General features: G+C 41.0%; 87 protein-coding genes, 4 tRNA genes and 1 pseudogene. 43 read left to right on the top strand and 49 right to left on the bottom strand.

Annotated features, from left to right (window positions below; translation table 11 throughout):
* From N518_RS0105100 to prfA, 3 genes are all read right to left on the bottom strand, one after another.
* A partial coding sequence (locus N518_RS0105100; RefSeq protein WP_026444032.1) for a transposase-like zinc-binding domain-containing protein occupies nt 1-277 on the bottom strand: 277 nt, incomplete at its 3' end.
* A 324-nt stretch (nt 278-601) separates the two neighbouring features.
* Nucleotides 602-1,426: a peptide chain release factor N(5)-glutamine methyltransferase gene (gene prmC, locus N518_RS0105105; protein ID WP_005025484.1), complete on the bottom strand. Its 825-nt coding sequence runs from the start codon at nt 1,424-1,426 to the stop codon at nt 602-604.
* A complete protein-coding gene (prfA, locus tag N518_RS0105110) occupies nt 1,426-2,514 on the bottom strand; it encodes a peptide chain release factor 1 (RefSeq protein WP_005014798.1) in 1,089 nt (362 codons plus the stop codon). The genes prmC and prfA overlap by 1 nt, the downstream gene beginning before the upstream one ends.
* Nucleotides 2,515-2,878: 364 nt before the next feature.
* Here prfA and N518_RS0105115 point away from each other — a divergent pair, with 364 nt between their 5' ends.
* The 5 genes from N518_RS0105115 (at nt 2,879) to N518_RS0105140 (ending at nt 6,851) form a co-directional block, all read left to right on the top strand.
* Nucleotides 2,879-3,313 carry a glycine zipper domain-containing protein gene (locus N518_RS0105115; RefSeq protein ID WP_005025482.1) on the top strand — a complete coding sequence of 145 codons (435 nt, stop codon included), beginning with the start codon at nt 2,879-2,881 and terminating at the stop codon, nt 3,311-3,313.
* Nucleotides 3,314-3,499: 186 nt separating this feature from the next.
* The gene (locus N518_RS0105120; RefSeq protein ID WP_005025480.1) at nt 3,500-4,000 is read left to right on the top strand and encodes a glycine zipper domain-containing protein; all 501 of its coding nucleotides are present in this window, start codon (nt 3,500-3,502) and stop codon (nt 3,998-4,000) included.
* Nucleotides 4,001-4,133: 133 nt separating this feature from the next.
* Nucleotides 4,134-5,138: an LLM class flavin-dependent oxidoreductase gene (locus N518_RS0105125; protein ID WP_005025477.1), complete on the top strand. Its 1,005-nt coding sequence runs from the start codon at nt 4,134-4,136 to the stop codon at nt 5,136-5,138.
* A 333-nt stretch (nt 5,139-5,471) separates the two neighbouring features.
* Nucleotides 5,472-6,269, top strand: coding sequence for a hypothetical protein (locus N518_RS0105135; protein WP_005025472.1), 798 nt, complete (start codon nt 5,472-5,474; stop codon nt 6,267-6,269).
* A gap of 21 nt (nt 6,270-6,290) precedes the next feature.
* The gene (locus N518_RS0105140) at nt 6,291-6,851 is read left to right on the top strand and encodes a hypothetical protein (RefSeq protein ID WP_017401183.1); all 561 of its coding nucleotides are present in this window, start codon (nt 6,291-6,293) and stop codon (nt 6,849-6,851) included.
* A gap of 56 nt (nt 6,852-6,907) precedes the next feature.
* Here N518_RS0105140 and N518_RS0105145 read toward each other — a convergent pair whose 3' ends face one another.
* Both N518_RS0105145 and N518_RS0105150 read right to left on the bottom strand, forming a co-directional pair.
* Entirely contained in the window at nt 6,908-7,669 is a 762-nt protein-coding gene (locus N518_RS0105145; protein ID WP_017401182.1) for a hypothetical protein, read from the bottom strand.
* Between the two features lie 92 nt (nt 7,670-7,761).
* Complete coding sequence (locus N518_RS0105150) at nt 7,762-8,598, bottom strand: pyruvate, water dikinase regulatory protein (protein ID WP_005014809.1); 837 nt, start codon at nt 8,596-8,598, stop codon at nt 7,762-7,764.
* Between the two features lie 154 nt (nt 8,599-8,752).
* Here N518_RS0105150 and ppsA point away from each other — a divergent pair, with 154 nt between their 5' ends.
* Nucleotides 8,753-11,131 carry a phosphoenolpyruvate synthase gene (ppsA, locus tag N518_RS0105155; protein ID WP_005014811.1) on the top strand — a complete coding sequence of 793 codons (2,379 nt, stop codon included), beginning with the start codon at nt 8,753-8,755 and terminating at the stop codon, nt 11,129-11,131.
* Between the two features lie 216 nt (nt 11,132-11,347).
* Here ppsA and N518_RS0105160 read toward each other — a convergent pair whose 3' ends face one another.
* Nucleotides 11,348-11,605: a hypothetical protein gene (locus N518_RS0105160; protein WP_017401181.1), complete on the bottom strand. Its 258-nt coding sequence runs from the start codon at nt 11,603-11,605 to the stop codon at nt 11,348-11,350.
* 462 nt (nt 11,606-12,067) lie between these two features.
* On the opposite strand from N518_RS0105160, the gene N518_RS0105165 reads away from it, so the two are divergent.
* From N518_RS0105165 to alr, 12 genes are all read left to right on the top strand, one after another.
* A complete protein-coding gene (locus N518_RS0105165) occupies nt 12,068-12,556 on the top strand; it encodes a hypothetical protein (protein WP_005014815.1) in 489 nt (162 codons plus the stop codon).
* Nucleotides 12,557-13,186: 630 nt separating this feature from the next.
* Complete coding sequence (locus N518_RS0105170; protein ID WP_005014816.1) at nt 13,187-13,954, top strand: RDD family protein; 768 nt, start codon at nt 13,187-13,189, stop codon at nt 13,952-13,954.
* A gap of 292 nt (nt 13,955-14,246) precedes the next feature.
* The gene (gene cyoA, locus N518_RS0105175) at nt 14,247-15,314 is read left to right on the top strand and encodes a ubiquinol oxidase subunit II (protein WP_005025454.1); all 1,068 of its coding nucleotides are present in this window, start codon (nt 14,247-14,249) and stop codon (nt 15,312-15,314) included.
* Between the two features lie 3 nt (nt 15,315-15,317).
* Nucleotides 15,318-17,300 (top strand): cytochrome o ubiquinol oxidase subunit I, encoded by a 1,983-nt coding sequence (gene cyoB, locus N518_RS0105180; RefSeq protein ID WP_005014828.1) that lies wholly within the window; start codon nt 15,318-15,320, stop codon nt 17,298-17,300.
* A gap of 4 nt (nt 17,301-17,304) precedes the next feature.
* Nucleotides 17,305-17,925 carry a cytochrome o ubiquinol oxidase subunit III gene (cyoC, locus tag N518_RS0105185; RefSeq protein ID WP_005014829.1) on the top strand — a complete coding sequence of 207 codons (621 nt, stop codon included), beginning with the start codon at nt 17,305-17,307 and terminating at the stop codon, nt 17,923-17,925.
* Nucleotides 17,925-18,251, top strand: a complete 327-nt coding sequence (gene cyoD, locus N518_RS0105190; RefSeq protein WP_005014830.1) for a cytochrome o ubiquinol oxidase subunit IV — start codon at nt 17,925-17,927, stop codon at nt 18,249-18,251. Before cyoC ends, cyoD begins: the two co-directional genes overlap by 1 nt.
* 10 nt (nt 18,252-18,261) lie before the next feature.
* On the top strand, nt 18,262-19,140 hold the full coding sequence (gene cyoE, locus N518_RS0105195; RefSeq protein ID WP_005025450.1) for a heme o synthase: 879 nt from the start codon (nt 18,262-18,264) through the stop codon (nt 19,138-19,140).
* A 210-nt stretch (nt 19,141-19,350) separates the two neighbouring features.
* Nucleotides 19,351-19,737 (top strand): 30S ribosomal protein S6, encoded by a 387-nt coding sequence (gene rpsF / locus N518_RS0105200; protein WP_005014834.1) that lies wholly within the window; start codon nt 19,351-19,353, stop codon nt 19,735-19,737.
* An 11-nt stretch (nt 19,738-19,748) separates the two neighbouring features.
* On the top strand, nt 19,749-19,976 hold the full coding sequence (gene rpsR, locus N518_RS0105205) for a 30S ribosomal protein S18 (RefSeq protein ID WP_004928375.1): 228 nt from the start codon (nt 19,749-19,751) through the stop codon (nt 19,974-19,976).
* An 8-nt stretch (nt 19,977-19,984) separates the two neighbouring features.
* Nucleotides 19,985-20,431 (top strand): 50S ribosomal protein L9, encoded by a 447-nt coding sequence (rplI, locus tag N518_RS0105210; RefSeq protein ID WP_005014836.1) that lies wholly within the window; start codon nt 19,985-19,987, stop codon nt 20,429-20,431.
* A 190-nt stretch (nt 20,432-20,621) separates the two neighbouring features.
* Nucleotides 20,622-22,067 (top strand): replicative DNA helicase, encoded by a 1,446-nt coding sequence (dnaB, locus tag N518_RS0105215; protein WP_005014838.1) that lies wholly within the window; start codon nt 20,622-20,624, stop codon nt 22,065-22,067.
* Between the two features lie 678 nt (nt 22,068-22,745).
* Nucleotides 22,746-23,816 carry an alanine racemase gene (alr, locus tag N518_RS0105220; protein WP_026444033.1) on the top strand — a complete coding sequence of 357 codons (1,071 nt, stop codon included), beginning with the start codon at nt 22,746-22,748 and terminating at the stop codon, nt 23,814-23,816.
* Nucleotides 23,817-23,831: 15 nt separating this feature from the next.
* On the opposite strand, the gene N518_RS0105225 is transcribed toward alr, so the two are convergent.
* From N518_RS0105225 to N518_RS0105240, 4 genes are all read right to left on the bottom strand, one after another.
* Nucleotides 23,832-24,254, bottom strand: a complete 423-nt coding sequence (locus N518_RS0105225; RefSeq protein WP_005404197.1) for a BLUF domain-containing protein — start codon at nt 24,252-24,254, stop codon at nt 23,832-23,834.
* 54 nt (nt 24,255-24,308) lie between these two features.
* Nucleotides 24,309-25,043: a proteasome-type protease gene (locus N518_RS0105230; RefSeq protein WP_005014845.1), complete on the bottom strand. Its 735-nt coding sequence runs from the start codon at nt 25,041-25,043 to the stop codon at nt 24,309-24,311.
* 306 nt (nt 25,044-25,349) lie between these two features.
* Nucleotides 25,350-25,949 carry an alpha-E domain-containing protein gene (locus N518_RS0105235; RefSeq protein WP_005014846.1) on the bottom strand — a complete coding sequence of 200 codons (600 nt, stop codon included), beginning with the start codon at nt 25,947-25,949 and terminating at the stop codon, nt 25,350-25,352.
* A gap of 28 nt (nt 25,950-25,977) precedes the next feature.
* Nucleotides 25,978-27,564, bottom strand: coding sequence for a circularly permuted type 2 ATP-grasp protein (locus N518_RS0105240; protein ID WP_005014847.1), 1,587 nt, complete (start codon nt 27,562-27,564; stop codon nt 25,978-25,980).
* 250 nt (nt 27,565-27,814) lie between these two features.
* On the opposite strand from N518_RS0105240, the gene N518_RS17305 reads away from it, so the two are divergent.
* Nucleotides 27,815-28,813, top strand: coding sequence for a helix-turn-helix transcriptional regulator (locus N518_RS17305; protein ID WP_005014848.1), 999 nt, complete (start codon nt 27,815-27,817; stop codon nt 28,811-28,813).
* A gap of 379 nt (nt 28,814-29,192) precedes the next feature.
* Here the strand turns inward: N518_RS17305 and mnmG are convergent, their stop codons facing one another.
* Nucleotides 29,193-31,073, bottom strand: coding sequence for a tRNA uridine-5-carboxymethylaminomethyl(34) synthesis enzyme MnmG (mnmG, locus tag N518_RS0105250; RefSeq protein WP_026444034.1), 1,881 nt, complete (start codon nt 31,071-31,073; stop codon nt 29,193-29,195).
* A 252-nt stretch (nt 31,074-31,325) separates the two neighbouring features.
* On the opposite strand from mnmG, the gene N518_RS0105255 reads away from it, so the two are divergent.
* From N518_RS0105255 to N518_RS0105295, 9 genes are all read left to right on the top strand, one after another.
* Complete coding sequence (locus N518_RS0105255) at nt 31,326-31,673, top strand: hypothetical protein (protein ID WP_005014853.1); 348 nt, start codon at nt 31,326-31,328, stop codon at nt 31,671-31,673.
* A gap of 166 nt (nt 31,674-31,839) precedes the next feature.
* The gene (locus N518_RS0105260; protein WP_005405103.1) at nt 31,840-32,721 is read left to right on the top strand and encodes a bile acid:sodium symporter family protein; all 882 of its coding nucleotides are present in this window, start codon (nt 31,840-31,842) and stop codon (nt 32,719-32,721) included.
* 121 nt (nt 32,722-32,842) lie between these two features.
* Nucleotides 32,843-33,745, top strand: a complete 903-nt coding sequence (prmA, locus tag N518_RS0105265) for a 50S ribosomal protein L11 methyltransferase (RefSeq protein WP_005014855.1) — start codon at nt 32,843-32,845, stop codon at nt 33,743-33,745.
* Nucleotides 33,746-33,761: 16 nt separating this feature from the next.
* Nucleotides 33,762-34,631 carry a DUF3426 domain-containing protein gene (locus N518_RS0105270; protein ID WP_005014863.1) on the top strand — a complete coding sequence of 290 codons (870 nt, stop codon included), beginning with the start codon at nt 33,762-33,764 and terminating at the stop codon, nt 34,629-34,631.
* Nucleotides 34,632-34,991: 360 nt separating this feature from the next.
* A complete protein-coding gene (gene fis, locus N518_RS0105275; protein WP_005014868.1) occupies nt 34,992-35,261 on the top strand; it encodes a DNA-binding transcriptional regulator Fis in 270 nt (89 codons plus the stop codon).
* Nucleotides 35,262-35,330: 69 nt separating this feature from the next.
* Entirely contained in the window at nt 35,331-36,905 is a 1,575-nt protein-coding gene (gene purH / locus N518_RS0105280; RefSeq protein ID WP_005405101.1) for a bifunctional phosphoribosylaminoimidazolecarboxamide formyltransferase/IMP cyclohydrolase, read from the top strand.
* Nucleotides 36,906-37,050: 145 nt separating this feature from the next.
* A complete protein-coding gene (purD, locus tag N518_RS0105285) occupies nt 37,051-38,334 on the top strand; it encodes a phosphoribosylamine--glycine ligase (protein WP_005025432.1) in 1,284 nt (427 codons plus the stop codon).
* A 125-nt stretch (nt 38,335-38,459) separates the two neighbouring features.
* Nucleotides 38,460-39,191, top strand: a complete 732-nt coding sequence (gene gloB / locus N518_RS0105290) for a hydroxyacylglutathione hydrolase (RefSeq protein WP_026444035.1) — start codon at nt 38,460-38,462, stop codon at nt 39,189-39,191.
* Nucleotides 39,192-39,538: 347 nt separating this feature from the next.
* The gene (locus N518_RS0105295; protein ID WP_005014876.1) at nt 39,539-39,742 is read left to right on the top strand and encodes a hypothetical protein; all 204 of its coding nucleotides are present in this window, start codon (nt 39,539-39,541) and stop codon (nt 39,740-39,742) included.
* Between the two features lie 143 nt (nt 39,743-39,885).
* Here the strand turns inward: N518_RS0105295 and N518_RS0105300 are convergent.
* From N518_RS0105300 to N518_RS0105325, 6 genes are all read right to left on the bottom strand, one after another.
* Nucleotides 39,886-39,970, bottom strand: a tRNA-Leu gene (locus N518_RS0105300).
* A 15-nt stretch (nt 39,971-39,985) separates the two neighbouring features.
* A tRNA-Leu gene (locus N518_RS0105305) sits at nt 39,986-40,070 on the bottom strand.
* Between the two features lie 29 nt (nt 40,071-40,099).
* Nucleotides 40,100-40,173: transfer RNA gene (locus tag N518_RS0105310), tRNA-Trp, on the bottom strand.
* A 62-nt stretch (nt 40,174-40,235) separates the two neighbouring features.
* A tRNA-Leu gene (locus N518_RS0105315) sits at nt 40,236-40,320 on the bottom strand.
* Nucleotides 40,321-40,437: 117 nt separating this feature from the next.
* Nucleotides 40,438-41,232: a protein kinase domain-containing protein gene (locus N518_RS0105320; RefSeq protein ID WP_010700197.1), complete on the bottom strand. Its 795-nt coding sequence runs from the start codon at nt 41,230-41,232 to the stop codon at nt 40,438-40,440.
* Complete coding sequence (locus N518_RS0105325) at nt 41,225-42,733, bottom strand: DUF3336 domain-containing protein (RefSeq protein WP_005025427.1); 1,509 nt, start codon at nt 42,731-42,733, stop codon at nt 41,225-41,227. Before N518_RS0105325 ends, N518_RS0105320 begins: the two co-directional genes overlap by 8 nt.
* A gap of 173 nt (nt 42,734-42,906) precedes the next feature.
* Between N518_RS0105325 and N518_RS0105330 the strand changes: the two genes are divergently transcribed.
* The gene (locus tag N518_RS0105330; protein WP_005014884.1) at nt 42,907-43,779 is read left to right on the top strand and encodes an ATP-binding protein; all 873 of its coding nucleotides are present in this window, start codon (nt 42,907-42,909) and stop codon (nt 43,777-43,779) included.
* Between the two features lie 104 nt (nt 43,780-43,883).
* Here N518_RS0105330 and N518_RS0105335 read toward each other — a convergent pair whose 3' ends face one another.
* Both N518_RS0105335 and tsaD read right to left on the bottom strand, forming a co-directional pair.
* Nucleotides 43,884-44,705: an OXA-23 family carbapenem-hydrolyzing class D beta-lactamase OXA-816 gene (locus N518_RS0105335; RefSeq protein ID WP_026444036.1), complete on the bottom strand. Its 822-nt coding sequence runs from the start codon at nt 44,703-44,705 to the stop codon at nt 43,884-43,886.
* Nucleotides 44,706-44,768: 63 nt separating this feature from the next.
* Nucleotides 44,769-45,785 carry a tRNA (adenosine(37)-N6)-threonylcarbamoyltransferase complex transferase subunit TsaD gene (tsaD, locus tag N518_RS0105340; protein ID WP_026444037.1) on the bottom strand — a complete coding sequence of 339 codons (1,017 nt, stop codon included), beginning with the start codon at nt 45,783-45,785 and terminating at the stop codon, nt 44,769-44,771.
* 147 nt (nt 45,786-45,932) lie between these two features.
* On the opposite strand from tsaD, the gene rpsU reads away from it, so the two are divergent.
* On the top strand, nt 45,933-46,148 hold the full coding sequence (gene rpsU / locus N518_RS0105345) for a 30S ribosomal protein S21 (RefSeq protein ID WP_001136722.1): 216 nt from the start codon (nt 45,933-45,935) through the stop codon (nt 46,146-46,148).
* A gap of 34 nt (nt 46,149-46,182) precedes the next feature.
* Complete coding sequence (locus N518_RS0105350) at nt 46,183-46,629, top strand: GatB/YqeY domain-containing protein (RefSeq protein WP_026444038.1); 447 nt, start codon at nt 46,183-46,185, stop codon at nt 46,627-46,629.
* 18 nt (nt 46,630-46,647) lie between these two features.
* Here N518_RS0105350 and N518_RS0105355 read toward each other — a convergent pair whose 3' ends face one another.
* From N518_RS0105355 to N518_RS0105410, 12 genes are all read right to left on the bottom strand, one after another.
* Entirely contained in the window at nt 46,648-48,090 is a 1,443-nt protein-coding gene (locus tag N518_RS0105355; protein ID WP_026444039.1) for a M48 family metalloprotease, read from the bottom strand.
* 81 nt (nt 48,091-48,171) lie between these two features.
* On the bottom strand, nt 48,172-49,143 hold the full coding sequence (locus N518_RS0105360) for a 2-hydroxyacid dehydrogenase (RefSeq protein ID WP_005014893.1): 972 nt from the start codon (nt 49,141-49,143) through the stop codon (nt 48,172-48,174).
* Nucleotides 49,144-49,164: 21 nt separating this feature from the next.
* A complete protein-coding gene (locus N518_RS0105365) occupies nt 49,165-49,836 on the bottom strand; it encodes a hypothetical protein (protein WP_005014895.1) in 672 nt (223 codons plus the stop codon).
* Nucleotides 49,837-49,967: 131 nt separating this feature from the next.
* Entirely contained in the window at nt 49,968-51,857 is a 1,890-nt protein-coding gene (locus N518_RS0105370; protein WP_005014901.1) for a M48 family metalloprotease, read from the bottom strand.
* An 80-nt stretch (nt 51,858-51,937) separates the two neighbouring features.
* Nucleotides 51,938-53,476, bottom strand: coding sequence for an amidophosphoribosyltransferase (gene purF / locus N518_RS0105375; protein ID WP_005014903.1), 1,539 nt, complete (start codon nt 53,474-53,476; stop codon nt 51,938-51,940).
* Nucleotides 53,477-53,500: 24 nt separating this feature from the next.
* Nucleotides 53,501-54,088, bottom strand: coding sequence for a CvpA family protein (locus tag N518_RS0105380; RefSeq protein ID WP_005014905.1), 588 nt, complete (start codon nt 54,086-54,088; stop codon nt 53,501-53,503).
* Between the two features lie 3 nt (nt 54,089-54,091).
* Nucleotides 54,092-55,096 carry a quinone-dependent dihydroorotate dehydrogenase gene (locus N518_RS0105385; protein WP_010700201.1) on the bottom strand — a complete coding sequence of 335 codons (1,005 nt, stop codon included), beginning with the start codon at nt 55,094-55,096 and terminating at the stop codon, nt 54,092-54,094.
* 90 nt (nt 55,097-55,186) lie between these two features.
* Nucleotides 55,187-55,666, bottom strand: a complete 480-nt coding sequence (gene gspM / locus N518_RS0105390; RefSeq protein WP_005014909.1) for a type II secretion system protein GspM — start codon at nt 55,664-55,666, stop codon at nt 55,187-55,189.
* A complete protein-coding gene (gene gspL, locus N518_RS0105395) occupies nt 55,666-56,808 on the bottom strand; it encodes a type II secretion system protein GspL (protein WP_005014911.1) in 1,143 nt (380 codons plus the stop codon). The genes gspM and gspL overlap by 1 nt, the downstream gene beginning before the upstream one ends.
* A gap of 31 nt (nt 56,809-56,839) precedes the next feature.
* A complete protein-coding gene (locus N518_RS0105400; protein WP_005014914.1) occupies nt 56,840-57,295 on the bottom strand; it encodes a phosphoglycerate mutase family protein in 456 nt (151 codons plus the stop codon).
* Nucleotides 57,296-57,362: 67 nt separating this feature from the next.
* Entirely contained in the window at nt 57,363-58,436 is a 1,074-nt protein-coding gene (locus N518_RS0105405; protein ID WP_005014915.1) for an NAD(P)H-dependent glycerol-3-phosphate dehydrogenase, read from the bottom strand.
* Between the two features lie 38 nt (nt 58,437-58,474).
* Nucleotides 58,475-59,050, bottom strand: a complete 576-nt coding sequence (locus N518_RS0105410; protein WP_005014917.1) for a nitroreductase family protein — start codon at nt 59,048-59,050, stop codon at nt 58,475-58,477.
* A gap of 208 nt (nt 59,051-59,258) precedes the next feature.
* Here N518_RS0105410 and N518_RS0105415 point away from each other — a divergent pair, with 208 nt between their 5' ends.
* Nucleotides 59,259-59,642 carry a hypothetical protein gene (locus N518_RS0105415; protein ID WP_005014919.1) on the top strand — a complete coding sequence of 128 codons (384 nt, stop codon included), beginning with the start codon at nt 59,259-59,261 and terminating at the stop codon, nt 59,640-59,642.
* A 58-nt stretch (nt 59,643-59,700) separates the two neighbouring features.
* Here N518_RS0105415 and rhlB read toward each other — a convergent pair whose 3' ends face one another.
* Nucleotides 59,701-60,852 carry an ATP-dependent RNA helicase RhlB gene (gene rhlB, locus N518_RS0105420; RefSeq protein ID WP_005014921.1) on the bottom strand — a complete coding sequence of 384 codons (1,152 nt, stop codon included), beginning with the start codon at nt 60,850-60,852 and terminating at the stop codon, nt 59,701-59,703.
* A gap of 101 nt (nt 60,853-60,953) precedes the next feature.
* Entirely contained in the window at nt 60,954-61,166 is a 213-nt protein-coding gene (locus N518_RS0105425; protein WP_005014923.1) for a cold-shock protein, read from the bottom strand.
* A 387-nt stretch (nt 61,167-61,553) separates the two neighbouring features.
* Here N518_RS0105425 and N518_RS0105430 point away from each other — a divergent pair, with 387 nt between their 5' ends.
* The 5 genes and pseudogenes from N518_RS0105430 (at nt 61,554) to N518_RS0105450 (ending at nt 64,309) form a co-directional block, all read left to right on the top strand.
* A complete protein-coding gene (locus tag N518_RS0105430) occupies nt 61,554-61,793 on the top strand; it encodes a sulfurtransferase TusA family protein (protein WP_005014924.1) in 240 nt (79 codons plus the stop codon).
* A 134-nt stretch (nt 61,794-61,927) separates the two neighbouring features.
* Nucleotides 61,928-62,797, top strand: a complete 870-nt coding sequence (gene rpoH, locus N518_RS0105435) for an RNA polymerase sigma factor RpoH (protein ID WP_005014925.1) — start codon at nt 61,928-61,930, stop codon at nt 62,795-62,797.
* A gap of 133 nt (nt 62,798-62,930) precedes the next feature.
* Nucleotides 62,931-63,295 (top strand): annotated as a pseudogene (locus tag N518_RS16115) (DUF423 domain-containing protein).
* Nucleotides 63,296-63,311: 16 nt separating this feature from the next.
* On the top strand, nt 63,312-63,509 hold the full coding sequence (thiS, locus tag N518_RS0105445) for a sulfur carrier protein ThiS (RefSeq protein WP_005014927.1): 198 nt from the start codon (nt 63,312-63,314) through the stop codon (nt 63,507-63,509).
* Between the two features lie 14 nt (nt 63,510-63,523).
* Nucleotides 63,524-64,309: a thiazole synthase gene (locus N518_RS0105450; RefSeq protein WP_005025409.1), complete on the top strand. Its 786-nt coding sequence runs from the start codon at nt 63,524-63,526 to the stop codon at nt 64,307-64,309.
* A 48-nt stretch (nt 64,310-64,357) separates the two neighbouring features.
* Here the strand turns inward: N518_RS0105450 and N518_RS0105455 are convergent, their stop codons facing one another.
* Nucleotides 64,358-64,969, bottom strand: a complete 612-nt coding sequence (locus N518_RS0105455; protein WP_005014936.1) for a glutathione binding-like protein — start codon at nt 64,967-64,969, stop codon at nt 64,358-64,360.
* Nucleotides 64,970-65,231: 262 nt separating this feature from the next.
* Between N518_RS0105455 and trmB the strand changes: the two genes are divergently transcribed.
* Nucleotides 65,232-65,948, top strand: coding sequence for a tRNA (guanosine(46)-N7)-methyltransferase TrmB (gene trmB, locus N518_RS0105460; RefSeq protein WP_026444040.1), 717 nt, complete (start codon nt 65,232-65,234; stop codon nt 65,946-65,948).
* A 38-nt stretch (nt 65,949-65,986) separates the two neighbouring features.
* Here trmB and N518_RS0105465 read toward each other — a convergent pair whose 3' ends face one another.
* The 7 genes from N518_RS0105465 to N518_RS0105495 form a co-directional block, all read right to left on the bottom strand.
* Nucleotides 65,987-66,661, bottom strand: coding sequence for a class I SAM-dependent methyltransferase (locus tag N518_RS0105465; RefSeq protein WP_026444041.1), 675 nt, complete (start codon nt 66,659-66,661; stop codon nt 65,987-65,989).
* Between the two features lie 50 nt (nt 66,662-66,711).
* Nucleotides 66,712-67,494 (bottom strand): Rossmann-like and DUF2520 domain-containing protein, encoded by a 783-nt coding sequence (locus tag N518_RS0105470; RefSeq protein ID WP_026056687.1) that lies wholly within the window; start codon nt 67,492-67,494, stop codon nt 66,712-66,714.
* An 87-nt stretch (nt 67,495-67,581) separates the two neighbouring features.
* Entirely contained in the window at nt 67,582-68,604 is a 1,023-nt protein-coding gene (locus tag N518_RS0105475) for a lysozyme inhibitor LprI family protein (protein ID WP_026444042.1), read from the bottom strand.
* Nucleotides 68,605-68,897: 293 nt separating this feature from the next.
* Nucleotides 68,898-70,358 carry an OmpA family protein gene (locus tag N518_RS0105480; protein ID WP_034593673.1) on the bottom strand — a complete coding sequence of 487 codons (1,461 nt, stop codon included), beginning with the start codon at nt 70,356-70,358 and terminating at the stop codon, nt 68,898-68,900.
* A 202-nt stretch (nt 70,359-70,560) separates the two neighbouring features.
* Nucleotides 70,561-71,796, bottom strand: a complete 1,236-nt coding sequence (locus tag N518_RS0105485; protein ID WP_005025398.1) for a dihydroorotase — start codon at nt 71,794-71,796, stop codon at nt 70,561-70,563.
* Nucleotides 71,797-71,806: 10 nt separating this feature from the next.
* Nucleotides 71,807-72,823: an aspartate carbamoyltransferase catalytic subunit gene (locus N518_RS0105490; RefSeq protein ID WP_005014947.1), complete on the bottom strand. Its 1,017-nt coding sequence runs from the start codon at nt 72,821-72,823 to the stop codon at nt 71,807-71,809.
* 221 nt (nt 72,824-73,044) lie between these two features.
* Nucleotides 73,045-73,380, bottom strand: coding sequence for a hypothetical protein (locus N518_RS0105495; protein ID WP_005014948.1), 336 nt, complete (start codon nt 73,378-73,380; stop codon nt 73,045-73,047).
* 301 nt (nt 73,381-73,681) lie between these two features.
* Between N518_RS0105495 and rlmKL the strand changes: the two genes are divergently transcribed.
* Nucleotides 73,682-75,886 carry a bifunctional 23S rRNA (guanine(2069)-N(7))-methyltransferase RlmK/23S rRNA (guanine(2445)-N(2))-methyltransferase RlmL gene (gene rlmKL / locus N518_RS0105500; protein WP_005025394.1) on the top strand — a complete coding sequence of 735 codons (2,205 nt, stop codon included), beginning with the start codon at nt 73,682-73,684 and terminating at the stop codon, nt 75,884-75,886.
* A gap of 69 nt (nt 75,887-75,955) precedes the next feature.
* On the opposite strand, the gene clpB is transcribed toward rlmKL, so the two are convergent.
* A complete protein-coding gene (clpB, locus tag N518_RS0105505; RefSeq protein WP_005025391.1) occupies nt 75,956-78,535 on the bottom strand; it encodes an ATP-dependent chaperone ClpB in 2,580 nt (859 codons plus the stop codon).
* 237 nt (nt 78,536-78,772) lie between these two features.
* A complete protein-coding gene (locus tag N518_RS0105515; protein WP_026444044.1) occupies nt 78,773-79,195 on the bottom strand; it encodes an OsmC family protein in 423 nt (140 codons plus the stop codon).
* Between the two features lie 146 nt (nt 79,196-79,341).
* Between N518_RS0105515 and crp the strand changes: the two genes are divergently transcribed.
* Both crp and N518_RS0105525 read left to right on the top strand, forming a co-directional pair.
* Nucleotides 79,342-80,058, top strand: a complete 717-nt coding sequence (crp, locus tag N518_RS0105520; protein WP_005014956.1) for a cAMP-activated global transcriptional regulator CRP — start codon at nt 79,342-79,344, stop codon at nt 80,056-80,058.
* 240 nt (nt 80,059-80,298) lie between these two features.
* Complete coding sequence (locus N518_RS0105525) at nt 80,299-81,348, top strand: NADP(H)-dependent aldo-keto reductase (protein ID WP_026444045.1); 1,050 nt, start codon at nt 80,299-80,301, stop codon at nt 81,346-81,348.
* A 52-nt stretch (nt 81,349-81,400) separates the two neighbouring features.
* On the opposite strand, the gene N518_RS0105530 is transcribed toward N518_RS0105525, so the two are convergent.
* From N518_RS0105530 to N518_RS0105555, 6 genes are all read right to left on the bottom strand, one after another.
* The gene (locus N518_RS0105530) at nt 81,401-82,180 is read right to left on the bottom strand and encodes a M48 family metallopeptidase (RefSeq protein WP_005014959.1); all 780 of its coding nucleotides are present in this window, start codon (nt 82,178-82,180) and stop codon (nt 81,401-81,403) included.
* 317 nt (nt 82,181-82,497) lie between these two features.
* Nucleotides 82,498-82,806: a phosphoethanolamine transferase domain-containing protein gene (locus N518_RS0105535; RefSeq protein ID WP_005014961.1), complete on the bottom strand. Its 309-nt coding sequence runs from the start codon at nt 82,804-82,806 to the stop codon at nt 82,498-82,500.
* Between the two features lie 144 nt (nt 82,807-82,950).
* On the bottom strand, nt 82,951-84,270 hold the full coding sequence (locus N518_RS0105540; RefSeq protein WP_005025384.1) for an adenylosuccinate synthase: 1,320 nt from the start codon (nt 84,268-84,270) through the stop codon (nt 82,951-82,953).
* Between the two features lie 70 nt (nt 84,271-84,340).
* Entirely contained in the window at nt 84,341-85,507 is a 1,167-nt protein-coding gene (locus tag N518_RS0105545) for an ATP phosphoribosyltransferase regulatory subunit (RefSeq protein ID WP_005014965.1), read from the bottom strand.
* A 326-nt stretch (nt 85,508-85,833) separates the two neighbouring features.
* Nucleotides 85,834-86,154, bottom strand: coding sequence for a hypothetical protein (locus N518_RS0105550; RefSeq protein WP_017401276.1), 321 nt, complete (start codon nt 86,152-86,154; stop codon nt 85,834-85,836).
* A gap of 81 nt (nt 86,155-86,235) precedes the next feature.
* On the bottom strand, nt 86,236-87,258 hold the full coding sequence (locus N518_RS0105555; protein ID WP_005405494.1) for a type I glyceraldehyde-3-phosphate dehydrogenase: 1,023 nt from the start codon (nt 87,256-87,258) through the stop codon (nt 86,236-86,238).
* Nucleotides 87,259-87,512: 254 nt separating this feature from the next.
* Between N518_RS0105555 and alaS the strand changes: the two genes are divergently transcribed.
* Nucleotides 87,513-90,206: an alanine--tRNA ligase gene (gene alaS / locus N518_RS0105560; RefSeq protein ID WP_171057118.1), complete on the top strand. Its 2,694-nt coding sequence runs from the start codon at nt 87,513-87,515 to the stop codon at nt 90,204-90,206.
* A gap of 65 nt (nt 90,207-90,271) precedes the next feature.
* Complete coding sequence (locus tag N518_RS0105565; RefSeq protein WP_005014971.1) at nt 90,272-91,552, top strand: aspartate kinase; 1,281 nt, start codon at nt 90,272-90,274, stop codon at nt 91,550-91,552.
* Nucleotides 91,553-91,717: the final 165 nt, after the last annotated feature.

Consider the following 91,717-nt stretch of genomic DNA (forward strand, 5'->3'; position numbering starts at 1 on the left):
GTTGATATTTTGATTGGCTAAGTGTCCGTAGAACTTTACCGATACTTACTCTTTCAATTTCTGCTATATCCCTGACACCACTGCCTCGCACCATGAGGTGTAATATTTTGGTTTTGATACCTGAGTGACAGCCTTGATAACTGAGAGCATGATCACCAATAAATTGACGTCTGCATATTTTACATTGGTAATTTTGCTTACCATCTACTTTTGTGCCATTTTTCTTTATACTGTCACTTAGGCAGGCTGGACACTTGATTTCTAGAGTTATTCGCATTTCTCTATTTTATCAAAATCCAACCTGCTTTTTTTCAGCATACTTTTTGAAACACCACCAATTATATAAATCTCTTTTAGTTTCTGTCATCTACTTAAAACAGCTTTAAATAGTTAAAATAGAATGGCAATACTTTTTATCGGCTGAGAGATGGCGTTAAATATTGTTTCCCGCTACTGTAATTTTCGTAATTATCCTGCTCAGGATACCGGAAAAACAACAGGCCACTTGATGAAATTTATAGAAAGCTAAGGCTTAGGTTAGCAAAATTATGACCAGTAAATAAAAGGCTCCTAATGAAGCCCCGATATAAATAAGTTTCGATCAGATTAGCTGACCCAATGTAACTCGATCATTGCCACTATAGTCTTTTACAGTACGAACCGACTCAAACCCTTTATTCTCAAAGAAAGAGCGTACGGCTTTTGCTTGTTCATACCCATGCTCCAGTACAATCCAGCCTTCTGGTCTTAACCAGCTTTTACCCTGCTCAATAATCGTCTCCAAATCAGCCAGACCTTGCTTAAGCGCAACGAGAGCCCGTACCGGCTCTGTGGCCAGATCTTTCATATGCCGATCTTCTGCATCGATATAGGGTGGGTTGGATACGATTAAATCAAATATAGGCTCAGGTAACTGGTTCAATGCTGCAAACCAGGCTCCACAAGCAAACTCTACCTGCTGTAAACCATGTTTGTCTGCATTTTCACGGGCAACTGTAAGGGTGGGCATATAAACATCAGTAGCCAGAACCGACCAGTGAGGTTTTTCTGAGGCTAGCGCCAGAGCGATGGCACCTGTACCTGTGCCTAAATCCACCATCTTGGTTTCTTCAGGCAAGTCCAGCGTCAAAACAGTTTCGACCAGTACTTCAGTATCTGGCCGTGGTACCAGTGTATCTCGGGTCACTTTCAGATCAAGTGTCCAGAATGGCTGTGAACCAAGAATATATGCGAGAGGTTCGCCGGCTTCCAGTCGAGCCAATGCAGCCAGATAAGCATGCTGCTGCTCGGCCGTCAGCTCTTTATCCTGACGGAACCTGAACTCAAACATTTTTATATTTAGAATATGTTCAAGTAGCCAGATATTTTCCTGACGTTCATAGCTGTCTGGTATGCCCCGAATTGTCAAGGCCTCACTAAGTTTCATTAGCCGCCATTTTCCTGTGCCAGCATTGCCAGCTGATCAGCCTGATATTCACGATGCAAGCTATCTAAAAGCTCATTTAGATCACCTTCCATAATGGCATCTAGCTTATACAATGTGAGATTAATACGATGATCAGTCATCCGTCCCTGCGGATAGTTATAGGTACGAATACGTTCAGAGCGGTCGCCCGAACCCACCAGATCACGGCGCATTTCAGAAGTGGCAGATTCTTGTGCAGCACGTTTAGCATTCTCTAAACGTGAAACCAGAAGTGACATCGCTTTGGCTTTATTCTTGTGCTGCGAACGCTCTTCCTGACATTCAACTACTGTGCCGGTAGGAATATGGGTAATACGTACAGCTGAGTCCGTTTTATTAATGTGCTGACCGCCGGCACCTGATGCACGATAAGTATCAATACGTAAATCAGCCGGATTGATGTCTACTGTGGTATCCACATCTACTTCAGGAAGTATCGCTACAGTACATGCTGAAGTGTGTACCCGCCCCTGGGATTCTGTGGCTGGTACACGCTGTACTCGATGTGCACCGCTTTCAAATTTCATGCGGCCATAAACACCATCACCATCGACACGACAGATTATTTCTTTATAACCGCCATGTTCGCCTTCATTCTCAGAGAGAATTTCGAGCCGCCATCCACATGATTCCGCATATTTACTATACATACGGAACAGATCACCAGAGAAAATTGCCGCCTCATCACCGCCTGTTCCAGCACGAATTTCCAGATATGCGGCATTGGCATCATTTGGGTCTTTTGGAATCATCAGAATATTAAGCTGACTTTCAAGTGACTCTATCAGGGCCCGGTTCTCTCTAATTTCTTCCTGAGCCATTTCTTTAAAGTCAGGGTCAGAAAGCATGGCTTCAGCTGTTTCAATATCTGCTTCAGCTTGACGATATTTGGCCCAAACTTCGGTAATTTCAGTTAGATCACTATGTTCCCGGGACAGCTTGCGAAAGCGTTTATTATCAGAAATAACTTCAGCATCTGCCAGCAGTGCGGTCAGCTCTTCATAACGGTCAGATAACTGATCAAGGCGTAAACGTAGCGATTCTTTCATCTTTTAATATGTCTCAAGTCAAACAGCATTCGACTGTTAAAAGCGATCAAACAGTCTGCCATATCAGAAAATTGCGCATAGTGTACCGATTCTGACTTTTAAAAGACATCATTATTGGCAGGTAACACTTTGCCTCTATAAATTTTTTAGAGATATGGAGGCTAATCTTCAGAATTCATCCATATTTGCTTTAAAAATCTAGTTATTTGCCGTGATTTTAGACGTTTTTAATAGAAAGCATACAAAGCTGAAACCAAACACTATAAATACAGAGACAGCTCTCCATATTTAGTACGAATCGTTTTGTTACATTTCTCACAACGAAAGCATAAGCCTCAAAAGTTCTGAGCACATGGAGAACAAAATGAAATTAAATACAGTTTTATTAAGTGCAGCCTTAGCAACTACATCAATGATGACTGTAAATGCATATGCAGACAACACCACTCGTGTTGCAGCAGCAAGTGCGCTCGGAAGTGTAGCAGGCACAGCATTAGGTAGAAATATGGGTGGTAACACTGGTGCAATGATTGGTTCGGCACTAGGTGGTGCAGGTGGTGCAGCTGTAGCGAGTAATAAACGTAACCGTACTGAATCTGCGATTGGTGGTGGTGTAGGTGGTGTAGGTGGTTATGCCCTGGGTAAACAGATGGGTGGTTCAACTGGTGGCCTGATCGGTTCCGCACTGGGAGCAGCCGGAGGCGCAGCTTTAGGCAATAAAATCGCTAAAGATAAAGACGATGACCGCCGTTATTATAACTCTCGTCAATGGAATAAAAAATACCGTCGTCACCGTTAATAATAGCAGTCAAGATTCAAGCACCTTCGGGTGCTTTTTTAATGCATAAGACGGGTATGCACAATTACGGATAAATTAAGGATAAGCAAAATACAATTTCATAACGTTATCTTCATGCTGAGTCAGGTTTGCACTATTAATTTTGATCTATAGAAATCAGATTCAGATATATTTACAGGTGTACTCATGAACTATAAAATTCTAATGATCGCTGTTGTAGCAACCTCAGCCATGGGTATGACAGCAGGTAATGCAGGTAATGCAACCAATACTGCAATTACATCCGCTTTAGGCGGTGTAGTAGGTGCCGCAATTGGGCAGCACATGGGTGGACAAACAGGAGCAATGATTGGCTCAGCTGTAGGTGGCGGTGCAGGTGCTGCGGTTTCCAGCAATAAGCGCGACCGTAATGGCGCAATTATTGGAGGTGCCCTAGGTGCCGGAGCAGGTTATAGCGTTGGGAAGAATATGGGCGGTACAAATGGTGGTTATATTGGTGCGGCGCTAGGTTCTGCCGGCGGCTCAGTATTAGGCCAGCGTGTAAGTGAAGACCGTCGTTATGATGACCGGGATGAGCGTCGTTATAGCTCAAATCGTTATCGTTACAATGATTACCGCTACAACAACAACCGCTATACTGATAATGGCCGCCATTTAGGTCATTATAAAAATGGTAAACGTTATTAATTAATTTCCCAGTTATCTCTTTAAGCATCTTCGGATGCTTTTTTTATTTTTGTATTTATATCGTTTTTTATCGATATACAAAACCTGTTTAAAGTCGTATGCTTTTCAGTAATTGTCTTAATCTGGAATCATAATGCCTAATCTTGCCAACACTCGATTTTCTATTCTGGAATTGGTTCCTGTCCGTGATGACAAGACCGTTCGCTTCTCCCTCGAACATTCTCTTGAATTAGCCCAACATGCTGAAAAGCTAGGCTATGAGCGTTTATGGTTGGCTGAACATCATAATATGGACGGGATTGCCAGTTCGGCAACTGCTGTTCTGCTCGGATATCTCTTGGCCAATACAGAGCATTTACGCGTCGGTTCAGGTGGAATTATGTTGCCTAACCATGCACCACTGGTCGTTGCTGAACAGTTTGGTACTCTAGCGACCTTATATCCGGATCGGGTTGAATTGGGTCTGGGCCGTGCTCCAGGCACAGATCAGGTAACTATGCGTGCTCTACGTCGTGGTCGGCAGGAAACTGAAGACCAGTTTCCACAGGATGTACAGGAAATCCTGCACTACTTTAAAGAACCTCAACCCGGACAAAGAATTGTAGCAACACCAGGACAGGGAACGCATGTACCTGTGTGGCTATTAGGTTCTAGCCTGTTCAGTGCACAGCTGGCAGCAAGGCTCGGGCTCCCCTACTCTTTTGCTTCTCATTTTGCACCGCGTATGCTTGGTCAGGCCATTCAGCTTTATAGAGAAAATTTTGAACCCTCCGAGTATCTTGAAAAACCTTATGTTTCTATGGGCGTACCGGTCGTCGTTGCACCTACAGATGAAGAAGCAAACTATCTGGCTACCAGTGCCTATCAGCGTGTTCTAGGGCTTATTCGTGGTCAGAGCCTAAAACTTAAACCACCTGTAGAAAGTATGGATGGCTTGTGGACACCAGCTGAACAGCTCTCTGTACGTAACTTTTATGCAATGGGCCAGATTGGCTCCCCTGCTACTGTTAAAGCCGGCTTAGAACAGTTGCTGCATGATTATGAAGTTGATGAGTTTATTTTTACCTGTGATATTTATGACACTCAAAAACGACTTGAAACGTTTAGCTTACTGATGGATCTTAAGCATTCTGCCTAATGAGATTCTATTTAAAGATAAGGCTTGTCCTAAAATGACAAGCCTTTCTTTTATTATCAATAATTTAGCTAAAAAATTATTCAACAATCAATACTTTACTTCATTGACTTTTTTGTCCATCAAGTTTAAGCATTTCTGCCTATTCTTTTAGTGCTACAGCTTCCTACACTATTAAAAAATAGAAAATACAGGAAGACAGCTATGGCAACTATCGATCTGGAAAAAATGCTGCAAAAGGTCAAAAGTACTCAGTGGTGTTTATCCGATATTGACTGGAATGCGCCAGGTCGGGAAAAAATTACCGCAGAATAATGGCCAAAACTAAAAGACTTTATGGCTGATCTGATGTGGATCGAACATGTGGGTGCACGGGCATTTTCAGCCATGTCAAAAAAAGCACCTAATGCAACCCTACGCGAAATGTATGCCATTTTCCATGCTGAAGAACAACGCCATGCGAATGCAGAAATGGCACTGATGAAACGCTGGGGAATGCTTGAGAGCGATATCCCCAAACCCAACAAGAATTTGCGCCTGATTATTGAATGGCTCGATACCTATGCCGATGATATGCCCTTTTATATTCTTGGTGCAGTTATCCCAATGCTTGAAGTCGCTCTGGATGGTGCATTGTGTAAATTTTTACTTGATACGGTAGATGACCCGGTCTGTCATCAGGCATTTGAGCTGATCAATGCGGATGAAGCACGGCATCTAGGTGTAGGTTTCAGTGTCATGGAGCAGCAGGGAATGCATAAAAATCTGATTCAGCTAGGCCAGATGGCAGCTCGCATTGTTGATCCGCGTTTAGTACTGGGTATTTTAGCCTACTTACCCCTGATCAATAAAATGCGCGACAATATTGTTAAACTGGGCTTACCTGAAGATAACCTGTATCAAGCAATGAATAAATTCACTCGAATCGGCGGACGTACACAACAAGGACGACGTAATCCATGGTTCCAAATTATTAACTGGCATGCTAAAAATGTCATTAACCGAGACAGGAAATTTTTTCATATTCCCGTTGATGCAATGGTGAGTATGACTGACAAGCTTCCAGAAAAGGCTTTACCTCGGATTCCTTCTTGGATATATGAATTAACTTCAGAATCAAAAGCTGCATCCTAACAATAAAAATTGAGGCATAAAATGAATACTAAATCCAAAGACCCGCATAAACCGGTTATTTTTCAGAATATTGCCCGGGACTTTGAGAGTTTCCGTGGCCAGCTTATTTCATCAGAGCATATTGACCAGTATGATTTAAGCGATTTGAAAGTTGCAATTATTGGTGCCGATCAGGCTACTGTTAGCAAGCTGGAAAATACCTGTCAAAAAGCACAGTTTGTTAAAGTTTTCCAGATTACTCCCCATTTTATCTTGCCTAAGACCCAGAGTCATATTCACAAACTGATTTCTCATCCGTTAATTATCAAAAATCGCCGCTTATTTAATAATCGCATTAAAAGTCTGCTGGCTATCCGCCATCTTGAGGCCCAAGTTAAAGAAACGTGGTTAAGACGCCAATTGACACCAAATACAGGTGCAGAAAATAAAAAGTTTTTTAAATCGGATAATTACTACATAGCCCTGCAACGCGATAACTGTAAACTGATCACCTGGCCTGTGGTCAGAATTAATGCCGATTCCATACAGAGTATGGAAGGTGTCGAACATCTAATAGACGTAATTATTAGCACTTATGTTTAAAATCAAAATAAATAAAAAAGAGGCAATCAAAGCCTCTTTTTTTACCCAAAAGATTTTTACTGCACTGTACCCTGATAATGGTAAGCCGTTGCAGCCTTAACATAGCGCAAATATTGTGAAGTCAATTTCCCGGATGCCTGAATGACACGGATATCAATATACTTCAGGTCTTTTGATACCCGAATAAATTGCTGCGGTAGCTGTTGGTAATCTTCAAATGCTGGCTGATTTTCAGGGAAATTCGCACGATCATATTCGACGGTAATTTCACTTAACTTTTTAGTTTTTGTCTCGAAGATCTGTACAGGGCGAAGTTTTTGCCGAGAAAGTTGCAACGCCTGAATACTATAAGCACCTTCACGACTGCTTCCAATGACGATATCATGCACTAAATAGACAGTCATATTTTTAAAGTTTGTTTGATAGACATTCTGAACCAGGCTGGCAGTTGGTACTTGCTGGGTCATAATACGCTTTCCTGAATTGATCTGTACCCAAGTCTCAAATTCACGCATGGTGCCACCCGATGAAATATCAAAACTATAAAATTTTAATTTTTTGTCAGGACTATAATTAATAGACAATTTACCTGCATCAACCAGCTGTTTAAACGAATAATTAAAGCTTGCAAGATTGCTGAGCAACTGTTTCTGTATAGCTTCGGCTATTTGCTGATTATACTGATCTGCATCTATACGGCTATTTATCTCAGTTTGCTGATACTGCTTGAGCAATCCACTTTCAAATTGACTCAGAGTTTGTGCGTAACTTGAAAAAGAAAGGCTCAGTAAACTTGCGAGTAAAATTTTCTTTAACATTGCTGCTCACTTTAATGATTTACATTTTAACAAGCTAAAAGTCTTTATACAAAATAGCAGTATGAGTTCTGTCATACTGCTGTGTAACACATTTATCCAATACGGCGTTTAAGTCCAGTCATCTGTAAAATACGGGTAGAAATTTCTTCAATCGACATTTCTGAGACATTCAGGTATTTAATTCCTTCAGAAATATAAATTCCCTCTACCGCACGTAATTCCATCTGGCACTGGCTAAAACTTGCATAGCGGCTATTAGCCTTACGTTCAGTACGAATGGCAACTAGCCGCTCTGCATCAATCATCAATCCAAATAATTTATGCTTATGTGCTTTAAGTACTGCTGGTAAGCGGTTATCGTCCAGATCTTCTTCAGTCAATGGATAGTTTGCTACCCTGATACCAAACTGGAGCGACAGGTAAATTGAAGTAGGTGTTTTCCCTGAACGGGAAACTCCAATTAAAATAAGATCAGCTTTATCATAATGACGGGTACGTGCTCCATCATCATTATCTAAGGCAAAATGTACTGCATCAATACGCGCTTTATAAGATTCAGAATCTGTTACAGCGTGCGTTTGCCCGACCAAAGTCGTTGGAGGTGTGCCAAGTACATCGGAAAGCTTACTGATAAGGCCCTCAAATACGTCCAGATTTACTGCATTAGCCGTATTAATAATATCACGTACGTTAGGGTCAACTAGCGTATCAAATACCAAAGGCTGCTCGCCTTCCCGATCTGCACGGGTATTAATTTCTTCGACGACTTTAGTTGCAGCTTCTTCAGTAGTGATATAAGGGATAATGTGTATATCAAAATCAACATGCGGAAACTGGGCTAATAAGGAGTGACCTAAGGTTTCAGCGGTGATCGCAGTGCCATCAGAAATAAAAAACACACTCCGCTTAATTTGTTTACCTTCTGTCATTAAAATTCTCCTCAAACATTTGTCTTAGTACTATATAATCTTTATAGTAAACCGATCTTACATGACTGTCGCTTAGTAAAATCAAAAACCTAAGCGCTTTAAGATAATTTCATGCCAAGATAGTGATTAATACAGCAAAAGTGGAGTAACAACTTTGGAAGCGCGCGTAATCGGTCTGGAAAAACTAGGGAAACACGACGTTGAACTCGTGGGTGGGAAAAACTCATCTTTGGGTGAAATGATCAGCCATTTATCCAATGCTGGTGTATCGGTACCTGGTGGTTTTGCTACAACTGCTGCTGCCTATCGTGAATTTCTCGAACAGAGCGGCCTGAACGCCAAGATTCAAGCTGAACTTGCTCAATTAAATGTTGATGATGTTAATGCGCTGGCCGAAACCGGAGCTAAAATTCGTCAATGGATTGTTGACACTCCACTTACTGCAGAATTAGAAAAAGAAGTTCGTGAAGCTTTTGCAGCTCTCTCAAACGGCAACCCTGATATCGCGGTTGCCGTTCGTTCTTCTGCGACTGCCGAAGATTTACCAGATGCATCATTTGCAGGCCAGCAGGAAACCTTCCTGAATATTCGTGGTATTGACAATGTGCTGATTGCTATCAAGGAAGTTTTTGCTTCTCTCTTTAATGATCGCGCCATTGCTTATCGTGTGCACCAAGGTTTTGAACACAGCTTAGTTGCGCTCTCTGCTGGTATTCAACGTATGGTTCGCTCAGAGACAGGTGCTGCAGGTGTAATGTTTACACTTGATACCGAATCTGGTTTCCGTGATGTTGTATTTATCACTGCTTCTTATGGATTAGGCGAAATGGTTGTTCAGGGTGCAGTAAACCCTGATGAATTTTATCTGTCTAAACCTTTATTAACAGGCGGCAAGCATGCGGTCTTACGTCGCAACCTTGGCTCCAAGCACCAGAAAATGATTTATGGTGATGAAGGTTCTGCCGGTAACTCAGTAGTTGTGGTCGATGTTGAAAAACAGGAACGCCAGCAGTTTGCACTGAATGATCATGAATTACATGAACTGGCTAAACAGGCCCTTATCATTGAAGAGCATTATGGCTCACCAATGGATATTGAATGGGCAAAAGATGGCGATGATGGCCAGCTTTATATTGTTCAGGCACGTCCTGAAACCGTGAAAAGCCGTCAAGATGTGGGCACAATGGAACGTTATCTGCTAAAACAGCGTGGTAGCGTGATCTGTGAAGGCCGCTCTATTGGCCAGCGTATCGGTTCAGGTAAAGTTCGTATTGTAACTTCCATAAAAGAAATGGACAAAGTACAAGAAGGCGATGTTCTGGTATCAGATATGACCGATCCTGACTGGGAACCAGTCATGAAACGTGCTGCTGCCATTATTACCAACCGTGGTGGGCGTACCTGCCACGCAGCAATTATTGCACGTGAACTTGGTGTTCCTGCCATTGTAGGTTGCGGTAATGCGACTGAAGTACTGGCAGATGGTCAGGAAGTTACCGTCTCATGTGCTGAAGGTGATACTGGCTTCATCTATGAAGGTGCGCTCGACTTTGAAGTCCAGCGTAACTCAATCGAATCTATGCCGAAGCTTCCATTCAAGATTATGATGAATGTGGGTAACCCAGACCGTGCCTTTGATTTTGCACAAATGCCAAATGAAGGAATTGGTCTTGCTCGCCTAGAGTTTATCATTAACCGCATGATTGGTGTGCACCCTAAAGCCCTGCTTAATATCGACAGCCTGCCACGTGAAACCCGTGCAGCAGTTATGGCACGTACAGCAGGCTATTCTTCTCCAGTTGAATTCTATATAGAGAAACTGGTCGAAGGAATTGCAACACTTGCAGCTGCATTTGCAGACAAGCCTGTTATTGTCCGTATGTCCGACTTCAAGTCAAATGAATATGCCAACCTGATTGGTGGCAAATTATATGAACCGGAAGAAGAAAACCCGATGCTGGGCTTCCGTGGTGCAAGCCGCTATGTTTCTGACAACTTCCGTGACTGTTTTGAGCTGGAATGCCGTGCACTTAAGAAAGCACGTGATGAAATGGGTCTGACTAACATCCAGATCATGATTCCATTTGTACGCACTGTTACTGAAGCAAAACGTGTTATTGAACTACTAGCTCAGAATGGACTTAAACGTGGTGAGAATGGCCTTAAAGTAATCATGATGTGTGAATTACCAACCAATGCACTTTTGGCTGAGCAGTTCCTTGAACATTTTGATGGCTTCTCTATCGGTTCTAATGATTTAACACAGCTTACTCTTGGTCTGGACCGTGACTCTGGTATTGTTTCCCACCTGTTTGATGAACGTGACCCAGCAGTTAAAGCCCTATTGTCTATGGCTATTCATGCTTGTCGTAAAGCAGGCAAATATGTAGGGATTTGTGGACAGGGCCCTTCCGACCATCCAGATCTGGCGAAATGGTTAATGGAACAGGGTATCGAGTCGGTTTCACTTAATCCGGACTCTGTTTTGGATACCTGGTTCTTCCTTGCTGAAGAAAAAATTAAACAGTCTTAAATATATGTAATAAAAAAGGCCCAACAGGGCCTTTTTTATTACAATTAGCACCAGTTTAAGCAGTCTTATTAAAAGTAAATAAATAATTTAGATAGGTAGAAATTGGTTACTTTCACTGGACGCAACTTTATAGGGACAGACAATCAAACTGTGATGATATTTTAAAATTACTTTAATGAAAGTTATGAATTTCTATGGTTATTTATAATTTTTAATCTAATAGCTTAACGTCACAAGAAGCCCGATGATGATGAAAAAAGCCCAGATTAAAATGATCATTTTCTTTTGGAACTTTACTACTTCATTCTCTTCAGCTTTAAGTTCGTCCTCGAATTTTTTAGATTTTTCATACAGTTCATTGAGCGAAAAACTTTCTTGGCTACCCGGCAGGATGTGCAAATTAGTCTTAGTTACGCCCTTATAAGACTCTGTCAGGTAAAGGCTTAGTGGCTGTTCTGTATGAATTCTTTCCATAATTTTCACTATATTAAAAGTTTAGATCAAATAAAAATGACTACTTAATCATGTTCTTTCTTTAAAAATTAAAATTTAAACCCACTCATTCAACTTTCAAAAAAAATACCCATACATTGAGTATGGGCAATAAACTTAAAAGTTCTTTAACTGTGACGAAGTTTACATTTACACCTCTAAAACAACAAGTAATTTATATAACAACTTATCACAAAAGCTCACATTTTAACCAAAAATTTTATTTATATCCGGAAAATAGTCATTCTTACAAAATTCAATAGGATACTAGAAAGTTAATTTTCAATCTAATTTACATCAAGATTTCTAGTTTGGCTTCTTCCCTTTAAAAATAGAAAACTTTGATTAACTGTAATGTAATAATATTTCAAAATATTACATTCGTGTTATTTATAAGATAATTGTGTTATTTATACTGCCGTCTTAAGTTATCTTATGTTCTAAATGCTTTACGATTATTCTCTTTCTGATACGTCTTATTTACATTCTACGCCTCAGCCACAGGTTATTGTAGAGTCTTCTACTCCCCACTCAGGTCCATTCGGTGGTGTCCGAGGTATGGTTTCAGATTATTTTGACCTTAATACTTTCACCAATAAATTAAAGAGTATTACTCGTCAATCCAGTACCAGTAAATGCGCTAAAAGTATTCGAGTTGCATTGCAATCTGCTGGTGCCAAAATACAGTCTCATCCTGTTGCAGCTTCAGACTGGGGAAATACTTTGCTTTCTCTGGGTTATCGTGAAATTAAACCCTCTTTTGACCATCCTAAAGAAGGCGATATTTATATAATTCATCGTACCCAGAAACATCAATATGGTCATATAGCTGGCTATAGCGGTAACAGTTGGGTTTCTGACTTTAAACAAAAAAGTTATGATGTCTATAAAGATAAAAATGTCAGCTATTCCTATTTCAGACTAGCAAACTAAGCTGCCTAATTAATAACAACTAAATTAAATCGGGATTATTAAGTAATTATAATCCCTGTTTATTTTGCAATTAGACTTTTTGGCTTCTAAGCTGCCGTTGGTGTCCAAATCCGGAAATTAAAATATCTTTATCGTTTACTGCCAGAAACACTGGCCTGCCTTGTTATAGATTCTATTCTGTTTAACTTATCCATTTGATAAAATATGACTTTTTAAAATATTTTGTATAAGCTCCAAGATGTTTAGCTGCACTTATATAAAATACTAATATATTCTTAAAACTCATTATTCCTGATCCATCAGGCTTAATTTTTTTAGTTATAATCCGTTTTGCCTCACTCTACTTTAAGCTGCTTTCGCTTAGTCAAATTTAAGCTTTCAGCTATCTCATATTTAAGATTTCCAAGTTCCTCCAATGTGGTTTAATATAAAAAGATTACAGCTACTTCACTTTTAAAATCTGCGTATTCCCCTGTTTACAGACAAATTTGACTAGTTATTTAGAGCAATATGTTATAAAGCAGATGAATTAAAGATATTTAATGATGTCTTTAAATATATGCAGAAAAGTTTGAGTGTATATTTTTCTTTTTTGTTTCATTTATTTCAGGTATTCGAGATTCAAAATTTATGCAGATTTATTTGGCTAGAAATAATCAACAGGCAGGCCCGTATACTCTAGAACAAGTCAATCAGATGCTTGCCAGTCAGCAGGTTTTGTTGACTGACTTAGCTTGGCATGAAGGTATGACCGAATGGAAAGCATTAGGTGAACTTACACAGGGAAAACTGAGTTATGAGCCGGCAGGCTACCAGTCTTCTTCAGCCCAGCCTGTATTTAATAATCCTGTGATCCAGAAAACTCATGTACAAAATAAACCTAAGGTCGCAGAGCAGCAGGCTTCAATCGGCTCAAGAATACTGGCAAAAGTAATTGATCTCATGTTGTGGCTACCTATAGCAGCCCTACCTTCTTTTTTCCTTACCCCTACCCAGATGACTGAGCTCACACGCATTCAGGCACAAATGCAGTCTGCAGATAGCACAACGAAGGCTATAGACCTTCAAAACCAGTTTCTTGCACTTATTCCAGCTGAAGCATGGCAGGCAATGCTGGTGTATATGCTTATTATGCTTGTGATCCAGGCTGTGTTACTCGCCCGGACAGGCCAAAGTATTGGTAAAAAGTTGGCTAATATCCAGATTGTAGACGCTAACACTTCTGGTAAAGTAAATTTAACCCGTGTTTTTTTATTGAGAAGTGTCCTGGTAATCTTGCTTACACTGACAGTAGTGCCCTTTATTGCAATTATTGATGCTTTATTTGCTTTAGGACAAAAAAGACAAACCTTACATGATATGATCGCCAAAACCAAGGTTATTAAACGTACTAAGTAGTCATTCACAGGGGTAAATGGATTTACCCTTTTAATTTTTCACCACTTTGAAAATATTGATTTTTTAATACGAAAAAACCAATCCCGACCAAAAAAATCAGTTTTCTTTACAGTAATTTAAAGCCACTTTATGTGTAGCTTAGTTTGTTGATATAAGGCATAATGCCCTACAACGTAGCGGTGCCCGGTAAAAAATGATTTCTTCAATCCAGAAGCTGTTGTTTAACTGATGCGGCACTTTAATCGCTATCCCATATTTATTTAGTAATGGGACTCTTCACCGAGGTTGTAAAATGAGACAAACAATTTTAGCTGTATTGTCTTTATCAACGCTTGCCGTACTCCTAACCGGGTGTGGTGGTGATCTAGTACTTCTAAACTCTAAAGGTCCAGTTGCTGCAGGTCAAAGTAACCTGATGATGACAGCAATCTATCTGATGTTGCTTGTGGTGATTCCATCAATCATCATGGCTTTATGGTTTGGTTGGAAATATCACGCGTCAAATAAAGATGCAGACTATAAACCTACATGGGCGCACTCTACTACGATTGAAGTTGTAGTTTGGGGTATCCCTGTTATTATTATTGGTATTCTAGCTTGGTTGACTTGGGTGGGTTCACACAAGTATGACCCATACCGTCCTATAGAATCTGAGCAAGCGCCATTGAACGTGCAAGTGATTGCAGAACAGTTCAAATGGGTGTTCATTTATCCAGAGCAGAATATTGCAACAGTAAATGAATTACGCTTTCCAGTAGATACACCAGTAAGCTTCCGCCTGACGTCTAACTTTACAATGAACTCATTCTTCATTCCGCAGTTAGCAGGTCAGATCTATGCAATGGCGGGAATGCAGACTCATCTGAATGTATTAGCTGAAGAAACTGGTGTATACCGCGGTTTCTCTGCCAACTACTCAGGTTACGGTTTCTCGCAAATGCGTTTCTTGGCATACAGTGTCACTCGACCAGAGTTTGATCAGTGGGTTGCTGCGGTTAAAGCAGGTAATGGTACTTCTGTAAATCCAGAAGCAATTCAAAAAGGTATTCTAGACCAAGCTGAATTTGCAACCTTACGTGATGGTAATCGGGCAAAACATCAAATTGAATCGATTGTTGCACGTGCTGTAACTCCAGAAGAGAAAGCGGAAGCGGCAAAACTTGAAGCTGAGGGTACTTACCCGACTAAGCCACATCCTGTGACTTACTATTCTTCAGTTGAGCCTAAATTGTTCGAATCAGTGATTAACAAATACATGAGCAACTACCACGGTGCAGACCACTCAGCGCAAGCGGGTGCCGAGCATACTGGTGCATCTCATGCAAATGTTGAACATGCGACTGCTTCTGTAGAGGAATAAGACATGTTTGGTAAGCTTGGTTTTGATGCAATTCCGCACGATCCAATCGTGTTGGTTACAGTTGCATTGATGGTACTAGGTGGTCTGGCGCTTGTCGTAGGACTAACCTATTTCAAAAAATGGGGCTACCTGTGGAACGAATGGTTCACATCAGTAGACCATAAAAAAATTGGTATCATGTATATCATCGTGTCTGTTGTCATGCTGCTGCGTGGCTTTGCCGATGCGATCATGATGCGTCTTCAGCAGTTCCTTGCTAGAGGTGGTGGTGAAGGTTATTTGCATCCGGAGCACTACGACCAGATTTTCACCGCGCATGGCGTGATCATGATCTTCTTCGTAGCGATGGGTCTAGTTGTAGGCTTGATGAATATCTCCGTACCTCTACAAATTGGTGCACGAGACGTTGCTTTCCCACTGCTTAACTCTTTAAGCTTCTGGCTCTTCGCGGGCGCAGCTGGCTTGATGATGGCTTCGCTGGCAATTGGTGAATTCGCCGCTACAGGCTGGATGGCTTATCCTCCGCTGTCAGGTATCGAATACTCGCCTGGCGTAGGTGTAGATTACTATATCTGGGCACTCCAGATTTCTGGTTTAGGTACGCTTCTTACTGGTGTTAACTTCTTTGTTACTATTATTAAGATGCGTGCACCTGGCATGAAACTGATGGATATGCCGATCTTTACCTGGACTGCACTATGTACTTCTGTACTGATTATTGCTGCTTTCCCTGTACTGACTGCAACCATTGCAATGCTGTCTCTGGACCGTTACTTCGGTTTCCATTTCTTCACTAATGACATGGGTGGTAGCCCAATGTTATATGTGAACCTGATCTGGACTTGGGGTCACCCAGAAGTATACATCTTGGTACTGCCAGCATTTGGTATTTACTCGGAAGTTGTTGCAACATTCTGCCGCAAAGCACTATTCGGCTATAAATCGATGGTGTATGCAACTGTAGCAATTACCGTACTGTCTTTTGTTGTATGGGTTCACCACTTCTTTACCATGGGTGCAGGTGCCAACGTTAACGCGTTCTTCGGTATCATGACCATGATTATTGCGATCCCGACTGGTGTGAAAATCTTCTCTTGGTTGTTCACCATGTACAAGGGCCGCATTACCTATACAACGCCAATGCTATGGACTCTAGGCTTCCTGGTTACCTTTGGTATTGGTGGTATGACAGGTGTACTGATGGCGGTTCCACCAGCAGACTTCTTGGTTCACAACTCACTATTCCTGATTGCTCACTTCCATAACGTAATTATTGGTGGTGTTGTATTTGCAATGTTCGCAGGTATCATTTATTACTGGCCAAAAATGTTTGGCTGGAAACTTAATGAAACTTGGGGTAAAGCTGCATTCTGGTTCTGGTTCTTTGGTTTCTACTTTGCATTCATGCCACTTTATATCCTAGGTTTCATGGGTATGACTCGTCGTCTGAACACATATGACAATCCAGACTGGGATCCGTATGTAACTATTGCAATGTTCGGTGCTGTCATGATTGCTATCGGTATCGCTTGCTTCCTGATGCAAATTATCGTTGGTTTCTTACAGCGTAATGACAATCTGGACCTGACTGGCGACCCTTGGGATGCCCGCACACTTGAATGGTCTACATCTTCTCCTGCCCCATTTTATAACTTTGCTCACCTGCCAGAAGGTAACGGTATTGACCGTTTCTGGACAGACAAAGAGAATGGTGTGGCATATGCTCGTCCAACGAGTTATGAAGATGTCCATATGCCAACTAACCGTGCTGCCGGCTTTGTAATTGCAATGTTTATTACAGTTATGGGCTTTGCATTGATCTGGCATATCTGGTGGTTAGTATTCATTACCTTCGCTGCTGCTATTATTAGCTTCATCGTGAGTTCATTTACTAAGAAAGTGGACTACTATGTACCTGCAGCTGAAGTTAAGCGTATCGAAGATGAACGTTATGCTTTACTTGAAAAACACTTGAAGAAGGACTAAGGATATGGCTGAAGTACTTCATCACGACAACCATGGACATGATGAACATCATCATCACGATGATACTGATATCACTGTCTTTGGTTTCTGGACCTACTTGATGAGTGACTTGATTTTATTCGGTACACTCTTCATCGCGTTCGCTGTATTAAGCAGTCATGTTCCACCGGGTACTCCAAGTGCAGGAGATCTGTTTGGCGATTCTCTTGGTTTTGTTTTAACTGAAACCTTCGCCCTTCTGATCTCTTCAGTAACCTTTGGTTTTGCTGTACTTGCTTCATACAAGAAAAATGTGGGTCAGGTTATTGCCTGGCTTGCAGTTACATGGCTTTTTGGTGCGTCGTTCATCGGTATGGAACTATATGAATTCAATCATCTAGTTCATGAAGGTTACGGCCCAACCACCAGTGCTTTCCTTTCCTCGTTCTTTACGCTGGTCGGTACGCACGGTATCCACGTAACTTCAGGTCTGGTATGGATGATCATTTTGATGATTCAAATCAAGAAAAATGGTTTGACTCTTCCAAATATGCGTCGTCTGGCTTGCCTAAGCTTGTTCTGGCACTTCCTTGACATCGTTTGGATCTGTGTATTCAGCGTAGTTTACTTAATGGGAGTTCTCTAATGAGTCACGATCATAACTCTGCTGGTGCAGCGCACGGTAATTTCAAGCAATACACGATCGGCTTTATCCTATCCGTAATTCTGACCATCATCCCATTCGGGATGGTGATGAGTGGTGGATTTGAACGTGGCTTACTGGTTACTGTAATTGCCATTACTGCTGCTGCACAGGTGCTTGTTCAGCTGGTATTCTTCTTACATATGAATGCCTCTTCAGAACAGCGCTGGAACGTAATTGCTTTTATCTATACTGTCTTATGTATTGCAATTTTACTTGTAGGCTCGGTATGGATTATGAATTACCTTCACTTCAACATGATGATCTAAACTGGTCGTCATGCTGAAAAAGTATCTATTCCTGACCAAACCAGGAATTCTCTTCGGTAATTTCATTACCACCTTGGGCGGCTTTTTATTAGCCGCCCAAGGCTCTGTAGATTTCCTTTTGCTTTTTTTAACCCTTATCGGTACAACGCTTGTTGTTGCCTCAGGTTGTGTCGTCAATAATATCATTGACCAAGACATCGACCAGAAAATGCAACGCACTCAAAATCGTGCTCTTGTAAAAAAAACTGTTTCTGTACCTGTTGCCATGTTATATGCACTGGTTTTGGGAGTAATCGGTTTTAGCATACTATGGTTTTGGGTGAACACTTATGCCTTTGCATTTGCTGTGGTTGGTTTCGTGGTGTATGTAGGCTTCTATAGTCTCTGGACCAAACGTACCAGTATCCATCAGACACTAATTGGCAGTATTTCTGGAGCAAGTCCTCCGGTGATTGGTTATACAGCAGTAACCAATGAATTTGACTTGGCCGCCTTACTCATCTTCGCAGGTTATGCATTCTGGCAAATGCCTCATTCCTGGGGAATTGCAATCTACCGTTTTGATGATTATAAAAATGCAGGTATTCCTATTTTACCTGTAGCACGTTCTATTCTACGCACCAAGATTGAATCCCTGATTTATATCGTCCTATTCAGTATTGCCATGAATGCCCTATTCATCTATGGCTATACCAACTGGCTGTATTTGGTTATCTTAAACCTTCTGTGCATTTACTGGTTTTACATTGGTCTGATTGGCCTGAAGGCTGAAAATGACCAGCTCTGGGCAAAGCGTTTCTTCTTATTTTCAGTTACTCTGATTACGATTGTCAGCCTGAGCTTCAGTTTTACTTCAGTGTCCTCTGCTCCTCATTTCCCTATCTTTTAGTCAATACAGAGTGGTTGTCTGTAAGCCACTCTCGTAGATGATATGTACTTGGTTTCCCACTTTCTGGCGCTATTCTTGAAAAGCATTTGTCTTTGGTTTGGTTTTTCCCTATAATTGCCGCTTCGCAATTTATGCGGCTCGACTAGAAATCGAGACTCCTTGCTTCTGATACCATAATTCAGGGGCTGTTTAAACCGTAAGGAGCTGACAATGCGTCACTACGAAATCGTACTTCTGGTACACCCAGACCAAAGCGATCAAGTTGTGGGTATGGTAGAACGTTACCTGACTCACATCAAAGAAGCTGATGGTCAAATTCACCGTTTAGAAGATTGGGGCCGCCGCCAACTGGCTTACCCGATTAACAAGATTCACAAAGCGCACTACATTTTAATGAATGTTGAATGTGGTCAAACGACTCTTGATGAATTAGAAGAATTATTCCGTTATAACGACGCAATTATTCGTAATGTTATCATCCGTCGTGAAAACGCAATCACTGAAGAGTCTTTATTGGCTAAAAGTGCTGAAGAAAAACGTGCGCGTAAAGCTCAACGTGAAGAAGCACAACACAATCAAGATTCTGTTGAAGCTTAAGGAGAACATCAATGGCACGTTTTTACCGTCGTCGCAAGTTCTGCCGCTTTACAGCTGAGAACGTTGCGTACATCGACTACAAAGATATCGATACTTTAAAACAGTACATCACTGAAAACGGCAAGATTGTTCCTAGCCGTATCACTGGTACTAAGGCTCGTTATCAACGTCAATTAGCGCTTGCTATTAAACAAGCTCGTTATTTGGCTTTGATCCCTTACACTGACAACCATAAGTGAGGTGATCTGTGGACGTTATCTTATTACAACGCATTAAAAACCTAGGTAAGCTAGGCGATAAAGTTTCTGTAAAAGCAGGTTATGGCCGTAACTTTCTTATCCCTCAGGGTAAAGCTGTTGCTGCAACTGAAGCTAACACTTCTGCTTTTGAAGCTCGTCGTGCTGAACTTGAGAAACAAGAAGCTGATATTTTAGCTGCTGCTCAAGCACGCGCTGACCAACTGAATGAAGTTAATATTGTAATTACTGCGAAAGCTGGTGATGAAGGTAAACTGTTCGGTTCTATTGGTACTCGTGATATCGCTGATGCACTGACTAATGCTGGTCTTGAAGTTGACCGTGCTGAAGTTCGCCTTCCAAACGGCGCACTTCGCAACACTGGTGAATTCAACATCGCTATTCAGTTGCACCATGACGTAACTGCTGAAGTTCTGGTTACTATCGTATCCGAGTAATTCTCTGCAGTAAAAAGAGCATGCTTTGGCATGCTTTTTTTATTCTTAAATTTTTTATTGATTCTACAGTTTTATTTTTTTAATTGAATTTTCGATTTGAGCGTTTTTTTCTGCTGTTTTGCATTAAGATAAGTAACCTGAATTGAAAGTCATCTCTTCATTTTTTGTTTTATAAAAATCAGGACTTTATATGTCACAGGCAAGTGCCAAGGCCATCCTTAATCCCACACTACTGGAAAATAAAGCCACTGAAACAGCTCAGCTTAAAGAATTTCGTACGCCTCCGCATAATTTAGCGATTGAACAGGCTGTACTTGCGGCGCTGATGACTGTTGCTGAATCTTTTGAACAGGTTGGTGATGTTTTAAAAGAAAATGATTTTTATGCTACTCGCCATAAATATATTTTTAGGGCTATTGAAAAGCTTGCTCAGGAAAATTCGCCTTATGATGCAGTACTGGTCAATGACTGGCTGCTAAAACAAAATCTGATTGATGCTGTAGGCGGTGAAGAGTATTTAATGCAATTAATGGCAGATTCGCCATCTAGTTTTTATAACCTAGAAACTTACGCTGCTAAAATCAAAGAATTTGCGACTCTACGCAACATGATTAAAATCAGCACTGAAATTCTGCAAAATGCCTATGACACTAAAGGTCGCAGTGTCAGTGAGATTCTGGATCTAGCAGAAACCAATATATTTTCTATTGCCGAGCAGCATAACAACAATAAAAAAGACTCTGGACCTAAGTCGATTAGTACGGTTACGGCTGAAGTAATTACCAAGCTTGATGAACTTTCTAAACTTGAAGGAAGCCTGACAGGTTTATCTACCGGGTTCATTGAGCTTGATAATAAGACTTACGGCATGCAGTCTGGTGATCTGATTATTGTTGCAGCTCGTCCTTCAATGGGTAAAACTACTTTTGCCATGAATCTGGTCGAAAGTGTCCTATTTAACTGTAATTTGCCTGCACTGGTTTTTTCTATGGAAATGCCCGCAGACTCAATTGCTATGCGTCTGATTTCATCATACGGCAAGGTGCATCAGGGTCATTTACGTTCGGGTAAGCTCGATGGGGATGAATGGTCTAAAGTCACCGGTACTATTTTACAGTTACAAGAAAAGCATTTGTATATAGATGACTCCTCTGCCCTGCCTCCAACGGAATTACGGGCACGAGCACGCCGAATAGCTAAACAGCATGGTGGTAAACTTGGCTGTATCATGGTCGATTATTTACAACTGATGAAAGTTCCAGGCATGGGAGATAACCGTGTCGGCGAGATTTCCGAAATTTCGCGAAGCTTAAAAGCTTTAGCTAAAGAGATGCAGTGCCCGGTTATTGCCCTGTCACAGCTTAACCGTTCTTTGGAAAACAGACCTAATAAACGTCCGGTAATGTCAGACTTACGCGAATCCGGTGCAATTGAACAAGATGCCGATTTGATTATGTTTATTTATCGCGATGAAGTATATAACAAAGAATCTAAAGAAGCGGGCACGGCTGAAATTATTATTGGAAAGCAACGTAACGGTCCAATTGGCAGTGTACGTCTAGCTTTTGAAGGCCAATATACCCGTTTTAGTAATCTTTCTCCTGAATATTATAATCAGTTTGATGATGAGGAATAGATACTTAAAAATCCTTAATTTCTGTATAAGTTAAGGATTCAGCTTCACTTATTATGCTAAACCCTAGCCCTAGTGCAGCTTTCAATTTTTGTGCAATTTTAATGAGTTTAGGCATTTTCTGTTTGATAAACCTATTTAATTCTTCTTATAAATTCACAACCTACTCAAATATTTGCTGAGCTTATTATAATTAACTGCAAAATTTTTTAGACGCTGCTCTATGGGCTACTATTTACTTATACTCACCTTTTCTGACTTAAAATCTTTATCAGGCTTACCACAATCAGCTTGTACTTTAACTCAGCATTTAATCATTTCCCCTACTGTGCACATAATAGATTAACCTGTTATTTTATAAAATAAATCCATACTCACTATAAACTAATATCTTTATTACACATTATATTATGACTATAAGCTGATGTGAGTAGATTTTTACCCAAGTAATCTCTTAATATTATGTAAATTAGCACTAAATAAGTAACACTTCTGTGATTAGCCTTTAATAAATTAATTAGTATTTATGTCTATTTTTAAATGATAGGAATACAATAATAACCAATATGATCAGCTATTGATTATCTTTAAACAGATGTCTTTAAGTATATCTATTCAACTCACTAATACAGCACTCACTGTATTAGCTCAGCATTTGTAATCCCTCAAGGAGTAACCAGGGTGCGTCAAGCAACAGTTTATATTGACAGTCAGGCTCTGCAATATAATTTAAACCGTGTTAAACAACTTGCCCCAACTGCTAAAATCGTTAGTATGGTTAAAGCCAATGCTTACGGACATGGAATCAAAGACTGTCTTGCAGCCTTAAGTTCAACGGATAACTTTGGTGTTGCCTGTCTAGAAGAGGCGCTGGAAATACGTGAATTAGGTTATCAGCAACCGATTACCTTAATTGAAGGGATATTTTCTGAAGAGGAAATGGATAGCGTTATTCAGTACGGTCTTGAATGCGTTATACATCAATCAGCACAACTAGATTGGTTAAAAGCCCGTAAAGAAGAGTATATTACAAAAAATCTGAAAGTCTGGGTAAAACTGAATAGTGGTATGAACCGCTTAGGTTTTAAAGTTCCTGAGATTATCGAGATTATTAACTCCTTAAAGGCTGAAGGCTTTAGCTGTGTGCTAGCCATGCATTTTGCAAATGCTGATGCTGATCATCCCCTGAATGAACAACAAAAAACTCAATTCTTGCAAGTTAAAGAGGCTTGTGATCCTGTACTTGCCTCCTGTTGTAATTCTGCTGCAATTTTTAAGTGGCCAGAGCTAAATTTTGATTATGTTCGTCCTGGTATTATGCTTTATGGGGCTTCACCTTTTGCTGATAAGTCTGCTTATGAGCTTGACTTGAAGCCGGTGATGACATTTGATGCAGCAATCATTGCATTAAATCAGATCCAGACAGGTGAAGCGGTAGGTTATGGCTCTACTTTTGTGGCCTCTCAAGATATGCAAATTGCTATCGTATCTATTGGTTATGGTGACGGTTATCCACGTGCTTTTATAAAACCAAATTATGTCATGATTAACAATAAGCCAGCGCCAGTCATCGGAAGAGTTTCTATGGACATGATTGCGGTGGATGTAAGCGGTTTGACTGTGACTTTAGGCACACAGGTAGAGCTCTGGGGCAAACAGCGTCTGGTCGATGAAGTAGCCGAAGCTAATGGGACTATTGGCTATGAACTGCTTTGCCGGCTAAGTAACAGACCAAAGCGCATACTTAAGTAAACTAAAAACCCAAGCTCAGGCTTGGGTTTCTTGTCTTGCTTTAGTCAATATATGCAGAAAATCATTTAAATTCTGCTGGTTAAGTTTAGTCGGACTAAAATGTAAATGGCCGAGTTTTTGAAAAAACTCGCTTACTTCACTATTACGACGTACAAATTTCATTGCCCATCCATCAAAATTCTGCTCGCTGATTGGATGTACACCAAACTCTATAATTTCCTGATGGCGCTGATCTTCTTTAATTCTTTCAAACAGATCAAGCACCTGCTCACGCTCGCCTTCCAAGCACTGGAAAAAGTACTGATCTGCATAGAAAAGCACACCGTTAATACTATTAAGAGCATTAAATGATTGGGCTTCTGAAAGAATTTCTCTTAAATCCATAAGTAAATAATCAGAAGGCGAAGTGGTCTTGCTGGCATAACATAACTGTATCACTTTGTAGTCTTTATATTTATGAATTGAAATATATTATGCCACTATTTTTAAATTTTATAACCAGTAGTCATCTGTCGGTTTAGGTAAGTTTTGTAAACCTCGGCGTAAAGCATCTGACCATTGCTTGCTGATATGTTCGAAATACGGATCTTCACTATAAATACGTTTACCTAATGGTATATGTAAGCTGTCTTTACGGTAAACGAGTGAGTCTAGTGGCATTCCCACAGAGACATTTGAACGTAAGGTAGAATCAAAAGAAATCAGACTGCAACGAAATGCTTCATCCAGCGGCATATCATAAGATAATGCGCGGTCCAGAATTGGTTTACCATATTTACTTTCCCCTATCTGAAAGTAAGGAGTATCGCTTGTAGCGCAAATGAAATTTCCCTGAGGATAAATATGGTAAAGCTGCATTGCCGAACCTTTAATCTGTCCACCGACCAGTAGATTACAATAGTAGTTGCTCTCTTCATCAGGGTCAGTAGTCACATCTGCAATTACCCGTTTTAAGGTGTGTCCTATTAGCTCTGCCACTTCGAACATAGTATTGACACTATAAAGATGGGGTTTCTGGTCCAGAGCCAGATGATTTTTTAAGTGACCAATCACTGCTTGAGTAGTAGCCAGATTTCCAGAAGTCTGTATCACAATGAAACGTTCACCTTCTACACCGAAGCTGAATAATTTTTTGAATACAGAAATATGATCTACTCCTGCATTGGTTCGCGTGTCACTTATAAACACCAGCCCATCTTTTAATCGAAGTCCACAACAATAGGTCATTTCAAAAAATCCTTTCTGCTTTCAACATGAAATAGCTGATTATGAAAACAATGATTTGATCGTTATCCATTACAGTTAAGCTGATATATTTTTGCCTGTATCATTTAATACACGACACCTTTACTGTATAAAAGCTTCTTCCAAAACGATAGCATTTATTGATTAAAAAAACCTATTGTCATGTATAGCTCTCTATTTGAATTGTATAGTGAAACATTCAATACATTAAATAAAGTAACCAAATCGGACATTCTTATTTTTTTCAGATAGATTTTCTCAGACTAATTAATTGACCTCTTTAATTTATTAACTCAATTCAAACATATATTGCAATTGGTCATTGAATGCATAAAAAGCAATCAGTGTCGGATGTTCTTTTAATTCTTGCCAAGCCAGCTCTACCGCTTCCCAGCCCAAACTATGTAGCATCATTACGATGGTATCAAGATCATTAAGAGTACCTTGAATACTCTGCTTGAAACGCAGTTGTGTATCAAGGATTTCAATTTTTTGTCCTAACATAAAGAATAGGAATACATCCTGTTCTTCAGATTCAAAAATTTCGGTACAGTCTGTCACAACATCACATAAATAACTGGCATTTGAACTTGCCTGACGAATCAGCTGATTTAATTCAGCATATGCCTTGGCACTCAACAAGCCTCTTAATTCCTGAATATTATCTTTAGCAGTTTTAAATTGCTGGCTAAATGAATAGGGTTGTTCAGGGTCAAAAACCAATTCATTAAGTGAACAAGCATCATAGGCAGGTAAACAAAAAGCATGAGCAAACTCAACGGCTTCTTGATCATTTTTAAATGGTACACGACCACATAGATATTGAGTTCGTGCCAGATAGCGACCTAACCAGTAAATATTATAAGCATTCGAACTTAACAGTATCATTTAACTTTTCCTCTATCGATTCGATTGTTCAGGAGTGCAATGTGTCTACCACCCAAGTATCTTTAATACCTCCACCCTGTGAGGAATTTACTACTAAAGACCCTTTTTGCATTGCTACTCGAGTTAGCCCACCCGGTACAATTTCAGTACGTTGCGGTGAACTAAGAATAAATGGCCGAAGATCAATATGACGTTCCGCAAGCCCTTCTTCCACCAAGGTTGGTGAAACAGAAAGATCTAAAGTAGGCTGGGCAATATATAAATGAGGCTGTATACGGACTTTCTCTCGAAACTCCCTAAGTTCCTTGGCTGAAGCTTGGGGACCTATCAGCATTCCATACCCGCCTGAACCTTGAGCTTCCTTAATAACCAGTTTTGACATATTATCCATGACATATTCAAAATCCTGTAAATAACGGCACTGATAGGTAGGCACATTATTTAATATAGCTTTTTCACCCAAATAGTATTCAATCATTTGAGTAACGTATGGGTAGACAGATTTATCATCTGCTACTCCTGTACCTGGAGCATTAGCCAGTACAACGTTTTGGCTTAAATATGCAGACATCAGGCCCGGCACCCCCAAAGCGCTGTCAGGACGGAACGTCGTCGGATCCAGAAAGGCATCATCAAGCCGCCGGTAGATCACATCAATTCTCTTACGACCCCGAATAGTTTTCATATAGACTTTATTATTTTCAACATATAGATCCCTGTTTGTAACCAGCGGTACACCCATCTCTCGCGCCAGAAATGCATGTTCATAGTAGGCGCTATTGAAACGGCCAGGTGTCATAATCACAATTTGCGGATTATCTACATCAGCGCTTTCTTCTAAAATGCTTTTAAGTAAAAGTGGATAGTGACTGATCTCATAAAGCTGTTTACTGCGACATAGATCAGGCATCAGTTTTTTACTGATTTTTCGGCTTTCCAGCATATAGGATACGCCCGAAGGTGTACGCAGATTATCTTCAAGCACAAAAAAGCTTCCACTGCTATCACGTACGATATCAATACCGCTGACCTGCGAATAGACTTGGCCTTTTAAGGAGCAGTTCATCATCTGTGGTAAGAAAGCTTCATGCTGCAAGATCTGCTCTGCAGGTATCAAACCCTCTTTTAAAATATGCTGATGATGGTAAATATCATCTAAGAATAAATTAAGAGCCTTTGCACGCTGTACACAGCCTTGAGCAATCTTATCCCATTGCTGTCTGGCAATAACACGAGGAATCAAATCAAAAGGAATTGTCCGTTCTGTCCCTTCTGCATCTCCATAAACGGTAAAGGTAATTCCCTCGTAGAGAAAATATTCTTTTGCCTGTTGTTGTAGACTTAGAAGTTCAGGCAGACTGCGCATGCATAACCATTCTTCAATTTTTTTAGATGCTTCACCGCTAATATTTTGGTCATCCAGCATTTCATTAAAAAATTTTGATTTGAGCTGGTCAAATAAATAAGCTGTTGGAGGCATGTTATGACTACATTGTTGTTTGAATTTGTCTTCGCTATTAGCTACTACAATCTTTTTATTTTTATTAAAATGTTCGATACATGTGTCGTTATAACTTTCGATCATTAAACTCGTTTCACATTCATCTTTTAACATTGGATGATCCCTTTAAGTTATATCTTTTACTTTTAGCAAATTGGATGCCAGTTTTTGTCATCTTGGAGCTTATTTATTGCTGAAACCTTGTTATTTCTCAATGATATTAATGCAGCAACTTGTTTCGAGATATGTGTACGTATTTTTTCTGTTAAGCTATTGCTAATACTTGCAACTTTTTTTATTGTGATATTGCCAAGTATTCTTTAATTCTTTTAACTCATTCAACTTTTCCAGCTTTATAGTGATTATGACCTCACAAGAAAAAGAAACCTCTAATAGTCTGTATCGTCAGTGGCAAATCCTTTCCCGCCTGTCTACGGGCAAATGGATGGGCACGCGAGAACTTCAAGAGATTCTTGAGCGTGAAGGTATTGATATCAGCTTGAGAACGATCCAGCGGGACTTGAACCAGATTTCGCAACGCTTCCCGATTGAAAGTAATAAAACCGTGCCTCAGGGCTGGCGTTGGCGCTCAGATGCGCCTATTCAGAGCTTGCCGCATATGACCAGCTCTCAGGCTGTAACTTTTATGATGGTAGAAGAACACCTTAAACATCTGTTGCCACCCAGTTTAATTGAAGAAATGAACCCATGGTTTGATCTGGCCCGGCGCAGCCTTTCTACCCAAAACAATGTGCGGCAATGGATTAACCGGGTCCGGATTGTTCCTGCGACCCAGCCGCTTATTCCACCTGTAGTAGACCGGCAGGCACAACAGGCAATTTATGAAGGGTTATTGCAAGATAAACAGATAGAATGTGTTTATCGAGCACGTGGGCATCATTCGGAAGAAAAAACCTATATTTTAAATCCATTAGGGCTGGTACAAAAAGGTGCCATCATTTATCTGATCTGTACCCGTCATGATAAAAATGAAGTACAGACCTTTGCTCTTCATCGTTTTAAATCTGCCATAGTACTCAACTCAAGATCATTACATCCCGTAGATTTTGATATTGATGTCTATATCGAGTCAGGCGCTTTAGGCTTTCGTGTAGATTATAACAAGCCCACTGAAACAGTTGAGCTGAAACTGGTAATGTCAGAAAGTACCGCTCAAAGTTTTTACGAAAGTCAGCTCAGTAAAGATCAGACCATTAGTATACTTGAGGAGCATGTGGTTGAAATTAGTGCTCATGTGCCCTTTACATCACAATTGGTTTGGTGGTTAAGAAGTTTTGGTAAAAAGCTATTACGTATAGAACCTGCACAGGTCGCTGCTGCGGTGTATGAAACCGAAGAATAAAAAAAGAGAGCTATTTGTAGCTCTCTGAGACTTTTTATTATCATTTTAAATAACAGAAAAAATATTATTCTTTTAAACCAGATTAAGGCCAGTTTTACATACGCTATAGCCATATAAACTTGAAAACCCGTTTTTTATACTATCTAAATCAGCTATTAACATCGGCAAGCCAGCATGTCAGTATTAAAGCGTATACGGCGTATTGTCATAAAATAACTCTCCTCTATTTGGGTGTAAGAGTACTTTAACAATTCAATATAGGAACTGTGAAATAAATAGATTAGCTAAGTTTTCTAAATTTTTATCTTAATATTTATTTTGAAAATATTTACGGAAATACATATATAAAGAAGCCTGCATTAAGCAGGCTTTTTTTCAGTTAAGCTGTCTTTTTTATCTGGGCATTTTTACGGATCGTAATCATAATCAGTTGTACTGCTGCCGGTGTTACACCAGGAATACGGCTGGCTTGTGCCAAGGTTTCAGGCAATACAGTTTTTAATTTCTGGGTAATTTCACGCGAAAGACCAGACACTACATCATAATTAAAATCAGCCGGAATCCGGGTTTCTTCCAGACGTTTCATCTGTGCAACATCTTCATGCTGGCGATTGATATAGCCCGCGTATTTTACAGCAATCTCAATCTGATCACCCACCTGCTGAGTAACCTCAGAGTCTGTAAGTTCAGCAATTTGCTCAAAAGTTACATTCGGACGTTTTAACAGGTCAATTGCACTAGATTCCTTACTTAAATCCTGCCCTGTCATCTCAACGAATTTTTTACCCATCGGATTATTAGGCGCCGCCCACAAGTGCTGCAAACGGGACGTTTCACGCTCAACAGCTTCCATTTTTTCACAGTATGCCGCCCAACGCACGTCATCGACGAGACCCATTTCACGACCTACTGGGGTCAGACGCTGGTCAGCATTATCTTCACGCAACATCAGACGATATTCCGCCCGTGAGGTAAACATACGGTATGGCTCTTTAGTTCCTAAAGTAATGAGATCATCCACCAAGACTCCCATATACGCCTGATCACGTTTAGGCGTCCACTCTTCCTGCTCCCAGGCACGACGTGCAGCATTCAGACCTGCAAGCAAACCTTGTGCACCTGCTTCTTCATAGCCAGTCGTACCATTAATCTGTCCGGCAAAATACAGGTTACTAATAGCTTTGGTTTCTAAAGTAAATTTTAAGGCTTGCGGATTAAAATAATCATATTCAATGGCGTAGCCCGGACGCAGAATGTGGGCATTTTCCATACCGCGAATTGAACGGACCAGCTCAAATTGCACATCAAATGGTAAAGAGGTTGAAATTCCATTAGGATACAGCTCATGAGTATCCAAGCCCTCTGGCTCCAGAAACACCTGATGCGAATCTTTATCGGCAAAACGGTGTATCTTGTCTTCAATAGACGGACAATAACGCGGTCCTACCCCTTCAATCACACCAGTATACATTGGTGAACGGTCAAGTCCGCCACGAATGATCTCATGAGTCTTCTCGTTAGTATGGGTAATATAACAGTTTACCTGTTCAGGATGCATGGATGCATCACCCATGAAAGACATGGTTGGAGAAGGAAAATCACCCGGCTGTGGTGTCATGACAGAAAAATCAACCGAACGCGCATCAATACGTGGCGGTGTACCTGTTTTCAGACGACCTACTGGCAATTTTAATTCACGTAAACGATGTGCTAGAGAAATTGACGGTGGATCACCTGCCCGACCACCACTTGATTTTTCCAGACCAACATGAATGACACCACCCAAAAAAGTACCTGTTGTTAACACGACTGTCTTGGTATCAAAGCGGATACCCATTTGCGTTACGACACCTTTAACAGTATCGCCTTCTACAATCAGGTCCTCAGCAGCCTGTTGGAAGATATCCAGATTTGCCTGATTCTCCAGAACATTACGGATAGCTGCTTTATAAAGAATCCGGTCTGCCTGTGCACGGGTTGCTCGTACTGCAGCACCTTTACGCGAATTCAGAATACGGAACTGTATACCACCTTTATCTGCTGCCAGTGCCATTGCACCGCCCAAGGCATCAATTTCACGCACCAGATGTGACTTACCAATACCACCAATAGCCGGATTACAGCTCATTTGCCCCAAAGTCTCAATGTTATGAGTCAAGAGCAAGGTCTGTCGACCCATACGTGCAGCAGCGAGCGCCGCTTCCGTACCCGCGTGACCGCCACCGATAACAATGACATCGTATACTTTAGGATAATGCATAGTGGTAAATATAAGTCTAAAAAAGGGGACAGAATATTATAGCAGAAATTTTATTTTGACGTAGTGAGTAGAAGATTTTTCCTTAGTTCCTCTATTTTCATTCTACCTCGCTTATTTTTAAAAAATGTAATTAAGATTTGCATATTTACCTCAAAAGTACACAAGAATTTATGAAAACTTACCAGATCAAAATTGTTTTATTCTGATTATTTTTTATCCTTAAGTTTGATTATACTAAGAAGGAAACATGCCATGAAAACCAAAATATTGTTATCTAGTATCCTGTGCGGTTTATGTGTCAGCTCTTTTGCAAACGCAAATGATAAAGTTGACCGAGTCTATAATCCTCAAAAATATCAGCAAGTCTGTAAGGGCAAAAGCCAAGGCACTTGGGTAAGTTTTGCTTATCGTGGCATTATCTGGAATGGTACTTGTGAACCACGGTTCTTCCCTACAGGCAATCCTAGTTCCCTCATAGGTGACGAACCAGAACTTTATAATGCTTGTACAACTGCAAGTGGTACAGCTACAGCAACAATTAATGGTAAACAAATGAGTGGTAAATGTGCTTTAGGCTTTACTCCGCCACACCCACGTTAATTTGGTCTATAAATTCAGCCTTTAGCATATTAAATGTAAAGGCTGTTTCTAGTTAAACGGTCAAAAGCTTTTGCTCATTGACCGTTTTTCATTTGTATTTCTCGTAAACTTCGCTAAACTGAATAAAAATTAGATTTATAACATTAACAATAAAAAAGGAATAACAATGGATTCAGGATTGATTACCATATTTTTGCCTATTGCTCTGGCAATTATCATGGCCGGGCTTGGTCTCGAACTCACCCCTAAAGATTTTACCCGTATTAAAAAACACCCAAAAGCTGTAGTTTTAGCATTATTCTGTCAACTTTTTATTCTAGTAGGTATTGCATTTTTTATTTGCAAAATATTGGCATTATCGCCTGCATTAGCGGTAGGCTTGATGTTACTTGCGGCTTCCCCTGGCGGGCCAACAGCAAACTTGTTCAGCTACCTTTATAAGGGAGATATTGCCCTAAATATTACCTTGACTGCGATTAACTCAGTCGTTGCAGCGTTTAGCTTACCCTTTATTGTAAATCTGGCTATTCAGCATTTTATGACTGATGGCCAACAGGTGGGTTTACAGTTTTCCAAAGTGGCTCAAGTTTTTTTAATTATTATTGTTCCGGTCTGTTTAGGCATGTTATTGAGACATTTTTCTCCTCGCATTGCCGAGAAACTTAATCGTCCAGTACGTATATTTGCAGTTATATTTCTTGTTCTGATTATTATTGTGGCGGTGTTTAAAGAGCGTAATAACATTCTTGACTATCTCATGCAAATTGGTGCAGCAACTGCCCTGTTCTGTTTTGCAAGTCTGTTAATTGGTTATTTTATACCGCGCCTCTTTGGGATTAACAGTGCGCAAGCTCGAGCCTGTGCTTTTGAAATTGGCATTCATAACAGCACGCTTGCTATGACCATTGCCTTAACGATTATGTCAAGTACAACCATTGCCATGCCAGCAGTTGTTTATTCACTAATTATGTATATTTTTGCTGCGATCTTTGGCACCTTACTTAATCGTTATTCACCTCAACCTCAATTACAAGAGGAGTTAGCCTGATCAGGGCACTATACATCCCAGACGCAGCTCAGCTTTTTTAACTTTTACCAGAGTTTAACTAGGCTTTAGTCATGAATCGGCTACAATAGTCTTTTAATAAACATAGATTGGGTTATTTCTTGTGAAGTGGTTACAAATTCATATTACTGTTAATCAAGACCAGGTTGATTTGACTGAAACATTGCTGATGTCATTAGGGGCAGTCAGCGTGACCTTAGATGATGCAGAAAACCAAGACCTGCTTGAGCCGCTTCCAGGCGAAACCCCGCTATGGAATAAAGTTATTGTCACAGGTATCTATCAGGATGATGAAAATGATCCGATTGATACAGAAAAGCTTGAAGCCTTTATTCATGCCCAGTTACCTGAAGCATCTATTTGCAGTGAAGAGCTTGAAGACCAAGTCTGGGAACGCTCATGGATGGATTATTATGAGCCCATTCAGATTGGTGAAAAATTCTGGATCGTGCCTGAATGGTTAGAGCCGCCAGAAACCGGTGCAGTCAATATTAAGCTTGATCCAGGCTTGGCTTTTGGTACAGGGAATCATGCAAGTACTTTCTTGTGTCTGCAATGGCTCGGTAAGACAGATCTTAAAGATAAAGTTGTGATCGACTATGGCTGTGGCTCCGGAATTTTAGGTGTCGCTGCCTTACTGTTAGGGGCGAAACAGGTTTACGCTACTGATATTGATCCACAAGCTGTACTGGCTACCCAGCAGAATGCCGAGCTAAATGGCGTACTAGAACGATTATATGTGGGATTACCCGAGGAATTTAATACTGTTTTTAAAGGTCAGCAAGCCGATGTACTTGTTGCAAACATTCTTGCCGGTCCTCTTATGGCATTAGCTTCTGAGTTCTCAACATTGATCAAGTCCGAAGGTGAGTTTGCACTGGCAGGCGTGATTGAAGAACAGGTAAATGATGTATCTGGCGTTTATTCAGAATACTTCGATATTCTGGACGTAGAGAAACGTGAAGAAAACTGGTGCCGTATTTCAGGAAAACGTCAGCAGTACTAATAATAGAGAGCACTTAATGATGAGTGACAAACAGACCCGCTGCCCCAAGTGTACTACTATCTATAAGGTAACATTAACCCAGCTTACAATTGCTCAGGGTATGGTCTGTTGTCCTAAATGTTCTATCAATTTTAATGCGCTAACTCATCTGGTTCAGCCTGCTGTTTCCTCTGAAACACGGGGCTCTGCAATAAAGAAAAGTACTTTACCTACCCATATTGGAGAACGTAAAAAAATTGGTTCAGAGCCCAGTGCAAATATTCTTGATATTTTTGAACGCAAGATTGAGAACTCAAATATTGACCTGCTGACTTATCTGAACAATCTGAATTATTTTCATAATGAAAGCACGTTATCACTTCCAGCCCTGCATCTTTCAGGGGGCAATGCACTTAAAGAAGCTCCCCACCCTAGAAGTACAAGATTTTATTATCTGCTCTGGGGTAGTATCAATGTATTGTTGGCTATGGTGCTTATATTACAGGTACTCTGGTTTAACCCTAAAATAATCAATGATAGTCCCTTCTTTAACCTGTTATTTAAACAGGTGTGTACCGTACTGACTTGTGAAAAACTGGAAGATTATTATTCTCAGGTTAAAATTGATAAAGTTAAAGTTAATCGTGCCGGTAAAGGACAAACAGTTTTTTCTGGTGTAATAGTGAATGAATATGAAAATAGTCTTCAAATACCAAGTATCAAGCTTAGCCTTAATAAGCATAATGCAGAGATTCTTAATACAGTAATACTCCCTGAACAGTATCTCACGAATGATTTATATAAAGTTCGCCGTATACCAACGCATAGTCCATTTAAGTTCAAATTTACGGTTCCAGTGGACTGCAAAGACTTTGATGACTACCATTTAGAAATAATCCGTCCATAATTGTAAAAAAATTAAAAAAAATTGCAGTTAATTTGCTCACTTTTTCTTAGACAATGTTATCATACGCGCCACGAAAGCTTAGCCTTACATACTTCTCGCTTTTATCCACAACAAATACAGTTAAGCAATATGTGCTTTATATAAATTTAGCGCATGGAGCCGATTTTTTGTTTTGAAAAGTAACTGTAACAAAACTTCAACTATTGTTACGCTTATTTTTTGCTCAATTTTGAGAAGTTGTGGCAAGCTAGTTGTTTCCAGTTTTAGAGCTCCGTTTTTAGGATCTAAGACGGAGCTTCATTTTTCTAGACCATATTTATCGCTTTACCCAAGTGATATTTGATTTTCGGATTAACTCGCATGAATAGCAAATCTCCTATTTTTACTGCACAATCTGATGTTGCACTTCGCATCCATGTAGATCGCGCGGTTCGCCATTACTTTGCGTCTTTGCAAGGTGAGCAACCATCTCAGGTATATGACATGGTGCTGGCAGAAATGGAGAAACCTCTTTTATCTGTAGTTCTAGAATATACTCGCGGTAACCAGACACGGGCCGCCGAGATTCTTGGACTGAACCGTGGTACTTTACGTAAAAAGTTGAAAGCTCACGGTTTGATGAGTGAATAAATGATAAAATGCTCACGCTTCGTGGGCATTTTTTATGCCTATTTGTTTTAATCTGTAGACTTAAAAATCATGACTATTAAACGCGCTTTAATCTCTGTTTCTGATAAGACGGGCATCGTAGATTTTGCTCAAAACCTTGTTGCATTAGGAGTGGAGATCCTTTCAACTGGTGGTACTTACAAACTACTTAAAGACAATAATATTGCTGTGGTTGAAGTATCAGAGCATACCGGTTTTCCAGAAATGATGGATGGCCGTGTTAAAACCCTGCATCCAAAAATTCATGGGGGTATTCTTGCACGTCGTGGTCTAGACGAAGCTGTTATGCAAGAACACAATATTGCTCCGATTGATCTGGTCGTTGTTAACCTGTACCCATTTGCTGCTACTGTTGCAAAACCTGACTGTTCACTGGCAGATGCAATTGAGAACATCGACATCGGTGGCCCTACCATGGTTCGTGCTGCGGCAAAAAATCATGCCTCTGTAGGTATTGTAGTAAATGCTTCTGATTATGCAACTGTGATTGCTGAGCTTAAAGCTGAAGGGTCCCTATCTTATGCAACCCGTTTTGACCTGGCAGTGAAAGCATTTGAACATACTGCACAATACGACGGTATGATTGCATCTTACTTAGGCGCTCGTGTCGGTAAAGAAGAAGGCCAAGCAGATAAATTCCCACGTACGTTCAATACTCAGTTAAATAAAGCTCAAGATTTACGTTACGGTGAAAACCCGCATCAATCTGCTGCATTCTATATAGATCCAGCAGCAACCGAAGCTTCTGTTGCCACTGCAAAACAATTACAAGGTAAAGAATTATCTTATAATAATATTGCTGATACTGATGCAGCACTTGAATGTGTGAAATCATTTGCCAAACCTGCTTGCGTGATTGTAAAACACGCGAATCCATGTGGCGTTGCAGTTTCTCTAGACGGTATCAAAGCAGCGTATGACCTTGCATACGCAACGGATCCAGAATCTGCATTCGGTGGCATCATTGCATTCAACCGTCAATTAGACGTCGAAACTGCACAGGCGATTGTTGACCGTCAATTCGTTGAAGTGATCATTGCACCAAGTATTGCTGAAGGCGTGCTTGAAGTCACTGGTGCGAAGAAAAATGTACGTGTACTGGTTTGTGGCGAGCTTCCTGCGATTGATGAACGTGCTCCACAGCTTGACTATAAACGTGTAAATGGCGGTTTGCTGGTTCAAGATCAAGACTTGGGCATGATCACTAAAGATGATCTTAAAGTTGTGACGAAACGTGCACCAACTGAACAGGAAATCGATGATCTGATTTTTGCCTGGAAAGTGGCGAAATACGTAAAATCTAACGCGATTGTGTATGCTAAAAACCGCCAAACGATTGGTGTGGGCGCAGGTCAAATGAGCCGTGTTAACTCAGCTCGTATTGCTGCAATCAAAGCGGAACATGCAGGACTTATAGTTGAAGGTGCAGTCATGGCATCAGATGCATTTTTCCCGTTCCGCGATGGTATCGACAATGCTGCCAAAGCAGGTATCAAATGCATTATTCAGCCAGGCGGTTCAATGCGTGATGAAGAAACGATTGCTGCTGCGGATGAACATGGAATTGCCATGGTCTTTACTGGCATGCGTCATTTCCGCCACTAATTTTTAAGTATAAATTCCAGACCCTTCTTTTCACAAGGAGGGTTTGCTACATCAGTAGATTATTTAATATCTTGCTATAAGATATTAAATAATTTTGAACCTCATTGGGTTTGTGGAATTTCATTTTCGAGGGAATTTTCTAAAGATGAACATTTTAGTTTTGGGTAGTGGCGGCCGTGAACATGCATTGGCGTGGAAAATCGCACAAGATGATCAAGTTGCAAAAGTTTTTGTAGCGCCAGGTAATGCAGGTACTGCAACTGAAAATAAATGTGAAAATGTCGCTTTAGACATTCTCGACAACCCTACCATTATTGATTTTGCCAAAAACAATGCGGTTGAATTGATTGTTGTCGGTCCTGAAGCACCACTTGTAAACGGCGTAGTCGATGCTTGCCGCGCTGCAGGTATCAAAATTTGGGGTCCAACGAAATTTGCAGCACAACTAGAAGGCTCTAAAGCATTCGCAAAACACTTCCTTAAACGCCACAACATCCCTACTGCTTTCTATGACGTGTTCACTGAAGTAGATGCTGCCAAAGCATTTGTTGAGAAAAATGGCGCGCCAATTGTGATCAAGGCTGACGGCCTTGCTGCAGGTAAAGGCGTAATCGTTGCGATGACCAATGAAGAAGCATTTGCTGCGATTGACGACATGCTTGCTGGTAACAAATTTGGTGATGCGGGTTCTCGTGTTGTGATCGAAGAATTCCTTTCGGGTGAAGAAGCATCTTTCATTTGTATGATCGATGGTGACAACATCTTGCCAATGGCCACTTCACAGGATCACAAACGCATTTTTGAAGGAGACCAAGGTCCTAACACTGGTGGTATGGGTGCTTACTCTCCTGCGCCTGTGGTGACTGCTGACGTATTTGAAAAAACTATGAATGAAGTGATGCGTCCTACCGTTGAAGGTATGAAAAAAGACGGTCATGTTTATACAGGTTTCTTATATGCAGGCTTAATGATTGATGAACAAGGTCAACCGAAAGTAATCGAGTTTAACTGTCGTTTTGGCGACCCTGAAACGCAACCAATTATGATGCGTTTAAAATCATCTTTGGTAGATTTAGTTCAAGCAGGTATTGAAGGTAATTTGCCTTCAGAAGCTGAATGGGATGAGCGTAAAACGGTTGGTATCGTTTTAGCGTCTAAAGGCTACCCAGAGACCTCAAGCAGTGGTGATGTGATTTCTGGTCTAAACACTGAAATGACGGATGCCAAAGTATTCCATGCAGGAACCAAAGCCAATGAAAATGGCGAGATTGTGACGGCGGGTGGTCGTGTACTCTGTGTGACTGCCCTTGGCAATACTATTGGTGAAGCGCAAGCGAAAGCATTAGAGTTTTGTGAAAAAGTAACGTTTGATGGCGTTCAATACCGTAAAGATATTGGGTATCGTGCAATTGCACGCGAACAGAGCTAATTTTTTATCAATAAATTAAGCTCGCTAATGGCGGGCTTTTTTCTTTCTGGTCGAAAAATATAAGCACATAATTCTTTCTGGAGATTGGTTATACTAATAAAAAGATCTGAGTGTTTAGGAAAAACATGACATATAAAGTGCATTGCATTGATGTTAAAAACCAGCTTCAGAATTATATCTGGATACTTGAAGATAGTTCAACTAAGGAAGCAGTTGTAATTGATCCTACTGAGGCTCAACTCGTACAAGACTTCTGTCAAACCCATAACCTCATATTATCACAGATTTGGCTCACTCATTGGCACAAGGATCACATTGGTGGTGTGCCTGAACTGATTACTGAGCGGAATATTCCAGTCTATGGGCCACGAGAAGAACTTAGCCATATTCCCTTTATTTCTCATCCCTTACAGCATGAGAATCACTTTAAATTTAACCATTTAAAAGTAGATATTTTAGCTGTACCGGGACACACCTTGGGCCATATTGTTTATTTTATTGATGAGCTAGACATTTTATTTTGTGGTGATACTTTATTTGCCATGGGGTGTGGGCGAGTATTTGAAGGGACATATGCACAGATGTATCACTCACTTAACCGGTTAGCCGCTTTACCTCCAAGGACACAAGTATATTGTACCCATGAATATACACTCTCCAATGCTGAATTTGCGCTGACAGTTGAACCAGATAATCTGGCACTACATAGCCGTGTGGAGCAGGTGAGAAAAATGCGTGACTCCCATCAGTGCACGCTTCCAACTACGATTGCACTGGAACTTGAAACCAATCCTTTTTTAAGGGCGGAGAGCGAAGAAGAGTTTTCGCGTATTCGCATACTAAAAGATAATTTCTAAGTGGTTCATAATTTTGAACTGGGTTTATCCTTGCTAAGGATAAGCCTTTCATCAAGCTGTCTTGAGGTTGATTTATACATAGCTTTTAATAGGCTAGATAATTAATTTTTCTTAAATTAGACATTATTTTTTACAATTACCTGATTAAAGCTTTTTCTACAGGCCTATTTAATTTAAAATTAATCTATTCAATAAGTTAAATAAAATATTTTCTGTGAAATTTAATTATTTTTTTAACTCTATATTAATTAAAATAATATTATCTCACCAAAAGATATATATCTGCCCTTTAAATTATAAAGAAATAGCCTTATTAATTTACTTATATGTCAAGCAGGAGATCTCTGATGAAAAGAGTTGTCAAAGCAAAAAATTTAATAGCTTTCAAAATTTGGTTAGAAAAATTGGGATACTCAGTTAAAAGTCTGGCCGATGGCCGTGGGTTTACATTCAGTTTTAAAAAACAATATGGCTTAGTCACTTGTGAACTTTCAGGTAATTCTCTGGCTGTGCAACTTGGGGAAGAATTCGAAGATCATCTAAAAGCTTAAGTGAATCATTTTATTTATATTTTTTGCATTAATATTTAAAAGGCCAGCTTATATAATTTTAAATAGCTGGTACTTTTTCAAGTTTTCAATAATTTCTCCCATAAGAAAAAGACCAGTATTAAATATACTGGTCTTTTTGAATCTGGTGGGGATGAGGAGACTCGAACTCCTACACCTCGCGGCGCTAGCACCTGAAGCTAGTGCGTCTACCAATTTCGCCACATCCCCGTTATCTATCATCATTGGTGGGGGCGAAGAGACTCGAACTCTTACACCTCGCGGCGCTGGAACCTAAATCCAGTGCGTCTACCAATTTCGCCACGCCCCCGATGATATAAAATTATCTCAAAAGATAATTGGCAGAGGATCAAGGATTCGAACCTTGACGAACGGTTTTGGAGACCGTCATGCTACCATTACACCAATCCTCTATTTGAAGCGTATTCAGGATTTTCACCTAAATAAATTTTAAAGAAAATAATTCTCTTTAAAATGGTGGGGGCGAAGAGACTCGAACTCTTACACCTCGCGGCGCTGGAACCTAAATCCAGTGCGTCTACCAATTTCGCCACGCCCCCGATGGCTGTGTATATTATAGAGAAGACAGAATCATGACAAGCCTTTTTTATGAAAAAACCTAGCGTTTGCTTAAATAAAAAACAAATCAAAAACTTATGTTTATTTTTGAAACATTTCTAATATTTCAAATGATAGAGCGCTTCATTTACCTGTTGAAAACGCTGATCTTTATATTTGCTTAGCAAGCCATTTAATAGCGGAAAAAATGGCATAAATGCGTCTGGTAATCTTATTTTTAACGTCTGACAGTGTAGCACTGCCCAATCCTGATAATTTCTGGCACTTAGACGTTGGCCAGTTAACCACTCATATAAAATAACTCCAAGTGCATATAAATCAGTTCTAACCGTTTTTATTTCTCCATGAAACAGCTCTGGCGCCATATAGCGTGGTGTAGCATTCAATGCGGTGACCTTATGAACTTGTGTAACCGACTGACTCTGCTCAAAATCAATTAAAGTGAGCTGATTATGGCAATATAAAAAATGCTGTGGCTTTAAGTCACCATGAACCCAGCCAGTTTGATGTAAAATTTGCAAACAGCCTATCATTGCAAAAATTTTCTGCTGTACTTGTTCAAAAGATAGTTGCTGTGCAGGCTGACCCAACCAGTAATCACCGTGAGGCAGAATTAATCCCTCCCCTTTTAAGTGGCTAAATTCCGCTATCTGATTTAACTCAATGATACGTGCAGGCAGAAGAATACTTGGCTCTAATTTTCCCAGCCTTCGATAAATTTGCAATTCATGTAAAAATCCTTTTTCATATTCGAGCTGCACTTTGGGCAGTTGAAACTTAAGCCAATAGGGTGTTCCATTTTGGCTCAAATGATACAGACGGCGGCCAAACCTCTGGCTTGACAGGCTATTTCGCAGAATCAGGTTTTCAAATGAATTCTCAAGATCAGGCATCTGCATGATCTTGACTTTTCTCTTGCTGAGTTTCTTGATAATGTAGAAGCTCCAGACAATGCTGAATTGTTTTTCCGATACGGGCATGAATTTCAATCATGGAGATTTTAGGCCAGGTTGCCTGCTCTCCTTCACGCTGTAATAGCTTAAACAGATGTGGTCGCGGATTCTTCAGCATATAGCTATAATGACGTAAATTATATTTGGCGATAATATTTACATCGCCATAATAACGTTGTCCAATAATGCCATAGCCGTGATCAAGCAAACGGCGTACAGGCTGGATTGCACCTAAGCGTTCACGAGTAAAATCCATCATTCCCATAGCGATCACTTTACCTTGACGCCGTACAATCCGTTCGGGCCAGCTCAGAACATCTTTACGATAGCGGTTTTCATCACTTTGCATAAATGGCACAACATGCGGATTCACCTGACTGGCGATACTATAATTCAGGTTATACAGGCGGGCCATTTTTTCTTGTGGGAAATCACTGCGTACACTGCCATCTACCCATTTAGTATTGCCCATATACTGGGTATATTGACCATCATAGCGTTTGCTGGTCAGGCGTACCGGTGGGAACAGAACTGGAACCGCACAGGAAGCCAATACAGCGCTCCAGACCAGCAAATTAGGTGCAGTATAGGCATTCATAATCCGGGCATTTTGTGTTGCATCATATGGCGCCACAGCAACGTTAATGTGTAGTCCGGATTTTTCATAGGCTTCAGCAAAAGTCAGGTCTCCAAGATTTTCCATCAGAAACTGCTTGAGATAGCGCACATCGGCCAGACCGCCATTACCTTTGAGTACATCAGTCAGTTTACGAAAATGGAAAGCTTCGGTAAAAAAACTCTCTCCACTCATAATACTTTCCAGTTCATTAGGCGAAGAAACCCCTAGCATGGCAGTCATAATGGCGCCTGCACTCGAACCTGACAGCACTTTGGGCATCAAATCTTGTTCAATCAGGGTTTTACAGACCCCTGTATGAAATAACCCTAAAGTAGCGCCGCCTGAAAACATGAGTACGGGCTGTCCATAAGCAATCTGGCAGTTTTCAAAAAAGTCTATTTTTTCTTTCAGGCTAAAGCTATGACATTCATTAGAGGCAATATAAGCCAAGCTTGCGCTCATTTCCTCAATGTAATCTTCAATTATTTTTTTAGTACCAATATACGTTGCGGTAAACAACATTGGATGGCCAATGTTCGCAATATCATAACTTAAGCCTTCACGTAAAATAGCGACTAGGTCTAAAGTACGCTGCTGCAGGCGATATTTTTTAAGCAGGTTCAAACGATGTGAAATAATCTCTGCATCAAAATAAGGAGAGCTATTGTCGAGTTTCCATTCTTGAGCACCGGTTTCTTCATCAAGTTTTAATGCAACAGATTTCCACTCTTCATAGGATTCGGCCCCTTCCAGCTGATGTTTTAATTTCTTAACCCGATATGCCTGATGCGGATTAATAGTTTGAGTTAATTCTTTTAACATTATGTGCCTATCCTTTGATATTTGTGCTCAAAGTTTTTATTGAGAATATCTGATCTTTTTCGCCACTAATCAATTGCAAAAAACTATAATTCATTGGCCTTTTTGATATTGTAGTACTATTTACGGTATTGCTAGTGCTACTATTTAGCTATTTCGATAACACCTGAAAAATTATGACAAACCTCACTCTACCAGAGAATATACTTCAAACTCTCTCTACCGTATTACAGCAGGTCCAGCAATTTTTACCTGAGCTTAAACAGCAGACAGACTTCTCTGCTCCGGCTTATAAATGGCAGGATAAACAACTTAAACCCATTTTCGAACCGAAACAAATCTATTTAGATGACCTGAAAGGAATCGAAAGACAAAAAGAAAAAATTATTCAAAATACACGACAATTTTTGCAGAATCTGCCAGCCAATGATGTTCTCCTTACTGGTTCACGCGGCACAGGAAAATCTTCAATTGTCCGTGCCCTTTTAACCGAGTATAAAGATCAAGGATTACGTTTAATTGAAATTGAACGTGATGATCTGTCCGATCTTCCTGAAATCCAGAAGCTCATCCAGAAGCGTCCGGAAAAGTTCATTGTCTACTGCGATGATCTGGCCTTTAATGCTGAAGATGAAAACTATCGCAGCTTAAAAAGTGTACTTGATGGCTCATTACAGTCAGGTTCAAGTAATTTTATTATTTATGCAACCAGCAACCGTCGACATCTGTTACCAGAATTTATGCATGAGAACACGCCAGTGACTCGTGTAGATGTACCGCAATATACCGAGTTGCATCCACAAGAAGCCATTGAGGAAAAAATTTCACTCTCGGATCGTTTTGGAATGTGGCTTTCATTCTATCCAATGGATCAAAACCTGTATTTAACCATTGTAGAACACTATCTTGCTAAAACAGATATGCCAATGAATGACGAAGCCCATGCTGAAGCCCTACGCTGGTGTCAGGCACGTGGTCAACGGTCAGGACGTGCCGCCTATCAGTTCTCTAAACACTGGATTGGATCACAACAACTAAAAGCACTGTAAAATCTTAAGCCAGAAAAATTAACAGGTTTCATTTTTAGACAGATTATAAAAGGCCCATTTATCTCAAGTGGGCTTTTTATAAAATTAGAGTTTCTGTCAAGCTCTTAAATAATATTCAGCTGTTTTAATGATTTCATCAATAATTCATTACGTATAGATGCCGGCATTTCTGACCGCATTTCCATATTTAATGCAAAAGCGACAATTTTTCCATCTGGCTGCTCAACCCAGCCGGTCAACCAGCCCACTTGTGGTTTTATATCCATTGCCCAACCAGTCTTTCCAAAAATTTTGTAGCCATTACTCTCTTCTAAAAGAAGCATATTTTTTACATTAGCCTGCACTTTTTCACTAAATGGAAGCTGTGTATGCGCCAATTGAGAAACAAACTCTACCTCTTGAATAGGCGTAACCTTTAATGGCCCTACCAACCAGAAATTATCAACCTGCTGTCCAATTTCAGTATTACCGAAATCAATACGTTCTACTTCTTTTTGCATGAGATCAAGACCAATACGTCTTGCAAGTTCTTGATAGACTGGGACTGCGGAAAGCTTCATGGCTTCTCCTAGTGTCATGTCTTTTTCCCAAGCGATAAATGACCTTTTCTCGCCCTTCCATTTAAATATTTCATTAATATCCGTTTTCTGGTTCTCCAATCCGATCAGGGCATTCAACATTTTAAATGTAGAGGCTGGCACATATTCTGTATTTGCACGGCTTAGAGCATTACCATACAGATTAATTTTTTTATCTGTTTGAATAACCAGCACACCTGAGGTGTTTTTTTCATCAAAGTATTGATGAATCACCTGATTATGTCCTTGAACAATCTGACTCTGGGTTTCATTTATTAAATTATGCTGAACCGTACAACCAGAAAGAAAAAGAGAAGCAACCACATAGCAAGTAAAATATTTATTCATTTTAAACACCAGATCAATAGAAAATAAAAAAGAGGCAAAAGCCTCTTCCTTAATTAAACCAGATTATATTTCTGTCGGACGAGTCAGCTCTGTCATTGGCCAGCGCGGTGTAGTGGTTACAGATAAGCCATCCTGTTGTCCTGCTTTCAGACGCTGATAACCAGCAAATGCAATCATGGCACCGTTATCTGTACAGAGTGCAGGCTCAGCATAATAAACTGAAGCTTTAATTCTGTTTAAGCTGCTTTCCAGCTGTTCACGTAAACGCTGGTTTGCACTTACACCACCTGCTATTACCAAACGGTTTAACCCGGTCTGTTTTAATGCCTTGACTGATTTTTTTACTAAAGTATCGACAATAGCTTCTTGAAAACTGGCAGCAATATCGGCTTCACGATTTTGGCCTTCAACTTTTTTAAGCTGGACCGAAACAGCAGTTTTTAAGCCACTAAATGAAAAGGTCAGACCTTGGTGTAACATCGGACGTGGAAAATCAAATGCAGTCGGATTACCCTGCTGGGCAAGTCTGGCAATATTTGGTCCTCCCGGATACGGCAGATTCATCATTTTCGCGACTTTATCAAAAGCCTCACCGGCGGCATCATCAATAGACTCACCCAGCAATTTATATTGTCCGATACCATAAGCTGCCATTAACTGGGAATGCCCACCTGAAACCAGAAGCGCGACAAATGGGAATTCAGGTGGAGTATCTGAAAGTAAAGGCGCCAGCATATGGCCTTCCATATGATGAACCCCAATTGCCGGTTTGTTCAAGGCAAATGCCAGAGTACGTCCGAAAAGTGCTCCGGTCATTAGCGCGCCCATTAAACCTGGCCCACGGGTATAGGCAACTGCATCAATTTCAGTCTTTTTAACACCGCTTTGTATCAGCAGCTCATCTAAAAGCGGAATCAGCTTGCGTACATGATCCCGTGAAGCCAGCTCCGGCACTACTCCACCATACTCTGCATGCAGCTTGATCTGGCTATAAAGTACTTGCCCACGCAAACCCTGCTCGCTGTCATAAAGAGCCAATCCGGTTTCATCACAAGAAGTTTCCAAGCCTAAAACAATCATTAAACTGCCTTTATCCAATGCGAAAAAATAATGCAGAAACTATTATAGACTTGTGGTATGAGAAGTAAATGAGTAAAATAATGGCCTTCACTTGTGTATGCGGGCAATCCTGCCTGTGTACTTATCCATAAACTTAGAGGATTCTTCATGCCACAAGTTAAGTTGAAAGAAGGCGAACCAGTAGACGTAGCTATCCGTCGTTTCAAACGTTCATGCGAAAAAGCAGGTGTTCTTGCTGACGTTCGTAAGCGTGAATTCTACGAAAAACCAACTCAAGAACGTAAGCGTAAAAAAGCTGCTGCAGTTAAGCGTTACCAGAAAAAACTGGCTCGTGAATCTGTACGTACTACTCGCCTTTACTAATTAATTTGTGACTGATTACTGCCTGGAAAATATTATGACTACTTTAAAAGAACAGATTACTGATGCATTGAAAACTGCAATGCGTGCCAAAGCTATGGCAACAGTGACTGTTTTTCGTGGTCTGCAGGCAGCCATCAAGCAAATCGAAATTGATGAACGCAAAGAGCTTGATGATTCTCAGGTTCTTGCGGTCATTGAGAAACAGATCAAGCAACGTAAAGAGTCAGTAAAAGCCTATCAGGGCGCTGGCCGCGAAGATTTAGCTAGTAAAGAACAAGCCGAGATTGAGATTATTTCCCAATTTCTACCAGCAGCTATGACTGAGGAAGAACTTGATTCTCTCATTGAGCAAACAATTGCTGCTCAAGGAGCGACTAGCATGAAAGATATGGGTAAGGTGATGAATTCTCTACGTCCGATCATAGCCGGACGTGCCGACCCTTCTGCTGTTTCAGGTAAAATCAAGGTCAAGCTTTCTTAACGTCCTGGTCTCTATCATTTAGATTTTTAATTGGCGCTCCTGTTGCATCTGATTTAATCGCGCATCAATTCTGGCAGACATCGCATTATTATTTTTTGCCAGTCGCTGTGCATGCAACATCGACTTAATTGCCGCTTCTTCTTCTCCACTCCAGTATTCCACCTCAGCACGATAACGTAATACATTCACAGCTTTTAAGGCTGAAGCCGGCTCAAGTGCAGCTGCCTGTTGCATTAAATGCCATCCATATACATCTCTTGGATTATTATTAGTAAAGCGCTGTACCAGTTTAATTACTTGTATTGGCTGCTGTTGCCGGATTAGTACTTCAGCCAGTTTATAAGCTAATGACCGATTTTCTGGCATGATGCGCTGTAACGGGCTAATTGTATTTAAAGCCAGATCTATCTTGTTTTGTCCAAGATAAATATCAATCTGTATAAGAGAAATCAGCGGATGTGGACGGTTTGCCATTTTTGCCTGATTTAATGCTGTTTGTGCCTGACCATAATCGCCCTGCTGTTCATAAAATGCAGCTAACGCCAACTGGCCTGCAAAGCTGCCCTGTTTTGCCAAAATAGACAGCTGATTTTCAGTTGCCTGATGAGCGACCACCGCAGTATAAAGCTTAACAATTTCAAAATCAGGGTCAGATAAACTACTTTTTACTTTAGGCAACTGGTTAGCCCGTAGTCTTGCTTCGCTCATGCGCTGTGAGGTTAAGGGATGAGTGAGCCAAAAGTCTGGCATAAAACTGACACGGCTAGTAGAACGGTTCATCAGCTCAAAAAAATCTGCCATGCCTTGTGGATTGTAGCCAGCCGAGTACATATATTGCATGCCTATACGGTCTGCTTCACGTTCCTGGTTGCGGCTGTAGGTTAGCTGTTTATCCATTAAGGCAGCTTGAGTACCGAGCATAACTGCTGTGCCTGCTTCTCCATCAGCCTGTGAAGCAATGGCTGCTCCCACCAAAACACCAGCCAGTGCAAGCAGCCCTTGGCCTTTAAATGCCTCTTTAGAACGGCTGTAATGGCGCTGGGTAACATGCGCAATCTCATGCGCCATCACCCCTGCCACCTCATCAATATTACGGGCGGAAGTTACCATCCCCGTATTAATTGCAAACAGCCCGCCCGGCACAGCGAAAGCATTAATTTGAGAATCTTTAATTAGTACTAGTCCAATTGGCTGCCCTGCTTGAGTCTGACTTAAAATACGGGTGAAAATAGAATATAACTGGTCTTCAAGCCAGGGGTTTTGCATGACCGGCATTTGTTTATGAACTTCACGATAAACTTTTTCACCAATGAAGCGTTCTTGCTGCTGATCAATTAACCCTACTCCTCCACCAATATCAGGTACTTCTACCTGACCAAATGAAGAAGGAGCGTCAAAAGTAAGTGCTGGACTGAAAGTGGTCAGACTGCTCAGTCCTGCTGCAAGCAAAAACTTTTTCAATCTTGATTCCATAGCTGAATTCATCTTTAGCTAATATAACACTCAATATTGAAGAAAAATGCAGTGAAGTGTTATGAAGCTTTAGTTAAAGCCAGGGTTAACCAGATACCGTGGAATTTGGCCTTCTAGAGCCTGTACCAAGTTCTGATAAGCCAGCTCGGCCATTTTTTTACGGGTTTCTCCAGTTGCAGAACCCACATGAGGCAGAGTAACAACATTCGACAGGTTAAAAAGTTCAGATTCTTGTAAAGGTTCTTTGCTATAAACATCCAGACCGGCAGCAAAAATCTTGTTCTGTTTTAGAGTATTGATCAGTGCTGCTTCATCTATAACTGAACCACGTGCAATATTGACGAATACAGCATGGGATTGCATCTGATCAAATTCTGCCTGGCCGATGAGAGCTTTAGATTCATGATTTAAGTCGACTGCCATGACTATAAAATCAGAGTGCTGAAGCAGTTCACTCATTGAACAATATTTTGCTGCAAGAGGCTGGGCAAGTTCAGGTTGCTCACGGCGGTTATGATACAGAATATCCATATTAAAACCATAATGTCCACGACGTGCGACTGCCGCACCAATATTCCCCAAACCAATAATACCTAAAGTTTTGCCAAAAATATCTTGACCAAACTGCTCAGTACCCGCCGTACGTTTCCACTGACCCTGCTTGGTCCATTGGTCCAGATAAGGTACTCTGCGTGCTGCACTCATCAATAAACTAAAAGCCAAATCAGCAGTAGTCTCTGTTAAGACATGCGGAGTATTTGAAAGCCAGATTTTTTTCTGGTTTAGATAATCCACATCATAATTATCATAACCAACACTTACAGTTGAAATAACCTTAAGCTGCTGTGCACTCGCCAGGTTAGATTTATTCAGCACTCGTCCCGAACCAATCATGCCATCAGCATTTGTTACTGCCTGACGGATTTGCTCATTAATATCACCTGATTTAGGATTTAATACCTGAACTTCATATTGCTGTTGCAAACGCTCAAGAATGGCCTGATCAATCTGGCTAAATACGACTACGCGCTTTTTATCCATTTTTGTATTCCTATTTCTCTGCTATTCCATCTTTTTATACATAAATTGCCACAGGCGTTTCTTCAGTAACGGTTTATCCAGCATTTCCTGCAAACTGGCTAAACGGATAACTTTTGAATGATTCAGATATGGAATATCACCTAGGCTTAACACTGATTTTTCATAGGCAATAGCATCAATAAAACCTTGTACATAGCAACCTACACCACGATTATCCTGAAAATTGGGCAATGGGAAAGGCCATTCCAGCAAACTATACTGTCCTGACAAGCTACGCTGAATATTTAACCATAGCTGTTGCTGCGGCTCAGTTAGACGGGTAGCATTTATTAAAATTGTACAGTGCGCCAAACTATAAGCCTGCACACTAAAAGCTTCAACTTCTACTATAGGATTGACAGCCTCTACAGCATTTGCATCCTTGGAAGCTGCTGACAGGTGCTCTTTTTCAGCTTGGGGTGGTAGTTTATCAACAGCTACCTGCTCAACAATATCCGTGATTTTTTTTTGCAGGTTTTCTGTAGCAGAATCAGGCTTAACATCTTTTACATGATCATGAAAATGTAACGGCTCAACCCGTGCTGTCTGATCACGCCAGATTGGTGTATTGCCAAGGCGTGCTGATACAGTACCTCGAGGAATCCAGACATCAATTCCTAAAGTTGCCAGTATTTTCCGCTCATGCCCAATCATGTTACTACCCTAATTTTCCTGAAAGCTATTCTAACGGGCTTTTATATGCTTTGCTGTAGTTTCTGGCCGGTTCAGATATTTTATTCATTCATCATGGTGCATATTCTGATTTAATAAAATCGTCACCAGTTTCAAATAATCATGACACTATTCTTCTTTTGCATCTGGTCAATAATTTCTCTGGTTTCAAAACCCAATCGCCAGTAGAGCAACTCTAGTACATCGAGCTCATCTTGGGTAATAATCCGGTCATGCCACAGGCAAAGCTCGGCAATTCCCAGCATACTTAACCGGTCACGCAGTAATAGCCCCGCAATATCATTTAAAATCTCTGCCAAATCGAGCGGCTCATCAGAAATTTCTTCATATAAAGACAGCTCATCCAGAGTAAGAACCTGCTGTAAAATTCTATATCGCACATCTAGCTGGTTTGGACTATTAATCTGCTGTACATGCAATAGTGCGTCGACCAGCCGTACAATCTGCGGTTTAGCGTCTTCTAAAGATACAGGCATGTGCAAAGGCATCAGATTTAGCTCATATTTAACTTTTTCGAGCAATAAAGCATCGAGTAGTCCAATTTCGCCATCTTCTTGAATAATTTTTGCCAGTCGGGTTAGAAATTGACGGGCAATAGATGCGGGCATATGACCAATATTTTTACAGGCCTCTAAAAAAATCTGGATATGTACACGACCGTCCAGATTCAGCAATGCATCCACAATTGCACGGCTAACTTCAGCTTCTTTAGGAATAAATTCCCGATATTGACGAATCATCAAGATCGCAACCATAACTTCTCTTGACCCAGTAGCAGTCAACATAGCACGCTGGATCAGCTCGGGGCGCTTCATGCCACGACGTATTTCAGGCTTGAGAGGTTTGATTGCATCATTAATAGCAAAGCTGATAGGAGACAAACGTAATAAAGGTAGCGGTTGTGGAGAAGTCCAAGGATTGTAGACTTCTCCATTAATTTCTTCTAGAGAACGAAACAGGCTAAAAAATGGTTGGCTACGCAGCTTTTTCAGGTTTTCAAGCTGCAAGTCTTGTAGTAAGGCAGGATTTAGTTCATAAATTCTTTCTTCAATATTGGGATGAATATTCATCCAGCTCTGCGGACTCAATGAGTTGGCAAAACACATATGGGCAATTGATTCTGAATATTCACTATGAATCTGTGAACCTGCATGATGCACATAAATTCGGAGTAAAGTCTGAATATTGGCATCGTTTTGAATGAGACGCTTGGTTTTAAAATCATTCCGGAAGGTACGTCCACCTAAAGTCAGATATTTGATCAGACGAGTCACCAACACGCCCAAACTGCCAACCAGCCAGATAATACCTCCTATTGCGACAAACGTTGTTTCAAATTGGTGACGTTTATTAATAGTAGTTTTTCGAAACCCCAATTTGGCAATTTTACTCCCCCATTGGCTAAAAGTAGTCAGGCTACTATAAACGATCTTAAGCCGGGTATTTTCAGCTGTTTCGCCAGAAAGTATCTGGTTAAACTCATGACTGAGTAACCCATAAAGTTCTAGCTCATCGAGGTTTTGCAATGCTCCCCATGTCAACACAATTACAATATCTTGGGGATGGAAGCCAGCGGTTAAAGCATTTACACCGATCTCATCCGGCAGCACATATAAAGTTGGAGGATTGATCATGAACTTTTGTGCCAAATGTTCATTTAAATGAATGGCTACACTTTCCTCAGGTGTGCTTTCAATCAGATTAAGACGCCGAGCTTTTAGCTGTTTAGCAAGCGTATGCCCCCCAGAACGAAATACATAGCGTTCATAGGCAACCGAACCACCCATTACCAGTAATAACAATAAGATCAGATAAGGGCTGAATACATGCCACATGACAGCTTGTTCAGGATCAAAAAAATGAACTATTAGACCCAACAGGCTATTGAGAATAAATATACTTAAGATGCTCGCAAGCAGACAAATGCTCATGGACCACATCATATTTTTATTAGTAATTAAATAATGGCTGACGTCTTTCAATGTAAAATTTCCTAATTACATTGTTTTGCCTATCTTAAAGTAAAAAAGCGGGCAAGACCCGCTTTTTAACGTGTTTGCGCTTACTCTTCCCTGATTCCGGTCAAATCAACAGAAGCGGCATCAATATTGACATCGATATACGGGTCTTTACCCTTTTTGGCCATATCGTTTCTCAATTTTTCCAGATCTTCCAGATAAATTTCATCAATATTGCCTGTCACATATATACCATCAAATACAGAGCAATCAAACTCGGTCAGATGAGGAACTTTCTTAGTACGAACCGCATCTTTCAAGTCTTCCAGATCCTGGAAAATCAAACGGTCAGCACCAATAATTTCACGCACTTCCTCAACACTCCGGCCTGACGCAATCAGTTCAAATTTGGCTGGCATGTCAATCCCGTAAACATTCGGATACATAACTTCTGGTGCAGCCGAAGCAAAAAAGACCTGTTTGGCTCCAGAATCACGTGCCATCTGAATGATTTCGTTACAGGTAGTACCGCGAACAATTGAGTCATCTACCAGCAAGACATTTTTGCCTTTGAATTCCAACTCAACCGGGTTTAATTTTTGGCGTACAGATTTCTTACGCTGCTGCTGCCCCGGCATGATGAAGGTTCGTCCGATATAGCGGTTCTTCATAAAACCTTCGCGGAATTTCACCCCGAGAATATTAGCTAACTCCAATGCAGATGTACGGCTGGTATCTGGAATAGGAATCACCACGTCAATATCATGATTTTCGCCCCATTCACGCAAAATTTTTGCTGCAAGTGTTTCTCCCATGCGTAAACGGGATTTATACACCGAAATACCATCAATAATGGCATCAGGACGTGCGAAATAAACATATTCAAAGATACATGGACGATAAGAAGGGTTCTTGGCACATTGCTGGGTAAATAGCTGACCTTGTGAATCAATAAAGATGGCCTCGCCTGGTGCTACATCACGCTCGATTTTAAAACCCAGCGCAGTAATTGCCACAGATTCTGAAGCAATAATATATTCAGTACCTTCTTCTGTTTCACGTGATCCATAAATTAAAGGGCGAATCCCGTTAGGATCGCGAAACCCGACTACACCATGTCCCGTAATCATGGCTACTACACCGTAAGCTCCCTTACAGCGATCATGCACACGGCTTACAGCATGGAAAATATCTTCTGCACATGGCTCTAACTTGCCACTCTTCTGTAACTCATGGGCAAACACATTAAGCAGCACTTCTGAATCCGAATCAGTGTTCATATGACGCAAGTCAGTTTTGAACAGGTCTTCATGAATGTCTTTTGCATTTACCAGATTACCGTTATGTGCCAAGGTAATCCCATAAGGTGAATTTACATAAAATGGCTGGGCTTCGGCACTACTTGATGAACCCGCAGTAGGATAACGTACATGTCCGATGCCGTAATTACCCAGCAAGGCGCGCATATGACGCGTATGGAATACATCGCGTACCATACCATTATCTTTTCTCAAGAAAAGACGTCCTTCATGGCAGGTTACAATCCCAGCTGCATCTTGTCCACGATGTTGCAACATCGTCAAAGCATCAAACAACATTTGGTTAACTGGCGCTTTACCGGCTATACCAACTACTCCACACATAACAACCTCGCAGACAGGCTAGGATTAATAAAAAGGATTATTTGTTGAATGGTTTGAACGCTCACTGGCAGCTGTATCATTGGACTCACGCCGAGAAGGAGAAGATGCAGGCTGTTGTTCAGACTTCATTTCATCTAATGCATGATTCGCCACATTTTTAGAAATTTCAGTTGCCATAGGCGCATAAGGTAATAAAGCTTGTATCAGTCTGGACTGCTTCCAGTGAGGAGAACTTTCCACCCAAGGGCCCAAGCCTTGCATAGTAATCAAGACTACCAGCAGGCCTTTAAGCGAACCAAAAGCTCCACCAGCCAAACGGTTTAATGGACCTAATTTAAAAGTTTTCAGAATACCATTCAGAAATGCAGTGACAATCCAAGTCAGCACAACAATGATCAGGGCAATAAATGCAAAGGCGGCAATTTTCTGGACCACCGGATCATGACTGAGTACCACCATAGAAGGCGCGAGAATATTGGCATATTTTGCACCAATAATCAGTGCAAATACCCATCCTACCAAGTTCGCAAAGGCCTTTACAAATCCTTGTCGCAAACCGTTGAGCCCTCCAATGAGCAGGATAATCAGGATAACTATATCGATGGTATTCATAAATTAATTCATGGCATCAACACAGTCTTTGATCAAATTTGGTCCAGTATAGATAAGACCACTGTAAATCTGTACAAGCTGGGCACCATACTGTTGTTTTACAGCAGCCTGGTTTCCAGACACAATCCCACCCACACCCACCAGAGCGACCTGACCTTTTAGTCTTTTCGCAAATTCCTGCAAACACTGGTTACTTTTCTCAAATACTGGTGCACCAGACAATCCACCGCTCTCATCTGCACAGGCCAAACCCTCTACTCCTTCACGGGATAAAGTAGTGTTGGTCACAATCAGCCCATCAATTTTGAAGATAACCAGCTGGGAAGCAATAAATTCAATATCCTGCTGGCTCAGATCCGGCGCAACTTTTAAAACTAGAGGCACATAATGCTGATATTGCTCTGCGAGCTCAAGCTGTCGGTTTTTCAATGTTTTAAGCAACTCGGTCAAAGCATGACCACTTTGCAGATCGCGTAAATTTTTGGTATTTGGGGAAGAAATATTTACTGTCACATAAGAAGCATAATTATATACTTTTTCAAGACAGGTCAGATAGTCCGAAACTGCATTTTCTACAGGGGTATCAGCGTTTTTACCGATGTTAATTCCCAGAATGCCTTTATATTTCGCTGCTTTTACATTCTCAACCAGCCGATCAACACCATCATTATTAAAACCCATACGGTTAATGATGGCCTTTGCCTCAGGAATCCTAAATAAACGTGGCTGAGCATTACCGGTTTGGGGACGTGGAGTAACTGTTCCGATTTCAATAAAACCGAAACCCAATGCAGCTAAAGCATCAATATAAGCGCCATTTTTATCCAAACCTGCTGCTAGTCCGACCGGGTTGGGAAATTCGATTCCCATACAGGTCACAGGCTTATGGGCAACTGTCTGATGTCCAATTCCAAACTTATGGGCTGATTTTAGCAATGATAAGGTCAGTTCATGTGCACGCTCTGGTGCTAGCGAAAACAACATGGGGCGGGCCAGAGAATAGAACATATCAGCAAAAATCTACCGCTTTACAAGTTGCCATATTATAGGCACAGGTTACATAAAAGGCTATGCCTGAACTATGTTTATTTTTACAGCTTATTGCACGGTCACAATGAGCCTGATTTGCTGGTTTTGATTTATAAGCTCCATTTTTTCAATATTTAAACCCATCTGTGCCATTTGGGTTAGGAAGTTGGCTAATACAGCATAATTATCATGCTGCACTGAAATCTGAAGCTGCTTTCCGGTGGCCTGGATACTGGCTGATAACCCCTGCTGTTGAGAAATACGCTGCACCTTCTCTACCGGCGTCAGCTGCGACTCTCCCGCTGGTTTCATGGTTACTGCATTGGTCTGCATCCGGACCATAAGATCCTTGAGGTCATTTAAACGTTTTTGCTGGTCATCCGCAGCTTTATGCATGGTCCAGAGTGACCATCCAACGGCTGTGACCAGCACAAAGACTGTGGTAAAAATTACCATGATTCTTTCGCGCAGAGAAAGTCCGTCCAGATAGTCTTCTATACGCTCAGCTAGGTTTTTCCATGAATGGTCTATTTTCTCAAATATTTTCATTATTGTACTTTCACCAAACCGATTACTCCCGCCCCCTGGGTTTGTACATTACCAAGTTCAGCTTTAAAACCTTGCTGGTTTAACTGCTGGGTAAGTGCCTGCAACTGTTCAGATGAACTGGCTTTCAAATCAAGACTTAATATTGATGACTCATATCCTACCCGCTCTGCCAGAATCTGCTGCTGGGCCAAGATTGGGCCAACCCGGCTCAAAATTTGCAGTGCCTCAGTATTTGCACTACGGCTCATACGCAATTGGCTTTCAAACTGACTTTGTATATTTTCTTCAGTAATACGGCTATTGGGTCCAAACCAGTCTTGATACTGGTCAATTGCCTGTATCGCAGTCTGATCAGCCAGTTTTTTTAATTTTGACCAGCGTAATACATCATAACTCAACTGTACTATAAGAATGGCACAAAATACTGCTGCACAAGCTTTCCAATAACCAGAAAACTGTTCACTTTTTTGTGCTTTAGGCAAAATATTGAAGGGATGCTGTTTAGGCTTTTTAATAGGCTCGAACTGATAACTAAAGTACTGTCTCTGCTCTTGAGTAGTTACTGCATCTAGTACTATTTGCTGATCTGGACTCAGCCCGCTACAACGGAAACGGGTCTCCGGATGAATAAATTCCAGATAAACTCCAAGCTCATCTATTGAATTGCCACTAAACTCATTTTCACGTGCAAGTAACCGCTGATGAATATTTGCAAGTATAGTTTCACCGGGATCAGGCTGGGGTAAAACCAGGAAATCTGGCAAAAGTGCAGCAACTTTTAAAGGAAGTAAATTCAGTGAATGCAGTAATGTTTCTACTAAATTCAGTGCTACTCCCATGACTGTTAATCGTTCTTCAGCAGCCTGAAAATAGTGCAGTACTTTTAGCTGATCAATCGGCTGTATTACATACTCTTCCAGCAGATAGCGTACCCCTTCTGTACCAAGCTGCTTATATTGAGATTTACTCATCTGCTGCTGAAGCAGTTGTAGCCCGCGACTTGGGAAAAAAACAACTATTTCTTCACCTTGATATATTTTAATTTCCTGAATCAGCTGTTCAAGACTCGAGCTCTCACTCCAGGCATCCCCATTTGACCATTGCCAAACTCCATTGGCTTCTGGCATCCATAAATACAACATTAAGTCTGATCTACCATTTTTCTAATTTATTTTAATGTACTGGAATAAAGTTCTGCTGTTGGACTGCCAGGCCATTTGCAATTACGGGAAGTTCATAAATTCGCGCTTCAGCCAGTGCAAAAGGATGAAATGGCTCATGAATAAGCTGCTCGGCAATATGTGCAATAACATTCATATGACACACGACAGTAATCGACTGGTAAGGTAGTTGTGCTAGCCAGTCAATCGCATCTTTTGCCTGATCATCTGGTTTAATTTTATCACAGACCAGTACCGGAACATCAGGGAAATTCTTTTGAATATGGACCAAGGTTTCTTGTGCCCGTAATAACGGACTCACAACAAAAACCTCTGGCTGTATCAGATCTTTCAAATATTTTCCAGTTTCCTCAGCCTGTGTATGACCCCGCTCAGTCAAAGGTCGCTTGCTGTCGGTTACTTGCAGCGGATGGGCTGCCTCACCATGTCGAATCAGAACCAATTGCATATACTATCCCCATTACTTCAGACCTATCATAACGTTTTTTCATGACATTTATGATATGTCTTGATGATTAGACCTGATTATGTGGCAACACAAATTCTACATCACTGCGATGACCATTTTTCATCAAAGATAAGGCTATTGTTAGTGGCGGCGCATTTTCAAAAATAACTTCATACAAAGCATTAGTGATCGGCATATATACCTCAAGCTCTTGTGCTCGTGTACGTACCTGAACGATAGTATTGATCCCTTCCGCAGTTTGTCCTAATTCCTGCGTAGCCTGTTCTAAAGTTTTGCCTTTACCCAGAGCAAAACCCACTTGATAGTTACGGCTGAGTGGACTGTTACAGGTAGCAAACAGGTCACCAACACCAGATAAACCTAAAAATGTTAAAGGATTAGCACCCAATTTGACAGCAAAACGGCTCATTTCAGCCAAGGCACGTGTAATAATCATACTTTTGGTGTTTTCACCTACATTATAGGCCGCCGCCATTCCCATCGCGACTGCATAAATATTTTTTAAAGCACCGCCAAGCTCTACTCCATGTACGTCATCACTGCCAAAAACACGAAATAAAGCGCTATGTAAAGCCTGTTGCATCGCATAACGCACCAGTTCCGAGTGGCTGGCGATTACTGTACCCGCCGGCATACCTGCCATAATTTCTTTTGCCAGGTTCGGGCCTGAAAGCACTCCATAAGGAACTTCTGGCAACTCATCACGAATAATGTCACTCATAAAGCTAAAGGTTTTAGCTTCAATTCCTTTCGTAAGCGAAACCACTGCCTGCGCACTGATAAAAGGTTTAATTTTTTGTATAACATCCCGAAAAGAATGGCTTGGAATGGCTACCAGAATAATATCACGGTCGCGTACTGCCTCTTCAAGATCAGATACTGCCTGCAATTCTTTCTCTAAAGGATAATCTGGCAAGTAGCGCTGGTTGATATGTGTCCGGTTAATTTCCCGGGCAATTTCTTCATCGCGAATCCAGATCTTGGTATCACAACCATTGCGTACAGAAATATTAGCCATAGCTGTACCAAAACTTCCACCACCCAGTACAGTGATTCTTAATGCAGTTTTACGGTCAATTTCAACAGGTTCAACCAGATCGCTAAACTTCAACTCTGACATTATTTTTATCCTTCATGTTCCATACTATGGAAACAAAATCATTCAGACCAGTAACTTACAAAATTCTGTGTATCTATCTCTGTACGCGGTGCAATTGCTTTAGCTGCTGTACCAATATAGATAATGCCTGAAATTAAATCATGTTCACGCAAATTCAAAGCTTTTTTTAGCAAGCTGGACTCTACCACAGCACCTGAACGCCACATTGTTGAAAACCCTTGCGCTTGCAGGGAAAGCAAAAAGTTCTGGATAGCTGCTCCTGAACTTAATGTTTGTTCAAAATAAGGAACTTTTGGGTGATCTTGAAAACGGGTTAACGCCAAGACCAGTAACGGAGCACGCAAAGGATGATTCTTTACCCGTTCAATCTGTGCTGCTTCCATTGTACCCATATCAGCCACTGCCTGTGATAATAGTTCACCAAATGTTTCGCGCTGCTCAGATGCAATAACCACAAAATGAGTCGGTTTTAAGCGGTGATGGTCTGGTGCTGTTAATGCTGCCTGAAAGGCGAGTTCAAGCTGTTCTGCATTTGGAGCAGGTTCAACCAGATGTCCAATTGATTGCCGCTGATGAATATTGTGATGAATCAGCTCTACAGTATTGTCTGCCATTAATTTTTAAATATAAGATTCAAGATCAAACTAGATTAGCACAATCTTTTCATTTTATTGAGTTACAGACAATCTGCCAGTAGCGCTTTTAACAGCTTTCACAAATAATATCTATAAAACTTCAATTTCCATACAACCCATTCAATATGATTCAGAGTAAATATGCTCAAATAGTTCCAATCTTTTAATAATAGTTTTAGGGTGTATGATGAAAAAAATTCTAAGTTTGGGTTCCCTATTTGCAGCTTCGCTCATGCTGACCGCCTGTGCTACCACCCCAAAAAACAGTCTGGCAATTCAGAAGGAAAATAATCAGTATGAAGTGACTGGAATTGGTAAAACCAATATTATTTCTAAAAATAATGCTATTAGTGCAGCTAACAGCACTTGTGGCAGTAAAGCAACTGCTGTAGTTGTAGATGAGAAAACCAGTTATAACGGTGTACTCAAAGGCGTGGTGGATGAGCAGACTGGCCAAATGGTACAAGCTGCTGCTGGTGTGCTCGGTGCGATTACCGGTAACCGTACAGATATCTCCCGCGACGACGATTATCAGACTGTATTAACGTTTTACTGTCGCACTAATTCATAAATAAGCTTCATAGAAAATCCCGGCATATTGACCGGGATAATTCATTTAAACACTTTAATTAACAATAACCATCTAAACGAGTAAGTGGCAGTTTCTGTCCAATTGCTTTTTCAATGGCTGGCAGATAAAACGCATCGTCTTCTGATAAAAAGCTGATACTAACACCCTGTGCACCAGCACGACCAGTACGACCAATACGATGAACATAATCATCTGACTGTTCAGGTAAAGTAAAATTAATAACATGTGAAACATTATCAACATGAATACCGCGTCCGGCCACATCAGTAGCAATCATAATGTTATGCTTGCCATTTTTGAACTGATCCAGCATTTTCAGCCGTTTATCCTGAGCAATTTCACCTGAAAGCATAACGACTTTGTAACCATCCTTTTTCAAATGATCATAGAGACGGCGCACCTGGTCACGACGATTTGCAAAGATCATAACCTTTTCAATTGGTTCATCACGTAAAATTTCTTGTAGCAGCTTATATTTGTCCCGGTTCGCTACCATATACACACGTTGTTCAACGTCGGCATTGGTTTTCTTTTCAGGTTCAATTTCTACTGTAACAGGCTCGAATAACCATTGCTGAGCCAAGTTCAGTACATCATAACTGAATGTAGCCGAGAACATTAGAGTCTGACGTTGTTCTTTACGAGGTGAAAACCGTACAATCCTTTTCACTGAAGGAATGAATCCCATATCCAGCAGACGGTCAGCTTCATCAATCACTAAAAATTCGATCTGGTCCAGCCAAACCTCTTTTTGTTCTACAAAATCTATCAAACGTCCTGGAGTTGCCACAATAATGTCGACAAAATTCTGATCAAGCTGCTTTTTCTGCTTATCAAAATCTACACCACCCAGTAATGTAACCAGATGCAGATCTGTGAATTTGGTTAACTCTTTAGCATCACTTTCAATTTGCAGAGCCAGTTCACGTGTAGGAGCCAGGATTAGGGCTCTTGCCTCACCACGATAACGCTGTTCTTTAATCGGATTATTAAGCAGATCATTGATTACACTGATCAGGAAGGCTGCGGTTTTACCCGTACCAGTTTGCGCACGACCAATTGCATCGTGTCCAGCCAAGGTATAATTTAACACCTTCTGCTGGATAGGAGTCATTTCCTTGAACCCTAAAGCATCAATCGCTTTTTTCAGTTTCGGATGTAAATTCAAGGTTTCAAAACCAGATGCCATATACGTGCTCTAACTATTAATCACCCAAATTGGCGTTCATTATAAACAAAAACGCCCCAATACGAAAATTGGAGCGCCTCTCATCAATCAAAATTGATGAATTAGTCTAAAGGCTGCACTTCTTCAGCCTGAAAACCTTTTTGACCTTTTACTACGCTGAATTCAACGCGTTGACCGTCACGTAGTGAGCGATGGCCTTCACCCATAATCGCACGGAAATGAACAAATACGTCATCACCACCGTTACGCTGAATAAAACCAAAACCTTTAGTGTCGTTAAACCACTTTACTACGCCTTGTTCACGAGCTGTCATAAGTCAATCCTCAGTTGCTTCAATTAAAGGACCTTCCGGTGTTGCAAACAGCAGAGCAAACAAGATTTAAAAATAGTTATTATTTCTAAGCTTGTAATCATTCTGTAAAACTATTAACAAATTCCCGGTTACATCCATAAATATTTAAGTTTCACCACAATTTAGGTAGTGGTAATCCCTAAGTACGCAACGAGCTTAGCATGGGTTTATGACAATTAATAGTTTTTTTAATGAATTCTTCTTTACGTTCGTTTATGTTTTTGTATGATAATTGAACTGAATTCTATTTTTAAATATTTTACTATTGATTCCTAATGCAAATTCAGTCAGCTGATTTTATTTGCTAAAATACCTTTTATGAAAGCTAATTTTTTCTGAGTTCAGATTATGAACGAAACTTTTGGGGCAACCCCTGTAGAAATCGATGCATTGGGTCAGCCCTGCCCAATGCCACTACTAATGTTAAAACGGGCCTTAAAGCAAACCAAGGCGCCATTTATCTTTATTTTAAAAGCTTCCGATCCAAATAGCGAGATAGATATTGTACGTTACTGCCGGCTCCATCAGATTAAATGTACCCTGACTCAGAATCATGCTCAAGAATACCACTATTTAATTGAATCTTAATTATTTTCCTTTAAGATAATACAGTGTTAAAGGTATAAAACTTTACATTTTTCTACCCAATATTCCTTAATTATGGAAATCTTTCCGATTAAGATAAATGCATTGGTACGATTATCGTCCTACAAGGAGAACTCATGAGTGACAGCAGCAATCAATTGATGCCCCTGTCATTATCTGCGCCAGGGGTCAATCTCGGTGCATATATTAGCACCGTTAACCAGATCCCCATTTTAACAGCCGAGCAGGAAAAAGAACTTGCTGAACGTTATTATTATGATCAGGATCTAGATGCAGCGAAAATGCTGGTCATGTCGCACCTGCGTTTCGTTGTTCACATTGCACGCAGTTATGCAGGTTACGGCTTGCCTCAGGGTGACCTGATTCAAGAAGGTAATCTGGGACTAATGAAAGCAGTCAAACGCTTTGATCCAAGCATGGGTGTACGCTTGGTGTCTTTTGCAGTTCACTGGATTAAAGCCGAAATACATGAATACGTTATTCGTAACTGGCGTATTGTAAAAATTGCCACCACTAAAGCACAGCGTAAATTATTTTTTAATTTGCGTAGCTTGAAAAAGTCCAGTAAAAAGTTAACGCTCGAAGAAGCGCGCTCAATCGCAAATGATTTAAATGTAACACCAGAGCAGGTTCTGGAAATGGAAGGCCGTCTTACTGCCTATGATGCTGCTTTTGAGGCACAAGGTGATGACGATGATGATTCATCTAGTCATGTGGCGCCGGTACTTTATCTGGAAGACAGCCGCTATGATCCTGCCCGTCTGGTAGAAGACGAGGACTGGGAAGAACAGAGCAACTCGGCATTACATAATGCTATGGATCAGTTAGATGACCGTTCACGGAATATCCTGCAACGCCGCTGGCTCGATGATGACAAGTCAACCCTACATGAACTGGCAGCAGAATATAATGTTTCAGCAGAACGTATCCGTCAGTTAGAAAAAAATGCGATGGAAAAAATCAAGGTTGCCATGTCTGCAACCTGATTATTTTCTCAAAAGCCAAGGGCATTTATTGCCCTTTCTTATTTTTTAGTTTCTCATTTTTGTTATTTATTAGCCTTATTCTCTATATAAATCTATGTTAATGTTCATCTAGTTTTTCAGGTGGTTATGGCTTATGTGGATTGCAATCTCCGCACTCAACCTTGCCTTGGCGGTCATGGTAGGTGCTTTTGGTGCACACGGTTTAAAGACTCGTGCCAGTGAAGCTCAACTGGCTTGGTGGCACACAGCAACAGAATACTTTTTTTATCATGCTTTAGGCTTATTGATTTTAGGTGTGATAAGTAAGACTTTGCCTCAACTCCCAATTAAAGGCAGTTTCCTGCTCATCCAGTTTGGTATTTTTCTGTTTTGTGGCTCACTATATATTATGGCTCTAGGGCTTCCGCGTGGTCTTGGCGCGATTACACCTATTGGGGGGCGCTGATGATTGGTGGATGGTTATTGCTGGCCTGGAATGCATTTAAATATTTAAGATAAGAATGGAAATAATGGTATGCAGATCTATTTAAATGGCGAACTTATGCATACGCCCTGCCAGAACCTTTTAGAATTGGTCCAGTCACTTGCACTAGAGGGTAAGCGTTTTGCAGTAGAAATGAATGAAATGATCATTCCTAAAAGCAAACTGGAACATACCCCTATTTCGGATCAAGATCGTATTGAAATTATTCACGCTGTCGGTGGCGGCTAATCTGGAGCTCTTCCATGCAAGATACCCCTTTAATTATTGGTTCCCGTCAATTCAGTTCACGTTTGCTGGTTGGCACCGGAAAATATAAAGACTTAAATGAAACTGATTTGGCTATTCAGGCAAGTGGTGCTGAAATAGTAACTGTTGCCATCCGGCGCGTGAATATTGGACAGCATCCAGATCAACCTAACCTGCTCTCTGTTATTCCTCCAGAAAAATATACGATCTTACCGAATACAGCAGGCTGCTTTGATGCTGATAGTGCCATTCGTACCTGTATGCTGGCACGTGAATTACTTGATGGCCATAATCTGGTCAAGCTTGAAGTACTAGGTGATGAAAAAACATTATATCCGAATGTTACAGCTACACTAAAAGCTGCACGTACCCTGATTGACGATGGTTTCGAGATTATGGTTTATACCTCGGATGACCCAATCGTAGCCCAAGAACTCGAAAGTATGGGCTGTGTAGCGATTATGCCACTTGGTAGCCTGATTGGCTCAGGTTTGGGAATTCTGAATCCTCATACTATTTCGATTATTAAAGAAAATGCCAAAGTCCCGGTACTGGTTGATGCAGGAGTAGGTACAGCAAGTGACGCTGCAATTGCTATGGAGCTTGGTTGTGATGGTGTACTCATGAACACTGCAATTGCTGCTGCACAGCAACCGGTAGTAATGGCCTCTGCTATGAAAAAAGCAGTTGAAGCTGGCCGTGAAGCATATCTGGCTGGTCGTATGCCACGTAAACGTATGGCAAATGCTAGCTCCCCAGAGACGGGCTACTTCTTTAAATAGTATTAATAAAAAAAGGACTCAATATGAGTCCTTTTTAAAGCAACCAGCTTAAGGAATCAAGCCTTCATCACGCATTGCAATCTGAACAGATTGACGTTCTGCAATTTTGTTGCGTAAAGCCACAATATTCTTATATGGGCTCAGGTCATGTTCAATATGATTTGACCAGTTGGTGAGTACAAATAGATAAGCATCAGCCGGACCAAAATTATCATCAACCAGATAATCGCATTCCCAGTTTTCTAGATAATTGTCAATATACGTTAGTAGTCGGTCAACCTCAGCATAGGCCTTTTCTTTTTCATCATCCCCCAGTTTACCTGTAAAAAATACAGCGTAAGCGTCATGCAGTTCAGAATTCAGATATCCCAGCCATTCAAGTACTTTGGCACGTCCCATGCCTGATGGCGGAATTAGATCCTGTTTTGGGTCATGCTGGGCAAGAAAAGGAAGAATGGCTACATTTTCAGTTAAAATTAGACCCGGATTGATCTCAAGCGCAGGCACATAACCCTTTGGATTGATTTCGTAATAATCAGTACCTTTTTCTGTTTTATGAGTTTTTAAATTCACTCGCTCTAAATCAAAATCAACATTAATTTCATTTAAAATAATATGCGCTGCGAGTGAACATGCACCTGGAGAATAATAAAGCTTCATATATGATCCTTGTTATTTAACTCATAATGTTTTAAAACGCTTCATAAAGACTTTCAAGTCAACAAAGTTATAAATTGCAAAAAAGCGTAAATATTGAAATAAAATTTACTTTATACAATATTGAGAATATTCAATAATTTTTCAAGTTTTAAAGTGCTATTTTTAGTACCTGCATGTTTTAAGCTTAAGTGAGTGCAAAAAATTTGACTTGCCCTTTTCAGTCTTTAAAATAGCGTTTTCAGATTTTAGTACTGCCAAGATTATGTCAACCGATCAGTTAGAAACGCAAATTACCGAACTGGACAATTTGCCTGAACATCGTGAAATTGTGACATTTATGCGTCGCTCCTCACCGCTAAATACTTCACAGCGCACAGCTCTGGAACAGTATCGTAATTTGATTTTAGAGTATCCAGTGGGTGACTTACGTCAACACTTTGAATACCCTGAACGCCCGCTGACTGTAGAAATTGGTTTTGGTATGGGCCGTTCGCTAGTGCTTATGGCCAAAGCCAATCCTGAGCGTAATTTTATAGGGATTGAAGTACATGTGCCCGGTATAGCACAATGTGTCTATGAAGCAGGTATGGCAGGACTAAAAAATCTGCGTTTACTGGATGCCGATGCTATTCAGGTACTGCGTGAAATGCCAGATAACAGTATCAACTGCATTCAGCTGTATTTCCCAGATCCCTGGCAGAAAAAACGCCACTTCAAACGCCGTTTTGTAGCTCATGAACGTATGGGACTGGTTGAACAAAAGCTTGAACTCGGTGGTACCTTCCACTCGGCTACTGACTGGGAACCTTATGCAGAATGGATGCTTGAGGTTCTAGACAATCGTCCTAGGCTGGAAAACCTTGCAGGAAAAGGTCATAGTTATCCACGTCCGGACTGGCGTCCACAAACCAAATTTGAGCGCCGTGGCATTGAAGCGGGCCACAAAATTAATGACTTTATTTTTAAAAAGATTCAATGATTGAAAAAACAAGCTGGTGAATTAAAGTATTCGCCAGCTTAACGCTGTGCAATAAACCCCTCATAACATAAAAGCTGGGTAAATCTTTTGACTTGGCTAAAGCCAGCCTGTTTTAAAAGCTGGAAAGTCTCCTGTTCAGACAAATCGAAAAAATCACCCTCTAAACGTTGAAGCATGGTTTCAGTCTGCTTTTCACTGAGACCGTTATTTTCACATATATACTTTAAGCTGAGTTTTTCCTGCAGTGATACTATTTTTACCAGATCAAAAGTTATAAACATTCCGCCTGGTTTTAAGGTCTCATAGATCTGTTTTAAAAATTTAGATTTCTCAGTATAACTAATAAAATGTGTGACTAATATAGATAAGGCTGCATCAAAATTCTGATCAGTATCTAGCTGACTCATATCACCCAGAATAAAATTTACTCGATTATTGCCATCAAACTGTTGAACATATTGTTTGGCCTTATCAAGCATGGTGTCAGATATATCAATTGCAGTAAATTTCCACTCTGGAAATTGCTGAAGCAGATAACCCAGCTCATAGCCAGTACCGCAACCTATAATTAATAGGTGTACTTGGTTACCGGCAATGTAAGCTTTCAATAAAGCCTGAATTTGCTGATGTACCAACTCATAACCTGGAATCAGTTTACGGATGTGCTCATTATAAGTGTTCACAACCTTGGAGCTATTAAAATCCTTTGCCATACTTCGGTCCTGTTTTTTTACTGCTCCAAGTTTGAGCGAATTTAATATTTTTATTTAATACATTGATGTGATTTTAAAATACTTTGACTCATCAATTGGTATATTTCCCTTAAATCTTCACGCTCAGCGTGATTAAGTAGCTGCATATGCATATTAAGGATATTCTGGTCTCCACGCACTGCAGGACCAGTTTGCATTAAATGTGGATCATGTTGCAGTGCCTTCTGGGCAGTTTCACTGATCAAGGGATAAAGCAGCGAAAAATCTACCTGTTGCTGGTCTACTATCTGTTTGGCCAGATCATAACAATAGTTAGTAAAATTACAGGCAAATACAGCAGCGAGATGCAGACTTAAACGCTGGGCTGAAGAATAGTTATATATACTTCGACTTAGGCTATTTGCTAAATATTTAAGGATTTCCAGATTTTTAGCTTCAGTTGCCTCAATAAATATTGGAGTAGTCTGCCAGTCAATCTCACGTTCAAAACTGAAAGTCTGCAATGGATATAGAACACCTGCATGAGAATAATGTTGCGATAGGATATTTAAGGCGGTACTTCCGGATGTATGTACGACGAGACTGCTTGATAAATACGGAGCTAACTGAACAATTGTTTCTGTAATTGCCTGATCACTTACTGCAATAATTATCAGGTCAATCTGTGAATTGATATCATGATAGTGGTCAATTGGTTCAGCATTGAATTGCTCTGCAAGTTTTCTGGCATGATCCAGATTACGGCTGAACACCTGAACAATTTGATGCTGTTTTGCAAGTCCCCGTGCCAGATGAGTCGCTACCTTGCCTGAACCGATAAAACTAATACGCATAAAAGACTGATAGTGAAAATAATGCTCTAGCATGCCAATAAAAAAAGGGCGAATCAATCCGCCCTTTTTCTTTTCAACAGTCATCCATTAAAACAGGTTATTGAGATAGACACTACGTTCAGCAGTTTTCTGATTAAAGCATTTGATGTACTGCATATCCTGATTTTGCTGCTCCATAGCTTTATCCCAGTAATTTGACTGCTTTTGATAAACCTCGCGTTCTGCTTCAGGAATCTGATAAACACTTCTCTGTGAGATTACCTTACAATCTACATCACGTTTTTCAAACCAGTCAGACTGGTCTTGCTTTAACTGAGTACGCTGCTCCTCTGTCAGACTGTCCCAAATCTGGTTCAAACGTTCTACCTGCTTCTGTTTTTCAGCATCCAGTTCTTTTTTGCGGATATCCATTGCTTTTTGTGCAAGTTCAGTCTGGACAGTATTCTCATGAACAGATTCTTTGATAGAATTTTGAATTTCCTGATTTTCTTTGACGTAAGCTGCATATTGCACTGCTTTTACCGTCACAAAAACCACACCATCGATGACTGCGTTCTGATTAGGAATATCCAGACTCAAGCCTTCTTTGTCAGTCTTGCTAATGTCATAAGAAAATGTACCGCGCAACTGGTTATTATTTAGGGATAAACCTGATTCACCTTCTTCCAGATAGTCAGCTATAGTCGTTCCGCCCTCACATTCTTCACAGTTTTCCAAGTATTTCTGATAGGCATTTTCTGCACGTTGCAATAAGCCTTTTGGAAAATGTACAACCAGCTGACTTTCACAGTTTAACTGATTCGCATTCTTAGAATCTTCGGTCACGGTACGCACATTTTTAACCTCAAACCTTAAGCTCTGGTTGATCTGAGCCAGAAGCTCCCGGTCTGCTTCATAATAGTCAGACTGCCTGAGGTGCTTTTCAACTTCTTTTAAATATTCACTTTTAAGGTATTTTTGAATCTGGTTCAGATTATCCTGATTGGTACAGCTCCAGTCTGCCATATCCTGAACAGCTGCCTGATCCTGTTTATCTTTATTTTTAAAGCCATCACATCCCCCTAATACAGCAATACATGAAAGCATTGATAGGGCTAATAATTTTTTCATCTTTAATCCAGAGTGTATTGTAATTTTATGGGGCGTATTTTAATCAAGTTTTGAGGTAACTGACCAGATTTCTCATGCTTATTTTTATCTACAGTTCAAACTAATAAAATAATATAAACCTTTTTTATATTTTATTATTAAAGCGCTTTATAAAACACCAAGCATAAATCTGCTTTAATCTATCAATCGTTATTTTAAATTTTTATCTTCATTAAAATATGAATATTCAAATGATATAGAAAGGCCAGTTTAACTGACCTTTTTAAAAATATTCATTTTATCTAATATTAAAATCATGAAGCAGGTTTAACGCCTTGTTCATTTACTTCACGAACTACACCCGTATCCGTATTCAAAATTTCAAACTCAATCCGGCGATTCTGAAATTTGCCTTGACTGGTTGCATTATCAGTGACCGGCTGGTCCTGACCATATCCTAAAGCTTGCAGCTTACTTGGGCTCACCCCCCGGCTTACCAGATAATTCACTACAGCCTGGGCACGCTGTACAGACAGATTGTTATTAACAGCTTCACTGCCTTCAGCATCGGTGTGACCTTTTACAGTGACGACTACATTTGGCACACGTTGCAACAGGGCGGCCGCCTGATCAAGAATCGGTTTATTAACATCCGGTACTTGTGCAGAACCGCTGGCAAAATGAATTACTTCAAGATTCAGTGCGGTAGCTATATCTAGTGGTTTAATATTATCAGGATTAATTTGTGATAAGGTACGTTCAGCATCTGTAACTCCAGCATGGGTTGGCTGAGGATTGCTGGCAACGGGTTGTTGGGTGGTGATAGTCATATCTGGTACGAGCAAGCGAATCTGGCTAACCAGACTCTGTGCATCACTATTATGGGAAGACTGGATATTAATTTCTTTACCTATCCAGGTGATTGAAGAGTTTGGTACACCCTGTACGATTTTCAATACACTTGGTAAAGCATCCTGATTCATAAAACTTGCATGATAGATAGACTGTGTATCTACACCACAACCAGAAGGATGACTAAAAGTATACTTAACCTCGCCTTGTAAAATATCTACATATTTTAAATCACTGATTCGTATTTGGCAGGTAATCAACTCACCTTCATCTCCAGTGGTTAACTGAAAGTATGCTGGCTGGGTTCCATTGACTACAGTCTGCTGATCAGTCTCTTGATCATCATCACACGCCCTGAGCATCAGTGCTGCCAAAATTGCTAAAACAACAATACCAATCAATGGCCATAAAAGATTGGTTCTTCGATCCTCTATAATGACCGGATCTGGTTCCCGTGGCGCCTGATAAAGAGTTTCCCCTGCGGCAGGATTAATACCTAGACCGGCTAATAGCGCCATTGCCCAGTGTGGTAATACTGCCAGAATAATATCCTGATGAGTATAAAGCAGATGTCTGATCGCTTCCGGGTCTGGACTACCCGCCTCTTCGATTAAAACAGCCATTGTCGGTGTAATAGACTGGTTTAATATGCGCTCGGTTTCGAGATGAGGAATACTACCACTTACCTGATTTAAAAATTGTTCTTTAAGAGCGATATGATGTCCGAATAATTCATTTAGAGTCGGATTTAACTGGTTTTCTAAAGAAGGTATCAGCTCAGGCCGAGCTTTTAAAATGGCCAGTAAAACTGGATAAAATTGTGCCAGTGCATCAGACTTTTCTACCAGATAAGTGGTCTCACCTTCTAGAACAATAGCTGAAACCTTTTGCCTCAATAATTCAATAAAATTTATACTCATCATCATTCTCTCTTTTATTGGCATTATTATTGGAATTAATGCATTTAAAATAAGCTGTTTTTTATACTATGCTGAATATTAATACGGTTACTAGCGAAACTCTTTAGAAATAACAAAATGTTATAGAAATTTTAATAAATCACTGAAAAACTCAATAAGAAAGCCAGCTTATGCTGGCTTTTCTATTTCTTCCATATTATTCTGTTTAAGGCAGGAATATTTCTACAACCTTACCTTGCACCTTTTGCTGAATCAGTGGTGTATTTTTACCTTTAGACAGCATATTTTCCTTACTGACTGTCCATTCCAGATCAGGATCAACCAGTACCCAGCCTGATTCTGACTGCCAGCGTTTTACCATATTGGCTACTCGTGCCGGCTCCAGCGTTACTTTTTCTACCCATTCTAACGGGCTGAACAGGCCTTCTTTAACCAGCTGGATACCAAACGGAATATAAGTATCAAATGCACTGATTCCCGGCAAGGTTTCTGCAAACGGCGCCATTTTAGCAGAACCGGATAAGGGTTCATGATGCGTACAAATGGCATCAATTATTCCCGATTTCAAGCCTTGGCGTAATAGTTCCTTATCCTGTGCTGAGCGTAGAGGAGGACGTACATGCGCCAGTGAATTGAATCCATCTGTTAACTGGTCAGTTAAATGCAACTGGTGCATGGCAACATCAGCAGTTACAGGTAAGCCTTTGGCCTTAGCAATCTGGATCAGTTCAACAGATGCGCCACAAGACAGCAGACCAAAATGGGCACGTACTCCGGTTGCCTCTATCATAAGCAGATATTTAGCAATAGCGACGGTCTCTGCCATAACCGGAATCATAGGCAAGCCTTGGCGTGAAGCGACAAAACCTTCATGGGCACAGCCATCTTTGGCAATTTGCGGCTCTTCAGCATAAAACACAACGGTCATATCCAGACCCGCTGCATATTCCAAGGTACGGATAACTACATCATCATTCTCAAAAGGTGCATGAGCATTAGAAACTGCAGTACATCCACCTTTTTTCAGACCCGCCATATTAGCAGGCTGCTTACCATTTAGACCTTGAGTCTGTGCACCGATAATATGCAGATAAATACCACCATCTAACATAGCTTTCTCTTGTAAGCCATGGATCAGCGAGCCATTATCCTGAACAATCGGCTTGGAGTCTGGCGGTGTAATCACATGCAAAATACCATTATGACGTGCAGCCCGGCCTTCAGATTTTAATGTCCCATGCTGCTGCTGACCCGGTTCGCGCAAACGTGCACACAGGTCAACCATAGTTGGCATAAGCCATTTACCTTGTCCATTAATAGTTCTTTCGACATCATCACTGGCATCGACACGCGTACCATTTTGCAAAAAGATTGTTTCAATCCTGTCAGTTTTGGCGATCGGGTCAAGAACGCGTACATTTTCAATTTTGACAATACTCATTTCTTTACCCTTATATCGCCAACGCTTCAATCAAACCTTTCTCTTCTAACTGCCCTTGCATTGTTAGTGCCAGCACAGCCATACGTACTGCTATACCGTTGGTCACCTGACGCAAGATTACTGACTGCGGACCATCAGCGATGCTGGAGTCGATTTCTACGCCACGGTTCATTGGGCCTGGATGCATGACAATACAATCCGGTTTTGCTAATGCCAGCCGGTCTTCATTCAGTCCATACATTTTATAAAATTCAGACTGTGAAGAAAGTGCAGGTGAATCAATACGTTCATTTTGGATGCGAAGTGCAATAATGACATCGCAATCTTTTACGCCTTCATCCATGTTATTAAAAAGTCGGACTTCCGGACCAAATTCCTTAAAGCCAAAAGGTAATAAGGTATTCGGCGCAATGACGCGGATATCTTTACAGCCTAAGGTCTGTAGCGCGGCTACATCCGAACGTGCTACCCGTGAATGTTTGATATCACCAATAATGGCAACACTTAACTCTTCAAATGGCCGGGCAGTTTCACGACGGATCGTAAGCATATCCAGCATAGCCTGGGTGGGATGGGCGTGACGTCCATCTCCCGCGTTAATGATCCCGATATTCGGGCACACATCTTTTGCAATAAAATGTGCAGCACCTGAAGATGAATGGCGTACAACAAAAAGATCGGCCGCCATTGCTTCAAGATTCCACAGCGTATCACGCAGGGTTTCACCTTTAGATGTACTGGAACGGGCGATATCAATATTCAGTACATTGGCTGATAAACGTTTAGCAGCAGCTTCAAAAGTTGTGCGGGTGCGGGTCGAGTTCTCGAAAAACAGGTTCATGACCGTACGGCCTTCGAGTAAAGGTGAGGTTATGAGTTGGTTTTGATCATTAAAAAAGGAAGAAGCAGTATCGAGAATTTTTATGAGGGTTTGCTGGGAAAGGCCTTCAATGGTCAGAAAATGTTTAAGATGACCGTATTGATTGAGCTGAATCTGACTCGGCGTATGCAGTGCAGCCAAATGCATGAGAGATTCCTTAGACGTTAAGTTAATGCATTATATAGATTCTCCCTCAGTTTGGGCAGCCAGATTTTTCAAAATTTTTAGTAGAATTATTTATTTTATGAACTATTAACCATCTATTTCAAAAAGATAAATTAAATCAGTTCTTCATATTAAGAAATTATTTTTCTTTATTTAAATTTAAATCCAGATTAAGTCTTAAAACTTCCCTGTTTAGAGCATTATTATCTGAGTGCACCAATATAATGATGAGCTACCTGCGCCTGATAATCTGGCTCTTTCGTCACCTCTCTATCAAACAACTCAGTGCTCTCTTCATTATTTTGTGCTTCCACCTCTGCCATGATTGGTGGACAAACTAGAGCAGAGAGACGTGTTACCAAACGGATGAGTTCTGCATCCTGCGTTTTTTTGGCCAACTCCATGACATACTGAGTGTAGCTTTCACTTTCCACCATATACATCACATCAATTACGCGTCCAGATACACGGCGTAAGCGTGTATAAATTAAAGTTGCGATAGAAAAAATATCACTGTGATTTGAAGATAAAATATTCATAAAATTCCCTTATTTTATTTTAAAAAATATTAAGTCAGTTTTGTACATGGTTAGTACATCTGCTTGTATGGCAAATAAACACTAATATGCTCAAGAATTTAGCAAGATACATACCAGAAATTTAAAATATGAAAGGAATTACGTTTAAACCTGTTTAGTTTCATCAAGAGAAATCATTCTCTTTAATAATGCACAGGATAATGAAGATAAACAATTTCTGAAATAACTTCTTAAGATCATCCGCCTAAAACAACGAAAATACGTTAAAATTGTCGTTTGCTTGTCTGGTTTGGAAATTTGCATGAATGCATCGCAACGTTTATCTACTTATTGGGTCACCTGTGCTGATGGTTTGGAGCTCTTGCTTGAAGAGGAAATCGCACAACTCGGTGCGTCAAATGTAGAACGCAAACCAGGCCGGTTAGTTTTTCAAGGTTCTCTGGAGACTGCTTACCGTATCTGTATGTGGTCACGTCTGGCCTCACGCGTATTGTTACCCATTCATACCCAGGAAATCGAGTTTAGTCATGATGCCCGCGATGTGGCTGAAGAACTGTATGATGGTGCGCTTAGCTTTGACTGGTCACTTATTTTTGCACCTCAAAGTACTTTTGCTATCCGTCTGCACGTAGAGCGTGATATTAAGGTCAATACCCAGTTTGCCACCTTACGTGTTAAGGATGGTGTAGTCGATGCCTTTATGGAAGCAGTAGGCCGCCGTCCTAGTATTGATACTAAGCAACCGGAAATTACCTTATACGTATTGGCTGGTAAAACTGAACATACTTATTGTCTGGATTTATCCGGAGATTCCCTGCATAAACGCGGCTATCGTCGCTATATGACCGATGCACCGATTAAAGAGAATCTGGCAGCAGCAATATTACACAAGGCTGGTATTGAAAAAAGAAAGCCGGATATTATTTTAGATCCAATGTGCGGTTCAGGTACGTTTATTATTGAGTCTCTCATGATTCTGACTGACCGGGCTCCGGGCCTGGTACGCCGTTTTGGCTTTAATGGCTGGCATGGTCATGACCGTGAATTATGGATGTCACTTAAAGCCGAAGCAGTAGAACGCCACGAGCAGGCACTTGAACAGCCTTTACCTAAATTTTATGCTTTTGATGCGGACTGGGAAGCGGTTAAAGCTACCCGCCAGAATATTGCTGCCGCCGGATTCGAGAAACAGCTGGAACAGATTCAGGTAGAAGAACGTACACTTGCTGACTGGCCTGAATTCGATGCAGCTGAAAAAACTGCATTTATTGTCACCAATCCCCCATATGGCGAACGTTTAGGCGAGAAAGCTTCTAACCGGGCACTTTATCTCGGTTTATCTGGCCAGTTACAGAAACACTTTCCTAACCAGTATGCAGCAGTAATTGCAGCACAAGTAGAACAGGCAGATGTTCTGGCATTTGAGCATCCTGAAACTCTACGCCTGATGAATGGTAAGCTGCCAATTTATATTCGTTTTGGAACGATCAAACCTGCATCCGATAACGTACCTTTCTTAGAAAAATGGCAGCCTCAAAATGTAGAAATTGAAGGTGCTCAAGATTTTGCTAATCGATTGCAAAAAAATATGCAAACCTTGAAAAAATGGGCAACCAAGGATCGTGTGTTCTGCCTGCGTCTTTATGATGCAGATCTGCCTGATTTTAACGTTGCAGTTGACTTGTACGGTGACCGTTTGCATGTGCAGGAATATGCTCCACCAAAAACGATTGATCCGGAAAAAGCCAAGAAACGTTTTAATTTGGCACTTGCCGCTATCCGGACAGTGACGGGCCTGGGGCGTGATGCGATATTTATTAAAACCCGTGCCCGTCAAGCAGGTAAAGCACAGTATGAAAAGCAGAGTACGGCGTCCAAACGGTTTATTGTTCAGGAAGGACAAGCCAGAATTTTAGTGAACCTGACAGATTATCTAGATACCGGACTGTTTCTCGACCACCGTCAAATGCGCCTACGTATTGCACGTGAGGCTAAAGGTAAACACTTCCTGAATCTGTACAGTTATACTTCTACAGCCAGCCTGCATGCTGCACTCGGCGGGGCAGCCAGTACAACCAGTGTAGACCTGTCAAATACCTACTTAAACTGGTCTAAAGAAAATTTTGTTTTAAACGGCTTAACTGTTGACCATCCTGACCAGCAGCACCAGTTCTTTGCCAGTGACTGTTTTGAGTGGCTTAAAGAAGGCCATGAACAGTATGATATGATTTTTATTGATCCGCCCACTTTCTCAAACTCGAAAAAGTTCTACGGAACCTTTGATGTACAACGTGACCATGTTTCATTACTTAAACGTGCCATGAACCGTCTCACAACCGAAGGTACGCTTTATTTTTCAAATAATTACCGCGGTTTCGAGATGGATGAAGAAATTGAAGCCATGTTTGATATTGAAGAAATCACTCAGGAGACTATCGGGCCGGATTTCAAACGCAATCAGAAAATCCACCGTGCCTGGAAAATCCAGCATTATCCAGTAAATTAAATTTTATCTAGATAAAGTTATGTATAAAATAAAAAAGCCCACATTTAATGTGGGCTTTTTTATACAAATTTAGTTAAGTTTGAGCTTATCAAACTCAAGATGACCATGTTCCCCTTTGATCAAAATATTATCTCCAGCCTGGAATTCACCAGAGAGAATTTTTTGTGCCAAAGTATTTTCTACCTGTGACTGGATAGCACGTTTCAATGGACGCGCGCCATACACCGGGTCGAAACCTGCATCAATTAACAGATCAAAGGCTGTATCATCTATTGTCAAGCTCATATCGCGTTCAGCTAAACGTGAACGTAGACGTTCCAGTTGAATGTCAGCAATACCACGAATCTGTGATTTTTTCAGTGAATGGAAAATCACCAGCTCATCGATCCGGTTAATAAACTCCGGACGGAAATGATGGCTTACTGCATTCATAACCACAGAACGCATTTCTTCATCACTGGCGCCTTCACCCAGTTCCCGAACATCTTGTGAGCCCAGATTCGAAGTCATTACAATGACAGTATTTTTAAAGTCAATCACTCGTCCTTGCGAGTCAGTCAGTCGGCCATCGTCCAGTACCTGTAATAAAATATTAAAGACATCTGGATGAGCCTTCTCGACTTCATCAAACAGAATAACACTATAAGGCTTACGGCGTACTGCTTCAGTCAATACCCCCCCTTCTTCATAACCTACGTAACCTGGAGGTGCGCCTACCAAGCGGCTGACTGAATGTTTTTCCATAAACTCAGACATATCAATCCGGATCATGGCATCGTCACTATCAAACAAGAAATTCGCTAAAGCTTTAGTTAATTCTGTTTTACCTACACCCGTTGGGCCAAGGAACAGGAATGATCCGCTTGGACGGTTTGGATCTGACAATCCGGCACGTGAGCGACGAACAGCATTAGATACCGCAACTACAGCTTCATCCTGCCCAACTACGCGATTATGCAAAAATTCTTCCATATGCAGCAGTTTTTCACGCTCACCTTGCAGCATTTTCGCGACAGGAATACCTGTAGCAGCACTGACGACTTCTGCAATCTCATTATCAGTCACTTTATTACGCAGCAATTTAGGCTCTTCGTGGTCTTCAATCACTTCGTCCTGCTCAAGCTGTTTTTGCAATTCCGGAATAACACCATATTGTAAACGGCTGGCTTCAGCCCAGTCTCCTTCACGTTGGGCTTTTTCTAAAGCAACCCGAGCCTGATCCAGCTCCACCTGTGCTTTTTTGGTTCCCTCTACCAGCGTTTTTTCAGCCTTCCATACTTCTTCAAGATCGTTATATTCTTTCTGAACTTCTTCAATCTGTTTTTCCAGATAGTTGACTTCGGACTTACTTCCAGCATCTTCATCTTTCTTAACGGCTTCAAGCTGCATTTTCAGTTGAATCAGGCGACGGTCCAGCTTATCCAAAGCTTCAGGCTTAGAGTCCAGCTCCATTTTAATTCGTGAAGCTGCCTCATCAATCAGGTCAATGGCTTTATCCGGCAGCTGCCGGTCAGTAATATAACGATGCGACATTTTCGCTGCAGCAATAATCGCCGAGTCTAAAATTTTGACACCGTGATGCACTTCATAACGTTCTTTTAAACCACGCAAAATTGCGATGGTATCTTCTACACTTGGTTCATCTACAAGAACTTTCTGAAAGCGACGTTCAAGTGCCGCATCTTTCTCAATATACTGACGGTATTCATCGAGTGTAGTAGCACCCACACAACGCAGCTCACCACGAGCTAGAGCAGGTTTGAGCATATTACCTGCATCCATGGCGCCATCGGTTTTACCTGCACCTACCAGTGTATGTAACTCGTCAATAAACAGGATCACCCGACCCTCTTGTTTAGCCAGGTCATTTAAAACCGCTTTCAGGCGCTCTTCAAATTCACCACGATATTTTGCACCAGCCAGAAGTGAACCCAAGTCTAAAGACAGTACCTGTTTATCTTTCAAGCTTTCTGGGACTTCACCGTTTACAATACGCTGAGCCAAGCCCTCTACAATGGCTGTCTTACCTACTCCGGGTTCACCGATCAGTACCGGGTTATTTTTGGTACGTCGTGACAAGACCTGAATCGTACGACGAATCTCATCATCACGGCCAATAACCGGATCAAGTTTTCCGGCCAGTGCACGTTCAGTGAGGTTAATGGTATATTTATTTAATGAGTCGCGTTGTTCTTCATGATTATTACTCATGACTTTCTCACTACCTCGAATTTTTTCAATTACAGGGCGTAGCGTCTCTGCAGTTACGCCCACGCCGTTTAAAATAGTTTTACTATTTCCTGACTCTGCTAGTGCCAGCATGACCCAATCGGTAGATATAAATTCATCTCCTGCCTTTTGTGCATAACGGTCAGCCAGATTTAATATTTTTACAGCATCAGGATTTAAATTAATATCTCCAGTAGGGTTAGATAACACTGGCGCATCATTGAAGGCTTTTTCAAGCCGTTGCTGTAGTTCACGAAGATTGGCACCTGCCTGTTGTAGCAAACTTAAGTTGGAAGGTTCCTCAATTAAAGTTGCCAAAATATGGATACTGTCAATTGCAGTATGATCTTTACCCATTGCTAGAGACTGGGCATCAGATAGAGCCTGTTGTAACCGGTTAGTAAATTTTTCGAATCGCATTCTTGTTATTCCTCACAACAATTCTGTACTTGAGTAATAGATGGGAACACTTTTGTAAAATTCAAACAGAATTATGTATATTTTTCAAAAGCTTATTAAAACAAAAACATTAGATTTCAGTTATAATATGAGCTCACATCATGAAGGTTTCAAGTATAGGGAGTTCTTTTTCATAAAAATAAACAATAAAAAAATGCCGGTAAAAACCGGCATGCTGATTCAGGCAGTCTAGACTGCTTAAACCGTTTCAATAATTTCATAATCGTGAGTAATTTCTACGCCGCCGTCGGAAAGCATTTTACTGGCAGAACAGTATTTTTCAGCAGAAAGCTCAACTGCCTTGGCAACCTGTTTTTCTTTTATATCTTTACCTGTCACAACAAAGTGCAGATGAATTTTGGTAAACACAGCAGGAATGGTATCAGCACGTTCAGCTTTAAGCTGGCACACCACGTCCTGAATATCTTGGCGAGATTTTTTCAGAATCGTCACAATATCAAATGAAGCACATCCACCCAATCCCATCAGGATAAGTTCCATCGGGCGCGGTCCACGGTTCTCTCCACCATATTCCGCTGACCCATCCATGACGACACTATGACCACTTTCAGATTTAGCTTCGAAAGCAATATTCTCTAGCCAATGAACACTTGTTTGCATTGCAACTACCTAAAAAAAGCTATAAATTTACCAAGTACCTGTACACTAACATAAAACGAGTTGATAAGGAATTTCATCTCTGCTGTGTGACAAGTTCATCTTAGGTCTTGTGCGATCTTCTTATTATCCCCTTCGGAACTCTAGGCATGAATTCTAATTTTTCACAACTCAGTACTGACGCCCTTTCTCCAGGTCAACTACCTGAATCAGTGAAAGCACTACTAAAACGAGCAAAAATTAACAGATTTCCAAAACGTACTACCATTATTGATGCCGGTACAGAATCCAAATCTTTATATCTCATCCTTAAAGGTTCTGTTTCTATTGTACTGCGCGAAGATGATGACCGTGAAATTGTGGTAGCCTATTTAAATCCAGGTGACTTTTTCGGAGAAATGGGGCTTTTTGAAGCCAATCCACAACGTACAGCTGAGGTTCGTACCCGGGAGATGTGTGAAATTGCAGAAATTAGTTATGAGAATTTTCATGAACTGAGTAAACAATTTCCCGATTTAAGCTATGCAGTATTTGCCCAGCTCGTACGCCGCCTGAAAAACACTACACGTAAAGTAACTGATCTGGCTTTTATTGATGTGTCTGGACGAATTGCGCGCTGCCTGATTGATTTAGCATCTCAGCCTGAGGCCATGATTTTACCTAATGGCCGCCAGATCCGTATTACCCGTCAGGAAATCGGCCGTATTGTGGGCTGCTCACGTGAAATGGTTGGCCGTGTCCTCAAAACTCTTGAGGAGCAAGGTATGATTGAAACAGAAGGTAAAGCGATACTGATCTTTGATAGTTCACTTGAACAGAATAATGAATCATCTGCCTCAGATTTTGATACTGAAGATGAAGAATAAACTCTAGTTTTTATCTATTGAATTAAAGGCAAATCTTCGGATTTGCCTTTTTCTTGGTAAATATTCTATGAGCTATTCTCATACTATCGGCCAGTTAGTTATCTATTTCTCATTATTGTGTCGAGTACTATTTTTTCATCCAGAATTTATAGATCAGGCAACGCTTAACTAACCTTAAGACCAAGTGGGCTATCTCTATACCTTGTATTATGCTAATAACAGACTTTTAAAGGGATCATTATGAAATTTCATCCACTTGCCCAGACAGGGATTAAATTACCAGAAATCTGCCTAGGTACCATGACTTTTGGTGAGCAGAATACCCAGTCCGAAGCTTTCCAACAGTTGGCATATGCTTTAAAACAAGGTCTGTACTTCTGGGATACTGCAGAAATGTATCCGGTTCCGCCTAAACCAGAAACCCAAGGTGCCACTGAACGTATTATTGGTAACTGGATTTCCCAGCATGGCGGCCGTGATAAATTATTCTTGGCTTCTAAAATTGCAGGCCCTTCTCAAGGCGGTAGTCATATTCGTGATGGTAATACCCGTTTTATTGCTTCAGACATTTCTACTGCACTAGACCAATCCCTACAAAGATTACAAACTGATTATATTGATCTGTACCAATTACACTGGCCACAGCGTCCGACCAATTTTTTTGGTCAACTTGGTTATAGTAACCAGCATGTAGAACTATCTAATCAGGTTACTCCACTAGAAGAGACACTTACTGCCTTAAATGATGAAATTAAGAAAGGTCGTATCCGCTATATTGGCCTTTCCAATGAAACCCCATGGGGGACCATGAAATTTTTACAATTAGCGGAAAAAATGGGACTAGAAAAATTTGTAAGTATCCAAAATCCCTATAATTTATTAAATCGCACTTATGAAATTGGCATGGCAGAGATTGCCCAATATGAAGGTGTCGGCTTACTGGCTTACTCCCCACTGGCATTCGGTTATCTGACTGGCAAATTCCGCAATGGTGCACGACCTGCAAATGCACGGGTAACACTCTACTCGCGTTTTTCACGCTACTCTAACCTGCAATCCGAGTGGGCCACCGAACAGTATGCTTTGCTTGCAGAAAAGCATGGATTAACATTAACCCAGCTAGCACTGGCATTTATTAAGCAGCAGTTCTTTGTGACCTCAACAATTATTGGCGCAACCAATTTGGATCAGCTTAAAGAAAATATAGATGCCTTTAAAATAGATTTGAGTCCAGAAATTCTGAAAGGTATAGAAGAAATTCATAAGCAGCAACCTAACCCGGCACCTTAACTCAGCCCAATAAAAAAAAGGATGCCGTGGCATCCTTTTTATAAAATCAATTTTATTTACGCTGATTATAAATTGCCTGTGCTGCTGGCAGATTCTTACGCATTGCAGCAATACGCTCACCATTTGATGGGTGCGTCGATAACCATGAAGAGCCACCTGCCCCTTCCAGCTTGTTCATTTTTTCCCATAAAGTAATTGCAGCTTGCGGATTATAGCCAGCACGTGCCATTAATATTAAGCCACCCTGATCAGCACGGCTTTCCAGACTGCGTGAATAGGGTAAACCTACGCCTACCTGAGCACCCAAGTCAAGCGCTGCTGAACCTAGGCTTCCAATAGCATCACCCGCATAAGCCTTGCCTACATTTAATGCCAAACCAGTTAAAGCCTGTGCACCAATCTTGCTTTTAGCATGCTCTTCAAGGGCATGGACCATTTCATGACCCATAACTGCAGCAATTTCTGCATCAGTCAGGTTAAGCTTGTTGACAATACCGGTATAGACCACCACCTTACCGCCTGGTGCAACATAGGCATTAATCTGGTCAGATTTCAAAACAGTTAGCTGCCAATCAAATTTCACACCAGTCTGGTTCATCTGGTCAGCATACGGACGCAAACGGTTAAATACAGTATTTACACGACGGTAAGTACTTGAAGACGTATCTAGCTGATTCTTAGCACGTGCTTCCTGCACCATTTGATTATAGCTTTGTGCGGCTGTTGCATTTAGGGTCGCAGTATCTGCGCCGGCAAAATCAGCAAGTGTGCTACATCCTGATAATGTCACTGCACCAGCAGCAAAAAAGCTGAGTAGAATTTTGTTGTTCATTATAATGCTCTCCACATGGATGACACGGTCATCCTCAATATAAACAGATGCATTATATTGAAAGCGTCATCACCTTAAAATATATAAACGCTTCATAATCATAGGATTTATGTAATTAGTATTTTTTGATTATAAAGGTATTCTTTAGAGCCAATGACTAAGCGCATCAGTGTTTAAACTGCTTAAGGCATGATGTTTTCGTTAATATCACTCATGTCTTGGTTTACAAAATGAGCTTATTGCTTGTTTTCCATTATTTCCTATTATTCTCAAGATCTATCTCAAATAAACCAGTTCATCTTAACCGGATAGAATTATTAGAGAAAACTGATAAGAATCCATGATACTAAACACACCAGATCCAGTACAAAATAAAAGTGGGCAATTGGCTCAATCTTGTCCTCAATATCAACTTTTTTTCGTTTCCATAATATGTAAAAATTCTGAATCAGGATGAGAGGCGCAATGATCGCAGCCAATACAAAAGATAAAGCCAGTAAAGTTGTCCAGTGTTGTTCAAGAGCACCATTAGTCTGTATGTAAATCATCCACATCGCTAATGTGGGTGCGCCTCCAATGGCAAAAAGCAATGAGTAAAACATGGTTTTAGACGTGTTACTTTGCATTTTCTTTCCTGAACATATTCAACTAAAAATTTTAAAAGGCAGATTAATCAGCCTGTACATTTTTTACAGCACGACTTTAGTCGGTGAGTAGCTTGGTGTGCATAAAAAAGCCCCGCTGAAGCGAGGCTTTTAACCGTTTATTATTTAGGCATCAAACGGATGGCGCAATACAATAGTTTCTGCACGGTCCGGACCAGTTGAAATGATGTCGATTGGACATTCAATCAATTGCTCAAGACGTTTTACATAGTTCAATGCAGCTTGTGGCAACTGATCCAGTGATTTCGCACCAAAAGTTGACTCAGACCAGCCTGGCATAGTTTCGTAAATCGGTTTTAAAGTTTCGAATGCAAGCGCATCAGAAGAACCAACACAACCAGAATCTGCAGCTTCATAGCCTACACAGATTTTCACTTCTTCCAAACCGTCAAGAACGTCAAGTTTAGTCAGGCAAATACCAGAAAGTGAGTTTACATCAACTGAACGGCGCAGAATTTCAGCATCGAACCAGCCACAACGACGTTGACGACCAGTAGAGGCACCAAATTCATTACCAATCGTACCTAGGTGTTTACCAATTGCATCACCTGTGTCATTTGCAGCGTCATACACCAGCTCAGTTGGGAATGGGCCTGCACCTACACGCGTTGTGTACGCTTTGGTAATACCCAGTACATAATCAAGATGCAATGGACCTAGACCTGAACCAGAGCTTACACCACCAGCAGTTGTATTCGAAGAAGTTACATACGGGTATGTACCGTGATCAACGTCAAGAAGTGAACCTTGCGCGCCTTCGAACATGATGTTGTCACCGTTTTTACGGTAGTTATGCAATTCAGTAGTTACGTCCACAACCAGTGGAGCAACAACCTTACGCCATTCATCACACAGTGCCAGCACATCTTCCAGTTTAACTGCTTCAACACCGTAGTATTGAGTCAACTGGAAGTTATGGTAGTCCAGAAGTTCAGTCAGCTGAGCTGTAAGATGTTCACCACCACGTACTAGGTCAGCAACGCGGATGGCACGACGTGCAACCTTGTCTTCATACGCAGGTCCAATACCGCGACCAGTCGTGCCAATTTTAGCATTACCGCGTTTTTTCTCACGTGCCTGGTCAAGTGCAATATGGTTAGGCAAAATAAGTGGGCAGTTAGGAGAAATACGCAGGCGCTCTTTTACCGGTACACCTTCTTTTTCCAGAATACTCATTTCTTCAATTAGTGCTGCTGGAGAAAGCACAACACCATTGCCAATCAGGCACAGAACATTTTCACGCAAGATTCCTGATGGAATGAGGTGTAAAACAGTCTTTTTACCACCGACCACTAGTGTATGGCCCGCATTGTGTCCACCCTGATAGCGAACAACTGCAGCCGCCTGATCAGTGAGCAGATCGACGATTTTACCTTTACCTTCGTCGCCCCATTGGGTACCAAGTACCACAACATTCTTGCCCATAATAGCCTCATTACATCATGCTGTTAAAATTGAAAACCAGTTCGAATGACATGAACATTCAAACAGGCGATTAAATTTTTTCGAGATTCCAGTGACCTGCAACTTGCACTAACTGGTGTGTTGCATTCGGTACAGAACTCAAGTCATCTTGTCCAAGCAGCTGAACTACACTTAGCCCTTCAGTACGTAACCGCTCAATCATCTTTAACAAGTCGGTATCGGTACCTTTAGGGGCAACAACAATACTTAACTCATTAAACTGGCCTGCACTTAAAGCATATAAGTCACAGCTAAAACCAGTTGCAGGGCGCGCCCGTCCGAAATGCTCACCAATACCATCATAACGGCCACCCTGTGCCAGTGGTGCTGCACGATTTGGCGCATACACGGCATACATCAGACCAGTATGATAATGGTAAGAACGCAGTTCGACTACGTCGATACCGATATGCAGGTTCGGCCAGCGTGCCTGAATTTCAGACTGCGTCGTTTTCACTGCATCAAATGCCTGTTTAAAGGCTGCATTCTTTAAAATTTCAGCACTTAAATTTGCTTCTAAAGCACCCAGATCACTGGCATAGCGTCCAAGTACATAGAAATCTGAACCAAAATGAAGTGTTTGGGTAAATTCTGCCAGCTCTGGTAGAGCTTTACGCTGGTATAAATCCGAAAGTTGGTGTTCAGTAGCTTTATTTAAGCCTGCCTGTTTTACCAGACTACGGAACAGTCCTACATGGCCCAGATCCAGGTGAATACCATCAGTCAGGTCAGCTTTCTGAATCAGGCTGATCATCAGGTCAACCATTTCAACATCAGCATCTATACTTTCTGAACCAAAAAGCTCGGCACCCAGTTGCAGCGGTGCACGGGTGGCACTAAAACCCTGAGGTTTAGTATGCAAGACAGTACCTGCGTAGCAATAACGAGCCACACCTTCTACCGGACGCACATGTGCATCAATACGAGCCACTTGCGGAGTCATGTCTGCACGTATACCCAGTAACCGGCCTGTTAACTGGTCAATTACCTTAAAAGTGGCAAGGTCCAGGTCTTGATTTGCTTCTGAAAGAGAAGATAGAGATTCGATATATTCTATAAAAGGTGTATAGACTAACTGATAACCTCGTGAGACGAGGAAATCTAAAGCTTTACGGCGCAGTTTTTCAATTATTTGCGCTTGTTCTGGCAATACATCAGCTACACCATCAGGTAATAACCATGTCTCTGAAATGGGCATGCGGTAAACCTAAATTCTTGTCAGCGCGGAAATGATCCGCATAAAAAAATCGGGAACACACCCGATTTCTCCTATCTTAGCACGATCATTTCAGTCATGCACCAGAGTTTTTCAGTTTTATAAAAGCTTTCTAAGCTTGGCCTAATTTTTATGTTTAATGAAATAAAACAGAGACTTTTACCGAGCTTTTACTCTACTGTCTAAACTTTTCATACAGAGAGCAGCTACACTTTATATTTTGTATCAGACTTCAAAGCACAAAATGAATTTTTGAAAATTCAAAATTATAAAGCCAGTTTTAAATATAAATTATCAATTTTACTCTTTTATTTTAGTTCAGTCTTTCCAAGCAAAGCCTGGTATTTTTTAAGCAAAATCACCAACTCTGCATTTTGTTGTTCGAGCGTATTTAGTTTAGTTACGGTCTGGCTAAGAATTTCACTATCAGTATGTACACTTTTAACCAGTTCCTGCATGATTTCTAGCGTACGTTTCAGATTCCCTTCCAGAAGAACAATTTTTTCTTCCAGATGGTGTTGTTGATCCAAGTCCGTTTCCATATTCTGCTCTTTGCGAAAGTTTAGCCAGAACAGAAAAATGACCGCAATTATTAATACAGCAATAAAAGCCCACATCAGTAAAAACATCGTATTATCCCCAAGAAAAAGTTAAAAACCGTGTTGTAAATATTTTGCGGGTTGTCCTTCTCAATTCATCCTATATATCGGTTATTCAAAAGACTGGCATAAATCCAGCAAACGGTTGGCATATCCCCACTCGTTATCATACCAGGCAAATACTTTGGCCTGGTGCCCGACCACCAGAGTCTGTGATAGATCGACAATTAATGAATAAGGTGAATGGTTAAAATCACTTGACACCAGAGGCTCATCGGTCACCGCCATAATCTGGGCATAATCATATTGCGCGGATTTGATTAATACTTCATTAATTTTATGTACTGTAATAGGCGTATGCGAAATAAAGGTCAGATCAATAGCCGCGACATTAATTGTAGGTACACGAATCGAATAGCCCTCAATCCGGTTTTCCATTTTGGGCATAACCCGTTTTAAGGCCCCCAATGCACTAGATGTAGTAGGAATAATATTCTGACCTGATGCCCGGGCACGACGCAGATCGCGATGAGCTTTATCCAGTACGGTCTGGTCTGCAGTGACGGCATGAATCTCGGTCATCATCGCTGTATCTATGCCAAATGCGTCATCAATAATCTTGACGAGTGGTACTAAAGCCTGGGTGGTACAAGACACGCTAGAGATAATCTGGTCACTGGCTTTAATTTCATGGTGATTCACCCCATATACAATTGCAGCATCCACCGTGTCAAAAGGTGCAGCACCTATAATAACGCGTTTCGCACCAGCCTTAATATGTCGGGTAGCCGCCTCACGTGAACGGAATAGTCCGGTACATTCCAGTACAACATCAATATTAAGCTGCTGCCATGGAAGCGCTGCCGGTTCCGCGATATTTAATACACGCACATTAAGTGTTTTTGTACCAGCAGAAATATTTAGCACAATCTGTTCATTTTTCTGTGATATTTCTACATTCCCAGCAAAACGGCCGTGAGTAGTATCATACCTGAACAGATGAACCAGAGTTTCTACATCAGCAATATCGTTAATGGCTACAATATCAAAATTAAAGGCTTTCGGGTTTTCAAACCAGGCACGCAGTACATTTCGACCGATACGTCCAAAACCATTGATGGCCACTCGCTGCATGACAGATCCTTGTTTTACCCAGTAAAAGAACGATGCCTATGTTAAAACATCCAGCTTGTACTTGGACACAGCATTTTTGAATAATCCTGGTTTTATCGCTATTTTGATGGTAAAAGCGTTGGTGCCCCTTATATTTTCCGGTATAATTTGGCGTTTTTTTAAAGTTTTACCTTTACATCAATCACTAAGCTGTCACCTTTTGACCTTAGAATTAGATGTACCTAACCAAATTAAGACTAAGGAGTGACTTGGTTGTGAGTACTCGTTTTATGACATCAGCTGAAATTCGTGAAGCATTTTTGCGTTACTTTGAATCGCAAGGGCATACACGTGTCGCGTCAAGTTCACTAGTACCCGCCAATGATCCTACCCTGCTTTTCACCAACGCAGGCATGAACCAGTTTAAAGACTGCTTTTTAGGTGCGGAAAAACGCGATTATGTACGAGCAGTCTCTAGCCAGAAATGTGTACGTGCTGGCGGTAAACATAATGACCTCGACAATGTAGGCTACACAGCCCGCCACCATACTTTCTTTGAAATGCTGGGTAACTTTTCTTTTGGTGATTATTTTAAGCGTGATGCCATCAAGTTTGCCTGGGAATTCTTAACCAGCGAGCAATGGCTGGCACTTCCTAAAGACCGTTTATATGCAACGGTCTATCATACTGATGATGAAGCTTTTGATATCTGGAACAAGGAAATTGGTCTGGATGCCGAGCGCATTATCCGTATTGGTGATAACAAAGGTGAAAAATACGCTTCGGATAATTTCTGGGCAATGGGTGATACAGGTCCATGTGGTCCATGTTCTGAAATTTTCTATGACCACGGTGACCATATTTGGGGCGGCCTGCCAGGCACTCCTGAAGAAGATGGTGATCGCTTTATTGAAATATGGAACAACGTTTTCATGCAGTTTAACCGTACTGCTGACGGAGTTTTACATGCACTTCCGGCACCTTCTGTGGATACCGGTATGGGACTCGAACGTATTTCCGCAGTTTTACAGCATGTTAATTCAAACTATGAAATTGACCTGTTTCAGCACTTACTTAAAGCTGCTGCCGAAATTATTGGTGTAGATACCGCTTCACTTGAAGCCGAAGCTAAAGAAAAAAATACACCTGTTCAGTACCCGGCTTCTTTAAAAGTAGTTGCAGATCATGCCCGCTCTTGCTGTTTCCTGATTGCTGACGGCGTTAACCCGTCTAATGAAGGCCGTGGTTATGTTCTTCGCCGTATTATCCGTCGTGCTGTACGTCATGGAAACAAACTCGGCGCAACAGGTACATTCTTCTATAAAATGCTACAGCCGCTAATTGAAGTAATGGGTACAGCTTATCCGGAACTTGAAGCCAATAAAGCACGTATCGAAGCTGCACTGATCAAAGAAGAAGAGCAATTTGCAAAAACACTCGAGCAAGGTTTAAAACTTCTTGAAGGTGAATTGACTCAGCTAAAAGGCTCAATAATTCCAGGCGAAATTGTATTTAAACTTTACGATACTTATGGCTTCCCGATTGACTTGACAGCGGATATCGCACGTGAACGTGACTTGAGTATTGATGAGGCAGGTTTTGAAAAAGAAATGGCTGCCCAGCGTCAACGTGCGCGTGAAGCAGGCAAGTTTGCAGTGGACTATAATAGCATTGTTAAAGTTGAAGATGAAACCGAGTTCAGTGGCTATGATGCCACTGAAGGTCAGGGTCAGATTATTGCCATCTATAAAGATGGGACTCTAGTCGATGAAGTCACTGAAGGGGACGAAGCTTTAATCGTATTAAACCAGACGCCATTTTATGCAGAAAGTGGCGGCCAGATTGGTGATACAGGTATCTTCAAAAATGAAACAGGTATTTTTGAAGTTCAGGACACTAAAAAATCTGGCAATGCTTTTGTTCACCAGGGCATCGTGACGATGGGTAACCTAAAAGTTACTCAAAATGTAGAGGCAACCGTGAAAGCAGAACTTCGTGCAGCAACTGCGCGTAATCACTCAGCAACACATTTGTTGCATGCTGCGCTTCGCCAAATTCTGGGTTCGCATGTACAGCAAAAAGGCTCTCTGGTTGCTTCCGACATTTTGCGTTTTGACTTTGCCAATGACCAGCCTGTCACTTTCGAGCAGCTTCAACAAATCGAACGTCTTGTTAATGCTGAGGTTATTGCAAATACTGCTGTGACTACCGAACTGCTGGATATTGAAACTGCCAAAACCAAAGGTGCAATGATGCTGTTTGGCGAGAAATATGGCAGCGAAGTGCGTGTGTTATCTATGGGTTCGATTATTGAAGAGAAAAACTTCTCGGTTGAGCTCTGTGGTGGTATTCATGTTAAACGTACAGGTGATATTGGTCTATTTAAAATCACTTCTGAAAGTGGTGTGGCCGCAGGTATTCGACGTATTGAAGCAGTGACAGGTATGAAAGCGCTTGAGCTGGTTCAAAAGGCAGATTCTGATATTCATCAGATTAACAGCTTGTTAAAAGCACAAAAAGATCAAACTGTAGAGCGTGTTCAAACTGCGGTTGAAAATGTATCCGCATTACAGAAGCAGATTGAACAGCTCAACCAAAAGTTGGCAAACTTCCAGGCAGCTGAACTTTTAAGCCAAGTTCAGACTGTGGCAGGTCGTTCTACACTGATCACCACTGTTCAGGGTATGGATGCGAAATCTCTTCGTAACCTGCACGACAGTACCAAGTCTAAACTAGACCATGCAGTGATTGTACTTGCAGGTGTAGACGGCGACAAAGTCAGCCTGATTGCATCTGTAGCAAAAGACTTCACTTCATCTATCAAGGCAGGTGACATCATTAAACATCTTGCAACTGAACTCGGTGGCAAAGGTGGAGGTAAACCTGACTTGGCACAAGGTGGCGCGCCACTTAACGAGAAGTTTGAACAGGTCATGGCAGATTTAACTGCTTGGCTTGAAGCAAAATAAACTTCACTTTTTGTGTAACTGACCCTGATCGGTGAAATCGGGGTCATGGCTTATATGGAACAACTATGGCATTAATCGTTCAAAAATATGGCGGTACTTCTATGGGTACCCCCGAGCGCATTTTAAATGTTGCTCGTCGTGTGAAGCGCTGGCATGAGCACGGCCACAAGGTAGTGGTAGTAGTGTCAGCAATGAGTGGTGAAACCAACCGCTTACTTGCTCTCGCGAAAGCCATTACCGAAAATCCTGACCCACGCGAACTTGACCAGATGGTTTCTACGGGTGAACAGGTAACGATTTCCATGTTAGCAATGGCGCTGAACTCTATTGGCGTTGACGCTAAATCATTGACCGGACGCCAGGTTGGCATTAAAACCGATAGCGCATTCACCAAGGCACGTATCGAATCAATTGACACTGACGTTATGACCCAACACCTCGATGCAGGTCGTGTGATCGTGGTTGCCGGCTTTCAGGGTGTAGACGAATTGGGCAATACCACAACGCTTGGTCGTGGCGGCTCAGATACAACTGGTGTTGCACTTGCTGCAGCACTAAAAGCAGATGAATGCCAGATTTACACCGATGTTGATGGTGTCTATACCACTGATCCCCGTGTTGCTCCAAAAGCTAAAAAAATTGACCGTATTTCTTTTGAAGAAATGCTGGAAATGGCCTCTCTTGGTTCAAAAGTACTGCAAATCCGCTCTGTAGAATTTGCAGGTAAATATCAGGTTCCTTTGCGCGTATTATCAAGTTTTGACAATGACGAAGATGGCGCATTTGACGAAGAATTCAAAAAGAACGTGGGCACACTCATCACTACAGAAGCGGAAGATAACATGGAACAGCCAATCATCTCAGGTATCGCGTTTAACCGTGACGAAGCAAAACTGACTATTCTAGGGGTTCCTGACGAGCCAGGTATTGCATCTAAAATTCTGTCTCCGATTGGTGCAGCCAATATCGAAGTCGACATGATTATCCAGAATGTTGAAGAAGATGGAACTACGGATTTCACCTTCACTGTTAACCGTGGTGAGCTGGCTAAAGCAAAAGCTATTCTTGAAGAAACAGCTAAAGCGATTGGTGCGCGTGAAGTTGCTACTCGTGATGATATCGTCAAAGTTTCTATTGTCGGTGTTGGCATGCGTTCCCATGCAGGCGTGGCAAGCAAAATGTTTACTGGCCTGGCTGAAGAAGGCATCAATATTCTGATGATTTCTACATCTGAAATTAAGATCTCTGTCATCATTGAAGAGAACTATCTGGAGCTGGCTGTACGCTCTTTACACACTACGTTTGGTCTAGACCGCGAGCATGGTGAATCCAGCGTTCGCGCTTAAGTGCCTTTTCTGAAAGAACAATAGTTATACTGTTCTTTCAGAGAATAAGAATAAAAAATCAAAGCCACTATAGTTTTTTCTATAGTGGCTCTGTTATATTACCGATTAAGGTTATTGGAAAATTTTAGTAGAATTTATTCAGCTACCTAATTTGTCATATAATCC

Origin of the sequence: Acinetobacter sp. UNC436CL71CviS28 (genome assembly GCF_000620525.1) — a bacterium.
Classification (GTDB): domain Bacteria; phylum Pseudomonadota; class Gammaproteobacteria; order Pseudomonadales; family Moraxellaceae; genus Acinetobacter; species Acinetobacter radioresistens.

Bases quoted from the DNA above. Each gene is read 5' to 3' on its own strand.
- prmC (WP_005025484.1), bottom strand. From the start codon at position 1,426: ATGAAACTTAGTGAGGCCTTGACAATTCGGGGCATACCAGACAGCTAT.
- prfA (WP_005014798.1), bottom strand. From the start codon at position 2,514: ATGAAAGAATCGCTACGTTTACGCCTTGATCAGTTATCTGACCGTTAT.
- N518_RS0105115 (WP_005025482.1), top strand. From the start codon at position 2,879: ATGAAATTAAATACAGTTTTATTAAGTGCAGCCTTAGCAACTACATCA.
- N518_RS0105120 (WP_005025480.1), top strand. From the start codon at position 3,500: ATGAACTATAAAATTCTAATGATCGCTGTTGTAGCAACCTCAGCCATG.
- N518_RS0105125 (WP_005025477.1), top strand. From the start codon at position 4,134: ATGCCTAATCTTGCCAACACTCGATTTTCTATTCTGGAATTGGTTCCT.
- N518_RS0105135 (WP_005025472.1), top strand. From the start codon at position 5,472: ATGGCTGATCTGATGTGGATCGAACATGTGGGTGCACGGGCATTTTCA.
- N518_RS0105140 (WP_017401183.1), top strand. From the start codon at position 6,291: ATGAATACTAAATCCAAAGACCCGCATAAACCGGTTATTTTTCAGAAT.
- N518_RS0105145 (WP_017401182.1), bottom strand. From the start codon at position 7,669: ATGTTAAAGAAAATTTTACTCGCAAGTTTACTGAGCCTTTCTTTTTCA.
- N518_RS0105150 (WP_005014809.1), bottom strand. From the start codon at position 8,598: ATGACAGAAGGTAAACAAATTAAGCGGAGTGTGTTTTTTATTTCTGAT.
- N518_RS0105160 (WP_017401181.1), bottom strand. From the start codon at position 11,605: ATGGAAAGAATTCATACAGAACAGCCACTAAGCCTTTACCTGACAGAG.
- N518_RS0105165 (WP_005014815.1), top strand. From the start codon at position 12,068: ATGCTTTACGATTATTCTCTTTCTGATACGTCTTATTTACATTCTACG.
- N518_RS0105170 (WP_005014816.1), top strand. From the start codon at position 13,187: ATGCAGATTTATTTGGCTAGAAATAATCAACAGGCAGGCCCGTATACT.
- cyoA (WP_005025454.1), top strand. From the start codon at position 14,247: ATGAGACAAACAATTTTAGCTGTATTGTCTTTATCAACGCTTGCCGTA.
- cyoB (WP_005014828.1), top strand. From the start codon at position 15,318: ATGTTTGGTAAGCTTGGTTTTGATGCAATTCCGCACGATCCAATCGTG.
- cyoC (WP_005014829.1), top strand. From the start codon at position 17,305: ATGGCTGAAGTACTTCATCACGACAACCATGGACATGATGAACATCAT.
- cyoD (WP_005014830.1), top strand. From the start codon at position 17,925: ATGAGTCACGATCATAACTCTGCTGGTGCAGCGCACGGTAATTTCAAG.
- cyoE (WP_005025450.1), top strand. From the start codon at position 18,262: ATGCTGAAAAAGTATCTATTCCTGACCAAACCAGGAATTCTCTTCGGT.
- rpsF (WP_005014834.1), top strand. From the start codon at position 19,351: ATGCGTCACTACGAAATCGTACTTCTGGTACACCCAGACCAAAGCGAT.
- rpsR (WP_004928375.1), top strand. From the start codon at position 19,749: ATGGCACGTTTTTACCGTCGTCGCAAGTTCTGCCGCTTTACAGCTGAG.
- dnaB (WP_005014838.1), top strand. From the start codon at position 20,622: ATGTCACAGGCAAGTGCCAAGGCCATCCTTAATCCCACACTACTGGAA.
- N518_RS0105230 (WP_005014845.1), bottom strand. From the start codon at position 25,043: ATGACCTATTGTTGTGGACTTCGATTAAAAGATGGGCTGGTGTTTATA.
- N518_RS0105235 (WP_005014846.1), bottom strand. From the start codon at position 25,949: ATGATACTGTTAAGTTCGAATGCTTATAATATTTACTGGTTAGGTCGC.
- N518_RS0105240 (WP_005014847.1), bottom strand. From the start codon at position 27,564: ATGTTAAAAGATGAATGTGAAACGAGTTTAATGATCGAAAGTTATAAC.
- N518_RS17305 (WP_005014848.1), top strand. From the start codon at position 27,815: ATGACCTCACAAGAAAAAGAAACCTCTAATAGTCTGTATCGTCAGTGG.
- mnmG (WP_026444034.1), bottom strand. From the start codon at position 31,073: ATGCATTATCCTAAAGTATACGATGTCATTGTTATCGGTGGCGGTCAC.
- N518_RS0105255 (WP_005014853.1), top strand. From the start codon at position 31,326: ATGAAAACCAAAATATTGTTATCTAGTATCCTGTGCGGTTTATGTGTC.
- N518_RS0105260 (WP_005405103.1), top strand. From the start codon at position 31,840: ATGGATTCAGGATTGATTACCATATTTTTGCCTATTGCTCTGGCAATT.
- N518_RS0105270 (WP_005014863.1), top strand. From the start codon at position 33,762: ATGATGAGTGACAAACAGACCCGCTGCCCCAAGTGTACTACTATCTAT.
- fis (WP_005014868.1), top strand. From the start codon at position 34,992: ATGAATAGCAAATCTCCTATTTTTACTGCACAATCTGATGTTGCACTT.
- purH (WP_005405101.1), top strand. From the start codon at position 35,331: ATGACTATTAAACGCGCTTTAATCTCTGTTTCTGATAAGACGGGCATC.
- purD (WP_005025432.1), top strand. From the start codon at position 37,051: ATGAACATTTTAGTTTTGGGTAGTGGCGGCCGTGAACATGCATTGGCG.
- gloB (WP_026444035.1), top strand. From the start codon at position 38,460: ATGACATATAAAGTGCATTGCATTGATGTTAAAAACCAGCTTCAGAAT.
- N518_RS0105295 (WP_005014876.1), top strand. From the start codon at position 39,539: ATGAAAAGAGTTGTCAAAGCAAAAAATTTAATAGCTTTCAAAATTTGG.
- N518_RS0105320 (WP_010700197.1), bottom strand. From the start codon at position 41,232: ATGCCTGATCTTGAGAATTCATTTGAAAACCTGATTCTGCGAAATAGC.
- N518_RS0105325 (WP_005025427.1), bottom strand. From the start codon at position 42,733: ATGTTAAAAGAATTAACTCAAACTATTAATCCGCATCAGGCATATCGG.
- N518_RS0105330 (WP_005014884.1), top strand. From the start codon at position 42,907: ATGACAAACCTCACTCTACCAGAGAATATACTTCAAACTCTCTCTACC.
- N518_RS0105335 (WP_026444036.1), bottom strand. From the start codon at position 44,705: ATGAATAAATATTTTACTTGCTATGTGGTTGCTTCTCTTTTTCTTTCT.
- tsaD (WP_026444037.1), bottom strand. From the start codon at position 45,785: ATGATTGTTTTAGGCTTGGAAACTTCTTGTGATGAAACCGGATTGGCT.
- rpsU (WP_001136722.1), top strand. From the start codon at position 45,933: ATGCCACAAGTTAAGTTGAAAGAAGGCGAACCAGTAGACGTAGCTATC.
- N518_RS0105350 (WP_026444038.1), top strand. From the start codon at position 46,183: ATGACTACTTTAAAAGAACAGATTACTGATGCATTGAAAACTGCAATG.
- N518_RS0105360 (WP_005014893.1), bottom strand. From the start codon at position 49,143: ATGGATAAAAAGCGCGTAGTCGTATTTAGCCAGATTGATCAGGCCATT.
- N518_RS0105365 (WP_005014895.1), bottom strand. From the start codon at position 49,836: ATGATTGGGCATGAGCGGAAAATACTGGCAACTTTAGGAATTGATGTC.
- purF (WP_005014903.1), bottom strand. From the start codon at position 53,476: ATGTGTGGAGTAGTTGGTATAGCCGGTAAAGCGCCAGTTAACCAAATG.
- N518_RS0105380 (WP_005014905.1), bottom strand. From the start codon at position 54,088: ATGAATACCATCGATATAGTTATCCTGATTATCCTGCTCATTGGAGGG.
- N518_RS0105385 (WP_010700201.1), bottom strand. From the start codon at position 55,096: ATGTTCTATTCTCTGGCCCGCCCCATGTTGTTTTCGCTAGCACCAGAG.
- gspM (WP_005014909.1), bottom strand. From the start codon at position 55,666: ATGAAAATATTTGAGAAAATAGACCATTCATGGAAAAACCTAGCTGAG.
- gspL (WP_005014911.1), bottom strand. From the start codon at position 56,808: ATGTTGTATTTATGGATGCCAGAAGCCAATGGAGTTTGGCAATGGTCA.
- N518_RS0105400 (WP_005014914.1), bottom strand. From the start codon at position 57,295: ATGCAATTGGTTCTGATTCGACATGGTGAGGCAGCCCATCCGCTGCAA.
- N518_RS0105405 (WP_005014915.1), bottom strand. From the start codon at position 58,436: ATGTCAGAGTTGAAGTTTAGCGATCTGGTTGAACCTGTTGAAATTGAC.
- N518_RS0105410 (WP_005014917.1), bottom strand. From the start codon at position 59,050: ATGGCAGACAATACTGTAGAGCTGATTCATCACAATATTCATCAGCGG.
- N518_RS0105415 (WP_005014919.1), top strand. From the start codon at position 59,259: ATGAAAAAAATTCTAAGTTTGGGTTCCCTATTTGCAGCTTCGCTCATG.
- rhlB (WP_005014921.1), bottom strand. From the start codon at position 60,852: ATGGCATCTGGTTTTGAAACCTTGAATTTACATCCGAAACTGAAAAAA.
- N518_RS0105425 (WP_005014923.1), bottom strand. From the start codon at position 61,166: ATGACAGCTCGTGAACAAGGCGTAGTAAAGTGGTTTAACGACACTAAA.
- N518_RS0105430 (WP_005014924.1), top strand. From the start codon at position 61,554: ATGAACGAAACTTTTGGGGCAACCCCTGTAGAAATCGATGCATTGGGT.
- rpoH (WP_005014925.1), top strand. From the start codon at position 61,928: ATGAGTGACAGCAGCAATCAATTGATGCCCCTGTCATTATCTGCGCCA.
- thiS (WP_005014927.1), top strand. From the start codon at position 63,312: ATGCAGATCTATTTAAATGGCGAACTTATGCATACGCCCTGCCAGAAC.
- N518_RS0105450 (WP_005025409.1), top strand. From the start codon at position 63,524: ATGCAAGATACCCCTTTAATTATTGGTTCCCGTCAATTCAGTTCACGT.
- N518_RS0105455 (WP_005014936.1), bottom strand. From the start codon at position 64,969: ATGAAGCTTTATTATTCTCCAGGTGCATGTTCACTCGCAGCGCATATT.
- trmB (WP_026444040.1), top strand. From the start codon at position 65,232: ATGTCAACCGATCAGTTAGAAACGCAAATTACCGAACTGGACAATTTG.
- N518_RS0105465 (WP_026444041.1), bottom strand. From the start codon at position 66,661: ATGGCAAAGGATTTTAATAGCTCCAAGGTTGTGAACACTTATAATGAG.
- N518_RS0105470 (WP_026056687.1), bottom strand. From the start codon at position 67,494: ATGCGTATTAGTTTTATCGGTTCAGGCAAGGTAGCGACTCATCTGGCA.
- N518_RS0105475 (WP_026444042.1), bottom strand. From the start codon at position 68,604: ATGAAAAAATTATTAGCCCTATCAATGCTTTCATGTATTGCTGTATTA.
- N518_RS0105480 (WP_034593673.1), bottom strand. From the start codon at position 70,358: ATGATGAGTATAAATTTTATTGAATTATTGAGGCAAAAGGTTTCAGCT.
- N518_RS0105485 (WP_005025398.1), bottom strand. From the start codon at position 71,796: ATGAGTATTGTCAAAATTGAAAATGTACGCGTTCTTGACCCGATCGCC.
- N518_RS0105490 (WP_005014947.1), bottom strand. From the start codon at position 72,823: ATGCATTTGGCTGCACTGCATACGCCGAGTCAGATTCAGCTCAATCAA.
- N518_RS0105495 (WP_005014948.1), bottom strand. From the start codon at position 73,380: ATGAATATTTTATCTTCAAATCACAGTGATATTTTTTCTATCGCAACT.
- rlmKL (WP_005025394.1), top strand. From the start codon at position 73,682: ATGAATGCATCGCAACGTTTATCTACTTATTGGGTCACCTGTGCTGAT.
- clpB (WP_005025391.1), bottom strand. From the start codon at position 78,535: ATGCGATTCGAAAAATTTACTAACCGGTTACAACAGGCTCTATCTGAT.
- N518_RS0105515 (WP_026444044.1), bottom strand. From the start codon at position 79,195: ATGCAAACAAGTGTTCATTGGCTAGAGAATATTGCTTTCGAAGCTAAA.
- crp (WP_005014956.1), top strand. From the start codon at position 79,342: ATGAATTCTAATTTTTCACAACTCAGTACTGACGCCCTTTCTCCAGGT.
- N518_RS0105525 (WP_026444045.1), top strand. From the start codon at position 80,299: ATGAAATTTCATCCACTTGCCCAGACAGGGATTAAATTACCAGAAATC.
- N518_RS0105530 (WP_005014959.1), bottom strand. From the start codon at position 82,180: ATGAACAACAAAATTCTACTCAGCTTTTTTGCTGCTGGTGCAGTGACA.
- N518_RS0105535 (WP_005014961.1), bottom strand. From the start codon at position 82,806: ATGCAAAGTAACACGTCTAAAACCATGTTTTACTCATTGCTTTTTGCC.
- N518_RS0105540 (WP_005025384.1), bottom strand. From the start codon at position 84,270: ATGGGCAAGAATGTTGTGGTACTTGGTACCCAATGGGGCGACGAAGGT.
- N518_RS0105545 (WP_005014965.1), bottom strand. From the start codon at position 85,507: ATGCCCATTTCAGAGACATGGTTATTACCTGATGGTGTAGCTGATGTA.
- N518_RS0105550 (WP_017401276.1), bottom strand. From the start codon at position 86,154: ATGTTTTTACTGATGTGGGCTTTTATTGCTGTATTAATAATTGCGGTC.
- N518_RS0105555 (WP_005405494.1), bottom strand. From the start codon at position 87,258: ATGCAGCGAGTGGCCATCAATGGTTTTGGACGTATCGGTCGAAATGTA.
- N518_RS0105565 (WP_005014971.1), top strand. From the start codon at position 90,272: ATGGCATTAATCGTTCAAAAATATGGCGGTACTTCTATGGGTACCCCC.